Here is a 112,877-nt window from a genome sequence, read left to right as displayed (position 1 = left end):
AACGGCTTCCGAAGAGGCCGAGGAAACCGACGGCGACGGCGACGACGAAGCCGGCGCCGATGGTGCGGCCGAACCCGTAGCCGCCGAAGCGAGCGAGGAAGGCGAAGCCAAGCCGCGTCGTCGCCGCGGCGGCCGCGGTCGCAAGAAGGTCGAGGCCGAAGCCGTCGAAGCCGAGGCAGGCGACGCGGACACGACTGCGCCCGAACCGGAAGCCGTCGAAGCCCCCGCCCCCGAAGCCCCTGCGGCCGAAGAAAAGCCGAAGCGCAAACGCGCGCCGCGCAAGACCAAGGCGGCGATCGCTGCCGAAGCCGCCGCGGCCGAAGCCGGCGAGGCGAGCAGCGAAGCGCCCGAGGCTCCTGTCGCCGACGTGCCGGTAGAGGAAGCAGAACCCGCCAAGCCCGCGCCGAAAAAGCGCGCGAGCCGCAGCAAGAAGGCGGCCGCCGCCGAAGCGCAGCCCGCCGAAGCAACCGCAAGCGCTCCGCAGGGCGATTCCGCGGTCGAAGCCATCCCTGCCGACGCCGAAGGCGACGCCCCTGAGGGCGGACCCCGTCGCGGCTGGTGGCAGCGCACCTTCGGCAACTGACGGGCCTGAATTGCATGAAAAGACGGGCCCTCGCGCAAGCGGGGGCCCTTTTTTCGGACAGGCGCCGCCGTAGCGGCCATCACGCACCTTGCGCCCGCGCGGCTGGCGCCCCAATAAGTCTCCATGGCTTCATTCGAGGTTCAGACGCGCGGCGCAAGACGGGCGGCGATGATCGCGCCATCCCCGTCCCACATCCTGGCCCGGCCGGGCGCCTGGCGCGCCGCGCTGCGCCTGCTGCTGACGCTCGTCGCCATGGCGGCGGTTGCTGCGCGGCCGGTGATGGCGCAGTCGATGCTGCGCGACGCCGAAACCGAGGCGCTGTTCCAGGACATGGTCGATCCGCTGCTCGTCGCGGCGGGGCTGCGTCCCGGACAGGTGCGCGTCCACCTGCTCGGCGATCGCAGCATCAACGCGTTCGTGGCGGGCAGTCAGGACATCTATGTCTTTAGCGGCCTGATCGAGACCGCCGACAGCGCCAACGAAGTGCAGGGCGTACTCGCCCACGAGCTCGGCCATATCATGGGCGGCCACGCCATCCGCGCCAGCGACGGCGCCAAGACCGCAACGGGCATCTCGCTGCTCAGCCTGCTGCTCGGCGCCGCGGCGATCGCGGCAGGCGGCAGCGACGCCGGTATGGGGATCATGATGGCGGGGCAACAGGCGGCGCTCGGCAAATATCTGGCGTTCAGCCGGGTGCAGGAAGCGACCGCCGACGCCGCCGGTGCGCAATATCTGTCGAAGGCAGGGATCAGCGGCAAAGGCAGCCTCGATTTCTTCAAGAAGCTGCAGAATCTCGAATTCCGCTACGCCGTCAAACAGGATGATGATCAGGCCTACAGCCGCACGCACCCGCTGTCGGGCGATCGCATCCAGGCGCTGCGCGAAGTCTATGTCGTCGATCCGGCGTGGGACAAGCCGAGCGACCCCCAACTCGAAGCCCGCTTCCAGCGCGTGAAGGCCAAGCTGCTCGGCTATATGGAAGAGCCCGAGCGGACGCTGCGCAAATATCCCGAAAGCGACAAGAGCGTGCCCGCGCGCTACGCCCGCGCTTACGCTTGGCACAAGAGCGCCTATCCGCAAAAGGCGCTGGACGAGGTCGACGCCCTGATCGCCACCAATCCCGAAGACCCGTATTTCCTCGAGCTCGAAGGCCAGGTTTTGCTCGAATCCGGGCGGCCCAAGGAAGCGATCCCGCCGCTGCGCAAGGCGGTCGCCAATTCGAAATCGCAGCCGCTGATCGCCTCGACCCTCGGCCATGCACTGATCGCGACCGAGGATCCGGCCAATTTTCCCGAGGCCGAAAAGGTGCTGAAAACCGCCGTCGCGCTCGATAACGAGAATCCTTTCGCCTGGTATCAGCTCGGAATCGTCTATGCGAACCGCGGCGATCAGGCGCGCGCCGCGCTCGCCTCGGCGGAACGCTACAGTCTCGAGGGTGGACAGCCGATGCTCGCGCTGCGTAATGCCGAAATGGCGATGCAGGGCCTGCCGCAAGGGTCGCCCGACTGGATTCGTGCACAGGATATTTCGATGGTTGCGCGCGCCGAGGTAGAACGGACGCGCAAACGGCGCTAGATTCACGACGAAATTCGGGGATGCATCGCAATTTCGCGAATGCACAAGGGCGACAAGTGACAGACAAGAAAGACGAATATTACCAGCCGTGGTTGCGCGACCCGTCGCCGGCGCCCGAGCCCCTGCCGCGCGCCGACGAGGGACTGGCAAAGCCGAAGGACGCGCCGCCCGTCGGCATCGACGTCGGCCGCTATACGCCGAAGCCCGCTCCGGCGCGCGATCCGCGCGTCACGGGGGAGCAGCTGAAGGCCGGCGCGGCGCGGCTGTGGGGCGCGATCCGGCGCGGGACGGAGGCCTTCGCCGACTGGACGATCGACGTCGGCGAACGCGCCGACATACCCGCGCGCGTCGAGGCGATGGAGATACCGCGGCGGACGCGCGACCTTGCACAGCGATCGGGCCGGGGCGCCGCGCGCGCCGCGCGTGCGGTCGGACGCGGATCGGCGAAGGCGGCACGCAGCGCGGCGAGCGCGAGCGGCGAGGCGTGGGACAAGATGGCGCTGGGCGACAAGGTCGCGAAAATTTCCAGCGAAGCCGGACGCGGGATCGGCGAAGTCGCGGGCAAGACGAAGGCCGGAATCGGCCAGGTCGCCGGTCAGGTTGCGCGCGCAGGCAAGGACGGCATCGGCGACGCCGCGAACAAGCTGCGTCCCGCCGCCGAAGAGCTTGCGCCGCCGCCCTCGGGGCTCGAACAATTGCTCGCGCGCGAAGAGGCAGAGGCGCGCGCCGCCGACGCCGGGAACGCTGGCGACCTGCCGCTCTTCGCCGGCGAAGCGATCCCCGCGACGCTGGCGGAAACGCCGGCCAAGGCAGCGGCAACAGCAATCGCGTCGGACGATGATCGCACCCCGCATGTCACGCCCCCGGCCAAGCCCAAGCCCGCGCGGACCAAGGCGATGACCGCAGGCCGCTTGCCGCAGCGCCAGGGAGGAATGATGGACGGCGTATCGACGCGAACCCTGTTGATCGGCGGCATCGCCGCGCTCGCGCTGCTCGGCGCGACCTTCTGGCTTGGCGGCCGCTTCGGCGGCGGCATGAGCAAGAGCGAGGTCGAGACGATCGTCGGCGACTATATTCGCGCCAATCCCGAAATCATCCCCGAGGCGCTGGAGGCGCAGCGCGACCGCGAAATGGCGAAGGCGATCGACGCGATCCGCCCCGCGCTCGAAAAGCCCTATGCCGGCGCCTGGGCGGGCAATGCCGACGGCGACGTCACGCTGGTCGTCTTCACCGATTATGCTTGCGGCTTCTGCCGGGCGAGCGTGCCCGATGTCGACCGGCTGGTCCGCGAGGACAAGCGGCTCAAGGTCGTGTTCCGCGAATTGCCAATCATCTCGCCGCAAAGCCGCGATGCCGCGCTGATGGCGCTCGCTGCGGCGCGGCAGGGTAAGTATGACGCTTTCCACCACGCGATGTTCGCAGCGAGCTCGCTCGATCCGTCGGCGATCGCCGCCGCGGCGCAGCGCGCGGGCGTCGTCACCGACGGAAGCGCCGACGCGACCGCGAACGAGGCGCTGTTCCAGCGCGAACTCGACGCGAACCTCGCGATCGCAACCCAGCTTCAGCTCAATGCCACCCCGACCTGGGTCGTCGGCAACCAACTGCTCCAAGGCCAAGTGGGCTATGACACGCTGAAGCGCGCCATCGCCAAGGCCCGGTCCAAGAGCTGAGGCGCGCGGGCTTGGCGACCGTCACGCACGATCAGGCGCTCGCCAACGCCCGGCATCTGCTGGCGGGTCAGCCTGCGGCGGCGCTGGCGCAGGCGCAGGCGATTATCGAGGTTGTTCCGACATCGGCCGCCGCCCACCGCCTTGCCGCGCACGCGCTGCGCGCGCTCGGACGCGAGGATGAGGCGCAGGCGGCCGCGCTCGACGCCGTTGGCGCGGCGATCCACGATCCCGAGATGATCGCGGCGGCGCTCGCCCTCGCCGAAGATCGGCTGCCCGATGCCGAGGCCGCGCTGCGCGGACGCCTGCGCGACGACGCCACCGATGTCGCGGCGATCCGCATGCTGGCCGAGGTCGCCGGGCGTATCGGCCGTTATGGCGATGCCGAAAAGCTGCTGATGCGGGCGGTCGAACTCGCGCCGGGGTTCGGCGCCGCCCGCGCCAATCTGGCGACGGTCTATTACAAGCAGAATCGCTTTGCGGAAGCCGTCGCGGCGCTCGATTCCGTGCTCGGCGACGATCCCGACAATCCGGCCCACGCCAATCTGAAGGCCGCCGCCCTCGGCCGTATCGGCGGCTATGACGAAGCGATCGCGCTGTACGAAGAATTGACCCGCCGCTTTCCCGGCCACGCCAAATTGTGGATGAGCTATGGTCATATGCTCAAGACGGTCGGGCGGCAGGACGACAGCATCGCGGCCTATCGCCATGCGCTCGCCACCGATCCCGGGCTGGGCGAAATCTGGTGGAGCCTCGCCAATCTGAAGACCATTCGGTTCGACGCCGCCGACCGATCCGCCATGGAAGCTGCGCTCGTCGATGCGGCGCCAACGGACGAGGCGCGCGCGGACGACCGGCTCCATCTGCACTTCGCGCTTGGCAAGGCCTATGACGATGCCGGCGATCATGCCGCAGCCTTTCGTCACTACGCAGCAGGCAATGCGATCCGGTCGGCGCAACTCGGCTATGATCCGGCAGATACGCGCGCCACGGTCGATGCCATCATCGCCCATTTTCCGGCCGAACGCTTTGCGGCAATGGCCGGTGCGGGCGCGCCCGATCCCGATCCGATTTTCGTCCTCGGCCTGCCGCGCGCGGGTTCAACGCTGATCGAGCAAATTCTGGCAAGCCATAGTGCGATCGAAGGCACGATGGAATTGCCCGATATTCCGGCGCTGGCGCTCAGCCTCGGGCGCGATGCGACGGGCGACCCGCGTCGCTGGGTCGAAGCACTGGCCGATCTGCCCTCCGATGCGCTGGCCGACCTCGGCCGGCAATTCCTGGCGCGCACTGCAGTCCAGCGCAAAACGGACAAGCCCTTCTATATCGACAAGCTTCCGAACAACTGGCTTTACCTGCCCTTCATTCGCCTGACCCTGCCCGGTGCCAAGATCATCGATGCGCGCCGCCATCCGCTCGATTGCTGCTGGTCGAACTTTCGCCAGCATTTCGCCAAGGGTCAGGCGTTCAGCTATGGGCTGGCGGATATCGGCGCCTATTATCGCGACTATGTTCGCCTGATGGCGCATATCGACGCGGTCCAGCCGGGCCGGGTTCACCGCGTTATCCACGAGGCGCTGCTCGACGATCCGGAGGGCGAGGTTCGCGCGATGCTCTCCTATCTGAACGTCCCGTTCGAGGAGGCCTGCCTGGCCTTTTACGCCAATGATCGCGCCGTGCGTACCGCATCGAGCGAACAGGTGCGCCGCCCCATCAACCGCGACGGCGTCGATCAATGGCGCCCCTATGACGCATGGCTCGACCCGCTCAAGGCGGCGCTCGGTCCGGTGCTGGAGGCTTATCCGGGGGTTCCACTGCTCGCCGACTAGCCCGCCGCGCGCAAATACGTTGCCTTTGAGCAACAGCAGCCGACATTTTCGACCAATGCGCGCACCGGTGCGATGACAATGCTTGCGCTTGCGCTGCACCGCGTCATTCTCCGTCACATTGTTGTCATCGAGGGGGGTCTCTATGCGGAATGTTTCGGCAGTGTTGGCGAAAGGCAGCGCGCTGCTGCTCGGCAGCACGATCCTGTGCACGTCGGGAACGGCGCTCGCACAGCAAACGGCGCCGGCCAATGGCGACGACATCGTCGTCACGGCTTCGAAGCGCGAGCAGAATCTGCAGGACGTGCCGATGGCGATCACCGCGCTCGGCACCGAAAGACTGGCCGAGTTGCAGGTCAAGGAATTTCAGGACGTCGTCAAATTCCTACCGTCGGTGACGATCCAGACGGCCGCCCCGGGTTTTGCCCAGGTCTATTTCCGCGGCGTGTCGTCGGGCGAGAATGCAAACCATTCAGCCTCGCTGCCGACCGTCGGCACTTATCTCGACGAAATGCCGGTAACGACCATTCAGGGCGCGCTGGATATCCATGCCTATGATCTTTCGCGCGTCGAGGCACTCGCCGGGCCGCAGGGCACGCTGTATGGCGCAAGTTCGATGGCGGGCACGATCAAGCTTGTCACCAACAAGCCCGACACCAGCGGCACCTATGGCGAGATCGGGGCCGAGATCAATTCGGTCGCGCACGGCAATTTCGGCGGTGTCGCCGAAGGCTTCATCAACGCGCCGCTCGGTGAGCGCGCGGCGCTGCGCCTTGTCGGCTGGTACCGGCACGATGCCGGCTATATCGACAATATTCCGGGCAGCCGCACCTATCCGACCAGCGGCATCGTCCAGAATAATTCGGCCTATGTCGAAAACAACTACAACGATGCCGACACCTATGGCGCGCGCCTCGCGCTCGGGATCGAGCTCGACGACAATTGGACCCTGCGTCCGACGATCATGGGCCAGATCCAGAAGACGAACGGCAGCTATTCGCAGGAGCGGTCGAGCGCCGTCACCGGCCAGTTGCAGACCGTCCAGTACAATCCCGAATGGAGCAAGGACAAATGGCTGCAGGCGGCCCTGACGATCGAGGGCAAGCTCGGCAATTGGGATCTGACCGTCACCGGCGGCCACCTGCGCCGCCGCACCGACGTGGCGAGCGACTATTCGGATTATTCCTATTTCTATGACGCGCTCTACGGTTCGGGCTATTATCTGCGCGACAATGCGAACAATCTGATCAGCCCCAATCAGTATATCAACGGCATCGACCGTTATAAGAAGAGCTTTGTCGAGGCACGCATCGCGTCGCCCGCCGATGCGCCGATCCGCTTTATCGGCGGCGTGTTCTGGCAGCGCCAGAGTCACAATATCGAACAGAATTACATCATCGACAATCTGGCCGACGATCTGAAGGTGCCCGGCACGGCCAGCGACATCTGGTTGACCAAGCAGTTCCGCGTCGACCGCGACTATGCCGCGTTCGGCGAGCTCAGCTACGACATCACCGACAAGCTGACGCTGACCGGCGGCGGCCGTCTGTACAAGTTCGACAACAGCCTGGTCGGCTTCTTCGGCTATTCGGCGGGCGTGTCGAGCCGAACCGGCGTCGCCGCCTGCTTCGGTCCGGCGATCGTTGCCGGGTCGCCCTGTACCAATCTCGACAAGCGGACCAAGGATACCGGCTTCATTCACAAGCTGAACCTGACGTACAAGCTCAGCGACAATGCCTTGATCTATGGCACCTGGTCGCGCGGCTTCCGTCCCGGCGGGATCAATCGCCGCGGCACCCTGCCGCCCTATGGTCCGGATACGCTCGACAATTATGAATTCGGCTGGAAGACCAACTGGGGTCCGGTGCGCTTCAACGGCGCCATCTATCAGGAGGACTGGAAGGACATTCAGCTTTCCTTCCTCGGGCTCAACGGTCTGACCGAAATCCGCAACGCGGGCGTAGCGCGCATTCGCGGCATCGAACTCGACCTCGGCTATCGCGAGGGCGGCTTCTCGATCAACGCCGGGATGAGCTATAATGATGCGCAGATTCGCCGCGATTTCTGCCTGATCGCGAACAGCAGTTTCGACTGCACCCTGCCCGGCAGCGACGGTGCGACCAATGCGCTGCTCGCCCCGTCGGGAACGCAGCTTCCGGTGACGCCGAAGTTCAAGGGCAATCTGGTCACGCGCTACGAATTCCCGATCGGCGGGCTGGGCGGGCATGTCCAGTTCGCGCTCAACCATATCGGCAAGCGGCGCAGCGACCTTCGCATCTTTGAAAATGCGCTCAAGGGAACGCTTAAATCCTATACCACCGCCGATATCAGCATCGGTGTGAAGGGAGAGGATTGGAAGGCCGAACTGTTCGCGACCAATTTGTTCGACAGCAACGGCATCATCAATACGGGTGTCCAGTGCCTCGAAACCACCTGCGGCGATCCCGACGGGCTGACCAGCACCGGCGGGGTATTCTACGACACGCCGATCAGGCCGCGACTGATCGGGCTCAAGGTCAGCAAGGAATTCTGACCGGGTGACGAACCCCGCACAGCAACAGGGCGAGGCCGGGCAGAAGCTCGGTCTCGCCATGTGCGTCGCGCTCGTCATGGGCAATATGATCGGGTCGGGGGTGTTCCTCCTGCCCCGCGATCTGGCGCCGCTCGGCTGGAACGCCGTCATCGGCTGGGGCGTGACGATCACCGGCACCCTGTGCCTCGCCATCGTCTTTGCGCGGCTTGCGCGGCGATTGCCCGGCGGCAGCGCGACGTTCACCTACGCCAATGCCGCCTTCGGCCCCGGCACGGGATTCACCGTCGCCTGGAGCTACTGGATCAGTTGCTGGACGGCGAATGCGACGCTCGCCGTCGCGGCGGTCAGCAATCTTTCGATCGTCATCCCCCGGCTGGGCGACAAGGGGCCGCTGCCCGCGCTGGTCGCGATCGGCTTCCTGTGGCTGTTCACGCTCATCAACCTGTCGGGCATCCGCCGCGCGGGCGAGACGCAGATCATCACGCTGCTGTTGAAGCTCGTGCCGGTGATCGGCGCGGTGCTGGTCGCGGCTTGGCTGCTCGGCACCGGCGAAGGCCATGCCGCAGGGATGGCACATACCCAGCCGGTCAGCCTGTCGGCAGTAAGCGGCGCGGCGACGCTGACGCTGTTCGCGCTGCTTGGCTTCGAAAGCGCCGCCGTCGTTGGCGACCGGGTGCGCGATCCCGAACGGATGATCCCGCGCGCCACGCTGATCGGTGCCGCGGCGACCGGCCTCCTCTATCTCCTGTCCTGCACCGCGGTCACCATGCTGCTGCCCGTCGAAACGCTGCAACAGTCGAACGCCGCCTATGCGACCTTTTTCGGAACGCTGGTCAGCCCGTTGGCGGGCGATATCGTCGCGGTCTTTGCCGCGATCGCCGCGCTAGGCGCGCTCAACGGATTCGTGATGCTGCAGGGCGAGATTCCGCGCGACCTCGCCCATCGCGGCCTGCTCCCTTCCCTTTTCGGGCGCGACAATCGTTTCGGGTCGCCGCAAATGGCGCAGATCGCGTCGAGCCTGCTCGCGAGCATCGTCGTCTATGCCAATTATTCGCGCGGGCTCGCCGAACTTTTCACCTTCATGGTGCTCATCACCACCTCGACCGCAATCATCCTCTATGTCGTCGGCAGCCTGTCGGCGCTGCGGCTGGAACAGGCGGGCAGCCTGCGCGTCTCGCCGGGTTTTGCGGCGCTCACGCTCGTCGGCTTCGGCTATAGTTGCTGGGCCTTTTACGGCGCCGGGATCGAGGCGAGCCTGTGGAGCGTCGCGATGACCGCGGCGGGACTGCCCATCTATCTGCTGATGCGCCGCCGCGGGGGCGCGGCCTCAGCGCCAGCGGGGCGCGAATAGACCGCGGTCGCGCAGGATCACCTGCGCCGCATTATGCCCCGGCGCGCCGGTGACGCCGCCGCCCGGGTGCGTTCCTGCCCCGCACATGTAGAGCCCCTTCACCGGCCCGCGATAGCCGCCATTGCCGAGCACCGGCCGCGCCGACCAAAGCTGATCGAGGCTCATATTGCCGTGCATGATGTCGCCGCCGACCAGCCCGAACTTGCGTTCAAGACCCTTGGGGCTGAGGCGCGTCTGGCCGACGATGCTGGCGCGGAAGCCGGGCGCATGCTTTTCGACCGTGTCGATGATGCAATCGGCTGCGGCTTCCTCCTCATCGTCCCAGTCGCGTCCGCCCGGCAACTCGGGCGCGAATTGCTGGCAGAAGAGGCTGGCGACATGGCAGCCTTCGGGCGCGAGGCTGTCGTCGACGGTCGAGGGGATGAGCATCTCGACGATCGGTTCCTTCGACCAGCCGTCGCGCTTCGCGTCGAGAAAGGCGCGGTCCATATAATCGAGCGTCGGCGCGAGGATGATCCCCGACTGGTGATGCTCGCCGGGTTCGGGAAGACAGGTGAATTTGGGAAGCTCCGACAGCGCGACATTCATGCGGAAGGTTCCGCTGCCTGCCTTGAAACCCTTGATCCGGCGTTCGTAATCGGCAGGCAGGTCACCCGCGTCCATCATCCGTTCGTAAAGCAGCTTGGGCCCGACATTGGCGATCACCCGCGCCGCCGCAATCTCCTCGCCGCCGACGAGCTTGACCCCCACCGCCTTGCCGCCGTCCACGAGCACCTTCGCTACCGGGCTTTCGAGGCTGATCTCGACGCCATGATCACGGCAGACCTTCGCCATGATCTCGGTGATCTTGCCCATGCCGCCGACGCTGTGGCCCCACGCCCCCTTCTTGCCGTTCACCTCGCCGAAGACGTGGTGGAGGAGGACATAGGCGCTGCCCGGCGTGTCAGGGCTGGCATAGTTTCCGACCACCGCATCGAAGCCAAAGGCGGCTTTGACCGCCTCGCTCTCGAACCAGCTGTCGAGCATCGTGCGCGCCGACTTGGTGAAGAGGTCGAGCACGTCGCGCTGCTGTTCGAGACTGAGACCCGCAAAGCGCCGCCCCTGCCGCGCGCCGTCGAGCAGCGTGCGCATCCCTTCGCCGACATTGGGCGGAACGCGCAGCGCAAGATCGCGGAGCAGCTCGGCGACATTCTCGAGCGCGTCATAATATTGCGGCAGCACCTCGGCATCGCGGGCGCTGAACTTGCGGAACTCGGCCTGCGTCCGTTCGAGCCCGCCACCGAGCTTGAGGTAGCCGCCATCCTCCTGCGGCAGGAAATTGCTGATCGGCCGTTCGATGACGCGATAGCCATGATCGGCGAGCTTCATGTCGGCGATCACTTTCGGTTGCAGCAGGCTGACCGTATAGCTCGCAACCGAATTGCGGAAACCCGGCGCAAACTCCTCCGTCACGGCGGCGCCGCCGACGACATCGCGCGCCTCCACGATGCGGACCTTGAGCCCCGCCTTGGCAAGATAGAAGGCGCAGACAAGGCCGTTGTGGCCGGCGCCGATGATCAGCGCGTCATAGGCTTTGGTCATGAAAAATCTTTCGCAAGGGGGGACTGGACATGCTGCCGCCCGAAACCGAGGCCGAGTATGCGGCCGGGAATGCGGCGCAGCAGCGGGATATGGTCGAGCAGGCGGATCGCGAGCGGGACATGATCGATCTCGCCGCGCAGCATCGGTTCGACGACGCGCTGGTGCGCGAAGCGCTGTAGCGCCTGCATCCTTGTCGTCGGCTTCCATCGACGATCCTGCACCTGCGCGAGCAACGGATCGGGATCGGCACCGGCGGCGAGCGGCGCCGCGAGGATATTCGCCGCGGCCACCGCATCCTGCACCGCAAGGTTGATCCCGACGCCGCCGACGGGCGACATCGCGTGCGCGGCATCGCCGATCGCGAGCAGTCCGGGCTGCCACCAGCGGGTCAGCCGATCGAGCGCGACCGACAGCAGCTTGACGTCGTCGAAGCTGGCGATCGCGTCGATTCCGGCGGCAAGGCCCGGCGCTATCGAAACAATGGTCTCACGAAAGGCCGCAATACCGCGCGCTTCGACCGCCGCGAAGCCGCCCTTTTCGATGATCTGCGCGCACTGCCAATAATCGCCGCGCGGGATCGCGACGACCATTCCGCCCTTGTCGATCGTGCCGAGCGGGACTTCGGTCATGTCCAGGTCCGCCGGCATCGGCACCCGGAACCACAGCACATCCATCGGCGCGCCGAGATCGTCGAGCGGCAGCCTGGCGGCATCGCGCAGCACCGACCGGCGCCCGTCCGCTGCGATGACGAGCCGTGCGGGCAGCGTTTCGCCGCTCGCCAGCGTTACGCCGTCGACGCGGCCGGTCGGATCATGGCGCAATCCGGTTGCTTCGGTCGACATGCGCAGGTCGAAGGTGCGATATTTGCGGCCTTCGCGCGCGATGAAGTCGAGCAGATCCCATTGCGGCATCATCGCGATAAAGGGTGCGGCAACGGGCAGATGCTTGAGCGTCGCGATCGTGTAGCGGCGCCCGAGCAGGTCGAGCGTCATCGTGTCGAGCGCGGCATGCGGAAGCGCGAGCAGAGCGCCGAGCAGGCCGATGTCGTCGAACAGGTCGAGCGTCGAGGGATGCACCGTATCGCCGCGAAAATCGCGAAAGAAGTCGGCGTGCTTTTCGAGCACGGTCACCGCCACCCCGGCGCGCGCGAGCAGCAGCCCCGCGACCATCCCGGCGGGACCGCCGCCAACGATGACCACGGGCGCCGTGCCGGTCAAGCGCGGCTCCACCCCGCCGCCGGCGCCTGCTCCAGTCGCGCTTCGGGGATGATCGCGCGCATCCGGGCACAGAAATGCTTGAGGCAGACTTCCTTGTCGCTGAGCGGTCCCATCTGGAAGCTTTGCGATTGCATGCCCTGCTGGACGCGGGTGATCAGCGCGGTATCCTCGGCATTGACCTGACGATTGATGCGCCAGTTCAAATAACGCGCGGCCTTCATCTCGCGGCGCGCATCAGGAAGCACGTAACTGATTTCGCGGATCAGGCAGCTCGTCGGGCCGGTCGGCAGCCACTGCATGAAATCGACCTGATCGGGGTAGATGTCGAAGGCGACATTGGGCCACAGCTTGAAATAGAGCCAATGGCGCTGGTTCGCTTGCGGCAGGTGCGGCACCGGCGGCAGCAGCCGCTGATAGAGCCGCTCGGACCAGTTCGCCGACGGTCGGTCGGCGAGGTCGCCCCACATGCGATCGACGCGATCTTCCGCTTCGACGCCATAGCTTTTGCCGAACAGCCGCGTCAGGCCGGGGTGGGCAACGGGGATGTGCAGGCCGTCCGAATAATTGTCGCCGACATTCTTCCAGTTCACATCGCGCGGGCGCAACGTGACGCGCCCCAATGCGCCGAGTTCTTCGAAACGATAGGGTTCGACCATCGCTTCATAGGGCGCCATCATCGCGGCGACCGACGGGCCGCCGTCGTCCTCCAGCCGCACGAACCAGAAGCCGCGCCATTGTTCGAGGCCGACGGGAACAAGCCCCGCCTTCCCCTTGTCGAGCGTGGGATAGCTCGCCGAATCGGGAACGCCCGAGAGTCGCCCGTCGAGTTCGTAGGTCCAGGCGTGATAGGGGCAAACGAGCTTCTTCGCGCAGCCCGCCGCGCCGTCGACCAGCCGCGACCCGCGGTGACGGCAAACGTTGGTAAAGGCGCGCACGACGCGGTCGGCACCGCGAACGACGATCACGCTTTCGCCGCAATAATCGATGCTGTGCCAGTCGCCCGCCGCGGGAATGTCGCTATCGTGGCACACGACCTGCCAACTCGGGCGGAAGATGCGCGCCATTTCTGCGGCGTAGAAATCGGGGTCGCTATAGGTCCAGGCCGGGAGCGACCAGCCGTCGAGCGGGTCGGGATGCGAATCGCGTTGGGGTGCAGTTGCCATGGCTCGTTCCTTGTTATACACATGTATAACAACATGACCGCCGCTCGCCAAGCCTTTACGCGCGAAAGCGCCGACGCCCGCCGGGCCGACCTGATAGACGCGACCGCGGCATGCCTTGCCGAGCTTGGGCTGGCGGGAACGAGTGTCCGCGCGATCTGCGCAAAGGCGGGGGTATCGCCGGGGTTGCTGCGTCATTATTTCGGCGGCATCGACGATCTGATCGCCGCAGCCTATCAGGCGACGAGCGACCGGATGGATGCGGTCTTCGCCGCCGCCGCCGATGCGGCGGGCCCCGATCCGCGCGCGCGGCTGACCGCCTATCTGACGGCCAGTTTCCGCCCGCCGGTGACTGACCCGCAATTGCTCGGCGCGTGGACCGCTTTCTGGGCGCTCGCGCGCAGCGATGCGCGCATGGCGGCGATCCACGCCGACAGCTATGCCGGCTATCGCGCCCGGCTGCACGACCTGCTCGCGCCGTGCGGCGCGCGCGATCCCGATCAGCTCGCGATCCTGCTTACCGCCATGGTCGACGGGCTGTGGCTCGAACTGTCGCTCGACGCGAGCAGCTTCGGCGCCGATTCAGCGGCGGCGATGGTCGAGCGGGCGGTGGCGGCGCTGCTTTCGCCCTCCCCCGCTCCCCCAGAATAATTGCCTATTTCGCCAGGTCGCGCAGCAGGCTGTCCCAATGTGCCAGCGCGCCGGGAATGGCATCGACCGGCACCCGCTCGTTGAGCCCGTGCGCGTAGCTGTCGCTCGCCTTCGAAAACAGGCCCGCGACGCCATAGCTCGGGACGCCCAGCATGCGGAAATGATAGCTGTCGGTCGCCCCCGCGCTCATCGACGGGATGATCGGCAGGCCCGGGAAGCGCGCATGGACCGCCTTCGTCACCGCCGCCATCACATCGGGGCGCAGCGGCGAAGCGTCGCTGGCGCTGGCGTCGGGATCGGGTTTCACCGCGACCGCGGGGTCGGCGATCACCCGTTCGAGTTCGGCGCGCACCGCCTCGACCGGCACGCCGGGAAAGATGCGGCAGTTGATATTGGCGGTCGCGCGCTGCGGCAGGGCGTTTTCGGCGTGACCGCCGTTGACCAGCGTCGGGACGCAGGTGGTACCGATCTGGCCGACATATTCGGGATCAGCGGTAATCGTCGCGATCGCCGCCGCGTCGGCGGGGTTTGCGGCAAAGGTCTTGAGCGCTGCGCCGATCGCACCGCCGACCTGATCGGCGACGATCGGCATACCGACCTTGGTCAGTTCGTTCTGCTGCGGCTTGAAATGATAGGCGCCCACCTTGGCGAGTGCATTCGACAATTGAACGATGGCATTGGTCGGCGACGGGCGCGAGCTGTGACCGCCGGGGTTCGTGACCTCCAGCGTGAAGTCGGCATAGGTTTTTTCGCCGGCCTGCAGCCCATAATATTGCGCCTTGCCGTCCTCGCCGATCAAGCCGCCGCCGCCATCGCCGTTGAGCGCGAGTTCGGCGTCCTTATATTTGGCGGCGAGCGCACGCGTCGTCGTCATCGACGTTTCCTCGTCACCCGACAGCAGCAGGATGATCGAGCGCTTGGGCTTGAAGCCGTCCTTCTTGAGCTGCGCCATGGTGGCGACCATCATCGCGACGTCGAATTTATTGTCCTCCGACCCGCGCCCGAAAATATAGCCATTCTCCTCGACCGGCACGAACGGATCGCGCGTCCAGTCCTTTGCGTCGGCCTCGACGACATCCATATGGCCGAGCAGCAGGATCGGCTTGTCCTTCGTCGTTCCCTGCAGCGTGGCGGCGAAGGTCGCGGTTTCGCCCATCGGGGTGATGACGATGTCGCTGTCGGCATAGCCCGCCGCCTTCAGCACCCCGGCATAATAGGCCGCAAGTTCGGGCACCTTGCCGCGTCCCGCGACGGTCGGAATCGCGACGCTGTCGATCAGGATCTTCTTCGCGGCACCCGTATCGGCAGGTTTGGCATGGACGGGCGCGGCGGCCAGCAAGGCGGCGGCGAGGGCGAGCGGAGCAGTAAGGGTGCGCATGGCTCGCGACTATGGCGCCTGCGCGCCGGCGCGCAAGACCCGAAGTTGAGCCGATGCCCCGCGGGCGATGCCGGTCAAGCCGGTGTGAGTTCGCTCGCAAGCTTGAGCACGCAGCGCCCATCGAGCATTTCGATCAGATAGGCGGGATTCGCCGCGCTCCCGTTGCGCACGATCCGGCTACCCTTGATCGTGCGTTCGACGCGGCGGTCGAAGCGCTCGGCGATCACGCCGCGACCTTCGCCGCGGCCCCATTGCCAGCACACCATCGTGCCGACCGGAAAATCGCGGTCGGTCAGGCGCCGAACGAGGCCGGCTTTTCGCCGACGACTTCGAGCGCCGGGGGCGCCTTGGCCGCACCCGCACGGCGATGCGACAGCTTGCCGTCGACCTTGCCGCCATTTTCGATCGTGATCGTTTCGTAGGTCACGTCGCCGGTGATCCGCGCGCTGGCGTGGATGATCAGCGTCTTGGCCTCGATCGACCCGTCGACCAGACCCGCAAGCTTGGCGGTTTCGGCGACGACACCGCCCTTGATCTCGCTCGCCTCGCCCTGGACGAGGTTGGCGCATTTCAGGTCGCCTTCGATCTTGCCGTCGACGTGCAGGTCGACGGTGGCCGACACATTGCCGGTGATGACCACATCCGACCCGATGATCGAGAAGGTGGTATGACGCGCGCCGGTCGCCATCTTAGCGGGCACCGGCGGAAGCGAGGGCGCCGACTCGCTGCCGGGCGTCGTCTTTGACTTCGAGAACATCGGCTTTGGCCTCCAGAAAACGCCGCGGATTGACCGCGACCCCGTTCAAACGGACTTCGAAATGCAAATGGCTGCCGGTCGAGCGGCCGGTGCTGCCCATCCGGGCGATCTGCTGCCCCGCGGTGACGCGGTCGCCCACCTTGGCGTTGAAACCCGACAAATGGGCGTAGCGGGTCAGGATGCCCTGGCCATGATCGACCTCGACGACATTGCCATAGCCCGACTTCTGGCCGACGAAGCTGACGCGCCCGGGTGCGGCAGCGAGGATCGGCGTGCCGATCGGGCCGGGGAAATCGAGCCCGGCGTGCATCGCACCGGCGCCGGTGAAGGGATCGCTGCGATAGCCATAGCTCGATGAGAGCATCAGCACATGCGCCGGCTGACCCGAAGGGATCGCGACGAGGGTGCGTTCGAACACTTCCATACGGAACAGCGCGCCTTCGAGCGCGGCGAAGCTGGTGCCGAGCGCGCCCGCATTGCCGCCGCGGCGCTGGAAGGGGATGAGCGGACCACCACGACCCGACGAGGCGTCGCGAACGAGCGCGCGCGGATCGAGCCCGAGCTTGGCGACTGCGCTTTCGGCCTTGGCGGCGCGGGCGTTGACCGCGGCTAGCAGGCGCGACGAAAAAGCCTCCTGCCGCGCCTCGATGCGGGCGAGCGCCTGCGCTTCGGGGGGCAGGCGCGGATCGATGGCGCTGGTCTTGAGCGGCGTCGCGGCGGCGCCGTCGCCTTTAGCATCGCCGGCCGCTTTCGCCGGCGCGGGCAGCGCTTCGTTGCCGAAATAATCCTGCTGCCACTGTTCGAGCTGCTTTTGCCGCTCGTCGAGGTCGGCGGCGATTTCACCGACGCGGTCGCGATAGCGCGCGATGCGCTGCTCGGCAGCCGCGGCAGCCGCCTGCTTCTGCGCGACTTCGGCGCGCTCGTCGGCAGTGAGCAGCTGGTTGACGAACACGGCGAGCGTAATCGCAGCCCAAGCGAGCAGCACCGCGCCGGCGATCAGCGCAACGCGCTTTTGCCAAACGGCGCTGATACGCAGAAACCGGACATGGCCGTGCGTGCGAATGAAGATTTCATGGTCCTGGAACAGCGCATTGAAACGCTGGCGCCAATGGCGCAGACCCGTCGATTGGGAAGACAAGCTACGACCCCGTCTTGTTGTTCTGATGGAGCCCTCCGCCCCGACTTGGTGGGGCCTTTACCAGCGCCGGCGGAGCATCGCGACTCTTCAGCGGCCGAGTCGGGTTGAATCGAACCTGACTCGCGGTGAACGGTGTCAAACCGTCGCAACTATGATCGATCGGGCGGCATTTTCGCCGCGAATCGGGGATTATCGTTGACGGCTTGCTTACCATTTCGGCCTAGGACGAGGGGGTGACCCATATGCCCGATCTTGCCGTTCCGGCGGCCGCCGAGACGGCGGCTGACGCCATCGAAGCGCCCGCTTCGCGCCCCCGATCAGCGGTCAGCGCCGGGGTCGGGATCGTCGGTATCCTGGGCCTTTTTTCCTATCTGCTGATCGCGCGTTACGCGCCCGAAATTGCCGCCTATCTGGGCGTCGACTGGGGACAGCGCGGGCCGATGAACGGCCCCAATTCGGCGATCGCCAGCGTTCTTGCCTGCGGCGTGCCGATGGTGCTGTGGTCGCTGTTCGTCGACAAGGTGCATCGTAATCCGTCGACCGGCATCGACTGGTCGCTGCGCCGCCCCTGGCGCGAGACGATCGACATCAGCCTGACCAAGATCGCCGGCCTGTGGACGACCTGGGCGCTGATCGCCGGATTCTATGCCGTGATGCGCTATTATTGGGAGGGCAATTACGCTTTCTCGATGGACCTGCTCGAACGGGTGGTGCCGTGGCTGCTGCTCGTATCGGTGCCCTATATGCTGTGGCTCGACCGCCGCATGGTCGAACCGCGCGACGGCTGTTACCAGTTCGGACGCTGGCTGATCGCGCCGCGGCAGGCGGGACGCGTCCAGCCGGTCGATGGACGCGCGATCGCGCATCATCTGCGCGCCTGGGCGGTGAAGGGGTTTTTCACCGCCTTCATGCTGTCGATCGTGCCGGGCAATTTCTCGTCACTGGCCAGCGTGCCGATGCGCGACGTCCTCGCCAATCCCTATATGACCGGCATCTGGACGATCAACCTGCTCTATCTGGTCGATGTCCATGTCGCGACCGTCGGCTATATCCTGACCCTCAAGCCGCTCGACGCGCATATCCGCACCGCCAATCCCTATGGCATGGCGTGGGTCGCGGCGCTGGTCTGCTACCCGCCCTTCATTCTGATGAACGGCGGGCCGCTCGACTATACGGTGAACGGGTCCGACTGGGGCTATTGGCTTCAGGGGCACGACGCGCTGATGACATTGTGGGGCGTGGCGCTGGTCTTTCTGGTCGGCATCTACGCCTGGGCGACGATGGCGTTCGGCATCCGCTTTTCGAACCTGACCCACCGCGGCGTCATCACCCACGGCCCCTATGCCTTCACACGGCACCCCGCCTATGTGTCGAAGAATCTGAGCTGGTGGATCGGCTCGCTGCCCTTCCTCGTCACGTCGGGCAGCGCCGCCGACGCGGTGCGCAACACCATCCTGCTCGCAGCGGTCAGCGGCGTCTATTACTGGCGCGCCAAGACCGAGGAAAAGCATCTGCTCGGCGATCCCGCCTATCAGGCCTACTGGGCCTGGGCGCAGCGCCACGCCCTCGTCCCGCGCCTGTTCGCGAAGCTGAGCGGCCGCGCGTTGCCGCGGATACGGCTCGATCCCGATCCGCGCGTCGGGCCGGTCGCCTGACCACCCGCCGGACGCGCTGTCAGGGAGCCTGCCAGCCCTTCGGCGCGGGCGTCTTGGGCTTGTAACGGCACAGATCGGCAACCGGGCAGCGCCAGCATTCGGGGGTGCGCGCCTTGCAGATATAACGGCCGTGAAGGATCAGCCAGTGGTGCGCGCCGACGCGAAAGGGCTGCGGCGTTTCCTTGTCGAGCTTTTTCTCGACCGCGAGAGGCGTCTTGCCGGGCGCAAGGCCGGTGCGGTTACCGACGCGAAAAATATGCGTGTCGACCGCAAAGGTTTCCGCCCCGAAGGCGCAGTTCATCACGACATTGGCGGTCTTGCGCCCCACCCCCGGCAATTCGACCAGCGTATCGCGGTCGGCGGGCACTTCGCCGCCATGGTCGCGGACGAGAATTTCGCTGAGCGCGATGACATTCTTCGCCTTCGCGTTGAACAGCCCGATCGTCTTGATGTGCTGCTTGAGGCCGTCTTCGCCAAGGTCGACCATCTGCTGCGGGGTCTTCACGTCCTGAAACAGTCGCCGCGTCGCCTTGTTCACCCCGATGTCGGTCGCCTGCGCCGACAGCACCACCGCGACGAGCAGCTGGTACGTGTTGCCAAATTCCAGTTCGGTTTCCGGACTCGGGTTGAGTTCGGCAAGGCGGCGATAGAATTCGAAGATGTCGGCCTTCTTCATTCGGCCGCGGGCGGGTGCGCCGCCTTCCAGTCCATCGCGACGCGCACGCGCCGTTCGACCGAAGGATGGTCGTAAAAGATCGTCTCCTCGACCGCGCCGGGGCGCGGGTTGCGATATTCGGCGGTCTTGACGAGCGCGGTGGCGAGCGCGTCGGGACGGTTTTCGGTCTTGAGCGAATAGAGGTCGGCCTCGCTCTCGTCGATGCGGATCAGCGTGTTGGTGATCGGCAGGGTGACGAGGCTGAACAGCGACAGGAAGAAAAGCAGGACGGGGAAGCCGCGCGGATCGCCGATCTCGGCATCGCTGCCGAACAGCCGCGCGAGGCGCGGGAAGAACCGGTCGGCCACGAAGAAGAGCAGCGCCGCGAGCGCCGCGAAGACGAAGACCATGCGCCAGATATGGCCGAGCACATAATGGCCGATCTCATGCCCCGTCACCGCGCGCACCTCGTCAAGCGAAGCCTTGCCGATCGCAACGTCCGAGATCGCGATGCGCGCCGAATGACCGATGCCCGAGACATTGGCGGTGAAATTGTTCGATTGGCGCGATCCGTCGAACATATAGATGCGGTCAGCCGGTATGTCGGCCTTTGCCGCCATCTCGACGAGCGCATCGCGCACGGGCCCTTCGGGAACCGGCGTATATTTGTTGAACAGGGGCTCGATCGCGATCGGCGCGACGAGCAGAAACGCCGAAATGGCGATCGCCGCCAGCCCGCCCGACCAGATCCACCAGCGCCTGCCCGTGCGCCGGATCAGCGCATAGACGCCGAGGAAGAAGAGCCCGCCGAGCAGCGCGGTGATGACGGTCGAGATCGCCGCCTGACCGAGCCAGTCGCCGAGCGGCTGGCTGGTGCGATCATAGGCGGTCTCGCGAATCCAGCCGGTGTAGATGTCCCACGGCAGAGTGACGAGCGCCGAAAGCAGGAAGAAAGCCGCGCACAGCACCCAGGTCCGCAGTGCCCAGCCGCGCCGCGACAGACGCGTATCGATGCGATCGAGAACCCGCAGCCGCACGAAAAGCAGGGTCACGGCCGCCGCGACGAGCAAGCCCCACAAGAGCAGCCAGTGATTGCCGTGCGTATAGGCGGCGGCCTTCGCCAGCGCCTGCGGCCCCAGGCTGTCGATGTAGCGCGCGGTTTCGGCGGCTGGGTTCATCGCGATATCTCCCCTCAACGTTGGCAGCGATGCCGTATTAGGAGAGCAATACGCCGAAATCGGCGCGCCGCAAGCCCGTTCAGAGGCCGAGCACCTGCGGCATCGTGTAGCGACCCGCCGGCTGGTGGATCAGCCACAGCGCCGCCCGCACCGCGCCGCGCGCGAAGATCATGCGGTTTTCGGCGCGATGCGACAGGGTGATCATTTCCTCCGGCCCGGCGAAGATGACATCATGGTCGCCCGCGATGGTCCCGCCGCGCAGCGATGCGAAGCCGATCTTGCCATGGCCACGCGCCCCGGTGACGCCATCGCGGCCCCGTTCGGAGCAGCGGTCGAGGCTGATGCCGCGCCCCTCGGCGGCTGCCTGACCAAGCAGCAGAGCGGTGCCGCTCGGCGAATCGACCTTCATCCGGTGATGCATTTCTAGCACCTCGATATCCCAATCGGCGTCGAGCCGCGCCGCCGCCTCGCGCACCAGATGCGCAAGCAGCGTGACGCCAAGCGAAGTATTGCCCGTCTGGAGCACCGCGATATCCTTTGCGGCATCGTCGATCAGATAATGGTGACGCTCCTCAAGCCCCGTCGTGCCGATGACGATGGGCTTCCTTGCGGCAATGCAGGCATCGAGCGTCGCCTCCAGCGCGCCGGGCGACGAGAAATCGACGAGCACATCGGCGGCGGCAACGAGCCGCGCGACATCGCCGCCCTTGTCGACGCCGCAGCTGCGCTGCCCCGCCTCCGAAATCGCGGCGGCGAGCGCGACGCCCATCCGTCCCTGACTGCCGATGATGCCGATGCTCGTCATGACGCGTCCCCTTATCCCGTCCCCCTTAGCGCTTCGGATCGCGCGAAGTCGAGGCACCGTTCGCCCCGTGCGGGCCGGATTGACGAAAAAGGATGAAGCCGCCGGTGCGTCCCGATAGAGAGGCCGCATGAGCGGCGTCCATAACATCGTGATCCTGACCGGCGCGGGCGTGTCGGCCGAAAGCGGTATCGACACCTTCCGTGACGGCGGCGGGCTTTGGGAACAGCACCGGGTTGAGGATGTGGCGACGCCCGAAGCCTTCGTCCGCGATCCCGATCTGGTCCACCGCTTTTACGATGCGCGCCGCGCCGCGATCCAGACCAAACAGCCCAACGCCGCCCATGCCGCGCTGGCACGGCTCGACGCGCATTGGCCCGACGAGTTGCTGATCGTGACGCAGAATGTCGACGATCTTCACGAGCGCGCGGGCGCGAAGCGGTTGATCCACATGCACGGCGAACATCTGAACGCGTGGTGCACCGCGTGCGACCGCCGCAGTCCGTGGACCGGCACGCTGATCGACCGGCCCGCCTGCCCGGCGTGCGGCATGGTCGGCTATCTGCGCCCCGACGTCGTGTGGTTCGGCGAGATGCCCTATCGGATGGACGACATATATCGCGCCATCAACCGCGCCGACCTGTTCGTTTCCATCGGCACCTCCGGCGCGGTCTATCCCGCCGCGGGTTTCGTGCGCGAAGCGCGGCAGGCGGGCGCACGCACGCTCGAGCTCAACATGGAGCCGAGCCAGGGCAGCTACTGGTTCGACGAGGCGCGGCAGGGACCGGCGACACAGCTGGTGCCGCAATGGGTCGATCAATTGCTGGGATTTTGACCGTCAGCGCCGCGCCGCGAAGAAATCGCGGAGCAGCGTCGCCGCTTCGCCGGCACCGATCCCGTCGTAGATTTCGGGGCGATGATGGATCGTCGGCTGCGCGAAGACGCGCGGACCATGCGCGACCGCCCCGCCCTTCGGATCGTCGGCGCCATAATAGAGGCGCGCAATTCGGGCATGGGCGATGGCGCCCGCGCACATCGCGCAGGGTTCCAGCGTGACATAGAGGTCACAGCCGTCGAGCCGCTCGTTGCCAAGCTTCGCCGCGGCCGCCCGAATCGCTACAATCTCCGCATGCGCGGTGGGATCGTGCGATTCGCGCGGGCGGTTATGGCCTTCGGCCACGATCGCTCCGTCCTTGACGACGACCGCACCAACCGGCACTTCGCCCCAATCGGCGGCGATCCGGGCAAGGTCGAGCGCGCGGCGCATGGGTTCGGGAAGCGGGAAACGGGTTGGCATCATCTTTTCCTGCTGCGCAGGAAAGCCCGGCACCGGCCCGCTCCTCCACCCGGCCTCCCCCGGCTTGCTATCGTCGGGGAGGCCGGGTGGAGGAGCGCGCCGTTGCCGCCTTCCACGTCAGTGGAATCTGCCCTAATGACTTGACGAATCTCCGGCAAGCCGATAAGCGCGCGCCTTTCCCGGCCCACCCGGTCCCTTCGGCGCCTTTCGCGCCAACCGGCACGCCGCCCAGATTTTGTGAGGAAGAAGACGATGTCGCGCATTTGCGAACTGACCGGCAAGGGCCGCCAGGTTGGCCACAATGTCAGCCACGCCAACAACAAGACCAAGCGTACCTTCCTGCCCAACCTGCAGAATGTGACGCTGCTGTCGGACGCGCTCGGCAAGGGCGTGAAGCTGCGCGTGTCGACCCACGGCCTGCGTTCGGTCGAACATAATGGCGGCCTCGACAACTGGCTGATGAAGACCGGCGACAATCTGCTTTCGGACAACGCCCGCAAGATCAAGAAGGAAGTCGCGAAGAAGCTGGCCGAAAAGGCCGCCTGATTCGTCCTTCGACGTGCTGCGACAAAAAGGCCGCCGGTTTTACCGCGCGGCCTTTTTGCTGTCCGGCAGGTCGACGAGTTCGAATTCGACGAGCAGGCTGCGCTGCCAGGCGTTGAAATTATTGTCCGCGACGAGCCACACGAACGTGTGGCCATCCCGCCGCATAACGGCCGCCCCTTCATAATTGTCGGCGAGCGGCGCCGGAACCTGACCGATCGCCACCGACCGGACGACGGCGTCCTTCGCGATATCGGCGGGGTCGACGATCGCGAGGGTCGTCGTGAAGATCGGGGAAAGACCCAGCCGCCGGTGAACCAGCAGAACGCGGCCGTCGGGTAGCGGCGCGGCGTCGCTGACCAGCCCCTTTCCTTCAGCATCATAGAAGAAGCGCAGCGGCGCCGGCCCCGGTGCGGCCGGGTCGCCCGTGTAGAGCAGCGCCTCTCGTCCCCGCGGATCGCTATGCGCGTCTTCGGAAAAGATCAGGGTCCGGCCGTCGGCCAGCCGGGCCATCGCCTCCGGCCCGCTGTTCGACGGCCAGGCCGGTTCGGGCAAGGCGCGGCGCGATTCGATATGCGTCAGCGTCGGGTCGAGCCGCCAGACCTGGTTGAGGCCTTCGAGCGCCAGCCAGGTTCGTCCGCTTTGCCGATCGACCAGCATCGATTCGACATCGCTCTGCGATTTGTAGCGCCCACCACCGGTCGGTGACGCTATCGTGCCGATATGCGCCGCGCGCGGTTGCCCCTCGTCGGTCAGGGTCATGCGGACCAGGACGCCGTTATCGCCGGCAATCTGAAACCGGTCGGGGCCGGTCAGCGCCAGCGCCGAAAAGCCGCCGAACATGGCATTGGGGCTAACCAGTCGCCAGCCGCGCACGAAGCGCAGCATCCCGGTCTGGCCCGCCGGATAGACCAGGGGCCGCGCCTCGATCCGCTGAGAGGTGCGGTCCATGACACGCAACCGCTGCTCGGTTCCGGGCAGCGGGCCGAGTATGAGGAAGATAGCGGCGGCGGAGAGAAGGCGGCGCATCGCCGCGGCGATAGGCCCGAACCTTCCTTGCAGGCAAGCCCGGCGTCCGGGCGCGCGAAGCTGAACGAATGCCAACAATGATGTTCAGGCTTCCCTCAAGCCGAATCGGGCAAAACCCCTTCATCGACCCACCGCCCGCACCGGGCAGACACAAGAGATTGAAGGAGAAAGACGATGAAAAAGATGATGACGCTCTCCCTCGCCGCCCTGATGTCGACCGCGACGCTGGGCGTGGCGACGCCGGCCGCCGCCCAGCAGGGCTATTACGACGGCAGCTATGGCACCTATTACAGCGGCTATGGTCGCGACGACCGTCGCCACGACCGTTACGACCGCCGCTATGACCGCCGCGACTATCGGGCCGACCGCCGCTACGATCGTCGCTACGACCGCCGCAATTATCGCCAGTGCGACAATGGCACCGGCGGCACCATCATCGGCGCGATCGCGGGCGGCCTCGCCGGCCATGAAATCGCCGGCCGCGGCGACCGCACCGTCGGCACGATCATCGGCGGCGCCGTCGGCGCCATCGCCGGCCGCGCCATCGACAAGGGCAATGACGGCTGCCGTCGCTAAGGCAGGCCCGAGCCCCAACAAAAGACAGTCTCCCTTGCCCCGTCCGGCCCCGCGCCGGGCGGGGTTTTGCTGCGCCATGCACCTTGCCATCGCGCCGGGGCGCGCCTAGGTTCGGTCTCAAGTGCACGCCCGCGGCTGATCGCGGGTGGGTGAGTTGAGACAGGTCATTTAAATCATGCGGCAAATGGCAGCGCCATCGGGCCGACCGCCGCGGTCAGGACAGGCGGCAAAGGGACGAAACAAGACGGCACCGCCCCCGCGGCCCGTGCCGGTCGTACGGCCGCGCAGCTATGCCGCCATCGACCTTGGCACCAATAATTGCCGTTTGCTGATCGCGCGCCCGCAGGAAGGCGAACTGGTCGTCATCGACGCTTTTTCGCGCATCGTGCGCCTCGGCGAAGGGCTGCACAGCACCGGCCGGATCAGCGAAGCCGCGATGGACCGCACCGTCGCCGCGCTCGCCATCTGTGCCGACAAGCTGCGCCGCCGCCATGTCACCCTGTCACGCGCGGTGGCGACCGAGGCGTGCCGCCGCGCCGCCAACGGGGTCGAACTGGCCGACCGGGTGCGCCGCGAAACCGGTATCGTGCTCGACATCATCTCGGCCGCCGAGGAAGCGCGACTCGCCGCGCTGGGTTGCCACAATCTGATGGAACCCGGCGACGGTCCGGCGCTGATCTTCGACATCGGCGGCGGTTCGACCGAGCTGATGCACGTCGATATATCCGACCATGATGTTGCGATCCGCGACTGGATCAGCGTGCCGTGGGGCGTCGTCTCGCTGACCGAACATGCGCCGCCGAGCGAGGATAATCTCTCGGCCCGGCAGGCGAGCTATGCGCATATGCGCGCTGTGACGCGCGAGGCCTTCGCCGGTTTCGCCGAACGAGTGAAGTGCTACGAAGGCCAGCCGCTGCGCCTGCTCGGCACGAGCGGCACGGTAACGACCCTGGCGAGCGTCTTCCTCGATCTGCCGCGATATGATCGGCGCGCGGTCGACGGGCTGGTCGTTCCCACCGACGCGATGCGCGACATCAGCCGCCGGCTGGCCGAGGCGAGCCTCGACGACCGCGCCGAAATCGCCTGCATCGGCCGCGAACGCGCCGACCTCGTCGTCGCGGGCTGCGCGATCCTTGAAAGCATTATCGATCTGTGGCCCGCGCTGCGCGTCGGCGTTGCCGATCGCGGCATCCGCGAAGGGATATTGCGCACGCTGGCGATGCAGGGGCGCGACATTCCGGTCACCCGGCGCGAGTATCGCAAATGAGCGGGCGCAAGGGCGGAGGCGGAAGCGCCAGCGGGCGCGGCGGACTGCACGAGCGCGTCAAGACCGCGCGCCGCCGCACCGCATCCTCGACGCGCTGGCTGCAGCGTCAGCTCAACGACCCCTATGTGCGGCGCGCGCAGGCCGAAGGCTATCGCTCGCGCGCCGCGTACAAGCTGATCGAGCTCGACGACAAATTCGGCTTCCTCAAGAAGGCGCGCGCGGTCGTCGATCTGGGCATCACCCCCGGCGGCTGGTCGCAGGTGGTGCGCAAGGCCAACCCGCGCGCGCGCGTTGCCGGTATCGACCTGCTCGCCTGCGAACCGATCGAAGGCGTCGCGATCCTCGAGATGGATTTCATGGACGACGCCGCCCCCGACGCGCTGATCGAGGCGCTCGGCAGCGCGCCCGACCTCGTCATCTCCGACATGGCGGCCAACACCGTCGGACACCCGCAGACCGACCATCTGCGCACCATCGCACTCGCCGAGACGGCCGCCGATTTTGCGGTCCAGACCCTGTTGCCCGGCGGCGCCTTCGTTGCCAAGGTGTTCGCCGGCGGCGCCGACCGCGAATTGCTGATGCTGCTCAAGCAGAATTTCGCGAGCGTGAAACATGCGAAGCCGCCTGCAAGCCGCAAGGGGTCGCCCGAGCTATATGTGATCGCGCAAGGGTTCAAAGGACGCGGCGATACCGCGCCGGAGCATGACGAAGGGGAGTAGGGACATGGCGAAACCGAAGGCGTCGCTGACCGCATTGACGATGGCGGCGCTGATGCTTGCCTCGTGCGGCGGCGGAGGTGGCAGCACGGCGGGGAGCGGGCCGGTAACGGTCACCCCGACACCCAGCCCGACCCCCACGCCGACCGCCAGCTGCGGCCTGTCGGCACAGCAGGCCTTTGCCAAGTCGGTGATAGACGAATGGTATCTCTTCCCGAACGACGTCGCGACGAACGTCAATCCGGCAAGCTATTCGACGGTGCAGGATTATATCGACGCTCTGGTTGAACCCGCGAGGAATCAAAACAAGGATCGGGGCTTCACTTACGTCACATCGATCGCCGAAGAGACGGCTTATTACAACAGCGGGTCGAGCGCAGGTTTCGGCGTCCGCCTGACCTATGATCCGTCGACCCAGCGCGTGATTATCGCCGAAGCCTATGAAGGTGCCCCTGCCCTCGCCGCCGGGATCGATCGCGGCACGCAGATATTGGCGATCGGGACCAGCGCCGCCAATCTGCGCAGCATCGCCGACATCGTCGCGAGCGAAGGGAATGCAGGCATCACCAATGCTTTGGGGCCGAGCGATCCGGGCGTTACGCGCCTACTGCGGATCAGCGATGCGGGCGGCACCCGCGACGTCAGCGTCACCAAGGCCGACTATAATATCGACCCCGTGTCCGACCGCTATGGCGCCAAGGTGATCACCGAAGGCGGCCAGAGCTATGGCTATATCAATCTGCGCACCTTCATCAGCTCGGCCGACCAGCAGTTGCGCGACGCCTTCCTGAATTTCCGCAACCAGGGGATCACCAATGTCGTGGTCGATCTGCGCTACAATGGCGGCGGCCTCGTCGCGACCGCCGAGTTGTTCGGCGACCTGCTCGGCCGCAACCGCGCGGCAAGCGATGTCTTTTCGCGGACCAGCTTTCGCCCCGAAAAGGCGGCCGCGAACGACGACCAACATAAATTCACCTATCAGCCCGAAGCGATCGCGCCGACGCGCATCGCTTTCATCGGCACCGGATCGACCGCGTCGGCCAGCGAACTCGTCATCAACGGCATGTTGCCCTGGCTCGGCACCAACATGACGCTGGTTGGCAGCAACACCTATGGCAAGCCCGTCGGCCAGATCGCGCTCGACAAGAGCGAATGCGACGAGCGGATGCGCGTGATCGCCTTTTCGACGGGCAATGCGAGCGGGCCGAGCGACTATTTTACCGGTTTGGCGCCCAAGATAGCGAACAGCTGCGCCGCCGCGGACGATCTCGATTATCCGCTCGGCGACGTGCGCGAGGCATCGGTGCGCGCCGCAATCGATTTCCTGTCGGGACAAAGCTGCACGGCGCGGATCGCAAGCGCATCCGCCGGCATTGCCGCGCGCAGCTTCGCCGCCGCACCGGCCGCGCCGGAGATGCTGATGCCGGCCGATCCCCGCGCCGCGCAGCGCGAACTGCCGGGCCTGTTCTGACGGAGCAGCGCGAAGGAGCATAGCCATGGCCTCGATCTTCCTGCCGCGGTCGATCCGCATCGGCGGCGGCACGATCGCCGAGCTTCCGGCGGCGCTCGCCCAGTTCGGCCTCGCCGCTCCGGCGATCCTGACCGACCCTTTCCTTGCGCAGAACGGCACGCTCGACCGGCTGCTGACAATCCTCGCCGCCGCGGGGATCGCGGCGCGCGCCTATTGCGACGTCATTTCCGACCCCACGGTCGCATCGGTCGAGGCGGCGCACAGCTTTGTCGCCGAAGCGGCGCATGACAGCGTGATAGCGCTCGGCGGCGGCAGCCCCATCGATACGGCGAAGGCCGTCGCCGTGCTCGCCGTACGCGGCGGCACAATGCGCGAGCGCAAGGTGCCGCATCAGGAAGATGCCCCAGCCCTGCCGATCGTCGCGATCCCGACCACCGCCGGCACCGGATCCGAAGCGACGCGCGTGACGGTCATCACCGATGAGGCCAATGACGAAAAGATGCTGTGCGCGGGCCTCGCCTATCTGCCGACCATCGCGATCGTCGACTATGAGCTCACCCTGACCAAGCCGCTGCGCCTGACCGCCGACACCGGGATCGACGCGCTGACCCACGCTATCGAGGCCTATGTGTCGCGGCTCGCCAATCCTTTCTCGGACGGCATGGCGCTCGCCGCGATGCGCGCGATCTGGCCCAATTTGCGCACCGCCTGCGCCGAACCCGGCAATCGCGCCGCGCGCGAAGCGATGATGGCGGGATCGCTGCAGGCCGGAATCGCCTTCTCCAACGCCTCGGTCGCCTTGGTCCATGGCATGAGCCGCCCGATCGGCGCGCATTTCCATGTCGCGCACGGCCTGTCGAACGCGATGTTGCTCCCCGCCGTGACCGCCTGGTCGGCGCCGGCGGCGCTGCCGCGCTATGCCGACTGCGCACGCGCGATGGGGTTGGCGGCAGAGGGCGAAGGCGACCAGGCGGCGGTGGCGCGACTGGTCGAAGCACTGCGCGACGTCAACCGCGACCTCGCGGTCCCGACCCCCAAAAGCTATGGTATCGACGAAGCGCGCTGGACCGAATTGCTGCCGCTGATGGCCGAACAGGCGCTCGCATCGGGATCCCCGGGCCACAATCCCCGCATCCCCGACACGGCAACGATCGAGGCGCTGTACCGCGAAGCCTGGGCCTGACCGGCCCGTCTTGGCTATTTCCGATGTCGGGAAAAACTGGAGCGGGCGAAGGGATTCGAACCCTCGACCCCAACCTTGGCAAGAAATTACTGCAAATACCCCAGAGCTTCTTTTTCTACGCCAAGGTACGAAAAACCAAGCTTTTGTTGACTTCAGCCTACGATATTCTATCCTCGACCTACCCTGCGAAGCGGTGATTTTCTATTACGTCCTTATTACTTTTCGAATCTGCCACCCTCGCGTAATATGATGGAGGAACTTGTGGCGCTTGCAAAGCTCAATAAGCGGACGGTCGATGCGCTGGCTGCACCAGCGACAGGCCAGGCATTTCTTTGGGATACCGAGATCAAAGGTTTCGGTGTCCGTGTCGGCGCAACCGGGACGAAAACCTTCGTCATCCAGTATATGAATGAGGAAGGCCGGGTTCGGCGAGTGAAGATCGGGCGCTTCGGCGTGATGACGGTCGAGCAAGCCCGCGAGTTGGCAAAGATCCAGTTGGGCAAGGTCGCCTCTGGCGAAGATCCCGCAGAGGAGTCGCGCCGGGTACGGAAGGATCTCAATGTCGCCGAGATGTGCGAATGGTATCTCGTCGAAGCGCGGGCCGGCCGCATTCTTGGACGGAAGAACCGCCCGATCAAGGACACCTCGCTCAACATGGATGAGAGCCGCATCCGGACGCATATCATCCCGCTGACGGGTAAACGCCTCGTGCGGAAGCTGACGATCGCCGACGTCGAGGCCATGCAAAATGACATCGCCACCGGTCAAACCCGAAAGCCTCCTTCGGGCGGGCGCGGCGGCCGCCCGACGGGCGGTGCCGGCGTCGCCGGGAGGAGCCTCGGCACCCTTCAGGCCATTCTCGGCCATGCAAAGCATAAGGGACTGATTGCCGAACACCCCACGAAGGGCGCGAAGAAGCTCGCAACCAAGAAAAAGACCCGGCGTCTCAGCATCGCCGAGATCGAGCTGCTCGGTCGGGCGATCGGCCGGGCCGAACTGAGTTCCGAGAACCCCGTTGCGCTCGCAATTGTCAGGACTCTCCTTCTGACCGGCTATCGGCGGGAAGAGGCGCAGGCACTGCAGCGGCAGTGGGTCAACCCCATCTGCGGTTACGTCGCGTTCCCCGACACGAAGAGCGACGCGCAATATCGGGCGATCGGACCCGAGGCGGTCAAGATCGTTGTCGCACAGCCCGAAATTGCCGGCTGCCCCTACGTCTTTCCCGCGTCGAATGGCGAAGGCCCTTTTACCGCCGTCAGCGACTGCCTGGCTCGCCTGTGCCGCTCGGCCGGCATCGAGGGTGTAACGCCGCATACGCTGCGCCACACCTTCGGGAGCATGGCTGGCGAACTCGGCTTCTCCGAGCTCACGATCCGCGCGATGCTAGGCCACGCGTCGCAAAGTGTGACGCAGGACTATGTTCATATCGATGAAGCTGTGAAGCTGGCGGTCAGCCGCACTTCGGACGAGATCGCAAAACATCTCGAGACTGGCGTGCGGAAGGCGGCAAAGATGAAGTTCGCTCAATGACTCTTTCGGTCAGCGCATCCGGAGCGCGGATTGATCGGGTCGATCGAGTGCGCGGCTACTCCGGGAATGCGCTGGCCTTCAGCAATGTCATAGCTCATAGCGCCTCCCGGCAAGGTCGCCTCGTTCCCCTTTCGAAACCAGCATCGACTTGCTCCGCAATGCAGCCGGCAGGCTCGTGCAATCGGCGGCCCGGACGGGCCCAAGAATCCGGCAAACCTCGGCAAGATATTCGTCTGGAACCCGCATCCGGGCGCCTTGCAGGGCGGCATGAAGCATGACCGCTATCTCTTCTTGATTCAGCACGCCGCGCGTCACCGGACTCAGTAGCAATTCTGCCGAGCTAACGATTGGCAAGGCCGGGAAGCGCCGACTAGCGAGGCCGATCGCCTTGCGCTCGTCAATCATCGCGGTACCGCCGATCTGGAGGGCGTGCGCCAAAGTTGCGGCCTCACCATCGTCGAGCGTCTCGCTGATCGAACCGACGACGAACCCCATGAACAAGGCTTCTGCGTCCGCGTGCAGCTCGGCGACTTCGACCAGCCCCATCTCGATCAGCTCGGCCATCCTCTCGGCCGTCGCTCGCCCCTTGTCGCGGCCTCGCTCAAGTTCACCGAGCACAATGCGAGGCAGGATGGGCGGGCGGACAAGCGCTCGAAGGATCGCGATGGCCTGTCCCCCTGCGATGATGTTGATCCAGACGCTGGCATCCGCGACGAGCGGACGGCCGCCATCAAAGCAGGAACGAGGGGGACTCATCGGTCTCCGCTCCTTCCGCTTCGAACTCGTCGATCAGCGCGCGGGCATCCACGCGGTCGATATGCAGCAGACGCGCGACCTGGCCTTCGCTGATCAGCTCGCGGCGCCATGCCTCGCTCGCCATGAGGCTCATGCGCATCGACACCTGGCGCCGTGCGTCCGCGCGCGCATCGTCGGCCGGAATCGCGTCGCCGAGCACTTCGCGCGCCTGGACGTCGGTGATGCGGCCCTGATGCGCGAACCAGTCCCAGGTCCCCGCCTTAGTTAGGCCAAGTTCCTCGAGCCGGCGCACCATCGCCTCGCGCGACACACCGAAATAATGCGCGAGCAGGATGATATGGCGGCGAGTGAGCTTCGCCGCGCCCGCGGTCAGCTCTTGGAACTTGGCCGCAACAGCCCTCGCCGGGGTCAGGAAGCAGCGCCCGAACGCATTGGCATAACGCTCTTCGCGGCTGGATTCGGGGGAATTGGCATGGAGCGCGTCCGGCGACCTCCGGGTCGAAATGAAATGGCCAAGCTCATGCGCCCCGGTCTGGGTGCGCCGGTCGCGCGGATGGGCGGCGTTCAAAAGAATGCACGCGCCGATCGCATCGTCAAAGGCATAGAGACCCGAAATCTTCGGGTCGATGCGGCGGATGAACACTCTGGCGCCCAGCTGCAGTTCGAGCAAGGAGACAATGTCGTGGATCGGCGCCAGGCCGAGCCCCAGCAGCTGCCGCAGCTCCCACGCATCCTGTTCGGCCTGGAGCAGGACATTGCCCGGCAACAGTGGGCGCTCGGGCGGATCGAACCGCACGCGCTTGATGCCAAGGAGATTTTCCAGCTCGAGTTCGGCCTGGACAAGGCTGTTGAGCAGGTTGATCGCCGGATCGATCTCGTCGCCCTGCTCGCCGGCTTTGCGGAAGCGCGGCCGCAGATCGACCTTCGCGCTGTCCTGCCGGAGCAGCACGTTGAGCGAAGTTCCATAGAGCGCAGCCAGCTTCTGCAGTTCATCGACGCGCGCGCGGCGTTGCCCCTGCTCGATCGCGACAAGTGTGGTGCGGGCGACATTGAGCGCCGCCGCAGCCGCCGCCTGGGTCATCTTGGCATTCTCGCGCGCGTCGCGCAGCAGCTCGCCAATGCCTTCGGCGGTCAGGGATCCGGTGATCATTGCCATGGCGACACCATCGCGATCCGCGAGACGAACGATTCCTTGCCGAGGCTCGCGAGAAAGGCGAGCCATTCCGACCGGTGCCGTTCGAGCAGATCGAACATTTCCCGCTCGGCGACCGCCGCTTCTATCCCGAGCCCGTCGGCGGTTTCATGCGCAACGCGCCGCACTGCGCGGCGATGCAAGTCCGAGCGCGCGAGGGCGGCGAGATGATCAAGGTGAAGAATCCCCGCGATCGCATAATCCTCGAATGCCTTGCTCATCCGGGCAAACCCTTTGACGGTGCCGCCGTGAATGTCGCTCGCACCGAGATTTTCCCAGATATATTCGTCGGATGCCTCGACGATCCCGGCGGTGTGCATGCTCATGCGGCGCAGCATGCAGGCCGCGCAGATGCCGCACTGGCGTCGGCGGCCGCCGAAACTGACACGCCGCGAATCCTGCCAGCACGAGCGCGTGTCGTGCCAGGTCGGAGCAGCCTCCAGCGCGTGAGCCGCGGCAAGAGTCTCGCCCTTCGTATACCAGATGCGCGGATACTCGTAGGTCGGGACGCTTTTTCCCATGGCCGCGAACAGCTTCTCGATCCGCTGAGTGAAGGCGGGATGCACGCGATAATCGGGATAGATCTGACCGCTCGACGCGATGATCGGACCGAGTGCGCCTTGTCCGCTCTCGGTGACGACAATCCGATCGACCTTCGCCAGCTGCGCGGCGATGCCAGTGATCATCGCGAACTTGAACCCGCGTGACCGCGCGGAGGATTCGACGCGCTGGCGCTTGCCCAGCTTCACATCGAACGGAACCGCAGTGAACCGCCGCTGCTTGCGCGGCGTCCCTTTAGTGTCGGCCCCCTTGGTGCCGAGACGGACCCGCACCAGCCCGCCTTTCTCCTTTGCCGCGACGAGGGCGGCCACGGCCCGTGAATCGAGACCATCGCTATAGGGCATGATGATCTTGTCGGGGATCGAGAGATCAAGCTTACGCGGACCGACCTCGACGACATCGTGCTGGCGCCGGACGAAGCTCAACGCCCAGCGGTCGCCGGTGAGAAAGGCAAGTGCTTCCCCCAGCGCTTGTCGCACCGATGGCTTGTTCCAGAGGCTGTCGTCATGAACGGCGACGCGCAGATCGAAGGCGCGCGCCCAGCCCCACGCCGGACGGCGCACGCTCAGATCGCAATATTCGACGGCGGCAGCGATGATCATCAGGTCGACCAGCTCGGGATGCCAATCCGCGAAGAAGAAGTCCTTCAGCCCCTCAATCGACAGCGTGATGCTCTTGCCAAGGATCGCGCCCTGCGCCCCGTCACGCAGCGGCTCGTCTTCCTCCACGGCGTCGATCCGAACGCCTTCCGCATCCGCCACATGATAAGCCTTCACATTCACAGCGGCACTCCGTCGTCTAGGCCGGAATAGGTGGCAGCGGCCGGAGCCTGCGGGGCATCCGCGGTGCGAAGCACTTGCCGCGCCACCGCGGAAATATCGATCTCGCCATGCGCGCCTTCGAGACGCGACCGCACAGCGCGAGCGCGCTGGCCGGACGCCTCGCGGAACATATGCTCTTCGACCTGGCGAAATCCTGCGAGCAGCCGGTCGGAGACGGTGCCCTCGGCCGCCTGTTGCAGGGCGTCGGCCGGAGCGCAACCGTCATTGAGGGCATCGACCGCGTTCCGAAGGAAGCTCGCCTCCATCGGCGAACTGGCCTGGGAGTGCATCGCGCGGAGATCGGCAACGGGGAGGTCGCGAAATAGGCCAGGTTCATCAGGGCCGATGATCAGGCTGGACACCCTGCTGAGAAAGCCTGGCGACAATTCGGCGCGGCAATCCCGCTCGGCAGCAGCATGCAGCGCGTCGGCAATCTCGCGGGTCGAGAAAGCCTCAACATAAGCGCATTTGGCCGCGAGCTTCCAACGTGGCGACATAGGCAGTGAACGATAGGGCCCATCACTCATGGCAGATCTCCTGCCACGCTAACTAATTAGCAATCTGACATTGTCAATAATAATTTTTTATAAAGCTGACATTTCTCGCATATTGCCTTCCCCGAGCAGGCGCAGTCGGTCGCCAGCGGCCAACCCGCTGGTCGTCTCGGGGCCTCCGCAGACTTGTCGGTGCTCAGGCGGACTGCAGGTCCGGAAGCGACATTTCGGGTGCCTATTCGACGCTGGCGAAAGTCCGCGAACCCGATGGCAAACTGATCACGCCGGCTTCGCCGCCGTCGCGGGTATGCGGCATCCTCTGGCGGGGAGGTGTCGACACCGACCGGTTTCGCTTTGCCCTCAGCTTCTGCCGTCGATTCGGAACGGGGTACCTCCAATTCCGCCGCTGCGAGATGCGACAGCACCGCCGCGTAGCTGCCGAGACCGCGCACCGTTTCCGCCGAGATCAGGATTTCGTCATCGTCCGAGGCGCTGAAACGCCGAACGGTCGTGCCGTCAAAAACCACCCGCTCCGGGCCGAACGCCCCGGGAGCGCCGCCAGCCCAGCGCGCGAATACAAGGGCATGATCGACACAGAAAGTCTCGATCGCCTCGAACCGGCCCAAGGCAACATCATGGACGGCCAGGGTAAGCGTCCGGATCCCCTGGACAGGCAAAATCTGGGACAAAGCCGTCGTTAGCAGGTCAGACGGCGTCCGTCGGCTTTCGGTAAACGCGGACGTTCGATGAGCTTCCCTTCAGAGACGTGGGAGCCAAAGAGCAAGAAACGCCGCTGCGTTCAATTCGTAGCCAGCAGCGCGCGGGCTTCAATGGGCTTGTTTCTGCACTACCGCGCCCTGCGAATCCGGATCACCTGTACGAATGACCAAATAACGACGCTCGGCCGGGGCAGCATCCGCGACAATCTGGCGGATCGGCCCGACGGCGTTGACGATGGCGGCGCCGGCCGGATTGGTCATGAATTTGGCAAGAGGTTGAATCGCACCCGTCCCGTCTGCTTTGGTCGCCAGTCCAAGCGTGAACGGTTGCTTTGACGGCAGGCCCGCGACGGCGGCCTGCAGGATCTGGACCTGCCCCTGATCGAACAAAGTGACCTGGCTCTGGCCCTGGCCTGACAGGGTCAACTGGACCTTGCCGCTGGCCATATCGAGCGGGACCAGATTGGCCATGCCGTCGCCCGAAGGCACCGCGCCCGGCACATAGGCGACGCCCTGCGGCCCCTGACCGATAGGGATGGTCGTGAGCAGGCGGTTGGTCGCAGTATCGATGACCGCAACGCCGTCGCCATTCTCCAGCCCAACATAGATGCGGGTGCCGTCGCCCGAAGGCCATAACCCGTGCGGCAGCGCGCCGACCGGGACGGCGGCGACCTGCTCGAAAGTATCGGTCCGGAACACCTTGACGATATTCTGCGTGCCGACCGTCACATAGGCGAACTGTCCGCGCGACGTGCGGGCGATGTTGACGTGATTGGTGATGGCGCCGGTGTCGATCGTCTTAAGGACAGCGAACGGCGGCTTGGCATCGAACACCATCACCTTGCCGACATCTTTGAGCGTCAGCCAGACCTGCCTGCCATCGGGGGTCGCGGCGATGTCGGGGCAGAAGGGGCTAGCTTGGGCGACACGTCCGACAATCTTCTTGGCTTTGGTGTCGATTACGACCGTCTCGGGCGAGAAGCTCGAGCAAACGTACCCGTATTTGCCGTCGGGCGAGAAGATCGTCATGCCCGGGCCGTTCGGGACGGTGATGCGCGTGGCAGGTTCGAACGTCTTGCCATCGAGCACCTGGATATAGTCCTCGCCGCGAACGCTGACCCAGACCTCGCGCCCGTCGGGACGGAAGAACGCCTCGTGCGGCGAGCGGCCGACATAGGCGGTGTGCTTGACCGCGTTGGTGGCCGTATCGATGAAGGTCACCGAGTTCGACCCGATCGAGATCACCGCCAGCGTCCTGCCATCGGGTGAGAAGCCCATGCCGTGGACCAGAAGCTGACCCTTGTAGAGTGGGCTCAGATTGGCGGGCGTCAGATCGCCGAGCTTGATGACGCCGAGCAGCCGGTTGGTTGACGGGTCGATGACCGATACCGTGTTGGAAAACTGGTCCGAAGTATAGAAGCGGTCCTGCGAACTGATCGGCCGGTCGGGCGTCGCATTGGGCACCTGCTGCGCGGATGCGGTGTTTGCAAGCAGGCCGAGGGCGGACATGGCGAACGCCGTCTTGAGGTGATTCATAATCATTTTCCGTCTCCCTGATGCTGGTGAGGCACACTCGGCGGTGCGCCCTTCTCGGCAAGGATCGCCTGCATGACCTCGATCTCCTGACGCTGTTCAACGATGATGCCCTGCGCGAGACGGCGCAGGCGTTCGTCCTTGCCGTAGCGCAGCTGCGCCTGTGCCATCTCGATCGCGCCCTGGTGATGCGGGATCATCATCGCCGCGAAGTCGCGGTCCGGATCGCCGGACGGCGCGACCATCATCTCATGGTGCATCTGCTCCATCGCGGCGGCCATGTCGGTGGCGAAGTCCTGCGGCGCCGCTGCGAGCGCGCCTGCAGATGCCGCGAGGCCGAGGCCGGCAAGACCCAGTATCAGTTTCAAGCGCATGCCCCTTCTCATGATAGTCTCGCGATAACGCCTATGATGGCAGCCAGTGTCATCATCGCCGCCGGCAGCAGGAATATTTGCATCGTCGCCTCGCGGCCGCTGATCGTCAAGGCGAGGATTTCGACCGTACCGTTCAAGAATTCGCCGAAGCTACGCTGCCGCTCGCCCGGCACCGGACTGTCGGCAAGCAGGATGCCGCCCACGATCAGCGAGAAGTAGATGACCATGAACAGGGTCACCATCACCAGTACGCTGGCGGCATAGGCATCGCGTGCAAAGAAGGTCCAGAAGGACGCCACCATCATCGCGTAGAAGCCGACCAACGCGACCAGCACATGCGGATGCACGCCGCGATTGGCGACGCCGGGCGCCGGACGCTCCAGCTCCGCATAGGGATCGTCGGGCCGGACCAGCCGTAATGCTGGCTTGGCCGCCGGCTCGACCTGTGCCTCGGCCTGAAACTCGGTCTGCTTGATGCGCGTTGCCATGTCGGATCTCCGGATCGACAGCGCTGCGAAATGAAGCGTCGCTGTTCCTGTGATCAAGATGACGGCTCACCAGTCATCGATCCAACCGATGATACTTGTCGTTCCGATCACGAATGGAGATGAATGGCCTGGCTCGACGAACCCGACCTGATCAAGCGACGGCGGCAGTCCTTGGCGGATACACATGTCGCACAGCTCGAATGCTGGCGCGAAGGGCTGTTGGCCGACGGCAGACCTGTGCCGCATTTCGACCCGGCGGACGGCGGGATCGACGCCCGGCTGCTGTTGCTTCTCGAAACCCCGGGTCCCGGGCCTGAGCGCACGCGCTTCGTGTCGCGCGACAATCCGTCCGGGACCGCCCGCAATCTGCGGCGCTATCTCGACGAGGCCGGCATCGACCGGTCCGATTGTGTGCTCTGGAACACCGTGCCTTGGATCATGCATCCACCCGGCGCCCGCAATCGCACCGTGCGCAAAGCCGAGATCGATGCCGGGCTGGCCACGCTTCCCGGGCTTCTCGCGCTGCTGCCCAAGCTGAAAGTCTGCTTGCTGGCCGGCCGGGTGGCGACCAAGGCCGGACAACTCGTGTCGGCGCATGATGCTTCGATCAAGATCATCCCGATGCCGCACCCCAGCCCGGCCAACGTCTGTACAAGTCCGCAGGTTGGGGATCGCCTTCGCGCGGCATTCAGCGAAACAGCGGCCCTGCTCGACCAATCGTAAATGACGATTGGAACGATCCAATCAACAAGTTGGAACGATTGATCGCGCCGGTCTATTGATCCCTGCAGGAGATCGATATGACCCTCGAACAACTTCGTATTTTCGTTGGCGTCGCCGAGCGCGAGCATATGACCCGCGCCGCCGAGGCACTCAACGTCACCCAGTCGGCGGCGAGTGCCGCCATCGCCGCGCTCGAAGCGCGCCACGACGTGCCGCTCTTTCACCGGGTCGGGCGCGGCATTGAGCTCACCGAGGCCGGCCGCATGTTTCTGGACGAGGCGCGCGCCGTCCTTGGCCGGGCCGCGAGCGCCGAACTGGCGCTGTCGGAGTTCGGTGGTCTCAAGCGCGGTACGCTGCGGATCGTCGCGAGTCAGACCATCGCCAGCTACTGGCTGCCTGCGCGCCTCGCTGAATTTCATCGCCGCCATCCGCTGATCGGCATCGAACTGGTGATCGAAAACACCGACGGTGCTGCTGCGCAGGTGCTCGACGGCACGGCCGAACTGGGCTTTGTCGAAGGTTCGGTCGACCAGCCGGCACTTGCGCACTGGAAGGTCGCCGAGGACCGGATGCTACTGGTCGGCGCAGAGCGAACCAGGAATGTTGATGAAAACTGGATCCGCGAGGCCAACTGGATCGTGCGCGAACAGGGATCGGGCACGCGCTCGACCTTCGAGGAAGTGCTGCGCCATCGCGGCATCGATCCCGCTGACCTGCGCATCGGCATGACCCTGCCGTCCAACGAAGCGGTTCGTTCGGCGGTCGAGGCCGGCGCCGGGGTGGCGGTGCTGTCCGAGCTGGTCGTCCGCCGTGCGCTCTTGGCCGGGCATCTCCAAGATCTTGGCCTCGGACTGCCGGCGCGTCCGTTCGAAGCGCTGCGGCACAAGGAGCGCTTTCGCACCAGGGCAGCCGATGCGCTGACCGATCTCGTGAAGGAGCTTGGATGATGACCGGCGATCTCAAGCCCGTGCTCGACGGCCTGCGACCGCTCTCGCGGCTCGATCATCCCCGCGAGATGATCCGCCAGTTCACGCCCAACTGGTTCGCCGCGACCATGGGCACCGGCATCCTCGCACTGGCGCTTCCGCAGGTGCCGGGCATCGGCCCGACGCTGAAGCCGGTCGGCGAGGTGCTTTGGTTCTTCAATATCGCGCTCTTCGCGCTCTTCACCGGTATCTATTCTGCGCGCTGGATCCTGTTCGGCCATGAGGCGCGGCGGATCTTCGGCCATAACACGGTGTCGATGTTCATCGGCACCATCCCGATGGGCCTCGCCACGATCATCAACGGCTGCCTCGCCTTTGGGATCGCCCGGTTCGGCGACGGCATCGTCGGTGTAGCGCATGTCTTGTGGTGGATCGACGTTGCGATGGCGGTGACCTGCGGTGTCGTCATTCCCTATTTCATGTTCACTCGCCACGAGCACAGCCTAGATGGCATGACTGCAGTCTGGCTACTTCCAGTCGTCGCGGCCGAGGTCGCGGCGGCGAGCGGCGGCCTGCTCGCGCCGCATCTCGCCGATCCGCATGCTCAGTTCGTGACGCTGCTCACTTCCTATGTGCTCTGGGCCTATTCGGTGCCGGTCGCCTTCAGTATCCTCGCGCTGCTCATCCTGCGCATGGCACTGCACAAGCTGCCGCACGAGGGCATGGCCGCGTCGAGCTGGCTCGCGCTCGGCCCGATCGGCACCGGTGCGCTGGGCATGCTGGTGCTGGGCGGCGACGCGCCCGCCATCCTTTCCGCACACGGCCTCGCGTCGATCGCCGGCGTGGCACAGGGCCTCGGCAGCATCGCCGGGCTGCTGCTCTGGGGCTTTGGGCTGTGGTGGCTGGCGCTCGCGATGCTGATCACCTGGCGCTACTGGCGCGCTGGCATCCCGTTCAACCTCGGCTGGTGGGGCTATACCTTCCCGCTCGGCGTCAACACGGTCGCAACCTTCCGCCTCGGTACGACCTTCGACCTCGCCTTCTTCGGGATCGTCGGGACGGTGCTCACCCTTGCCCTCGCCATGATGTGGGTGGTAGTCGCCGCCAAGACGCTGACCGGCGCATGGAAGGGGCATCTCTTCGTATCGCCCTGCATCGCCACACCCAACTGATCGCCTGAGGCGATCAAAATCGAAAATCCGATCGCTTGGCTCGACGAGCCGGGTCGGCCACGTTCGCCCGAAGAAGGGAATGCTATCATGGACAAGCTCGACACCTGGCTCGCCGCGCAAAGCAGTCGTCGCCGTTTCCTCGGCCAGGCCGCACTGGGCGGTGCCGCGCTCGCCGCAGGCCCAGCGCTCGCACAGAGCCTTGTCGATCTCCATCTGCCAGGTGGCAATGCCGGACGGCCGATGACCAGCGCCTTTCCCGGCAAAGGCAGCATGATCCTCCAGCGCATGCACCCGCCGCTGCTCGAGACCCCGATGGAGGTGTTTGACCGCGACGTGTTCACTCCCAACGACCAGTTTTTCGTGCGCTGGCACTGGGCCGATATCCCGACGTCGATCGATGTCGATACCTTTCGGCTCACCGTTCGAGGCCACGTCAACCGGCCGCTATCGATCAGCCTTGCGCAGCTGCTCCGCCTGCCGCGCGTCGAGATGGCCGCGGTCAATCAGTGCTCGGGCAACAGCCGCGGCCTGTTCCAGCCGCGTGTGCCCGGCGCACAATGGGGCAATGGTGCGATGGGCAATGCCAAATGGCTCGGCGTGCGGCTGCGCGACATCCTCGATTTTGCCGGCGTGAAGCCGGGCGCGGTGCAGGTGCGTTTCGGCGCGCTCGACCAGCCCGTCGTCGCCGGCGCGCCGGATTTCGAGAAGGCGCTCGACATCGATCACGCCCACGACGGCGAGGTGATGATCGCCTTCGGCATGAACGGTGAGCAGTTGCCCTTGCTCAACGGCTTTCCCTGCCGGCTGATCGTGCCGGGCTGGTATTCGACCTACTGGGTCAAGATGCTCAACGACATCGAGGTGCTGCCCGGCCCCGACGACGAATATTGGATGGCCAAGGCTTACAAAATCCCGGCGACGCCTGGCGCCAATGTGAAGCCCGGTGCCAAGGACTTCCCGACCGTCCCGATCAACCGGATGATCCCGCGCTCCTGGGTAACGAGCCTCGGCGAAGGACAGGCCATTGCCTTTGACCAGACGATACCACTCGGTGGCATCGCGATGGGCGGCGATTGCGGGGTCGCCAAGGTGGATGTCTCCACCGACGGCGGGCGTACCTGGTATCACACCCGCCTCGGTCCCGATCACGGCAAATACAGCTTCCGCCGCTGGGACACGCAGGTGCCGCTGCCGGCGCGCGGAAATGTGCGGCTGATGTCGCGCTGCTGGAACACGGCCGGGGTCGCGCAGCCGATGGCGCCGATCTGGAACCCGGGCGGGTTCATGCGCGGCAATATCGAAACCACCAACATCACTGCGTCCTGAGGAGAGCCGAGATGAAAGTCCCTTCGATCGGCACGCTCTCGTTCGGCGCAGTCGGCCTTGCTGCCCTCGTACTAATCGCGATCGGCCCGCCCGGCAGCCGTGTAGCCCCGCCACCTCCGGCTCCCAGCGGGCCGGCGCCATCGAGTGTCGCGTTTGGAGGCTTCACACTCACATCGGACGCGGTCGACCTGCCGCTCGACGACCAGCAATATCCTGACGGACCGCACGCCGACGTGATCAATGCGAACTGCACCTCGTGCCATTCGGCCAGCATGGCGCTGACCCAGCCCGCGCTCACGGCCGACCAGTGGAAGGCGACGGTCACCAAGATGAAGGAGGTCTATAAGGCACCGGTCTCGGAAAAGGATATCCCGGCGATCGTCGACTATCTGACGGCGCTGAGCGCGAAGCAGGGCAGCGCGGCGCCGGCCGGCAAGGAATCCGGAAGTCAGGGCGCTCCCGACGCGTCGGGCGGGACTGGCTGAGTGACTTATCGCCGCGCGCCGCGTTGCTTGAATGAAGGAGGCGCCCGATGCGTATCGAGAAATTTGTGCATAGCTGCCTGCGGCTGACGCTCGACGGCAAGCGGCTGCTGTTCGACCCGGGCAAATTCTCGTTCGTCGATGGGCGCGTCGATCCTCGCGACCTCAGCGACGTGGATTTCATCCTATTTACGCACGGCCATCCCGATCATTTCGACTGCGAGGCGCTACGCACCATCGTCGGCGATGGCGAACCGCGGATATTCGGAGGCAACAAGGTCGCAGCCACGTTGCGCAGCCAGGGCTTCACCGTCAGCGAGGTCGGAGAGGAAGGGCTCGACCTTGGACCATTCACGGTCCGTGCCCTGCCGGTGCGCCATGAGCCGATCCTCGCCGAAGAAATCCCGGCCGTTCTGGCATTCGTCGTCAATGATCGCCTTCTCAATCCCGGCGATAGCTTTGATGAACGGCTCCACCAATTTGCTGGAATTGAGGCGCTGGCGCTGCCGGTGATGGCGCCGTTCCTGACCGAGATCGGCGCCTACGAGTTCGCCAGCTCCATGCGTCCAAGCCATGTGCTCCCGGTCCACGATGGCTATGCCCGCGACTGGTTCCTGACGCAGCGCTACGATACCTATGAGCCCTATTTCGAGAAGGCTGGCATAACCTTCCACCGGCTCCAGCAGCCCGGTGACGGGTTCGACCTGTGACCGACGACACCCCGCCGGACCCGGCAAAGCCCGCCCACGCGGCCAAGCAGTTGGTCAAGAGCGCCGACAAGCTCGCGACCAGCGCCGAGCAGCAGACCAACAGCGCCGATCGCCGCACAGTACTTGCTGCGGATCGGACCGTCCTCGCGGCCGAACGGACCTATGCCGCCTGGGTGCGAACCGGGCTCGCTGCTTTGGCAGCCGGCATCGGTGCTCGCGCCTTGCTCGACAAGCTGGTGCCCGACTGGATGATCGCGGGCACCGGCTCGGTTCTGGTCCTATTCAGCGCCCTGTGCTTTATCGCCGCGATCTGGCGCGAGTTCGCACCGGGTGTGCCGCCGCCCAAGCCCGACACGGCGAAGCTACCCGGCTGGCTATTGATCCTCGTCAACGGATTCCTGGTCATGGTGTCGATCGCAGCGCTGATCGGGCTCTGGCTCGCCTGATCGCGGCGTCGTCAGCTGTAGTACCGGATGCGCGCTCGGCGCAGGATCTTGTCTTCGAGTGAGTAATAGAGCCAGATAAGCGCAATGGCTGTAGCCCGGGGACGAATCGCGGGCGAGAGTGCTGGGTAAAAGGGTCATGGCATGTCTCCGCGACGGGTCCGGGAGACTCTCTCCCGGTTTCAACCCGCCACCTTGCCACTTCCCCCTCTTCCTCTGCGGCCACCAAAGGTGGCCGGGCCTTGCGGCGGTCCATAGCGTCAACAAACGCGCTGACATTCTCCCCCGAATATTGCCGCGTGCGAAGCGAACTCGGATCCCCTGTCATTTGCCCGACGCGAATCTAGACAAGAAGGCGCTACCGCGCTTCGCGCTGAACCGGATCGGCCGCAGGCCGAATCCACCCAAAGCATCGGATATTTACGATGCAATTTGACATGGGAAAAGTCATCGGATAATCCCGATGAATGAACAGCGACTCCGCTTTACCCGCTCTCGCCGCGCTGGCGCATCCCACACGCCTCGACGCATTTCGCTTGCTTGTTCGCCACGAGCCAAAGGGCCTTTCGACCGGCGATCTCGTCGAAGCCTCAGGCCTGTCTCAAAGCACCTTTTCGACGCACCTCGCGGTGCTCGCGAAGGCAGGCCTCGTGCGATCGGAAAAGCAAGGGCGCCAGTTCATCCAGCGCGCCGACATCGACACGCTGCGCGGACTGATGCTCTTCCTTGCCATGGACTGTTGCCAAGGGCGTCCCGAACTCTGCGAGCCGCTGCTCGCCGAACTTGCCTGCTGCTGACGGAGCCTGCGCCATGTCCGATATCATCATCTACCATAACCCCGAATGCAGCACCTCGCGCAACACGCTGGCGCTGATCCGCAACGCCGGTATCGAACCCCATGTCGTCGAATATCTGAAGACGTCGCCGTCGCGCGCCATGCTCGAAGAATTGATCGACCGCGCCGGCATCGCACCGCGCGACCTGCTCCGCGAGAAGGGCACGCCTTTTGATAACCTCGGCCTCGCCAACCGCGACCTCACCGACGACGCTCTTGTCGACGCGATGATGGCGCATCCACTGCTCATCAATCGGCCGCTCGTCGTGACGCCTCTCGGGGTGAAACTCTGCCGACCATCCGAAGCGGTGCTCGACATTCTTCCCGCGCGCCAGCTCGGCGCCTTCGTCAAGGAAGATGGCGAGCAGGTCGTCGATGCTGACGGCAATCGCGTTCGGACCTGAGGGGATTGTCATGACCGCCGCAAGGACCGAACGCCTGTCGTTCCTCGACCGCTATCTGACGCTCTGGATCTTTCTCGCGATAGCGCTCGGCGTTCTCCTCGGGTCGCTCTTCAAGGGGCTGCCAGCCGCGATCGATGCGATGTCGATCGGAACCATGAACATCCCGATCGCGATCGGCCTGATCCTGATGATGTATCCGCCGCTCGCGCGCGTGCGCTACAACGAGCTCCCGCGCGTGTTCGAGGACAAGCGCGTCCTCGCGATCTCGCTCATCCAGAACTGGATCATCGGGCCGGTGCTGATGTTCGCGCTCGCGGTCGTCTTCCTCGCGGACAAGCCCGAATATATGACCGGCCTGATCCTGATCGGACTCGCGCGCTGCATCGCGATGGTGATCGTGTGGAACCAGCTCGCGAAGGGCGACAATCAATATGTCGCAGCGCTCGTCGCCTTCAACTCGATCTTCCAGATCCTCTTCTTCAGCGTCTATGCCTGGTTCTTCCTCACCGTGCTGCCGCCGCTCTTCGGGCTCGAAGGCAGCATCATCGATGTCAGCTTCTGGACGATCGCCGAGGCCGTGCTCATCTATCTCGGTATCCCTTTCTTCGCCGGTTATCTGACGCGCCATTTCCTTGCCCGCGCAAAAGGCGACGAATGGTATGAGACGCGCTTCCTGCCGACGATCGGTCCGATCACGCTGGTCGCGCTGCTTTTTACCATCGTCGCGATGTTCAGCCTCAAGGGCAGCGAGATCGTCACCATACCCGGCGACGTCGTCCGGATCGCAATCCCGCTCACCATCTATTTCGTGGTGCAGTTCCTCATCAGCTTCTGGATGGGCAAGGTCATCGACGCCGATTACCCTCGAACCACTGCGGTCGCCTTCACGGCCGCAGGCAATAATTTCGAGCTCGCAATCGCGGTCGCGATCGCCGCCTTCGGCCTCGCCTCGCCAGTCGCGTTTGCAGCCGTCATCGGCCCGCTCGTCGAAGTCCCCGTCCTCATCCTGCTCGTCAGCGTCGCATTCCGTCTCGGACGGCGCTGGTTCCCGGCAAGCACGCCTTCGGAAGCCTGACACTCATGACCGAACAAAATTTCACGCGTCTGCGCGTCCTCGCCGACGCAGACCATCTCCCGGCTCTAAGCCCCGAATATACTCGCTCGCAACCCGCACTCGGCCTCGGGCCGCTCGATCCGGCGCCGCGCATCCTCCTGCTGTACGGAAGTCTGCGCGAACGATCCTTTTCACGCCTCGTCGTCGAGGAGACCGCGCGCCTGCTCCAGCTCTTTGGCTGCGAAACCCGCATTTTCGACCCGTCCGACCTGCCCCTTCCCGACCAGGTTGCCGATGACGATCACCCGGCGGTCGAGGAACTCAGACAGCATTCGATCTGGTCCGAAGGTCAGGTCTGGTGCAGCCCCGAGCGCCACGGCCAGATCACCGGCATCATGAAGGCGCAGGTCGATCATCTGCCGCTCGCCTACAAGGGCGTTCGCCCGACGCAGGGCCGCACGCTCGCGGTGATGCAGGTGTCGGCGGGCTCGCAGTCGTTCAACAGCGTCAATACGCTCCGCATCCTGGGTCGCTGGATGCGGATGATCACAATCCCCAACCAGTCGAGCGTCGCCAAGGCCTGGCAGGAGTTTGACGAGGCGGGGCGCATGTTACCGTCGAGTTATTATGATCGCATCGTCGATGTCGCGGAAGAGCTGGTGCGCTTCACCGTGCTCACGCGCAGGCATGCCGACCAGCTCGTCGACCGCTATTCGGAGCGCAAGGACCGCAACGAACCGGTCGCGACGCCCGCCGACCTGGCGGACCTGCCCAGGGCCTAGCGGTTTGCGCTGCGGTCCAATCAGCGCAGCAGGCCGATCAAGGGCGCTTCGATCAGCGGTTCCCACAAGAGCGCAATTGCCGTCAGCAAGGTCGAAACGCCGAGCAGGATGAGGGTCGACGCGGCCGCCTTCCGCCCGGTTGCCCTGGACTGCCGCCAGACGATGAACCATGCGGCGGCGACGACAATCACCGAGAGCGCGCGCAGCCATGGCGCTGCCCCTTCGAGCCAGCTCAATGCGGCTCCCGCGCCCGCGAGCGCCGCAGCCGGCAGGGCGAGCGGAAGCACGCAGCAGGCCGCGCAGCTCAGCACCGCCGCCGACGACGTCATTGTCGCTGCGACCCCGGCGCCCGTTTCGGCCGAGCCAGTCTGCTCCGGCATTTCCATGCGCGTGGCCATCAATTTGCCCCTTCCGGCTTGCAGCCGCACGATCCGTCGATTTTGCAGGTCGCCGGAGCCTGCTGGCGCCGACGCTGTGCGACATAGGCGGCGGCGACCGCGGCGAGCAAGAGGCTGCCGATGAGGATGGCGATCCCGTTCCCGCTCGCGATTCCGAGTGCGCCTAGGGCGCTGGCCCCGAAAAGCAGCGGAAAAGCGCAGCATGCCGCGCAGGCGGCGCCCAGCCCGATAGCCATTTTCCACTTCATCACATTTTCCTTCCCAGATTTCCGGCTCAGGATTATGCCTATGCGGCCTCAAGTAGCTTGAGGTGCAAGCGATAAATGAATGGCCTTTCCCATGACGCGTGAAATGATGATCGGCGATGCCGCCAAAGCGGCGGGCTGCTCGGTTCCGACGATCCGCTACTATGAGAGTGTGGGATTGCTTGCCGAAGCCGCCCGTACCGCCGCGGGGCACCGCTCCTACCGACGGCAGGATGTCGAGCGCCTCACGCTCATCCGTCGCTGCCGTGACTTCGGCATGTCGATCAACCAGGTCAAGACGCTGATCGCGATCCGCGAGAGCCCGTCGTCGTGCGACAATGCACTCGAGGCCGTGACTCTTCATCGCGAGCAGTTGAACGCCCGGATAGCCGACCTCAAAGCCCTCGACCGCGCCCTCGCGCTGATCGTCGCGCGCTGTGAGGCGGATTGTGCGGGCGGTGCGTCATCCTGCTGCACGATCTACGACGATCTCGCGGTCGCTTGAGATGCGCGCCATGATCGCCCGAACGGCTCGAACGAAACGAGGCGCGACAAGCATAGCATCGAACTTCAGCCCGACCGCGCGAGGACCGTTTAATATATGACGCAAAGCGAGCTGCGCGACCGTTTGGAAACCCATCAGGTCGCAATATATTTCGCCGTCGTTCTACTCGGCGCATCGGCGGGCGCGTTCGTTCCGGGCGCGACGGCGCTCGAGCCGGCGATCAACCCCGCGCTCGCCTTCATGTTGTTCGTGACCTTCCTGCAAGTTCCGATCGCCGCGCTCGGACAGGCGCTTCGCGACGTCCGTTTTCTGGCAGCGCTGCTTGGGGTCAATTTCATCGTCGTGCCGCTGCTGGTTGCCGGATTGATGCCCTTCGCACCCGACGACCCGCTCATTCGCCTCGGGATCCTCATCGTTCTGCTGTGCCCCTGCATCGATTATGTCGTGACCTTCGCGCATCTCGGCCGCGCCGACGCACGGCTGCTCCTAGCCTCGACGCCCGCGCTTCTGATCGTGCAGATGCTGTTGCTGCCCGTCTATCTTGCGGCGTTCCTCGGTGACGACGCGGCCGACGTCGTCCAGGCCGGGCCCTTCGTCCACGCCTTGCGCAAGGATAACCGGCCTCAAGGATCGCAAGGGTCGATGCCGAGCGCCCCGATCTCGTCGAAGCCTCCTCGCCCTGGCGCACCGCCAATATCGTTGCCGACTGGCAGGGAAGCGCGCCGCGCTCGCTGATCATGCATGCCGATCCTTTGGCCGCCTATCTGCGACACCAAGCCGCTCGGCGAGCGCCTCGAGATAGAAGAGATGCGCGGCCGAGGCGATGACGACGCGACGCCCCGCCGCGCGCTCGGCGGCAATGCTCGCGATGGCGTCGGCGTGAATATTATTCGCAATGCTATGCTCGGCATAGGCATCCACGAGGTCGGTCACGAGGTCGAGATCGACCGCGCTTCCGAGCATGAGCCGCTGCATTGCCTGCTTGAGTTGTTTGCGCGTCAGGAGGCGGGCCTTGTAGGCTGCCATGAGACCGACCACCAGCGGGGCGAAGACGAGCCGCCACGGCGCGCGTCGCCGCGCCGCAAAAAGCAGGAACGGCGACCAGGTGCCGTATATGGTGAGCGTCCGGTCGAGATCGAAGACCGACAGCGGGCAGGATGATGACATGGGCGATTTCCTCCGCAGGTAGGACGCCGCCCGAATTATTTTCCGCACTTGCTGCGGATATCACGACGCTGCGGCGTCGTTCGTCCCATGCGGATCGGTTTTCTTTTCAATCATGACCAGATTCACCAGATGGCCCACAGCATGCCGGTCGCGCTTGCCCTTGCGCGGGCGGGCACAGACGCCGAGATCATTGTCGCAACCACCAACGAGCTTCTGGAGCGTGAGGCCGTGCGGCTGATGGGCGGGGCTGTGCCGTCAGGCATCCAATTCGTTGCTCTGCGTCTGCATTCGGCGGCGTCGCGGAGCGTCGATGCGATGTTTGGACCCATTCTCCCCGCCGCCAAATTGCTGGTCTACCGCGACAATCTCGCCTTCTTTCGCTCGCTCGACCTGCTCGTCGTGACCGAGCGAACCTCGCTGATCCTCAAAACGCGCTACGGTCTATCATCGCTCCGTATGATCCTGACCGACCATGGTGCCGGAGACCGGGCGATCGGCTTCGGCAAATCGGCGGCGCTATTCGACCATATATTGGCGGCGGGCCCGAAAATCTGCGATCGCCTCACCCGCGAGGCGGGCGTCTGTCCCGACCGGCTGACGATGACCGGCTATCCCAAATTCGATATCGCGACGGGGGAAGGGCGACCAATCAAGTTTCGCGGCAGCAATCGGCCTGTCGTCCTCTACAATCCACACGTCTCGCCGCATCTCTCGTCCTGGTATAAGCAGGGACGCGCGGTGCTCGACTATTTCCTCGCCACTGACCGCTACAATCTCATTTTCGCGCCGCATATCATGATGTTCGAGCGGCGGATGGCGGTCACGATCGACAAGCTTCGGTTCGGCCTTCCCGGAAAGCTGCGCACCCGCTACGCAGCGGCGCCGAACATTCACATCGATCTTGGCAGCACAGCGTTGACCGACATGAGCTACACGAACGGGGCGGACATCTATCTCGGCGACGTCAGCAGTCAGATTTATGAGTTTCTCAGGACCCCGCGACCCTGCCTCTTTCTGAACTGCCACGGCATCGACGCGGACCACGATCCCAACTTCGCCCACTGGCAGTCCGGGCCGGTGATCTCGGACGCTCGCCATCTCGATCGCGGCCTGGAGGAAGCCGTGAAGGATCATCCGGCACGATATATGGGGGTGCAGCGGCGGCTCTTCGACCACACGTTCGATCTCACCTCCGAGCCATCGTCGGTGCGAGCCGCTCGCGCAATCGCTTCACTCGCGCGCGGCCGTGAAATTGAAGGCCGATCCATCGATGCCGGCCTTGCCCACTGACGCGGCGGAAAAATCGCCGGGACCGGTCCGCCGCATCTACCAGAATCTCGGGCTGCTGCTCGGCGGCAAGGCGGCTGCGGGGCTGATCAGCCTCGTCTATGTCATTGCGGCCGCCCGTATCCTCGGCCCCGAGCAATATGGTGTCCTTGTCCTCGTGAACTATTTCGCGATGCTCGTGGGCGGACTCGTCGCCTTTCCCGGCTGGCACGCGATCGTCCGTTACGGCGTCCAGCCCGCTGAAAATGATCACGCTAAGCTTATCCGCTTGTTGCGCTTTGTCGGCGCGGTCGAGCTTCTGGCCGGGCTGGTCGCGGTGATCGTAGCGGCGCTCGCAGTGCCGATCGTCGGCCCCCTCCTCGGATGGTCGGCGGATGCGCAGGCTCTCGCCATACCCTATTGTTTTGCGGTCCTTGCGACCGTGCGCGCGACCCCCGGCGGGTATCTGCAAATCCTGCGGCGCTTCGACCTTCTTGCACTCCATAATATTGTGACACCGGTGATGCGGCTGCTCGGCACGCTCGTGGTCATCGTCTTCGATCTGGGGCTCACGGCCTTCCTGATTGCCTGGCTTGTCGCTGCGCTGGTTGAGGGCGTGTCGCTTTGGATCGCGGCGATCTGTCTCGCGCGCCGCCATATGCTCGACCAGCCCCTGCTCGGAGCGGTTGCAGACGCTCGGTGCGAGCATGACGGACTTGGCCGCTTCATGCTGACCGCCAACGCCGACATAATGTTGGGCGACCTGACCGGTCGTCTTACCCCGCTGATCGTTGGCGCGATGCTTGGCCCGGCTGCGGCGGGCCTATATTCGATCGCGCACCGCGCAACGATCGTCATTTCCCAGCCCGCGCAGATATTGGGCCAGGCGGCTTATGCCGAGCTAGCCCGGCTGGCAGCCGCAGACGGTGCGAAAACAGCCATTCGCCATGCGCTCGCGCGCTGTGTCGGCATTGCGCTTGCAACGGCGCTGCCTCTGGTCGTCGTCTTGGCGTTCTTCTCGCATGAGGTTGCGGTGCTGATCGCCGGTCCGGCCTTTGCCGGCGCCGCGGCGATCATGATTTGGCTAACGCTGGCCAGGGTCGTGGCGATGGCCGGACCGCCAACAAGTGCAGCTCTAATAGCACTTGGACATCCCGGTTTATCGGTGGCGGCAAATCTGGTTGCCGGGCTGGGCCTTTTGCCGCTGCTGCCGCTATTCACCAGTTCCGCCGGGCTGGTAGGCGCAGGCTATCTCGCATTGCTGCAGGCTGTGATCGCTGCAGGGCTGCTCGGTTTCGCGCTGTGGCGTGTCACCGCCCATTCCGCATGATGCCGCTGCTCTCCACAAGCGCGACGCGCGGTCACACGCCTTTCCTATTTCGCGCATATCGGGCAGACGCTAAGTCTTGCCGCGAGAGCGAAAACGGAAGAGCGCAGGATCTGATGACCGAAGCCTCTGGGCTAGAAGCGATATTCCTGGCCAACCGGCCGGCCTTGTCGCGCTATCTGCGCGTTCGTCTCCGCGGCGACGGCGATGGCGAAGATATATTGCAGGACCTGTGGCTGAAACTCGCGGATATCGATGCCAGCGTAATCGCCGAGCCGCTCGCTTATCTTTACCGCGCCGCCGAGAATCTGGTGCTTGATCGCCGCCGCTCTGCGCAGCGCCGCACCGCGCGCGAGCAGGAGTGGACGAAGGGCCATATCGAGGGCAGCATGGCAGCTCCCCGCGACGCCCAGCCATCGGCGGATCGCCTGCTGGTTGCTCGCGACCAGCTTCGGCGAGTCGATGCGGTTCTTGATACATTGCCCGAACGCACCGCCTTTGCCTTTCGCGCCGTGCGGATTGATGGTGTCCCGCAAAAGCAGATTGCCGCCGAAATGGGGATCAGCCTCAGCGCGGTCGAAAAACATCTGCAACGGGGTTATCGAGCGGTTCTGGAGCTCAAGCAGCAATTGGATGTGGATATCGACGCGCCGCAACGTCAATGGGCCGAAGGAATTGATGATGGCGTCCGGTAGCATTGTTGACGAGGCCATTGCATGGCATGTGCGGCTGCAGAGTCCTGCGGCTGACGGCACATTGTGGGCTGAGTTCACGGCTTGGATGGAAGCCGACCCCGCGCATGCCGATGCGTATGACGCGGTCGCGTTCGCCGACGACCGGCTTTCGGAAGAGCTTGCAGGTGCCGGAACGATCGCGACCCCTTCGCCCCCGGCAAATAATGACAATGAACCTGGCGCGTTGCCATGGTATCGCGGCCGCGCTTTTCTGGCGATCGCCGCCAGTCTCGTTCTGGCCCTTTTCCTGTCGCCTATGCTGCTGAAGTCGCCAGGGATGGAATCGATCGCAACCCAGCCGGGCGAGACGCGCGAAATCGCGCTGGCCGACGGATCAAAAATCGCGCTCAATGGCGGCACGACGATCGCGCTCGACCGCAAGGCCGAGCGCTTCGCCCGCCTCGAAAGCGGCGAGGCGATCTTCATGATCAAACATGACAGCGCGCGTCCGTTCATCGTTGAAACCGGTGATGGCACACTTCGCGACGTCGGCACGATCTTCAACGTGCGGCAATCCGCCGACGGGCTGGAAGTCGCGGTGTCCGAAGGCAGTGTGCAATACCAGCCGGGCTCCGAGGCCGTGACGCTCACCGCAGGCAAGCAGCTCCGCGTCAAACGCGGAACCTCGAAAGCCATCGTCTCGGCAATCGATCCGGCCACGGTGGGAGGATGGCAACAGGGAAGGCTGAGCTATCGCGATGCGCCGCTCACGACGATCGCTATGGATTTGTCGCGATCTCTCGGCACCCCGGTGACCGTGTCGCCGGACCTCGCAAGTCGCCGTTTCTCGGGCGTTATTCGCATCGATCGTGACGAAGCGCGGCTCTTCCGGCAATTGGAATCCTTGCTTGGCGTCCGTGCGCGTCATAGTGCCAAAGGATGGCAATTGACGCGCTGATCCGGTGACTTGGACCTACTTCCTCCCTGTCGTCGCGATCTCGATCTCGACTGCGAGTCCGGTGTCCGCTGCCGAAAGCCAGCGCTTCGATATTCCGGCCCAACGCCTCGACAATGCCTTGATCACGCTTGGCAACGCGGCGCAGATCTCGATCGGAGGGATCGATCAGCGCCTCGCTGGCGCGCGCAGCAAACCCGTTCGCGGCCGAATGACGATCGCGCAGGCGCTAACCACGATGCTGCGGGGCACCGGTTTCACCTATCAGATCGTCGATTCGCAGACAGTGCGTATCGTCGCAGTCACGCAGAACCTCGAGCTGGCCGATCGCGATCGACGGGATCGCCGAAAGATCGGGTCCCTGCGATCCCCGGATATAGGGAACATTGGTGAACTGGACCGTCGCGCCGCGATGGCGCCGCTTGCCATTCACGAGCACCAGCGTCTGGTCCGGCGGCAGGCCGCGCAGCGAGAAAGGCCGGGTAAAAACGGCGCCGTCGTTGCTGACGAGGCGCTGGACATTGAGCGACGGGACCTCGGTGCGCAGGAGATCATTCATGTCGGCCGTGCCCTTTTCGAGCAGTTCGGCACCGGTGATGATGTCGATCGGCTGAGCGGAATCGGCCGCCTTGAGATCGTTCCGCCGCGTACCCGTCACGACGATTTCGCCCTGCGACGCGCCTGGCCCCGGCGCCTCTTTGGCGTTATCCTGCGCGAAGGCGGCGGCGGCCGACATGCCTGCCAGGACGGCGATAATCGAGCCACTCGTGCGAAGCAATTTTCTCATGGTCCCCTCCCATTTGCGAAAGCTCTCGGCTTCGCCACCGAGCTATCTTCGCGGCCTTGGCATGACCAGAAATAATCACCACTCATCGCTATAAACGAGATGGTTATTCCATATGGTTATATCTCTCGCTGCGGCATCGAGCAGCGCCCGACCGCGCGGCATGCCGGGCGCGGCGATGCCGGACACTTCGCGCAGCTTGTCCTCGACCGCCCGGGCGACATGCCGCGTCGGCACATGCTCCTTATTTTTTGTCCATATCGTGCCCGGCATGAGGATCGGGTTCGGGTTCGACAGGTTTCGGCGCTTCCGGCGCGGCCTTTGCCCGCGGCGGCACAGCGGCCTTCGCGGCGGGTTCTTGCTTGGGGCGGGATTTCTCCGGAGGCATCGCTTCTTCGGTCGGCGCCGCCGGGGCAGACGCGGCGGGCGGCTCGTCCGCTACGGGCATGGTCTCGACCATTGCGGGCGGCTCACCGGCAGTGACCTCACTCTGTTCCGGTGTGACGTCGCTCTGCTGCGCGGGCTCAGTGCCGCATCCTGCCAGAGCAAATATCAGCGCGGCGGCGCTCGCTAGGGGAATGAATCTCGTCATATCTGTCTCCTCTTCGTGTCGGCAGGTCATGCGCGGAATTCAGAAACCTTGCCGTCGCTGCCGAATGCCATCACTTCGAATGCGTCCGCGCTTCCGTCCGGCATTTCCATTCCCGGAGAACCGCGCGGCATGCCGGGCACGGCGATTCCGCGAATGTCGCGTGGCTTGTCGTGGAGGAGTCTCGCAACATGCCGCATCGGCACATGACCCTCGATCGCATAGCCGCCGATCACGGCCGTGTGGCACGACGCCAGCTGGCCAGGCACACCATATCGCGTCTTTACGGCGGCCATGTCAGCGCGGTTCTCGACAGTCACATCATAACCGGCCTTGCGTGCGATATCCGCCCAAGCTTCGCAGCAGCCGCATTCGGGATCGCGATAAACGAGCATTCGCTTGGGGCTGGACGTCTCGGCGCCCGGCGCGGGCGCCGCGCCATTCTTATCGCTGGTCGCCGCCGGGCCCGAGGCAGAATTGCATGCCGCAAGCGCCATCCCCGATCCGACCGCAATCAGGCCGAAAAGATGACGGCGCGTCATCAGATTTTTCATGTCATTTCCTCGCGAGAATGGATTTCATCTGTTCGATTTCGGCCGCCTGCCCCGCGATGATGCCGCGGCAGAGTTCGCGTATCTCGGCATCTTTGAGAGAAGCCTGTTCACACATGAGGATCGCGCCCGAGTGATGCGGGATCATCGAACGCAAGAAGGCCGTGTCGCCGATCGTCGTCTGTGTCCGGATGAGCCCGAAGCTCCCGAAGAAGGCAACTGCCGATCCCAGCAGCAGGAACGTATTGAGACGTTTCGACGGGAACATGCCCGGCATTGCGACGATCATCAGCACGACCATCGGCGAGACCATCATCAGCGTCATGTAGAGCATGTTGAGATTATTGTAGAAGCTCGAGAGGCGGTCGATCATGACGAACATCACCAGATACATGATGACGCCGCTGACGATCGTCTGCAGCGCGAGGCTGCGATAGGCTGGTTTCACGGCATTTCTCCTCGACGTGTCGCCACCCCGCGAAACTTCTAGAACCAGGCCCGCACCCCCATCACGAAGCTGACGCCGCTCGCATCCTCGCCCGCGGCGCGGGCAAAACGCGCGGTATCGCCGACCTTGCGCGCCCATTCGACGCCGACATAAGGCGCGAATTCCTTCACGACCTCGTAACGCAGGCGAAGCCCGAGCTCGAAATCCGAAAGCCCCGAACCAACGCCGGTCTCGGGGACATCCTGGAGCGCAAAATTGACCTCCGCCATCGGCTGGAGGATCAGTTTCTGGGTGATGCGCTGGTCGTAATAGCCTTCGAGCCGGGCGAGCAGATCACCCTTGTTCGAAAGAAACAGCGCGCCCTCGACTTCGAACCAATAGGGGGCGAGCCCCTCGAAGCCGATCGTCGCATAGGTGCGGTCGGGGCCGGGCCCAAGATCCTGCCTGATACCCGCCTGCGCGTTGAAATAGGGTCCGATCGCCCGGCTGTAGAGCGCCTGTACCTCGGCGCTCTCGATGCCTTCGCCGAACACGCCCTCGCCTTCGCTCTTGATCGTCAGCCGGTTAATGTCGCCGCCGTACCAAGCCTCACCGTCCCAGCGGAACCCGTCGCGGCCCTTGCGCGCCTGATATTCGGCAAGGTTGAAGCTGATGAAAGCGATGGTCTGCGCACCATTCTCTTTCATCATGTCGTGGCGCGAATGCTCCATTTCGGCTTGGGGATAAATGCGATCGGCATACCAGTCGCCGGGAGGCGCAGGCGCGGTAGCATCGCCCGGCGGCAAATCGGTGCCGCTAGCGCTGCTCGTGGTCGCCATGCCTTCCATTCCCGCCATCGCGTCCGCAGATCCGCCCTTCGGGGTGCAATGGCCCATTTTGGCATGTTCGGGCGGGCAATCGGGATCGGACGGCTGCGGTGCGCCATGATCCATCGCACCCATGTCCGAAGCGCCCTTGCCTGGAGCTTCCGCCTCAGGCGTACAATGACCCATCGCCGCATGTTCGGGCGGGCAGCTTGAAGCCTCGGGTTCCATGTCCATGCCCTGCATGTTCCCATGGTCCATCTGCTCCATCGACCCTTCGGCGGGCGCTTCGGGCGCGGACTGCGCTACGGGTGCTGGCGTTGGCGAGGGAGCGGGTGTCGGCGCGGGCGCCGCACCATGCATCGAATGATCCATCGACTGCGCCGCGGCGGGCACAGCAAAGGCCAGCGGGGCGATACCCGCGAGGAGAAGCGCGACCCGGGTCATTCGCCGTCTCCCTTCGGACGGACGCTGACGACGCGCATCATCCCCGCGTGCATGTGATAGAGAAGGTGGCAATGGAACGCCCAGTCGCCGAGCGCGTCGGCGGTGAAATCGAAGCTCGCGATGCCGCCCGGCTGGACAAGCACCGTATGCTTGCGCGGCGACCGGTCGCCCTTGCCCGTCACCAGTTCGAAAAAATGGCCGTGGAGGTGGATGGGGTGGCTCATCATCGAATCGTTGATGAGGTTGATCCGCACGCGCTCTCCCTCGATGAAGGGGATGGGCTCGTGATAGTCGGACATCTTGATGCCGTCGAACGACCACATGAAGCGTTCCATATTGCCGGTCAGATGGATGTCGAGCGAGCGCGAGGCGGCGCGGGTATCGGGGTTGCGCTCGAGCGCGACAAGGTCATGGTAGGTCAGCACCTTGTGCCCGACATTCTCCAGTCCCTGCCCCGGCTCGCCCATGCGATCCATCGGCATCGGCGAGATCGTCTGAACGCTGGGATCGCGCTTGACCTGCGGCGCGACACTGAAGTCGCGCATGCTGTGCTGCATGCCTCCGCCAGATCCATGATCCATGCCCGCCATCGCGCCGCTTTCCCCCGCTGGCGTACAATGGCCCATCTTGGCATGTTCGGGAGGACAAGAAGGGTCGCTCGCCGGCATGGGCATGGCGCCCATATCGCCGCCCGAATGGTCCATACCCGCCATCGCGCCGCCCGACATGTCGCCCATGCCCATGTCCTTCATGGTCGCGAGCGGCCGTTCGCGGAGCGGCGGCACCTCGGCGACCATGCCAGCGCGCGGTGCGAGCGTCGCGCGTCCCATGCCCGAGCGGTCATTGGCCTCGGCAACGAGCGTATAAGCACGGTCCTCGACCGGGGTCACGATGACGTCATAGGTTTCGGCGACCGCGATCTGGAACTCGTCGATTTCGGTCGGCACGACATTGAGCCCATCAGCCTGGACGACGGTCATCCTGAGGCCCGGGATACGGACGTTGAAGATCGTCATCGCCGACGCATTGACGATGCGCAGGCGTACCCGCTCGCCGGGGCTGAAGAGCGCGGTCCAGTTGTCGCGCGGACCATGGCCGTTGACGAGGAAGGTGTAGGTCGAACCATTGACGTCGGCGACGTCGGTCGGGTCCATCCGCATCTTGCCCCAATCGATCCGCTCCTTGAGCGGTTGATCCTTGCCGGCAAGCAGGCCCGCCAGCGTCTGGCGCTGCATGTTGAAATGGCCGGGATTGACCTTGAGCTTGCGGAAGATCGCCTCGGGCGACAATTGACTGTGGTCGGACAGGACGACGACATGCTCGCGGTCGTAGCCGATCGGGTCGGCGCCCGCGGGATCGATGACGATCGGGCCATAATGGCCGAGCTGTTCCTGAAGCCCCGAATGGCTGTGATACCAATAGGTCCCCGATTGAACGACCGGGAATTCATAGACAAACTTCGAGCGCGGCTTGATCCCGGGGAAGCTGACGCCGGGCACGCCGTCCATCTGGAACGGCAGGATCAGGCCGTGCCAGTGAATCGAGCTGTCCTCGTCGAGATCGTTGACGACGGTGAGGCGCGCGTTTTGTCCCTCCTTCAGCCGGACGAGCGGCGCGGGCACGGTGCCGTTGATCCCGATCGCGCGACTGACCTTGCCGTCGATGCGCATCGTCTGGCGCGCGATGCGCAGCGTTATGTCATTGCCGGATACGGTCGGAAGCGGCGCGGTGATGCCGGACGACACCGGCTGGGCCCAGGCCGGGAACCATGCGGCCATCGCCGCAGCAGCCCCTCCACCCAAAGCTCCACTGACGAACCGACGCCTTTCCATCTGCATATTCTTTCCGACCGTTACTGACTGTTCCTAAAGCTATACGCAGGCGGCACGCCTGCCCCTCAATAAAAATGCCGGACGATGAGGAGATGCCGCCTGAACGAGCGGTCGAACCCTCAACCCTCGGCGCTCGCAGATGTTCCCGCGAGCAATTCCCGGAGCCTGGTCCGCGCTCGATAGAGGCGCGTTTCGACTGTTTTCTCGCTGACCCGCAAAATGACCGCTGTTTCGGCCTGGCTGACCTCGTCGACACCGCGGAGGAGCAACACTTCGCGCAAATTCTGCGGCAGCTGATCGATCGCCCCGCGAACCCTGGCGAGCTCTCGCCTGTCGGTCGCCGCGGAATCGGGCCCAGGACCATCGCTTGCTACGTGATGCGCATTTTCGAGCGGGAGCGCGCGGGAGAAAAAGGCGCGCACCTTTCGCCGTCGTGCCCAGTCGCGACATTTGTTGAGCGCGATACGGGCGATCCATGTGCGGAAGGGGCGTTCGCCATCATAGCGATCGAGCGCCGAAAAGCCGGAGACGAACGTCTCCTGCGTCAAATCCATCGCCTCGTCGGCATCGCCGATCTGCTTTACGATGAGCCGGTAGACGCCCGTTTTGTAACGGCGCAGCAACTCGCGATAGGCGTCTTCGCGGTGCGCGCGCGCAAAGGCCGCCAGATCCTGGTCGCTACATTGCGATAGGTCGGCGCTCACCGCGCATCGGCGGTCAGCGCCTTGACCACGCTTTTGTCGAACATTTCCGCTTGATCGGGGTTGAGAACCCCGCGCATCGCGAAGAGATGCTGGAGCGTTTCCTTCTGCAATGTCCCCATCACCTCATGCGTCTCGTCGATCGCCTCGGTGACGCGCGGTCCATAGCCATGCTCGGCTTCGATCGCCTGCGCGAGCCGGACATTGGCGGCGCGCATCTCGAGTTCGAGCGCCTGGCGGCGACCGGCGAAGTCGGCTTCGATCCGCTCGAGTTTCTTTTCCTGCTCCGGGGTCAGGTCGAGTTGGCCGTGGAGAAGCGCATGAAGTTCGGTTTCGCTGGCTTTGGGCGCATCGGCTACCAGACGGCCGATGAACACGCCGGCAATCGCCGCGGCGAAGGCAATGAGCCCCAAGAGAAGAAGACGGCGCGACGGCATCGCTACTGTACATCCAGCAAGGTGGAAGGCACCAATGCGCTAGGCGGGCCGAATGGGGTCAGGGGGCTTGCCGCGACCGCCGGCTGGGAAATCGCACTCCCCGCAAAGACACCGCCGCCGAGCGAGACAAAGGCCGCGAGCGCCATCAGGCGGCGCATCGCTACCGCTTCGCGCCGGCGGATCGCCAATGCGCCCATGATGCGATCATCGAGCGCATCGAGCGCTGCGGGCAGATCGATCCTGTTCAAAATGCGAAGCTCCTTATCCATCGATCGTCTCTTCAAACCTTTCCATCATTGTACATACGCGCCGAAGCGCCTCACCCCTCACACCAGAATATTATTCCGGAATATTTGAGGGCCATGCCGATATCCTGCGTATTAGCAGGACAGACACGCATTTGGAGGTGTTCATGTTCAAGTCTCTTCTCCCCTCTGCAGCGGCGGCTTTCGCTCTGCTTCTCATGCCGGCCACGGCAAGCGCGCACACCAAGCTCGTCAGCTCGACGCCCGCCGCCAATTCGACCGTTTCGAAGGTCACGTCGGTCAATCTTCAGTTCAACGAAAAGATCGTCGCCTCGACCCTCAAGACCGAGCTGGTCATGACCGGCATGCCCGGCATGGCCAATCATGCCCCGATGAAGGTGCCTTACTCGTCGATGATGGGCAAAGAGGGCAAGTCGGCGATGCTGATGCTCAAGCGGCCGCTGACAGCCGGAACCTACAAGGTCACATGGTCGGCGGCGGGCGCTGATACCCACCGCATGGGCAGCGAATTCAGCTTCACCGTAAAGTAAAAGACGGTGGGGGACCCCGTTCTGATCGGCATCAGGTTCGCACTTTATGCGGACCTGATGCTCATCGCCGGCCTTGCTGCGTTCCCGCTTTTTGCGCTGACACGGAGCGAACGCCTTGCGCCGCAGTCGATGATGGCCTCGATCTGGCGCGCAGAGCGATGGCTCTGCGCCGCCGGACTGCTTCTCTCCATCTTGGGGATGGGCGTGCTCGCGGCTTCGATGCAGGGTGTGGGGCTCCTCTCCCTGGAACTCCAGCCTTTTTGGGACCTTGTTCGCGAGACCGAGGTCGGCACAGCCTGGGTCTACCGGAGCGCAGCGCTGCTGCTCGCGCTGGGAGTCGCGATCTGGATGGTCCGCTGGCCGACAACTTCGGCCGCCGTACTCGCGGCCGCGGGCTCGGTGGCCGTCGCGAGTCTGGTCTGGTCCGGCCACGCCGGCGCGACCGAAGGCGCCGCAGGCACCGTGCACCGGATCAGCGACATCTTGCACCTGATTGCAGCGGCGGTCTGGATCGGCGCGATCGGCGCCTTCCTGATCCTGATCTCACCACGTCGTGTCCGCGAATGGCCGGGCGGACTCCAAATTGCGGCGCGGAGCCTCGATCAATTCTCGCGCGTCGGTACGATCTGCGTCCTCGTCATCGCCGCCACCGGCCTCGTCAACAGCCAGATGATCGTCGGCGCCGAGAATCTCGGCCGTTCCCTCGGCTCGCCCTATGGACAATTGCTTCTCGCCAAGCTTGCGCTGTTCGGACTGATGCTGGCGCTCGCGGCGGCGAACCGCTGGCGGCTGACCCCGGCGCTCGCGGCCGCCGTCCCGGGGACCGATACCGACAATGTCGACGCCGACCCCGACCTCGCGATTGCAGCCATGCGCAGAAGCCTCATCATCGAAGCGTCGGCCGCGCTCGCCATACTCGCGCTGGTTGCCTGGTTCGGTACGCTCGAACCCTTCGTCACCGCCGATCCGGTTTGACCCCAAGCACCGCCTCTTGGTCGGGTTCGATCATGCTCGGGACCGGCTGGGCGCTCATTGACGCGCGCATCGGGAGCAGCCGTCCCCATAACCATGTGGCGCACCAGATCAGCCTCGCCATCGAACGCGACCTCGAAATTTCCGGTGATGCCGACCTGATAGTTCCCGCCGGACACGCCATTGCGATAGCGTCGCATGTCCGGCACCGCCTCGGGCCGCCGGGCGCCCTCGTGCGGTCATTTTATCTCGACCCGCTTTTTCGTGCCGGCACCCGGCTGTCCGCCGGATCGGCGCCTGTCCTGTTGACGCCGATAGAGACAGCCGGACTAGGTGACATCGCAAGCGGCGCGGACGCGAAGCGCTGGGCGTCCGACTATCTCGACCGCTCGCAGGCGCGTCCGGTGGATGCCCGCCTGTCCGAAGTGCTCGCGGCCCCTGACGATTTGTCGACCGCGCGCGCCTTGGCCGACGTCGCCTGCCTTTCGCCCTCGCGCCTCCGCGAAATCGTCAGCCGCGACTTCGGCGTGCCTCCGGCCAAATTGCTGCAATGGCTCCAGCTTCAACGCGCCGTGCGGACGCTGGTCGGCGGCGGAGGTCTTGCCGACGCCGCGGCGGCGGGAGGCTTCGCCGATCAGTCGCACTTCACGCGCCGCTGCGCTCAATGGCTAGGCGTGACGCCTTCGGCCGGCCTTAGTGCCTTCGCGTTCGAAATCGTGCCCTGAGCCGGATGCGCCTCGCACCGCGTCGCCCCGGCGAAACATTCAAGACTGCCGCGCCTGTTTGCCCTTAAGCGTCTCGTCGAGACCGGCGATTGCGGCCGCAATCCGGCGGCAAGCCAAAGCGTCGAAAGGAGACGGCCATGCCCGACCCGAAACCCGTAGCAAGATCCTACACGCCAGCGGCAGGATATCACTTCCTGACGCCCTTTTATGATTTCGGCGTCGCGGTGACAACGCGCGAGCGCGTGTGGCGCGACCGTCTCGTTCGCCATATGGCGCTCGGCGAGGGTGACGTCATTCTCGATATCGGCTCGGGTACGGGAAATCTTGCGCTGGCGATCGCTCGCCATAGCCGGGACGTCCGCTATCTTGGTTTCGACCCCGACGAGGCAGCGACGCGAATTGCCCGAACGAAGACCGCGCAGATTGTTCCACCGCCGGAGTTTCGAGTTGGCTTTTTCGCGGCTTCGGCGATCGATGACTGGCCCCCGCCTGCCAAGATTGCGATCTGCCTCGTCCTTCATCAGGTCGGGCTTGAGGAAAAGGCACGTCTGCTACGCGAGGCCCGGCAGGTGCTCGCGCCGGGCGGCAAACTCTATGTTGCCGACTATGGGGAACAGCGCAGCCGCCTCATGCGGTTGTTGTTCCGCCTCACGATCCAGCAGCTCGACGGCGTCCAGGACACCCAGCCCAACGCCGATGGATTGCTCCCGGTGCTGATGAGAGAGGCAGGCTTTTGCGATGTTCGCGAGCTTGAGACGTTCCGCACGCCAACCGGTGCGATCGGGATCATCGAGGCCCGAAAGCCCGGGACCTGACGGCACGGGGCAAAGAAAATCCAAGGGATAACCGCTCTTCTTGCGTATCGATAGAAGCGGCTCCATTCTGGAACCGCCAGGAACGACGCCAACGGCGAACTCGACCGGTGGCGTTTGGACCGCCCCGCCGCGAGGCGGGCATCCGACACATACGGGAGCGGCGGCGATGCACGATCATCAGGGCGCAGAAAAAGGCAGCGGGAGCACGACTGATCCGGTCTGCGGCATGATGGTCGATCCGGCCACCACACCTCATATCGCGACGCATAGCGGCAAGCATCACTATTTCTGCAGCGCAGGCTGCCTCGCCAAATTCGAGGCCGATCCCGATCTTTATGCCGCAAAACGCGAGCCGGCCGCAGCCGATGCACCCGAAGGCGCCATCTGGACCTGCCCGATGCATCCCGAGATCCAGCGCGCCGGCCCCGGAAGCTGCCCGATCTGCGGCATGGCACTCGAGCCCGTCATGCCGACAGCATCGGGCGGCCCCAGCGAAGAATATCGCGATATGCGGCGGCGCTTCTGGATCGGGCTCCTTCTCGCACTCCCGGTGGTTGCGCTCGAAATGGGCGGCCATCTGACAGGCCTCCACCAATATGTCGGCCGCCAGACGAACAACTGGGTCCAGATGCTGCTCGCGACCCCCGTCGTTCTATGGGCGGGCTGGCCCTTCTTCGAGCGCGCCTGGCTCTCGATCCGCAACAAGAGCCTCAACATGTTCACCCTCATTGCGATGGGGACGGGCGTTGCCTGGGGCTACAGCATGATCGCGGCGATTCTCCCGCAAATCTTCCCGGCAGCCTTCCGCGCCGCCGATGGCTCGGTCGCGGTCTATTTCGAGGCCGCCGCGGTCATCACGGTGCTGGTGCTACTCGGGCAGGTGCTCGAACTCAGGGCCCGCGAGACGACGAGCGGCGCGATCCGCGCGCTCCTTGACCTGACACCGAAGCTCGCCCGGCGCGTCCGCAGCGATGGAAGCGACGAGGAGGTAGCGCTCGAGGAAGTCGCGGTCGGCGACATGCTGCGCATCCGTCCGGGCGAAAAAGTCCCCGTCGATGGCATCGTCGTAGAAGGCCGCGGCACGGTCGACGAATCGATGGTCACGGGCGAATCGATGCCGGTGACCAAGGCGGCCGGCGCGGCGCTGATCGGCGGAACGATCAACCAGACGGGCGGCCTGCTCATGCGCAGCGAGAAGGTCGGGCGCGACACGATGCTCGCGCGGATCGTACAAATGGTCGCCGACGCGCAGCGCAGCCGGGCGCCGATCCAGCGTCTCGCCGATACCGTTTCGGGCTGGTTCGTGCCCGGCGTCATCGTCGTCGCCATTGTCGCTTTCGTTGTTTGGTCGCTTCTGGGGCCCGCGCCCGCCATGGCCTATGGCCTTATCGCCGCCGTCTCGGTGCTCATCATCGCCTGTCCCTGCGCGCTCGGCCTCGCGACGCCAATGTCAATCATGGTCGGCGTGGGGCGCGGCGCCGAAGCCGGCGTGCTGATCAAAAATGCCGAGGCGCTTGAGCGGATGGAGAAGGTCGACACGCTCGTCGTCGATAAGACCGGGACGCTGACCGAAGGCAGACCCTCGGTCGTCGCCATCGAAGTCGCCGGCGGCTTCGAGGAGCAGGATCTGCTCCGGATTGCCGCGAGCCTCGAGCGCAGCAGCGAACATCCATTGGCGGCCGCGATCGTCAAGGCCGCCGAGGACCGGGGCCTCGCGCTGGTCGAGCCATCGGGGGTCGACCAGCCGGTCGGCAAGGGTATCGTCGGGGTCGTCGACGACAAGGCGATAGTCCTCGGCAATGCGAGCTTTCTTGAAGAATATGACGTCGATCTGGGCGCGCTCACCGAGGCAGCCGACCGCCTTCGCACAGACGGCGCGACGGCGATTTACATCGCGGTCAATGGCAAGGCGGCCGGGGTCATCGCCATCGCCGACCCCGTCAAGGAAACGACGGGCGACGCGCTCGCTGCGCTGCGCGAAGCCGGAATCAAGGTCATCATGCTCACCGGCGACAATCGCGTCACCGCCGAGGCGATCGCGCGGCGCCTCGGCATCGACGACGTCGAGGCCGATGTCCTCCCCGACCAGAAGAGCGCGGTCGTGCAGCGGCTGCGCGAAGAGGGCCGGATCGTCGCCATGGCCGGCGACGGGGTCAACGACGCCCCCGCGCTCGCCGCCGCCGACGTCGGCATCGCGATGGGCTCGGGAACCGATGTCGCCATCGAAAGCGCGGGTGTGACGCTACTGCGCGGCGACCTTCTGGGCATCGTGCGGGCGCGGCATCTCAGCCATGCGACGATGGCGAACATCCGTCAGAATCTCTTCTTCGCTTTCGCCTATAATGTCGCCGGGATTCCCGTCGCTGCGGGCGTGCTCTATCCGATTTTCGGACTATTGCTCTCGCCGGTCATTGCCGCCGCTGCAATGGCACTCTCGTCCGTCAGCGTCATTGCCAATTCTTTGCGGCTGCGCTTTGCCAGAATCTGATCGAAACCACGGGAGGCACTCGTGAAGTGTCGGCACAACAAGGGGAAATGATATGAGACGACTGACGATTACAGCAATCGCATTGGCCATGCTGGTGGCCGTCCCGGCTCAGGCGACCGAGCCTGCGGATTTTCAGGGCGCGGCGGCAGCGCTCGCGCAGTATAAATCGGCGATGGAGAAACTGGACCTGACCGGCGTCGAGGCCCTCTTTTCGCCAGACGCCCAGATATTCGAATCCGGCGGCGTTGAAGGGAATTTCGCCCACTATCGCGACCATCACCTGGGTCCCGAACTCAAGGAATTCAAATCCTTCACCTTCCGCAATTACAAGATTTCGGTTCGCGGCGAAGGAAATATCGCGATCGCAACCGAGACCTACAGCTTCTCGATTGTGCTCGCGAGCGGCGAGACCATCGAACGGGATGGCGTCGCTACGAGTGTCCTCAAACAGGACAACGGAAAGTGGCAGATCTTCAATCTCCACAGCTCCTCACGCAAGCCGAAGGTGCGACCGGCGGGTGGCAGCTGAGCGGGCAAAAAAGGGGCTAGTCCTCACGATCTCTCCGAACCCACACCTAGCAGGACGCATGAGCCCGAGCGGGTGTGGGCACCCTGAAATGGCTCGTCGCGGCAAGTACGGAAACGCCTGCCTCGTCTGTGACAAGGGCAAAGCTGTTGGGGTGCGTATCATCTGTTGAACAGCCGCCGCATTGCGTTCGGCTGCAAAGCTCAAGGCCTGTTATGCGGGAGATAGATAATGGAGCGATTTCGAACTTTCGATTTCCGAAAGCATATGCCGAGCGTGACGTTCACGCTGCTGGCGGTGGCCCTGATAGCGGGCGCGGGTGCGATCACCGTCTATCTCGGCCTATATAATATAGCGGCCGATGCCCCCCATAACCGGCTGACTTACAGCGTCATCGAAACATTCAGGGAGAAGTCCATCGCAGCGCGATCCGGATCGATCGCGGTGCCGGCAGATTTGGCGGCTCCGGCGCGGATCGCGTCGGGCGCAGGTCTCTATACCGAGATGTGCAGCGGCTGCCATCTCGCGCCCGGGATGGAAAAGACCGAAATGAGTCAAGGGCTGTATCCGCAAGCGCCCGTCTTGTTCAAAGGTTCGGAACGTTCGGCTGCGGAGCAATTCTGGATCATCAAGCATGGCATCAAGATGACCGCCATGCCGGCCTGGGGGAAAACGCATGATGATCGTCTCATCTGGGATATGGTCGCGTTTGTCCGAAAACTCCCTGGCCTGTCGCCGGCACAATATCAGGCTATTACGCAGAATGCGCCAATGGACCATGACGCGATGATGAAGGGCATGACAGAGGCGGAAGGCGCGAGTCAGAAACCAAGCGGAGCGGGCGAACACGCAGGGCACTGAGGTCGTCGACAATTATGCAGCGCCGGGCGTGAACGGGCTCGTTTCGACCTTCCATTCCCGCCCACCTTGCCGGTGGGACGGAAGGTTTCGCCTTTCGCTAAGGGCCGAATCGAGCGAACTGTCTTGGCCGGCAAGCCGCAGGTGGAAAACAGCAATTCGGAATGGATCAAGCGGGGGCTATAAACATGAAGCGCGACCTTGTTCGCGAACTGATCGAGCGCTGGCGCGGCGATTCCGGCTCGACCTATCAAAGCTGGTTCCTGTGGGAGGAGCGACTGAAGAATTTTCGGTCGATCAGAAGAGGCATCTCGCAGGTCGTCGCCGAAATTGAGGCCGGCACCTTCGGAGCGGCATATCGGGGCTCGTCATTGGAGATCATTGTTCATTCAATCGCCGAGCAACGACAGATTTTCAAAGGTGCGGATCATGCTTTCTTGTGGAAGCCCAAACTCCGAATCCCGGACATCTACGAGAACGCCGACAATCAACGAGCTTTTGGCAGACTTCTTCACCATTGCTCCTGTTGCGATACCGCCGAGGAGGTCGTCGCCGGGATCCTCGCAATCGATAGACAGAAGATCAAGGGGTTGGGTCCTGCGGTGGCCAACATTCTCTATTTTCTGCATCCCACTCTTGTGCCTCCGTTCAATACGGCAATCGTAAAGGGCTACAACGCGCTAACGGGTGCGAATGTGAAGCTTGGCAGTTGGGAGCATTTTCTCGCGATGCGCGCGGGCATTCTGGATCTCAACGATCGCTACCGGGATCTTCTTTCCAACGATTTGGGGGCGATAGGAGGGCTGCTGTTCGATATCGGATCGGGACGGTTTCCAGCCCCACCGCTCAGCGGTTCGAGCGAAAATGCGCGCGATTGGATGGCCTTGCTGAATGAAACGCGCTCACAGTCCGACAAGTTCGATAAGGGGCTTGCAAATCAGAAAGAGACCGACCGGACGCATAGCGAAGTCCAATCCTGGCTTCGGGACCTCGGGCTTGCACTTGGATATGACGTCTGGGTAGCGGCAAATGACCGGGGGCGCCTTCATGAGGGTGTGCCGCTCGGGTCTCGATGCCTCGATAGCTTGCCGCATGCCATCGCAACCGCTCAAGGAAGCGATGCCATAAGACTGATCGACATCTTATGGCTCGAGCAATCGACGGCTACGGTCGCGGCGGCATTCGAAGTGGAGCATTCGACATCCATTTATTCCGGAATTGTCCGCATGCTTGATCTCGCGCTGAGCAGCGAGAATCTTCATTTGTCGACGCCACTTTTCCTGGTTGCACCCGATGCGCGAGAAGCCGATGTCCGCGCTCAGCTCCGACGCCCGGCTTTCAGCCGGATCGGTGATCTCGACATTTCCTACCTGCCCTACGCCGAGCTCGAACAGAACAGGGTCGCCATTGCCCGCTTCGGTACGGGCCTGAAGGCGATCAAGGCGATCTCCCATCCATTGCCGTGAGGCAGCCGACGACGCGTAGGCCTCCGAAAGCAGTTGGTCTTTGCATCCTCGCGGCGTCACAGGGAAAGCCGGGCATCGAAATCGCGCGCGCTACCGACGTTCAGGATGGGACTAGCCCGTATCTGTTCGTGCCATCTTACTGCCCGGCTCATCGTGCCATCAGCAGGGCCGTTCAAGTAACGGCGCCGGTGAGAACAGGGACATATCATGTCCTGCGTTCAGAGGAAGTATTCCCCCCGGGCGCAAGCGCCCAGGGGGACCGACGACCGTAGGGGAGTCGCCGGGGGACCTCGCAGGACGAGGAACCTCAGAAAAAGTAGCGCAGCTGCAGTCCATACTGGCGCGGCTCGCCGTAGATGTAGAGCGGAAGAGTAGGGTTCGAGACACCCGTCGCGTCCGTCCCGATCGTACTATAGCTCACATAGCGCTCGTTGGTGAGATTTCGGCCATAAAGCGCAATTTCCCACGCTTCGCTCGCCGGCTGCCATGTGACACGCCCATTTATAAGGGTCGTGGCGTTTCCGGAAAAAAGCGGATTGTTGCTGGGCTTGAAAAAGACGCTGTCGCGCCAGGAGATATCGGTCCGTAATGTCAGCATTCCGCCGCCCAGGGAGGCCTTATATTCTCCGCCGAAAGTGATGTTCCACTTCGGCGCGTTCGGCAGCCGCTTGCCCTTGAGGCTTGCGCCGACGTCGTCAAAATAGACATCGTAGCGCGCATCGAGATAAGCGATCGTGGATGTAAGCGTCAGGCGATCGAACGGCCGTGCCATCAGTTCCGCTTCAACGCCCTTGATCGTCGCCTTGCCGGCGTTGGTGGTACTGGCAACGCCATTATTATACTCGACCACCTGAAGATTGGTGTAATCATAATAGAAGGCGGAAAAATTAGCTCGAAGCCGGCGATCGAGGAGCGTCGACTTCAGGCCGACTTCGTAGCTCCAGACATACTCCGGGAGGAAAGGCCGCCCGTCTCCCAGCTGGAATCCACCCGATTTGAACCCGCGGGTTGCCGACGCATAAGCCATGACGTCATCGGCAAGGTCGTAATCGATCCCAATTTTCGGAGTCCAGGCGGTCCAGGATGATTTGGGCTGACCGGCATCGACCTGATTTCCGTTCAGCAGGACACGATATCCGAAATCCTTTTTTTCGTATGAGTATCGAAGCCCTCCGGTCAATCGCAGGCGGTCGATGAGTTCGTAGCTTGCTTGTCCGAAGAGCGCGAATGCATTCGTCGTATTGTTTTCCGGGATCGCGAGCCGACGACCCGGTTCGATGATCCGTATTTCGTCGTTGCCCTTTTCATTCAGATAGAATGCTCCGACGATCCAGCGCAGCTTGTCCGCATCGTTGTTGAGAAGTTGGAACTCTTGCGTGAAACTGCGGGAACGTTCGTAAAATTCGATATCGCGGAGGAAGAGGTCAGTCGAGTCAACGTCGAGCGCCTGGACGACCTTGCTCTTGCGCAGCGCCGTAATCGAGCGGAGCGTGACCGGGCCGCCGTCCCAGTTCATGGTCGAGGACACGCCCCAGGCATCGACATCGTAACGCGGCAGGCGGTCGAGTGCGGCCTCTTTGTCATTGGCCGGGATCGTCGCCCCCGCATCGACGAAGCCTTGCGGATAAAAGGGCCGAACAGACCGCGCGCCGGTCTCGCGATCACGGCTGGCATCCGCCCGCAACACGATCTCAAGACGGTCGCTCGCGTCAATCGCAAGCGTCAGTCGTCCAGCGAGATTATCTTCGTTTTGGTATCGCCGTCCCGAGACGACGTCGCGGTAGATGCCGTCGCGCTGGTTGGCAAGCAAGGTGAGGCGGCCTCGGACGCCCGCTCCAAGCGGTCCAGAAATCGTGCCGCTCAGCGAGCGCTTCTCGTAATTTCCGACGGTGAGCCCCAGCGCGCCAGTCAAATCCTCCGTAGGCATTTTGGAAATGATGTTGAGTGTGCCGCCGGCGGAGTTGCGACCGAAGAGAACGCCTTGCGGTCCGCGCAGCACCTCGATGCGTTCGACGTCGAACAAATCCTGATAGCTTGTGGTCGGGCGCGAGATGTAGACGCCGTCATAATGGACTGTCGTGCTGGGGTCGGTCGCAACGCCGAACGCCGAGGTGCCAATTCCACGAATATTGATGATCGCCATGGAATCGTTGGTGATCGACACGCCCGGCACAAAAAATTGGAGGTCTTCGACGTTTGATATGCCCGTTGCCGTAAGCGCCTCGCCGGTCATCGCTGTCACCGAGACGGGAACGGACTGCAGATTTTCCTCGCGCTTCTCCGCCGTTACGATGATCTCGGCGAGGCCGTCCGACTGGGCTTCCTGAGCCTGCGCGGGAAACGCGACCGCCACCGCAATCGCCGCCATCGAGCTTCGCTGCATTGCGCGCTTCGTCGACGAATAACAGTATAATTTGTTCATTATGCTTCCCCTGTTTCGAAGAACTGCCCTTTCGCGCAGCCCAAATGAGTTTCGGGGAAGTCGAGGACAAAAACATGCATGCCCGGAAACCGCTGCTTACGGCTTCCGAGTTCAAGCACCCAACATCCCCTACTGACATTGATTACGCACCAGAACGACTCATCCCTCAAAAATGGTTCGGGCGACGTAAAACCATTGGAATTGGGCTCCCCGATTTGTTCAGATCGCCAGGATGAAGTTGATCCGGAACGCCCAAAGGCTCCTACCTTCATCCAGAAGCGGCGCTTTTCGCTTCTGCCCCTCGTCGGAGCCTTGGTCGGCGCCGTGCACGTGACGCAATCGCTCGCTTGACCCTATGGTCAGGTCTTCCCCGTGGAAGCCTATTTGTTCGCTCTGATGCCGGTCCTAGCCGCGGAGATTCGATGGCGCCTGACCCAGGCACTTCGGACGGCCGTCGCAACTCCGGACGCGGCAGCGGCGAGACCTGCGGCTGCGATCCGCGCTAGCCTTCTGCTCGATGTCGCAGCCGGAATTACCATCCCATCGCTTGTAGCCGGGATGCTGGAACCATTTGCGACCGATTGACACCAGTTGGGAGGTGAGACCGGCCGTCAGCACCATCCGCCGCCAAGGCCAGTCGGGCTAGACCTGCTCGAACGCCGCTATGATCGGGCAGTGGAGCGTGTCGGCGGCAGCGCATTGGCGCGACAGGCCCATGAGCGCGCGCCGCGCCGCATCGAGTTCGGCGATCGTCTTTTCGATCGCCGCGATGCGCGCATCGGCCAGTTCGCGCGCTCGCGCGCGATCGCTCGACGCGTCGAGTTCGAGCAGTTCGGCGATCTCGGTGAGCGTAAATCCCGCTGCTTGTGCCGATTTGATGAAGCGCAGACGGCGCAGAACCGCCTCGTCGTAACGCCGGACTCGGCCTTCCGACGGGGCGCTGGCCGACTGAGGCGGAACGGGCAACAGGCCGCGGCGTTGGTAATAGCGGATCGTCTCGACATTGACGCCGCCCTGCCGGGCAAGCTGGCCGATGGTCATGTCACGCAAGGCCTTGACTCCGTACTATGGTACGGAGCCTATATAGCGGGAAGCGATCGGGAATCAAGAAAGGCGAATCGATGAATATGCAGGTTCAGCGCGCGAACGAAAGCGCGCCAGCGCACACTGGTGCGGCGGTTTCGGGCAAGCCGCGGGCGACCATCTATCGCATGGTGATGGAGCAGCATATCTGCCCCTATGGCCTGAAGGCGCTGCATCTGTTGCGCAGCCGCGGCTATGACGTCGAGGATGTCTGGCTGACGACCCGCGAGGAAACCGACGCATTCAAGGCGAAACATGGCGTCGCGACGACGCCGCAGACCTTCATCGAAGGCGAGCGGATCGGCGGTCTTGACGATCTGAGGCGCCATCTCGGTCTGAAAGTCCGCGATCCTAAGGCGCTTACCTATAAGCCCGTCATCGCGCTCTTCTCTATCACCGCGCTGATGGCGCTGGCCGCCAGCCAAGCGGTGTCGGGCACGCCCTTCACAATCCGTGCCGCCGAATGGTTTATCGGGTTCAGCATGGCGTTGCTTGCCTTCCTCAAGCTCCGCGACATCGAGAGCTTCTCGAGCATGTTCCTGAACTATGACTTGCTCGCCAAACGCTGGGTACCCTATGCTACCATCTATCCCTTTGCGGAGGGTCTTGCCGGCATCCTGATGATTTCTGGCGCGCTGAACTGGATATCGATTCCGGTGGCGCTGTTCATCGGGATCATCGGCGCCGTGTCGGTGTTCAAGGCGGTGTATATCGACAAGCGCGAACTCAAATGCGCCTGCGTCGGCGGCGACAGCAATGTGCCGCTGGGTTTCATCTCACTGACCGAAAATCTGATGATGATCGCCATGGCGCTGTGGATGCTGGTCGCGCCCGCCGCCATGACAATGGGCCATTCTTAACGGGTCCGGCGTAACCACGACGGGACAGTCGGCGAACAAGTGAGCGGGATCTCCACCCCGGTTTAGATTGACGCCAAGTTTGACAAGGATCATGCTTCGACCGTGAAACGCTGGCTCACCTTTCTACTTCTTGTCGGAGCCTTACTCGGCCTTCTGGCGCAGGAGACCGCATTCGCCTCGGCGCCCGCGCTCCCGTCGGCCGAGACGGCGTTCGCGGCGGCGATGAGCGACGAATGCGCGGAGATGATGGGGATTAAAAAATCCCAGAAGAGCGCTCCGTGCAAGGGCCTCACGCTCGACTGCATCGCCAAGATGGGCTGCGCGCTACCGCCCGCCGTCGTCTCTCCGGCTACCCCCCTTGCCGAAAAGACATTTGTCGCCGGCTCTTTCGATCCGCTTCCTGTCCGGCGCCTCGCCGGAAGAACATTCGGCCCCGAACCCGACCCGCCCCTATTTCTTGCCTGAATTGCCGACGCGCACCGGCTCGTCCCGGCGCGCGGTTTCACGCTTTTCAATCAAGGAATTCAACATGAAACCGTTTTTTGCCGTTGCCGCGCTCGCGGCAGCAACGCTTGCCGCTCCCGTCCTCGCCCAAGAACCGTCCGGCGGCCATCATGAATGGCAGACCCGCCAGGTGCCAGGGCCGAACAAGTCCAATACCACCTCGCGAGTCCGCGTCTGGGTCAAGGACAAGCCGGGACAGATGGCGCATTGCGACTGCGACATGATGAAGGTGAGTCCGGCGGACTGCATGAAGAATATGTCCGGCGACCAAAGGATGCCCCCGCAAGGGTAACGGTCTTTCTTCCCCGGCGTACAGACGCCGGGGAGGCTTTCGCCCAGTCCACAGCAGGGGGACATCATGCGCCCATATTTTACGGCAGCCTTGCTTGCGCTGCCCTCGGCTCTTCACGCCGAGCCGATGACGCTCGATTCGGCGCTCAGCCGAGCAGCATCGGAGGCACCCGAACTGCAAAGCCGCGAAGCGGGCGTCGACGCCGCCCAATCGGCGGCGATCGCCGCCGACCGGCTGCCCGACCCGAAACTCAATATCGTCCTCCAGGATTTCCCGGTGACCGGACCCGACGCGGGCCGGTTCAATCGCGACGATTTCACGATGCAGGTCATCGGCGTCAGCCAGGATTTTCCGAACCCCGCCAAACGCCGCGCGCGCGCGACCCGCGCGCAGGCCGACATTGGAATCGCCCGCGCCGACGAAGCGGTCACCGCGCAGGACATCAGGCTCGCGACCGCGCTCGCCTGGGTCGATCTCTATTATGCCAAGAAGGAGCTGAAGGAACTCGACCTGCTCGATAGCGGCCTCGAGGACCTTCAATCGACCGTGACGGCGCGGCTTGCCAGCGGTGCGGCGCGCCCGGCGCAGGCGCTCGAACCCGATCAGCTTCGCGCCGCGATCAACGATCGCCGCAGCGCGCTCGCCGCCGAGATCGCCCGCGCCCGCGCGCAGCTCGCCCGCTTCACCGGCGACCCCGCCGCCGACACGCTCGGCGACTTGCCGCCGCAGTCGATCGACGAACAAGGATTGCGCGCCGGCATCGACGCCCTGCCAAAGCTCAGAGCACTCGATGCCCGCGCCCTCGCCGCCGACGCCGAGACCGGTCTCGCACGCGCCGACAAGCGACCCGACTGGAGCGTCAACGCGGCCTATGGGCGCCGCGAGCCCAATTACGGTGATCTCGTCACGGTCGGGGTCACCGTCGACCTGCCCTTCTTCTCGAAAAAGCGGCAGGACCCCAAGATCGCCGCGCGCGCCAGCGAGGCGATGCGCGCCCGGCTCGACCGCGAGGCTGCCAAGCGCGACATCGCGGCAGCGCTCGACGCCGATCTCGCCGATCACCGCATGCATCATGAGCAGCTCGCCAATGCACGTACGCGGCTCGTGCCGCTCGCGAAGAAGCGCGCCGAGCTCGATCTTGCAAGCTACGCCGCCGGAAAGCTCGACCTCGGGACCGCGCTCCTGTCGACTCTCGCGCTTGCCGAGGCCGAAGTCGATGCGCTGGCGCGCGAAGCCGAGGTCGCGCGCGACGCGATCCGGATCAATTATATTTATGGGGAGGCAGGTCGATGACCGATGCAACATCAGCGGCGCGCTGGCGCGTCGCAATCCTGGCCACGGTGCTGATCGCGGGCGGCGGCGGTTATTGGTTGGGACAGAGCGGCAAGAGCGATGCACCAACCGAGACGGCAAGCGGCGGGCGCAAGATCCTCTACTATTATGATCCGATGTTCCCGAACCAGAAGTTCGACAAGCCCGGCAAGTCGCCCTTCATGGACATGCAGCTCGAGCCCAAATATGCCGACGAGGGTGGCGGCGCGGCGCCCGGCGTGTCGATTGACCCGTCGGCGCGTCAGAGCCTCGGCATAAGAGTGGTCGCGGCCGAAATGGGGAGCCTTGCCGCAACCTTCGACGTCAACGGCAGTATCGATTTCAACCAGCGCGATGTCGCGATCGTCCAGGCGCGCTCGGGCGGCTTCGTCGAACGCGTCTATCGCCTCGCGCCTGGCGATGTCATCGGCGCCGGTGCGCCGATCGCCGAATTGCAATTGCCTGAATGGGGCAGCGCCCAGACCGAATATCTGAGCGTCAAGAAGCTCGGCAAACCTGAACTCACGGCGGCCGCGCGGCAGCGGCTGCGGCTGATGGGCATGCCCGAAGGCGTGATCGCCGAGGTCGACCGGAGCGGACGGACCGGCGGCAGACTGACGGTGCGCGCGCCGATCGGCGGCGTGGTCCAGACGCTCAATGCCCGTGCAGGCGTGACTCTCGCCTCGGGGCAGACACTTGCCGAAATCTCGGGACTTGGAACGGTGTGGCTCAATGCCGCGCTCCCCGAAGCGCAGGCCGGACTGGTGAAGATCGGCCAACCTGCCACCGCGAACCTCACCGCCTTTCCCGGCGAGGCTTTTACCGGGCGGGTCGTCGCGATCCTGCCGACCGCAGCGGCGGACAGCCGGACGCTGACAGTGCGCATCGAGCTCGCCAACCGCGGCGGTCGCCTACGCCCCGGCATGTTCGCCGTCGTCGCGCTCGGCGGGGACGCCAAGCCAACGCTGCTGGTGCCAAGCGAAGCGGTGATCCGCACCGGCACGCGCAGCATCGTGATGCTCGAGAAGGGCGACGGACGCTACCATCCCGCCGAAGTGGTCGCCGGACGCGAAGGCGGCGGCAAGACCGAGATATTGCGAGGGCTCGCCCCCGGCGAGAAGGTCGTCGCGTCGGGCCAGTTCCTGCTCGATTCCGAGGCGAGCCTGACCGGTCTCACGGTTCGTCCGCTGGAGCCAGCGCAATGATCGCACGCATTATTCGCGCCTCGGTCGCGGCGCGCGGGCTTGTCGTCGCTTCGGCGCTGATCCTGACCTTGCTCGGGATCGCCGCGGTGCGCACGACTCCGGTCGACGCCCTGCCCGACCTGTCGGACGTCCAGGTCATCGTCCGCACCAGCTATGCGGGACAGGCACCGCGGATCGTCGAGGACCAGGTCACCTATCCGATCACGACGACGATGCTCTCGGTGCCGGGCGCGCGCGTGGTGCGCGGCTACAGCTTCGTCGGCGACAGCTTCGTCTATGTCCTGTTCGACGACGGCACCGATCCCTATTGGGCGCGCAGCCGCGTGCTCGAATATCTGAGCCAGGTGCAAAGCCGTCTCCCCGAGGGCGCGCGCGCGAGCATCGGTCCCGACGCGACCGGGGTTGGCTGGATCTATGAATATGCGCTCGTCGACAAAAGCGGCCGCCACGATCTTGCCGAACTCCGCAGTCTTCAGGACTGGTTCCTCCGCTTCGAGCTTAAATCGGTTCCCGGCGTCGCCGAGGTCGCGAGCATCGGCGGCATGGTGCGCCAGTATCAGATCATCGTCGATCCGCAGAAGCTCGCCGCGTTCGGGGTGACTGCAACCGACGTCGCCGACGCCCTCAAGCGCGCCAACCAGGAAAGCGGCGGCGGCTCCCTAGAACTCGCTGAGGCTGAATATATCGTCCGCGCGAGCGGCTATCTGGAGTCGCTCGACGACTTCCGCGCCGTCCCGATCCGCACCGCCGCGGGCGGACTCCCGGTAACGGTCGGCGATGTCGCGACGGTGCAGATCGGTCCCGACACAAGGCGGGGCATCGCCGAACTCAACGGCGAGGGCGAAGTCGCGGGCGGCGTGATCGTCATGCGCGAGGGCAAGAATGCCCGCGAAGTCATCGACGGCGTGCGCACCAAGCTCGCCGAGCTCAAGCGCAGCCTGCCGCCCGGGGTCGAGATCATCACCACTTATGACCGCTCGGGGTTGATCGACCGCGCGGTCGACAATCTTACCTCGAAGCTCGTCGAAGAGTTCATCATCGTCGGGCTCGTCTGCGCGCTCTTCCTCTGGCACGCGCGCTCGGCACTGGTCGCGATCCTGACGCTGCCGCTCGGCATCCTCATCGCCTTCATCGTGATGCGGCTGCAGGGACTCAACGCCAATATATTGTCGCTCGGCGGCATCGCCATCGCGGTCGGTGCGATGGTCGACGCTGCGGTGGTGATGATCGAAAATGCCCATAAGCATCTCGAACATTGGGAGCGCGATCATCCGGGCGAGGAACTGAAAGGCGCCGAACGCTGGCGCGTCATCACCGACGCCGCCGCCGAGGTTGGGCCCGCCCTCTTCCTCAGCCTCCTCATCATCACCTTCTCCTTCCTCCCCATCTTCACGCTCGAAGGCCAGGAGGGACGGCTCTTCTCGCCGCTCGCCTTCACCAAAACCTATGCGATGGCGGCCGCCGCGATCCTCTCGATCACGCTCATCCCGGTGCTGATGGGCTGGCTGATCCGCGGTAAGATACCCGCCGAACAGAGTAATCCGGTCAACCGCTGGCTGACCCGCATCTATCGCCCGGCACTCGACTGGGTGCTCGAACGGCCGAAAAAAGCGCTCGTGATCGCCGGCCTCGTCTTCGCCACCAGCCTGTGGCCGATGACCCAGATCGGCGGCGAGTTCATGCCGCAGATGCACGAAGGCGACCTCCTTTACATGCCCTCGGCGCTACCCGGCATCTCGGCCGCAAGGGCATCGAGCCTGCTCCAGCAGACGGACCGACTGATCAAGACCGTGCCCGAGGTCGAGAGCGTGTTCGGCAAGGCGGGGCGGGCCGACAGCGCGACCGACCCCGCGCCGCTCGAGATGTTCGAGACGACGATCCGCTTCAAGCCGAAGGACCGTTGGCGCCCCGGCATGACCGAGGAGAAATTGATCGAGGAGCTCGACGCGCGGGTCCGGGTTCCGGGGCTCGCCAATTTCTGGATTCCCCCGATCCGCAATCGCATCGACATGCTTGCGACCGGGATCAAGAGCCCGGTCGGCATCAAGGTCGCGGGCTCGAATCTTGCCGGGATCGATCGCACCGCCAAGCGCATCGAAGCGGTCGTCAAGACCGTACCCGGCGTAGCGTCGGCGCTGGCCGAGCGGCTGACTGGTGGGCGCTATATCGATGTCGACATCGATCGCGCCGCCGCAGCACGCTACGGCCTCAATGTCGCCGACGTGCAAGCGATCGTCTCGGGCGCGATCGGCGGCGAGACGATCGGCCAGACGGTCGAGGGGCTCGCCCGCTATCCGATCAGCGTCCGCTACCCGCGCGAGCTGCGCGACAGTATCGGCGAGCTCGCGAGCCTTCCGGTCCTGACGCCGTCGCGCCAGCAGATCACGCTCGGCACGGTGGCCAGAGTCAAGGTCAGCGACGGGCCGCCGATGCTGCGCAGCGAGAATGGCCGCCCGGTGACCTGGATCTACGTCGACAGCCGCGGCCGCGATTTGCAGGGCCTCGTGCAGGACATCCAGCGGGCGATCGCGCGCGATGTCGATCTGCCGCCCGGCGTCAGCGTTTCCTACACCGGGCAGTTCGAGTTCCTCGTTCGTGCGACCGAGCGGATGAAGGTCGTCGTGCCGGTCACGCTCGCGATCATCTTCCTGCTGCTCTACCTGACCTTCCGCCGCTGGGACGAGGCGCTGCTCATCATGGCGACCCTGCCCTTTGCGCTCACCGGCGGGCTCTGGCTCCTCTATCTGCTTGGCTATAACCAGTCGGTCGCGAGCGCGGTCGGGTTCATCGCGCTTGCGGGCGTTGCCGCCGAGTTCGGGGTCGTCATGCTCATCTATCTCAAGCATGCGCTCGCCGATCGCAGCGACGGCCACATATTGGCCGCGGTTCGCGAAGGCGCGCTGCTCCGCGTCCGCCCGAAGGCGATGACCGTTGCGGTTATCCTCGCGGGCCTGTTCCCGATCCTCGTCGGGACCGGCACCGGCTCCGAAGTGATGAGCCGCATCGCCGCGCCGATGATCGGCGGCATGCTCACCGCGCCGCTGCTGTCGATGCTTATCATTCCCGCCGCCTATCTGCTGATGCGAAGGCGTGCGGCTCATCCCGTCCAACCCGAAGGAGAAACGACATGAATAAACTCACTGCGATTACGCTCAGCCTTGCGCTCGGCGCTGGACTTGTCGCCTGCGGCAAGCAAGGCGAAGCACCGAAGACGGAAGAAAAGGCCGCGATGGCCGATGACACAGGGACCATGGCGGCCCCGGCCGAAACGAAGCATGGCAAGGGCACGGCGACCGTGACCGCGATCGATACGGCAAAAGGCCAGGTCACGCTCGATCATGGCGCGATCGCCGAACTCGAATGGCCGCCGATGACGATGGGTTTTGCGGCGAAACCCGAGCTGCTGAAGGACATCAAGGTCGGCGACAAGGTCGCGTTCGAGCTCAATTGGGACGGCAAGGCCGGGACGATCACCAAGCTCGACAAGGCGCCGTAACGCGCCGCCATTGCGCGCGGTGGCCCTAGTTGCCGCGCGCAATGGCTGCTTTGGGGCGCTGGCGGAAGACGGCTGTACTCGAACCTAGTCGGACAGCGCCTCCAGAAGCGGGCAGCCCCCGGCATCGCCGGCGCCGCACGCCTCGACAAGATCGCCCAAGACAGCGGCCATCCGGTCGAGGTCGGCGCGCTTGGCGAGGACGTCGGCAAGCTGGCTCTCGGCCATATGGCGCGCCTGATCGCAGCTATGGCCGCCGCCTTCGGCAAGAAGGAGCAAAGTCCGGACCGTATCGAGGGGAAACCCCAGTTCGCGCGCGCGGCGCACAAATGCAAGGCGCCGCACACCAGCTGAATCATAACGGCGAAATCGCCCGTACCGGACCGGCGCGGGCAGAATGCCGATGCGCTCATAATAGCGGATCGTCTCGATATTGCAGCCGGTAAGCCGAGAAAGCTCGCCGATGGGGATGGTGCTTGAGGGGGCCATTGCGATTCCGCTTGCATCTGTAGTCACTACAGATGGTAGACTTGCCGCTACCGCGAAACAAGGAGTTTGAATTTGGCTGGAGATGCAAGGCGTCCAAAAGGATTTGGGGCCATTTCGCTGGCGCTTGGCGGGATCGCATCGGGCTTTCTCGCAGCCACCTGCTGCGCCCTCCCCATGCTGCTGGCCTCGGCGGGGCTCGGGTCCGCCTGGCTCGTCGGCATAGCGGTCCCGGCCGCGCCCTACCGGCTCTGGTTCGTCGCATTCGGCGCAATTTCGCTCGTCGCCGGTGGCGTCCTGCTGGCGCGCCAGCAGATGCGCGCGGCGCGCTGCGGCGCCGATGGCCTGTGCGTGCCCGCGTCGCTGCGCTTTGTGACCCTGATCGGACTGCTCCTCGCCGCCGTCCTCCTCTGGCTCGGCTATCGCTATGCTTGATCCCTCGCCGGTCCTGCAATCGACGCTGACGTGTCCGCTCTGCGGTCAAATCGCCGACGAAATCATGCCCACCGATGCGTGTCAGTATTTCTACGACTGCAAGGGATGCGGCGCGCTGCTCAAGCCGCTGCCAGGAGACTGCTGTGTCTTCTGTTCCTATGGCACGGTACCCTGCCCGCCAATACAGGTTGACGGCGGCAAGGGCAGTTGCTGCGGCTGAGCCGCAAGCCGCCGACAGTCCCGATAGCGCGGCGGCTAGGCATTTCCGGCGGCGATGGCCTCGATGACCCGGCAATCCGACACCGGCCCGCCATCGCAGAGCTGGACGATACGGGCAAGTTCAGCACGGAGCCGCGCCATCCGTTCCAGCTTTTCATCGACATCGAGCAGGTGACGCGCCGCAACTGCGCGGATTTCGGCGCAGTCCTGCCCCGGCCCCAAGGCCAGCGCCGTCAACGACCGGATTTCATCGATCGAAAAGCCGAGGCCGCGGGCATTGCGGATGAATGCGAGGCGCCCGACATCCTCATCCCCGTAGGTGCGCCGGCCAGAGGCTGTGCGCGCTGCGCAAGGCAGCAATCCGATATCCTCATAGAAGCGGATCGTGTTTACCTTGGTGCCGGTGCGTTTCGCCAGGCCGCCGATCGGCAGCCGCGTGTCGCGCGCCATCTCCCTTCCTCTCAGTCTCGTTTCGATTTCAGCTTGCTTCTACAGTTACTGTAGAATGTAGAACAGGGGAATGAGCAACGACAGCAATTGCGGCTGCACGGGCGACACCGTCAGGGCCGAACGCGATCCCGCCTATCGAAGGGCCTTGTGGATCGTCGTAATTCTCAATCTCGGCTTCGGCGCGATCGAGATCGTCGGCGGGTTCATCGCCAACAGCCAGGCGCTGAAAGCCGACTCGCTCGACTTTATCGGCGACGGCACGATCACGTTGGCCGGCCTCGTCGCGATAGGCTGGACTGCGCTCGCCCGCACGCGTATCGCCTTAGCCCAAGGCCTGTTCCTGCTGTCGCTTGGCATAGGGGTCATCGGCGTCGCGCTGTGGCGTGCCCTGACCGCGGTTCCGCCCGAAGCCGAGCTGATGGGCGGCATCGGCGCCGCCGCCCTCCTCGTCAACCTCACCTCGGCCGCGGTCCTCTCGCGGTTCCGCGAAGGCGACGCCAATGTCCGGGCGGTGTGGCTGTTCAGCCGCAACGACGCGATCGCCAATGTGGCGGTGATCATCGCCGCCGGCCTCGTCGCATGGACCGGGCAAGCCTGGCCCGACCTTGCAGTCGCCGCCATCATTGCCACGCTTTTCCTGCATTCGGCCTATGAGATTCTACGCAGCGCGCGGACCGAATTGCGCGAACTGTCGACTGTGCCCGGACAATAGGGCCAATGCCCCCCGCCCGCCGCTTTCTCTCTCTGCTGATCGCGCTCGCTGCAATCTGCGGCCTCGTCGTGCCGACGGCACAGGCCCGCACTGATGCCGGCGAAGTCCAGACCATCTGGCGCCTGCTGGACTATGTTGCGGTCGACTATGGTGGAGCGGTCTCGAATGGCGCGGTGACGAGCACGGTCGAATATGCCGAGATGACCGAGTTTTCCGCCACCGTTCGCAAGGGGATCGAAGCGCTTCCGGTATCCCCGGCGCGGGCTCGCCTTGTCAGTGAAGCGGGACAACTCCAGACGGCGATCGCATCGAAGGCGGACCCCGGCAAGGTGGCTGGCCAGGCGCGCGGACTCGCGGCGGACCTCCTCGCCGCCTACCCTGTGCCCCTCGCGCCGCGCAACGCTCCAGATCCCCGGCGCGGAGCCCAAGTCTATCTGGAAAATTGCGCCAGCTGTCACGGCGCGCGCGGCGATGGCAATGGACCTCAGGCCAAGGGGCTCGACCCGGCACCTATCGATTTCACCGACGCCGGACGCGCTCGCAAGCGCAGTCTGTTCGCGCTCTATCAGGTGATAGGACAGGGGCTCGAAGGCACGTCCATGCCCAGTTTTGCCCATTTGCCCTCCGACGACCGCTGGGCGGTAGCAGCCTATGCCGGTGGATTTGCCTTTCGCGACGTCGCAGCCGGCCGGCGTGTCTGGAACCAGACCCCTGCGGCGCGCGAACTGGTCCCCGACCTGCAAGCCTTCACGAGTCTCAGCCCGGAAGTGCTTGGTCGTGGGCTGGGATCGGAGCAGGCCGACGCGCTTACCGCCTATTTGCGCTCAGATCCCCAAGCATTGACAACCGCTTCGCCCGCGACGCTTGCGGTTGCCCGTGACAAATTGGCGCAAAGCCTTGCCGCGTACCGCAAGGGAAATCGGAGCGAGGCAGAGCGTCTCGCGCTGTCCGCCTATCTCGACGGTTTCGAACCGATTGAGCCGATCCTGACGACGCGCGATTCCGCCCTTATGGCGCAAATCGAATCCGCGATGTCCGATTATCGCGTGTCCATCGCGCGAGGTGTGCCGGTCGATGCGGTCGCGGGTAAAGCCGCCGCAGTCGAAACCCTTTTCGCCGATGCCGAAGCTGCACTGTCTCCCGATGCAGCCAGCGACGCATCGACCTTTGTCGGGGCGCTTACCATCTTGCTGCGCGAGGGTCTCGAAGCGCTTCTGATCATCGTGGCGATGATCGCTTTCTTACGAAAGGCCGAACGGCCTGAGGTCCTACCCTATGTCCATGGCGGCTGGATCGCAGCCCTGGCAGCCGGCGGCGCAACCTGGGCAGTCGCGACCTATGCAATCTCGATCAGCGGAGCGAACCGCGAGTTGACAGAGGGATTTGGCTCGCTTTTCGCCGCAGTCGTTCTCGTCTGGGTCGGCATCTGGATGCACGGAAAGTCACATGCGGAGAGCTGGCAGCGCTATATTCGCGAAGCGATGGGCAAAGCGCTTTCACGTCGCTCGGCCTGGTTCCTGTTCGGGCTCGCTTTCCTCGTGGTCTATCGGGAAGTCTTTGAGACCATCCTGTTTTTCGCAGCTCTCGCCGCGCAAGGAAGCCGCAGCGCGATCGCCGCCGGAGCCGGAACCGCAGTGGTGATCCTGGCAGCAATCGCATGGGTCATGCTTCGTTACAGCCGGGTCCTGCCGATCGGAAGATTTTTCGCTTACAGCTCTTCGCTCATCGCTATCCTCGCGGTTGTCCTGGCCGGCAAGGGCGCGGGCGCGCTACAGGAAGCCGGCCTCCTCGGCATCACCCCGCTAGCTCATTTTCCCCGCTTCCCGGCGATGGGGATATTTCCTTCGCTCGAACCGTTGTTGCTCCAGCTTCTCGCGCTTGCAATCCTCTGGATCGGCTATCGTTACAACAGTCGGCAACATCGCCGCATCGAGACAGCGCCCGGTCGATGAGGGGAATCATCACGGGGTCGGCGCACTCCTCCTTGGCCGTAAGACGGCTTCCGAAAAGAGCCTCCGAGCCAGAGTGCTTACCCGGCGCCCGTTACGCACACGAGTTAGGCCTGCTATTGCGACCCGATGCCCGAAACGTCCAACTGGAACGGCCGACTTAGCCTCGGCGACTATCATGCTCTCTGGTCGGGTTCGGTTGGCGATGCCGCCGCGCACCGCCATTTTGCGGCGCAGGCAGTGTTTTGTGCCGAGCCGCTTACCGTGGTCGATGCTGATGGCGCGCGCCTGTCGGGGCGTTGCTTGCTCATCGAACCCGATACCGTGCACCGGCTGCTCCCCGCGCCCACGGCTGAATTATGGTTCGTCGAGCCGACAGTGGTCTTCGGTCCGCCGGTAGATCTGAAAGACCGGCTGATCTGCTCCGATCCGATTCATGTCGCGCTGCCGGGACAGCGGTCCTTCTGGAAAAACTGGCTCACGCGAGGCGCCCGACCCCCGCTCGATCCGCGCATCACCCGCGCCGCCGCCTCGATTGACCGCCTGATCCCCATGGGCTCTGTCCGTCTCGCGGCTGTGGCGGAGGAGAGCCGCCTTTCGCTCGGCCGCTTCCGGCATCTCTTTGCCGCCGAGATCGGCATGCCCTTCCAGCGCTTTGTGCTCTGGCGAAGGTTGATTATCGCCTTCGACGAATTGGGAATGCGCCGCAGCGCGACCGAGGCCGCACACATGGCAGGGTTCAGCGACAGCGCGCATTTCGCCCGCACGATCAAGGCGATGTTCGGTATCCGGGCAAGCGACCTTTTCATCGAATCATAGCCTCTCCGTTCAAGCCGGTGCGTGATCGCGCCTGGTAGAGGCGCATCATGTCAGACGCACACAGAGACTTCGTCCCGGCACTCGGCAAGAGCGGATCGCTCGACCGCTACGATGCCGCCATAGCCCTCATGACCAGAGAGAAAAGATGGCGAAGCGACTTGCTGCGCTTCGCCGAACCGCGGCCGGGCGAGCGGATCGTCGATATCGGGTGCGGCACGGGAACCTTTGCGATCGCCCTCAAGCAGGCGGCGCCGGAGAGCATCGTTCTGGCGGTCGATCCCGACCCCGCCGTGCTGGAAATCGCGCGCGCCAAGGCTGAGGTTGCCGATGCCGAGATTCGATGGTTCGAGGCTATGGGCGACGAGCTGGACGGCATCGACGCACTCCGGCAATGCGACAAGATCGTATCGAGCCTGGTCCTTCACCAGTGCCCGATGGCCGTTAAGGAAGCGATTGCCGCGCAGATGTTCAGGCTCCTGAGGCCGGGCGGGACCCTTTTCATAGCCGACTATGGCGAGCAGCGCTCGCTGCTGATGCGCATGCTTTTTCGACAGATCCAGCTGCTCGACGGGTTCGAATATACCGAACCCAACGCTAAGGGCTGCGTCCCGGTGATCCTTAAAGCCGCGGGTTTCGAGGCGGTCGAAGAGATGAGAGTCATCCCGACGCCGACCGGCTCGATTTCAATCTATGGGGCGAAGCGGTAGTTTCTCGCCCGGCCCGCGCGGTCGCGGCTAGCCGCGCCAGTGACGCCCGCGGTGATGGTGGTGCATCCGGCGCTTCTGATAGCGCCGCTCGTAGCGGTCCCGCCGTTCATAGCGGCGATCATGGCCGCGGTAGTAGGGATCGTAGCCACGATAGCCACGATCATAGCCATAATTGGGCACGCCGTGGCGTGAGGAACGATAGTCGCGGTCATGACCACGTGGCGCGTCATGTCCGCGGCTATATCCCCCGCGATCGCCATGGTGCTGGGCAAGCGCTGTTCCGGGGAGCGCGAAGGCGAGCATCGCGGCCGCGATCGTCATCAGTTTTCGCATGTCAGTCTCTCCTTTTCGTGGCGTTCAAAATCCCCCTTCATGTTTGAATGCGCTGTGAATATTGGCTCCGATGCTGCCGATCGGACGGTGACCCGGCGTCTCCATGCGACAGGCCGATGGCGGGAGAGACAGTATCGCGCCGCATGGTGGGCACCCGTCCCGCGTGGACGAAGCGGGACGGGTGCGGGCCCTCATTTGCCCTTTGCCGCTACCGCGGCCTGGACTCGGGCCTCGACCTGTTCGGGGCTCGGCTGGACGAGCATCTCGCCATTGACGAAGAAGGTCGGCGTGCCCCGGACGCCGACCGCACGCGCGTCGGCGATGTCCTGCTCCATCCAGGCCATCGCATCGGTTGTCGGCATCGCGCGCGCCTTCGCGACATTGAGGCCGGCCTTCTCGGCGGCCGCCCAGGCACCGTCCATCTTGCCGTCGTGCCATTCGGGCTGCGCTTCGAGCAGGGCGGCCGTCACCGGCTCGAGCTTGCCCTGGACGCGGGCGGCTTCGAGGATCACGATCGCCTCGGCCGAGCCGGGGTGCAGCGGCAGGTAGCGCATAACGAGACGCACATCCTTGGGATATTTGGCAACGATGCCCTTCACCGTGGGATAGAAGGCGCGGCAGGCCTCGCACGACGGGTCGAAAAATTCGACGATGGTGACCGGGGCATTTTTCGGTCCGATGATCGGCGAATGCGGGCGAATGAGGCTGTCGACGGGCCCCGCCACGACCTTCTTCGTGGGTTCGCCCTCGGCGGTTCCGCTGTAGAGCATCGCGCCGCCGGTGAAAGCGAGTGCGGAAACGACAAGCGTGGCCACCACTCCGATGCGTTTGTTCATGATTTCAGTCTCCTTTGGAAGTTGAGCAAGAGGGTGAGGATGAGCGCGAACGCGGTCAGCGACGGGAGGGGCAGCGGCACGCCTCCGATTGCCATGCTCTCTCCCGAGCATGATGGACCGCCGGTGCAGGGGACGATCGGGGCCGGAATGACGCCGACGTAGAGCAGGCTATGATAGAAAGCGACGAGACCACCGCCCGCAGCCAGCGCCAGCCCATAAGGAACGATGGCGCGGTCCGACCTGAACGCCGCGATGCCGAGAATGATCGCAAGCGGGAACATGAAGCTACGCTGGAACCAGCAGAGGTCGCACGGCGCCTGGCCCATGACCTCGCCGACGAAGAGGACGGCCAGGCTCGACAGGAGGGCGATTGCCCAGGCCGCGCCGAGCGGACGCCATTTGTGCGGCGCGAGCAGCGGAAAGCTCGTCATCGCCGGCCACCTTTGAACTTGGACTTGGGCCGTCGCGGCGGCGGTGGCGGCTTGCTGTATTTGGACTTGAGGTAGCTGAGCAGGATGCCGTCGATCGACGCGATCATTCGCTGGAAGCTGGTCTTGATGCCGGGAAGCCGGAGCCAGGCAAAGGGCCCGCGGCAACGATAGCGGTGAACGAACTTCGTCCCGCTCGCCGTCGGCGTCAGGATATAACTCTCCTCGAACTGGAGGATGAAGCTCGGCTTGACGTCGAGTATCAGCTCCTCGCCCGGGCGCGCGGAGAGCACCGCCGCGGAGACTTCGAGAAACTTGGGCTTGTGCGGATCCATGCGCATCGAATAGCGGATCGCGATCGGGTCCTCGGCAAGCTGCTCGATCCGGACATAGGGATTCCAGATCCGGTGGTTCTCGAAATCGCCGAGGACCGCCCATATCTGCTCCGGACTATAGGGGAGGTCATGCTCCCGCTCGAACTCCATCAGCTTAACTCCTCTATCGATCGGCCGCCGGGCTTTGCCCCGCGCCGATGTCGGTGACGCCCGCAGGCGATGGGTCGGCGTGCGCGCCGCCCGTCGTGAACCAGCGGCGCAAGCGCGGGACCATCCGGCGTTCGAAGCCCGCCGCGAGGCTGAAGGACGCCGGCACGATCAGCAGTGTCAGCATCGTCGACAGGATGAGCCCGCCGATCACCGTGACCGCCATCGGCGCGCGCCATGCGCCGTCGCCGGTGAGCGACAGCGCGGTCGGGATCATGCCCGCGACCATCGCGACCGTGGTCATCAGGATCGGCTGCGCGCGCTTGTGTCCGGCGTCGACAATCGCCTCGTCGCGCGGCACCCCCGACGCCATTTCCTCGATCGCGAAGTCGACGAGAAGGATGCTGTTCTTGCCGACGATACCGAGCAGCATCAGCACGCCGATGAACACGGGAAGCGAGAGCGGATAGCCCGTCAGCAGCAACGCGACCGCCCCGCCGAGCGGGGCGAGCAGAAGCGAGCCCATGTTGACGAAGGGCGGGATGATCTTGCGATAGAGTAGGATCAGCACAGCGAGCACGAGAAAAATCCCCGATACGACCGCGATCGCGAAGTTGCGCAGCATCTCGGCCTGCCACTTGGCGCTCCCGAGTACCAGCCGCGTGACCCCGGCGGGCAGCGCCTTGAGCGCCGGCAGCGCCTCGACCTTGTCCATCGCCTGACCGGTCACGAGACCCGGAGCCAGGTCGGCCCCGATGGTGAGCTGGCGCACCTGGTTGGTCCGATTGATCTGGGTCGGGCCGGCGCCGAAGCCGATCTCGGCCACAACCGAGAGCGGCACCGTTCCCCCGTTCCGGGTCGGAACAGGCATATTGCGCAGCGTATCGAGCCGCTCGCGCGCGGTTTCCGCAAGCGCGACGCGAACGGGGATTTGCCGGTCGGACAGCGAGAATTTCGCGCTATTCTGGTCGATCTCGCCCAATGTCGCGACGCGGATCGACTGGCTGAGCGCCTGCGTCGTCACGCCGAGCTGCGCCGCGAGCGCGAAGCGCGGGCGAATGACGATCTCGGGGCGCTGAAGATTGCCCTCGACACGCGGCGACCGGATTTCCTTCACGCGGGCCATCTCGGCAAGCAGCCGGTTGCCGACATCTTCGAGCTTCTTCGGGTCGTCGCTGCCGAGCGTGATCGAGATGTCGCGGCTGCTGCCGCCGCCGCCGCCATGCTGCGACTGGAAGTTGATTCGGGCATCGGGAACCTGCGCTAGCCGCGGCGCGCGGTCCTTTTCGAACTCGGTCGAGGTCAGCTCGCGGTCCTTGCGCAATTTCAGATAGACCGTCGCCGTGCCGACATCGATCCGCGACAGGGCGGATTCGACGAGCGGGTCGCGCTTCATGAGATCGGTCACCTCGTCGGCCACTGCCTCGGTCTGTTCGAGCGTTGCGCCCGGGGCGAGCTGGATGGCCACGCGGCTCGTGTCGGAATCGATCGACGGCTGGAAGGTCATCGGGAGCAGCGAGAAGCTGAAAATGGTCGCAAAGAGCGCCAGCACACCGATGCCGACCACCCAGACGCGATGGTCCTTGATGTAACCGAGCCATTTCCAGCGCCCGCCGCGCGCACGCGCGGCAGCGGCCCCGCTGGTGTCGAGGCTCCAGCGCAAGATGCGCATATAGGTGTCGATCAGCGGGCCCTCGCCATGCTTTTGCGGACCCTGCGCAGAGAGAAAATAGGCGGCGAGCATGGGTGTGATCATGCGCGCGACCGCGAGGCTCATCAGCACCGCGGCCACGACCGTCAGTCCGAAATTCTTGAAATATTGCCCGGCGACGCCCGGCATCAGCCCGACCGGCAGGAACACCGCGACGATCGTCATGGTTGTCGCGAGCACCGCGAGGCCGATCTCGTCGGCCGCATCGATCGAGGCCTGATAGGCCGATTTGCCCATCCGCATGTGGCGCACGATATTCTCGATCTCGACGATCGCATCGTCGACCAGCACGCCGGCAACGAGGCTGAGCGCGAGCAAGGTCATCATGTTGAGCGAGAAGCCCATGAGGTCCATGAACAGGAAGGTCGGGACCGCCGACAGCGGGATGGCGAGCGCCGAGATCAACGTCGCCCGCCAGTCGCGCAAGAAAAGGAAGACGACGACGACCGCGAGGATCGCGCCCTCGACCATCGCATTGATCGCCGAATGATATTGGCCTTTGGTATATTCGATATCGCTGAACAGCTCGGTGAATTTGACCTTGGGGTTTTCCTTCTCGAGTTTTCGCAGCTCCTCGACCGCAGCGTCATAGACGGTCACATCCGAGGCGCCCTTGGCGCGCTCGAAGCCGAAGGTCAGCACCTGCCGCCCGTCCTGCTTCGAGACCGAGCGCTGCTCGGCGTAGAGATCCTTGACCTCGGCGATATCGGCGAGGCGCACGGTCCGGTTCGTCCCGACCGAGATTAGCGTCTCGCCGAGCGCGTTGGCGCTGCTCGCGTTCCCGAGGATACGCACCGCCTGCTCGGAGCCCGCGACCTCCATCCGGCCGCCGGCCGCATTGACATTGAGCTGGACGAGCTGGGTGTTCACCGCGGCGGCGGTAAGGCCGTAGGCGCGCATGCGTTCGGGGTTGAGGATGACGCGGATTTCGCGGCTGACGCCGCCCCGGCGATAGGCGTCGCCCATGCCGGGGACCGCGATCAGCCGCTTCGCGACGACATTGTCGACATACCAGCTCAATTCCTCGAGCGTCATATCGGTGGCCGAAGCCGACCAATAGGCAAGCGTGTTGCCCGAGGTAGAGAGGCGGATAACCTGCGGTTCGAGGATGCCGTTCGGCAGGTTGCTGCGGATCTGGGTGATCTTGTCGCGAATGTCAGTCACCGCCCGGTCGATCGGCGTGCCGATCGCGAACTGGACGAAGGTCTGCGACTGGCCTTCGGTAACCGTCGAATTGAGCTCGTCGATCCCCTCGATCGTCCGCACCGCCGCCTCGACACGCTGCGTGACCTGCGTTTCGAGTTCGGTGGGCGCGGCGCCCGGCTGGGCGATGATGACGATGGCGCCCGGAAAATCGATGTCGGGATCGCTCTGGACCCCCATCATGAGGAAGGAGACGATGCCCGCCACCGTCAGACCGAAGAACATGACGAGCGGCGGGATCGGGTTCCGGATGGACCAGGCCGAGATATTCTTGAAGTTCATCCTCTCTCCCCCTTCCGGTTCGATCCCACCGCGACTGTGCGCCCTCAGCCCATGCTGCGATCGCGATAGGCGAGCAGGCGAAGCGCGTTGGCGACGACGACGAGGGTCGAGCCTTCGTGCGCCGCGACCGCCGCACCGATTCCGAGTCCGAAGATCGTCGCCGGCACGAGGACCACGACGACGCCGAGGCTGACCACCAGATTCTGGCGGATGATGCGGCGCGTCTGGCGGCTAAGTCCGATCGCGAACGGCAGATGAGCGAGGTCATCGGCCATCAGCGCGACGTCGGCGGTTTCGAGGGCAACATCGGACCCCGCGGCGCCCATCGCGATCCCGACGGTGGCGCTCGCCATCGCCGGTGCGTCATTGACGCCGTCACCGACCATGGCGACCGGCTGCTGCGCCTTGAGGTCGCGAATGGCGTCGACCTTCTGATCGGGCATCAGGTCGCCCCAGGCCTCGTCGATCCCGACCTCGGCGGCAATCGATTCCGCGACCTTCTGGTGATCGCCCGAAATCATGATCATCCGGCCGATGCCGAGCTCGCGCAGTTTGGCGATCGCGGTGCGCGCCGCTTCGCGCGGCGTGTCCATCAGACCGATCGCGCCAAGATCGCGGTCGCCCATACGAACGACCATCGTCGTGCGGCCCTGCTCGCGGAGGCCGGCGATCGCAGCCGCCACTTCGCCGCCGATCGGCGCGATGCCGTCGGCACCGAACATTTCGGCCTTGCCGATCAGGACGGTTTCGCCCTCGACCTTTGCCGTGACGCCGCGACCCGTCAGGCTGTTAAGGTCGTCCGCCACCGGTACGCGCGTCGACGTCAGCATGGCCTCGCCATCGCGCGCGATGGCAGCGGCAAGCGGATGATCGCTCAGCCGCTCGACCGCCACCGCGATCCGCAGCAGTTCCTCCTTCGGCACGCCGCTGGCCGGCAGGACGTCGGTGATGCGCGGCTTTCCTTCGGTGAGCGTTCCCGTCTTGTCGAACGCCAGCGCGGTCAGCGAGCCGAGATTTTCGAGCGGGCCACCGCCTTTGACCAGCACGCCGCCGCGCGCCGCACGCGCAACGCCCGACAGGACGGCACTCGGCGTCGCGATCGCGAGCGCGCACGGGCTTGCCGCGACAAGGACCGCCATGGCGCGATAGAAGCTGTCGCGGAACGGCTCGTCGACAACGACCCAGGCGAAGAGCAGGACGAACACAAGCGCGAGCACGCTCGGCACGAAGATGCGCTCGAACTTGTCGGTGAAGCGCTGGGTCGGCGATTTCTGCGTTTCCGCCTCGCTCACCATCTTCACGACCTTAGCGAGCGTGGTATCGGCCGCAAGACGGGTTACCGCGATCTCGATCGCGCCATAGCCGTTGATGGTGCCCGCGAAGACGCGATATTTTGCGTCGAGTGCATCGGGCTTTGCCGCGGCCTGCGCACGATCGGCCACCGGTTCCTTGTCGACGGGGACGCTCTCGCCGGTCACCGGAGCCTGATCTATCGCCGTGCGGCCAACGACGACGAAGCCGTCGGCGGCAAGACGCTCGTTGGGCTTGACGATGACGGTGTCGCCAATCGCCAGCTGCTCGACCGGGACTTCGCGAGCCGTCCCGTCGGCATCCTTCACCGTCGCGGTCTGCGGCGCCAGCTCCGCAAGCGCCTCGATTGCGCGCTTGGCGCGGCCCATGGCATAATGTTCGAGCGCATGGCCGAGGCTGAAGAGGAAGAGGAGCAGCGCGCCTTCGGCCCACGCACCAAGCGCGGCAGCGCCGGCCGCGGCGACGAGCATCAGCGTGTCGATCTCGAAGCGCTTGAGCTTCAGATTCTCGATGGCCTCGCGGACAGTGAACCAGCCACCGAAGCCATAAGCGGCAATATAGAATGCGAGCGGCACCCACTCCGGCGCCGCGGCGAGCTTCTCGATCGCAAAGCCGATGCCGAGGACGAGACCGCACAGCAGCGCGAAGATCAGCTCGGTCCGCTCGCCGAAGATGCCGCCATGATCATGGCCATGGTCGTGGCTATCCTCGCCCGTATGGCCATGTTTGTGATCTGGCCCATGCGCGTGATCCGGACCATGGTCATGGCCATCATCGCCATGTTGGTGGGCGGCTTGTGCCGGGGCAGCCGCGGCGACGGCAGTCGATTTCTGAGTGACGCCCATATCCGAGAGTGTCTTTCTGATCATTTCGATGGAGGTCTCCGAGCGCTGGAACTCGGCGCGCAGCGTACCGGCGGCGCCGACTTCGGCCTCGATCACGCCCGGCATTTCGCGAAGCTTCAGTCCGATCGTCCGCGCGCGACGGGCGTGGCCGACGCCTTCGAGGTCATCCCAGAAGAGATGCTGATACTGGCCGGTGAGCTCGGCACCGGCGCTGCGCGCGAGCTGCCGCACGCGTTCGAGCGGGAGAATATCCGGACGGTAATGGATGCAGAGCTGTGGCGGCGAACCGTCGCTTGAGCGGACAACATGGACCTTGTCGACGCCTTCGCGTCCTTCGAGTTCGCTCGTCAGGCGCGCGACGCAGCGGTCGGCGGTATCGGCGACTTCGGGGAGGAGAAGCGGAATATCGAGCCGCAACTGGTCACTCATGATGCCATCCTTTTCTGTTGGCGGTCGGCAATGCGATCCGGGCGCATGTTAAACGCGCGGCAGGATGAGGTGCGGGAGCCATTGCGGGATGCGACCCGGCTCCCGCACCTCCCTGACAGCCGGAAATCCCTGCCCGTGGTGAGGGGGGCGATTGAGAGGGGCCTCCGACGGCCAGGTTTCGAATTCAAGATCATGCGCGGCGCCCGCTTGGCCGCGCGTAGCGGGACTGAACTGTCGTGCGACGGAGTTGCTGTTCGAGCGCCATGTTCGAGCGCTTGAGAAAAACGCTGCAAACCCGCCGCAGAATGGGATAGCCGAGCCATGAGAAGAGACCCGCGCATTCCAGGCGATGGGTAACCTCCACCCCTTGGCCGAGCTTTTCGAGCCGGTAGCTCTCCTCGATGACGAGCAGCCCGCGCGTGCCTGTCCGCCAGGAGAAGCCCGTCAGCCAGTCGAGGCCGGTTATCCGCCCCTCGGATGCAAATTCCGGACCCCGCTTCCCGCGCGGAGAATAGACATAGCCTACGCGCTCATCATCTCCCGGACGATCGGTGAAACGGAGCGTCGGATGCCAGTCGTCGTACCGCTCGATATCGACGAGCAGTCGCCAGACCCGCCCGATCGGGACCGGCAAGCGGAGCGAGGTGCCTACCGAGAACATCGGAGACCTCCTCGCTCGCACGAGCTGGTCCGCGACGCAGGCCGGGGACCTGCGCCGCGGTGTAGACCGGCAAGATGCCGGTCAGCTCTGAACATCGGGGGGCTCCGCGGCGGATTTCCCGCCGAGGATTTCGACCGCTTCGAGCGTGATGAGCCCGATGTCCGGTATTTCGGTCAGCTGCGCCGCAAAGTCGCGGAGCCGCTGCTCCTCGTCGATGATCTCGATCACGACCGCCCGGTCATTCTCCAGCGCATGCTTGCGGTGGAGATGCGCCGAGCGACCGAAACCGAGAACCGCTTCGAGCACCGTAACGCCTGCCAGCTTTTGCTGGCGAGCGAGTTCGGAAATGAACTCGAAGACCCGCTGATCACCGAAGAAGGCGGATTCATCGGTGTAGATGCGCAAGAGCTTGGATGCTTTTGTCATGACAGTCTCTCCCTATTCCGTGACCGGCTGGACCGCCGACTCCGCTTTTCGCTTGAGGAACTTCGGCTGCCAGTTCGCCCCGAGGACGACTTTTGCGATCGCGGGGAGAACGAGCAGCGTCAGGATGGTCGCCGCGATGAGACCGCCGATGACGGTCGTCGCGAGAGGCTTCTGCACCTCGGCACCCGTGCCGGTCGCGATCGCCATCGGCACGAAGCCGATCGCGGGCACGAAGCCGGTCATGATCACCGCACGCATCTTCTCGGTCATGCCCTCGCGGATTGCCTCCGTGAGCGGGACATCATTCTCGAGCCGTTCGCGGATCGCCGTCATGACGACGAGACCGTTGAGCACCGCGACGCCGGCAAGGCAGATGAAGCCCACCGCCGCCGACACCGAGAAGTTGATGCCCGTAAGCGCGAGAGTGAACACCCCGCCCGCGAGCCCAAGCGGCACGGCGAGGAACACGGCGGTCGCGCGCCCGAACGTGCCGAGCGCCATGTAAAGCAGGATGAAGATGCCCGCGAAGCAGAGCGGCACCACGATCGAGAGCCGCTGCGATGCGGCCTGCAGACTTTCGAACTGCCCGCCCCATTCGAGGTAATAGCCCGCCGGAAGCTTCACATTGGCGATCTTCGCCTGCGCTTCGGCCACGAAGGATCCCGCATCGCGGCCTTCGAGGTTCACCTGCACGACGACGCGCCGCTTGCCATTTTCGCGGCTGATCTGGTTGAGCCCTTCGGTCAGCCGGATCTGCGCCACCTGGGCGAGCGGTATCTGTCCGCGATTGCCGCCCTCGGAGGGCAGCAACACGGGCAGCGCGCGGATGTCGTCGAGATTGACCCGGGTCGCGTCGGGGACGCGAACCGTGATGTCGAAGCGCCTGTCGCCCTCATAGAGCAGGCCGGATTCCCGCCCGCCGAGCGCCGCCGACACCGTATCGGCAACCTCCTGTACCGAGAGACCGTAGCGCGCGATCGCATTGCGATCGAGCTTCACGTCGAGCGTCGGAGCGCCGCCCACTTGGTCGGCCTTGACGCTGCCCGCACCCGGTATGCCCTGGAGCACGCGCACCATCTCGTTCGCCGCGAGCGACATCTTGTCGAGGTCGTCCCCGTAGAGCTTGATGGCCACGTCGCCGCGAACGCCCGCGATCAGTTCGTTGAAACGAAGCTGGATCGGCTGGCTGACTTCATAAAGCTGGCCGAGCTGGCCGCCAGCGGCTTTCTCGATACGCTCGACGACATCGGCCTTCGAATCGACACCTGCCGGCCACTGATCCTGGGGTTTCAGGATCACGAAACCGTCGGAGATGTTCGGCGGCATCGGGTCGGTCGCCACCTCGGCCGTACCCGTCTTCGAAAACATCAGCTCGACTTCGGGCAGGCTCGAGATCGCCGTCTCGACGTTGCGCTGCATGACCAGAGACTGTTCGAGGCTCACCGAAGGCACGCGCGTCGAGGCAAGCGCCATATTCTTCTCGTCGAGCTGCGGAATGAATTCCGAGCCGAGCAGTCCGAACGCCGGGATCGCAAGGACGAAGAAGGCAAAGCCGCCGGCGATGAAAGCCCACGGCTTGGCGAGCGCCTTGTCGAGCAAGGGCAGGTAGCGCTCCTTCGACTTGCGGATCGCCCAGACTTCCTTCTCGGCAACCTTGCCGCGAATCATCAGCGCGACAAGCGCCGGAACCAGGGTGATCGCGAGAATGAAGGCCGCAACGAGCGCGAGCATGATGGTGATGGCCATCGGCGAGAAGGTCTTCCCCTCGACGCCCGTAAACATCAGCAACGGCGCGAAGGCCAGTAGGATGATCGCCTGGCCGAAGACGGTCGGTTTGATCATCTCCTGGCTCGCGCGCATCGTCTCCTCGAGACGTTCGCGAAGGTTGAGCAATCTCCCTTCATGCTCCTGCCGGTGCGCCAGTCTGGCGAGGCAGTTTTCGATGATGATCACCGCCCCGTCGACGATCAGACCGAAGTCGAGCGCGCCGAGGCTCATCAGGTTACCGGGGACCCGGAAGGCGTTCATGCCCATCGCCATCATCAGGAAGGAGAAGGGAATGACGAGCACCGCGATGATCGCGGCGCGCCAGTTGCCGAGCAGGAAGAAGAGCGCGGCCGCTACGAGCAGCGCGCCTTCGGTGAGGTTCTTTTCAACCGTGCCGACGGTTGCGTTCACGAGCTTGGCGCGGTCGAGTACCACCTTCACTTCGACGCCGGGCGGCAGGGTCTTCGACACCTGCGCGATCTTCGCCGAAACATCCTCCGCAACAGTGCGGCTATTCTGCCCGATCAGCATGAGCACGGTCCCGATGACCGCCTCCTTGCCGTTCATGCTGCCCGCACCGGTTCTGAGGTCGCCGCCGATCTTCACATTGGCGAGCTGTCCAACCGTCACGGGCACGCCGCCGCGCGTCGCGACGACGGCGTTGCGGATTTCGTCGACCGAGCGGACGCGTGCATCGACGCGCACGAGATAGGCCTCGCCTGCCCGGTTATAGTAGTTGGCACCGACCGCGAGGTTGGCGCGTTCAAGGGCTTCGCCCAGTTCGCTATAGGAAATGCCGTAGCTGGTGAGGCGGGTCGGATCGGGTTCGACCACGAAGGTCTTGGCATAGCCGCCGATCGAGTCGACGCCGGCGACGCCGCCGACCGACTTCAATTGCGGGCTGACGATCCAGTCCTGGACCGTGCGAAGATAGCCCGATTTGGCGATCTCGTCGGTGAGGATATCGCCCTCGGGGGTCAGATAGCTGCCGTCGGGTTGCCAACCTGGTTGGCCCGCGACCTTCTTGGCGCCCTTCCCGTCGGGATTTTTGTAGCCGACGGTGTACATGACGACCTCGCCGAGACCCGTCGTGACGGGACCGATCTGCGGCTGGGCCCCGTCGGGAAGATTCTCGCCCGCCTGGAGAAGCCGTTCGCCCACCTGCTGGCGCGCGAAATAGAGGTCGGTTTCATCGGTGAAGATTGCCGTCACCTGGCTGAAGCCGTTGCGCGAGATCGAGCGTGTCGTCTCGAGCCCCGGAATGCCGGCGAGCGAGATTTCGATCGGATAGGTTACGAGCTTCTCGATTTCGACCGGCGAGAGACGCGGATCGATCGTGTTGATTTGCACCTGCTTGTTGGTGATGTCGGGAACCGCGTCGATCGGCAGCTTGGTGAGCTGCCATACGCCGAGTCCCGCGATCACGAGGAAGAGAAAGAGTACCGCCCAGCGCGCGCGGACGGATAGCGCCATCAGTTTCGCGATCACGGTTTATTCCTCCTCGCCCGCGCCCTTGCCGAGTTCGGCCTTGAGCAGGAATGCGTTCTTGGTCGCGACGATCTGGCCCGGCTTCAGCCCGGCGAGGATTTCGACACGGCCCGCGCTGCGCTGGCCGACGGTCACCTGCTGCGCGCGGAAGCCGTCCTTCGTGCGGACGAACACCACGTCGCGGCCTTCGAGCGTCTGGAGGGCTTCGTCCGCGATCACGATACGGGCCGGCCCACCGGTTTCGGCGCCGCGGCTCGGAAGCAGCCGCACCCGGACCGCCAAGCCCGGCTGGAGCGCCCCGGGTACGTCGAGCACGGCGGTTGCCGAGCGCGTGTCGCCCGACAGGCCGGGCGTGACGGCGCGCACGCGGGCATCGATCGTCCGTCCGTCGGGAAGTTCGATGATCGCACGGTCTCCGGGCGAGAGCCGCTGGGCATCGGCCGGACCGACGGCGGCCTCGATCTGCACCTTGCTGGGATCGGCAACGCGGAACAATTCGGTTTCGGGCTGAACGAAGGCGCCAAGGCTGGCGTTCTCGGCCGTGATCCGTCCCGAGATCGGGCTTGCCACGATGACGCTGCTGCCATCGCGCGTGACCTGCGCGGCGCTCGCTGCGGCACGCGCGCGCTGCGCTTCGGCCGCGGCGGCCGCGGCTTCGGCTTGCGCCTGCTCATAGTCGACGCGCGCCGACACCTTCTGGTCGAACAGGGTCTTCTCGCGGTGGAGATTTTTCTGCGCGAGCGTCGAGCGCGCATCGGCGGCAATCCGTTCGGCCGCAATCTGGGCGGCGTCGCGGCTTTGCACGATCGCGATCGTCTCACCGGCGCTGACCGGATCGCCGAGCCGCTTGAAGAGACGGGTGACCGCGCCGCCCGCGCGGGCGGTGACGATCGCCTCGCCGCTCGGCGCGGCGGTAACGGTCGCTTGCGAGATGATTTCCGAACCGAGTCCGCCGGCGCCGATCGTCTCGACGCCGATCTCGGCGGCCTTGATCGCTTCGGGCGTGATGGCGAGGCTGCTCGGAAGGGCTTCGCTCGCCGCTTCCTTTTCGCCTTCGGCAGCCGGCGCGGCGGCCGGGTCGGCGGTGCAGCGTGCAACGCCGAAGCCCGTGACGGCAGCGAGTATCATGGCGCCCGCGACAGTGCCGAGGAGACGCTTGTCCTTGGTGATCATATTCTATCTCCGCTGTTGATGCGGTTCGCGCGCCGACCGGCGGCGCACCCCTGTTGACTTGGAAGGACGATGGCGAAGGCGCCTCCGTCCACTGGAAGGCTCGGCGCGCTCATGGCTGATGATCCGCATCGCCGTCGGCGGCTGCCTGGCGCGATAGGATGGCGCGGGCTTCGGCCCGGGCCTGGCGCGCCGCGATCAGTTCGGCCTGCGTTGCCGCATAGGCCTGCTGCGCGTCGATATATTCGACGAGCGAGGACTTGCCGGCGCGGTAGCTGAGTTCGGCGAGCCGGACACCTTCGCGCGCCTGCTCGATGCCGCTACCCTCAAGCGCCGCGAGGCGGGCCTCTGCGGCTTCGAGTTCGGCCTGCGCATTGGCGATCTCCGCCTGAGCATTGACCACTGCATTCTCGCGCCGCGCAATGGCGGCGGCGACATCGGATTTGGCTGCCGAGATGTTGCCGCGGTTGCGGTCGAAGACGGGGAGCGGCACGGAAACATTGGCGATCAATGCGCGATCGCCGGTGTCGCGAAGCTGACGCACCCCGAAGCCGACCGACGGATCGAGCCGGCCATCGGCGCGCTGCCCCTGGAGCCGCGCTTCAGCAATCAGCTTCTCGGTTTCTGCCAAGCGAACGTCGAGCGTCGCGAGCGAGTCCACCGTCTCCGGTGCCACCCACATATCGCCTTCCATCAACTCGGCAGGCGGGACCGAGCTTCCAAGGAGCGCCGCGAGCGAACGCCGGGCGGTCCTTTCTTCGGCCTCGGCCGTGCGTAGCTCGGCGGTGGCCTGAACGAGAGCCGCATTGGCGCGGAACGCACGGAGCGGCGGCTCGTTGCCGGTATCGACCATGGCCTGTGCCACGCGGACGAGTTCGCGGGCACGCGCTTCATTTTCGCGTGCGAGCGCGAGGCTATCGCGGGCCGCGAGAGCGGTCGCGAACTGGTTGCGGACATCGAGCGCAAGATCTGCGCGTGCAATCTCCAACTTGTACTTCGCGGCCAGAAACTCGGCGTCGGCGAGCGTCATGCGCGACCGGCGCCGGCCCCCGATATCGAGACGCTGATTGACCGACACGGTCGTTTCGAGACCGTTCAGGCCCGAGTAGGGGCCGGTGCCTGCGAAATTCTCGACATCGACATTGAGCGTCGGATTGTAGCGATAGCCCGCCTGACGCTGGCGACCGCGAGCGGCCTCCACTTCGGCTTCGGCGGCAACCACGCGCGGCGAGCGCGCGTCGGCTTCCTCCATCGCCTGCGCGAGGGACAATCGAGCGGGAAGCGGGCCGGTACGCACGGCCTCGCCTGCGGAAGAAGGCGGTCCCACCAGCTCCGTCGCTGCCGACTGGGCAGCGGCGGGCGCGGAATTTGAGCCTGCAACGAGCGCCACGAGACTCGCGGCGACAACTATGGATTTCATGAAAAGGAGACTCCTGACGTTTCCAGGGAGAAGCGCACGCGAAGGGCACGCGCAGACCTAGAGCGTCAGGCGATTGGAGGGCGGAACGTCCCGATATAGGCGACGGGCGGCAAGGCGGCCGTCAGGATGCGCGTATGCGCTTCAGGGGCAGGCGTTTCGGTCGCTGCCGACAGCGATTCCGCCGGGACGCCCGAATGGTGACCGTGGCAGCCATGAGCGGCGGCAGGCACCTGCTGCTTTTCGCCGGGAGAGGATTTTTTCTTGTCGACTTCGGCGCCTTCGATCGCCGGTGCGGGAACGCAGCCGGCTTCGATCACAGCAACGAAAAGGCTCGCCTCGGCCCGATCCTCGGTCGCATGTGCGAGCGACCCCGCAACCGTTCCGGATGCAAGGAGAAGGGTCAGGAGGAAGAGGATCACCCGTCGCATTGAAACCGGCCCCTAGCATCGAAACGGCGCGGTGAAAAGTAGAAGATTTTCAATCAACTTCGGCGGCACTCTTCGAACCCCCGAACCGGCTCCGTAATTTTATCTCATGGAGGTAAGAGAGCAGTGCACCTTGCCCCTCTATAGTTGCAGATGCGCCTCAAGAAACAGGATATCGGCCGAACAATCACGCGTTAAGCACAATAATTCTACAATTGTCTTTCACTCTTATTTCTATCGCTTCGCTATTGGCTCCCGCCTCCTTTGTTCGGGACGACATTCGAGCGATATGCTTCCCGTGAGACGAGGGGGTAAATCGGACGCAGAGCGGCACAGCGTCCTGCCGGAACATCAGGGCTTGACCCTGTATCTACTACAGGGTGCAAGAGCCTGCCCTGCACAAAAAAGGGGGAAAGAGGATGGTGCCGCCGACAGTAAATCCCGTGAGCATGGCCGTCATCGAGCCGCTGCTGCGCGAGCAATATCGCCTGTTTTGCGAATCACGCCGAATCGGAGATGAAGCCGCTGCGTGGCAGGCGCTGGAATGGGAACATATATTGAGCCAGCCCTATATGGGCGCGCATCTCGCCTCCCACTGGCACATGTTTCGCTATGCGATCGAGCTCGGCGATGCCCGTGAAGCTACCGGTCAGGCAATGCGGTTCCTGCTCGTCCCGCTCGGTTCGCTGACCGGCCGCCTCCCCGCAGGGAATAATGGTCGCGCGCGGGTGAGCGCCTTCGAGCCGATGCCGATGCCGCAGGCCCTCGAAGCGCTGATCGAAACGGCCCGGTCGACGGAGAGCCGCGCTGCGCGAACCGATTGATCCGGTTTTGGACTTCCGGAACGGGTCATTCGCTGTTAGGGGCGCGACCATGTCCGGCGCTACCCTTCGCCTGTTGCTTGTGTTCATCCTGCTGCTCAGCGGGCTCCACAATGCTGCGCCGGCGATGGCGGGCATGACGCACCATGCGACGGATTCGCATCTTTCGCACCATGTCGAGCCGGGCCATGCGTCGGACAAGGACACGCAAAAAGGTCAGCAGGACGCCGACCTCCACGGCAGTCACCATAATTGCCCGGTCGCATCCGATCAGGCCCTTTCGGGTCATGACGATCTGTCCTGTTTTTCCGGCGGCCTGCACTTTGCGTTGCCCGCGACGCGCCTCGCTTCGCGCGCGCTCGCACCGCCCCTGAACCCTCCCCTCGCCTGAACGCCGCCTGCCGCGCGGCCCCTTTTCGGCCTGCGCTCAGTCGAATCGTTCAGGAGTGATCATTCATGCATATCCATATGCGCGCCGCCCTGTTGGCCGGGGCTGCGCTGCTGGCGGGGTCCGTTTGGGCCCAGCCGCTAACGCTCGACCAGGCGGTCGAGCGGGCCATCGCTGCATCGCCCGAGCTTAGAGCGGGCGAAGCGGGGGTCGACGCCGCGCGCGCCGACCAGCTGCAAGCCCGCGTCCGTCCCAATCCGACCGTGTCGGTCGACATGGACAATGGCGTCGGGACGGGCGGCTATGGCCTGTTCCGGCAATCGGAACTCACCGTCACCTATTCGCAGCCGCTCGAACGCGGGGGCAAGCGCGAGGCGCGAATGGCGCTTGCCGAGCGCGGTGTCGTTCTCGCCGAGGCGCAGTGGCGGCTCGTCCGGCTCGACATCGCCCAGGAAGTGCAGCGCGCCTATATCGACGTCCAGATCGCCGAGCAGATGGTCTGGATCGCAGAGGATCGCGTCAAACTTGAAAAGGAGATGCGGACCGAAGCGATCAGGCGCGTGCGCGGCTACAAGGATCCGCTCTTCGTCGAGACGCGCGCCGATGCCCGCATTCTCGAAGCCGAACTGGCCCTGAAGGAAGCCCAGGCGAAGCGGCAGTCCGCACGCGCATTGCTCACCTCCTTCTGGGGCGGCACGCCTGACAGCCTCGTTATCGCCGAGGGGATCGAGAAACCCGATCCGCGCGATCCGCCGCTCGCCGAAGCCGACGCGGCGGTCTTCGACGCCGCCGTCGACCGGGCCCGCGCGCAGGTCGTCGTCGAGCAGAGCCGTGCGCACCAAGACTATACGGTCTCGGGCGGCACGCGCTTTCTTCGCGAGACCAATGATGTCGCCGTTCTTGGCGGCATCTCGATCCCGCTCGGACGGTTCGACCGCAACCAGGGCAATATCGCCCGGGCGCAGGCCGAACGGCGGCAGCTCGAGTTCCAATCCGAAGCGAGCCGGCTCGAGCGGCTGCGGCGCCTCGCGTCGCTGCGCGCCGATGCCGACGCCGCACGCGTCCGGGCCGAGGGCATCATGAACGACGTCTATCCCAAGGCGGTGAAGACGCTCGGCCAGGTGCGCGAAGGCTATGCCCGCGGCGGGTTCCTGTTCGCCGACGTACAGGATGCCGCCGACGTCATCATCCAGATCCAGGGTCAGTGGGCCGAGGCCATGACACGCTACCGCGATTTGCTCGCGGAGATCGATCGCCTGACCGGCCGCTTCGATGCGGCTCCCCTTGCGGAGAATATTCCATGAAGAAGTTTCCATTTCCCGCCGCGGCTGCGGCGCTGTTCCTTGCTGTGCCTCTCGCTGCCTGCGGTGGCGGAGCCGAGGGCGAAGACAAGCATGAAGAAGGCGAAAGCCACGCTGAGGGCGAAGGCGAGGAAGATGCCAAAGGCCCGAACGGTGGCAAATTGCTCAAGAATGGCGATTTCGCGGTCGAGGTCATAATCTTCGAGAATGGCACCGAGCCGCAATTCCGCGTTTTCGCAACGCGGGACGGCAAACCGGTCGACCCGAAGGATGTCCAGCTCGCCATCACCCTCACGCGGCTTGGCGGCGACGTCGATCGCTTCACCTTCCGCCCGCAGGGCAAATTCCTCGCAGGGCAAGGTGTCGTCACCGAACCGCACAGCTTCGACGTCGAGGTTGTCGCGGTGACGGGCGGCAAGCGGCACGTTTGGAAATATGCGAACCCCGAAGGGCGCACGCGGATCGGGGCTGACGCCGCCAAGGCCGGAGGCATCGAAACCGCGGTCGTCGGACCGGCGACGGTGGGCGAAATGCGCGAACTCTACGGCACCGTCCAACTGTCGCCGACCGCCCGCTCCGAAATTCGCGGCCAGTTCCCCGGCCGCGTCGTCTCGGTGACCAAGGCGGTGGGCGACAGCGTCCGCCGTGGGGAACTGCTCGCGCGCATCGAGTCGAGCGAGAGCCTCCAGGTCTATCCGGTATATGCGACGGTCGGCGGCGTGATCGCCGAGCGCAACGCCAACCCCGGCGACGTCACCGACGGGCGCGCACTCTATGTGGTCACCGACCCGGCGCAGACCACGGTCGTCTTCAACATCTTCCCCCGCGACCTCGCGATCATACGTCCGGGCATGCGGGTGACGGTGGAGACGCAGGACGGCGCCGAAATCGCGACCGCGCCGCTCGGGCAGTTCCTGCCCGACGGCAATGTCGAGGCGGGCACTGCGCTCATCCGCGCGACCATCCCGAACCGCTCGGGAACGCTCCGCCCTGGCATGGCCTTGCGCGGCCGCGTGATGGTCAACCCCGTCACCGTGCCGCTTGCCGTGCGCACCGAGGCGATCCAGCCCTTCCGCGACTTCAAGGTGGTCTATGCCAATTTCGGGCAGGACTATGAGGTCCGGATGCTGAAGCTCGGCCGTTCGTCGCCCGAATGGACCGAGGTCCTGTCGGGCATCAAGCCCGGCACCGCCTATGTCACCAAGGGCAGTTTCCTCGTTCGCGCCGACATCGAAAAGTCCGGCGCGGGCCACGACCATTGATCGGGGAGCAGGATAACATGCTAGCCAGAACCATAGGCTTTTCGATCCGGCAACGATGGCTCGTCCTCGCGGTGGTCGCGCTCCTCTGCGCGATCGGCGCGTGGAGCGCGACCAAATTGCCCATCGACGCCGTTCCCGACATCACCAACGTCCAGGTCCAGATCAACACCAAGGCGGAAGGCTATTCGCCGCTCGAGTCCGAGCAGCGCATCACCTATCCGATCGAGACCGCGATCGCGGGCATCCCGAACCTCAACTATACCAGGTCGATCTCGCGCTATGGCCTGAGCCAGGTCACTGTCGTCTTCGAGGACGGGACCGACATCTATTTCGCGCGCCAGCAGGTCAACGAGCGGCTCCAGGCCGCGCGCGGCCAGCTTCCGCCCGGGATGGAGCCCGAAATGGGCCCGATCTCGACGGGCCTCGGCGAAATCTTCATGTTCTCGATCGAGGCCGAACCGGGCGCGCGAAAACCCGACGGCACGCCTTATACGGCGGAAGACCTCCGGACGATGTCCGATTGGGTCATCCGGCCGCAGATGCGCACGATTCCGGGGGTCGCCGAGATCAACACGATCGGCGGCTATGCCCGCCAATATCATGTGACACCCAACCCGGCCTCGCTCGCCTCGCTCAATCTCTCGCTCAACGATGTCGTCACCGCACTCGAGGCCAATAATGCCAACCGCGGGGCCGGTTATGTCGAGCGCAGCGGCGAACAGATTCTGATCCGCGTGCCGGGTCAGGCCAATAATGAGCGTGACCTGTCGCAGATCATCGTCACCACCCGCGGCGGGGTTCCGATCCGGATCGCCGACGTCGCCGATGTCGCGATCGGCTCGGGGCTCCGCACAGGCGCCGCAACCGAAAATGGCAAGGAAGTCGTCCTCGCGACGGTCTCGATGCTGATCGGCGAGAATCCGCGCGTGGTGGCGCAGGCCTCGGCCGAACGCCTCGTCGAAGCCTCGCGTGCGTTGCCGAAGGGTGTCGTTGCCAAGCCGCTCTACGATCGCACCGCGCTCGTCGAGCGGACGATTTCGACGGTGCAGAAGAATCTCGCCGAGGGCGCGCTGCTCGTCATCGTGATCCTGTTCCTGCTGCTCGGCAATTTCCGGGCCGCGCTGATCACGGCGGCGGTCATTCCGGTCGCGATGCTGATGACGCTGACGGGCATGCTCCAGACGCGGACATCGGCAAACCTCATGAGCCTCGGGGCGCTCGACTTCGGCCTCATCGTCGACGGGGCCGTCATCATCGTCGAGAACTGCCTCCGCCGGCTCGGCGAGGCTCAGCACAGGCTCGGACGCCTGCTCGACCGCGACGAGCGCTTCGGCCTAGTCGCTTCCGCAAGCGCAGAAGTGATCAAGCCGAGCATCTTCGGCATTATTATCATCACCGCAGTCTATCTGCCGATCTTCGCGCTCGAGGGCGTCGAGGGCAAAACCTTCCATCCGATGGCGATCACCGTCGTCCTCGCGCTTACCGCCGCTCTGCTGCTGTCGCTCACCCTGGTTCCGGCCGCGGTGGCGCTGTTCGTGACCGGCAAGGTCGAAGAAAAGGAAAATTGGCTGATGCGCGGGCTCGGCAAGGGCTACCGCCCGATGCTCGACCGCGTCCTCAATTGGCCGAAGGCTGCGCTGGCTGGTGCTTTGGCGCTTGTCGCGCTGAGCGGCGTGGCGGCGACCAGTCTCGGGTCCGAGTTCATCCCGGACCTCGACGAAGGCGATATCGCGATGCACGCGATGCGCATTCCGGGGACGAGCCTCACCCAGTCGATCGCGATGCAGGAGGCGCTGGAGAAGAGGATCAGGCAGTTCCCCGAAGTCGAGCGGGTGTTCGCGAAGATCGGCACTCCCGAGGTAGCGACCGATCCGATGCCCCCGTCGGTCGCCGATAATTTCATCATGCTCAAGGACCGGAAGGAATGGCCCAATCCGAGAAAGACGCGCGACCAGCTCGTTGCCGAACTCAACAAGGCGGCGAACGAGGTGCCAGGGAACAATTATGAGTTCACCCAGCCGGTGAAGATGCGCATGAACGAGCTGATCGCCGGCGTTCGCGCCGACGTGGCGATCAAGTTGTTCGGCGACGACCTCGATCAATTGCTCGAATCGGGGCAGGCGATCGAGGAAGTCGCGGGCGGGATTGCGGGCGCGCAGGACGTGAAGCTCGAACAGGTCACCGGCCTGCCGATGCTCTCGGTCACGCCCGATCGCGACAAGCTCGCGCGCTACGGTGTCAGCATGGAAACGGTGCAGGATGCGGTTTCGACAGCGACCGGCGGCCGTCAGGCCGGCGAGCTTTTCGAGGGTGACCGCCGCTTCGACGTCATCGTCCGGCTTCCCGAGGCCATTCGCACCGATCTCGCGTCGCTCGGCAATCTCCCCGTTGCACTTCCGGCCGGCGGCTTCGTGCCGCTTTCGGAGCTGGCGGAGATATCGCTCGCGGCGGGGCCGAACCAGATCAGCCGCGAAAATGGCAAGCGCCGCGCGGTGATCACGGCGAATGTTCGTGGGCGCGATCTGGGCTCGTTCATCGACGAGCTCACGCAAAAGGTCGAAGCTGAGGTCGTGCTGCCCGATGGTTACTACATCGAATATGGCGGCACATTCGAGCAGCTTCAGTCCGCGACCGAGCGCCTCCAGATCGTCGTGCCGCTGGTGCTGCTGCTGATCTTCGGGCTGCTGTTCATGCTGTTCGGCACGGTGCGCGATGCTGCGATCGTCTTCTCGGGCGTGCCTCTGGCGCTGACGGGCGGGGTCGCGGCGCTGGCGCTGCGCGACATTCCGTTATCGATCTCGGCGGGCGTCGGCTTCATCGCTTTGTCCGGGGTCGCGGTGCTGAACGGCGTGGTGATGCTATCCTTCATCAAGGATCTGCGCGAACGCGGAAAAGCGCTCGTCGAGGCGATCCGCGAAGGCGCGCTGACCCGCCTCAGACCGGTGATGATGACGGCGCTGGTGGCGTCGCTCGGGTTCGTACCGATGGCGCTCAATGTCGGGGCTGGGTCCGAGGTGCAGCGGCCGCTGGCAACTGTCGTCATCGGCGGGATCATCTCGTCGACGATCCTGACTTTGCTCGTGCTGCCGGCCCTGTACCTCCTGGTCCATCGACGGACCGCGAAGGCCGAAGAGGAAGAGCTGGCGCGCCCGAGCAGCGTCCCCAGCCCCGAAGGCTGAGACACTCCCGGATGGCCGCCATTCCCCCCTGTCGGCGGCAACCGAGAGTGCTGACTGGGGCGGAACCCAAGCGGGTTCCGCCTCCTTTTAGGGATGGTGAGGATTGAGGAGCTTGCAATGAATGAAAAAGCATCCGGGAGCGAACGCGAAAAGCGAACGCTCCAGATCGTTCTCGTCCTGAACTCGGCTATCGCGATCGCCTTCCTCGTAACCGGCGGGCTCGGCGATTCGAGCGCGCTCATCGCCAATGGGCTCGACAATCTGTCCGACGCCGCGGTCTATGCCTTGAGCCTCGTTGCGCTCAGCCACGGCCTGAAATGGAAAACCCGTGCTGCCACGGCATCGGGTGTCATGCTGCTGGTCTTCGCGGCCGGCGTCCTGTTCGATGTAGGACGGCGCTATTTCGAAGGCAGCGAACCGATCGGTCCGACAATGATGATCATGTCGGCCGTCGCTGCGGTGGTGAACTATGCTTGTCTGAAGCTCTTGCAGCGCATTCAGGATCCGGACGTCAACCTCAGAGCCGCGACAACCTTCAGCTACAACGACTTCATCTCGAACGGCGGCATCCTGATCGCGGGTGTCCTCGTCTGGTGGCTCGGTACGAACTGGCCGGACCTTCTGGTTGGATTTGCGACTGCGCTGATCGCGATCAAGGGCGGCATCGAAATCCTTCGCGACGCCCGCCAAGAGGCCAAACAGCAGAAAGATTAGAGCATGTGAGGCGTGTCGGATCGGCGGAAGAATGTTCGGACCTCTGCGAACAACGTCGCCGATCCTGCCCTAGAGGCACCCGACAGCTCGCTCCCATCATATTACGTCCTTATTACGCGAGGCAAAAATCGAGCCCACGTAACGACGCGTATTACGCCGCCATTCGGCGTAAGTGTCTGAAATTGTTAGGAAAACTGGAGCGGGCGAAGGGATTCGAACCCTCGACCCCAACCTTGGCAAGGTTGTGCTCTACCCCTGAGCTACGCCCGCTCTGGCGGCTGGCGACCGGTGGGTGCCAGCGGGTGAGGCGGGCGATTAGCACCGGCTTTTGGAGTCGGCAAGCCCCCCCCTTGTACTTTTCTTACAGGCGCCGGGCGAAGGGTTGGCATCCGGCGCACAATTCCCACATAACGCGGCGAAGAGATTCTTTTCGCGTCGGCAGAGGGCCATTGCAGCCCGCCAGCATGGCGCGAAACAACCGGCAAGGAGCATGAGCGTGGCGACATTGGGGCTGAACCCGCAGGAAAAGGAAGCCGTCGAGGCCTTCCGCCGCGACGTCGTCGAACCGTCGATGACGAAGCTCGTCATCCTCGATTTCTGGGCCGAATGGTGCGGGCCGTGCAAGCAGCTCGCCCCCGTGCTCGAAAAGGTCGCCGCCGATTACGCCGACAAGGGCGTTGTGCTGGCGAAGGTCGACGTCGATGCGAACGGCTTCATCGCGAGCCAGTTTCAGGTCCAGTCGATCCCGACCGTTTACGCGATCTTTCAGGGCCAGCCGGTCGCCAACCTGACCAACGCGCGCAGCGAAAGCCAGCTCAAGTCGATGCTCGACCAGCTGCTCGCCCAGCTGCCGGTCGAAAGCGACGCCGGTGCACGCGCGGTCGAGATCACCCCGCTGCTCGAAATGGGCGAATCGGTTCTGGCCGAAGGCGACGGTCCGCGCGCGGTCGGCATTTTTTCGCAGATCGCCGACATGGCGCCCGACAGCGCCGCCGCGCACGGCGGGCTGATCCGCGCGCTGCTCGCCGCGGGCGACAGCGAAGGTGCGGCGCTGGCGCTGGCCGCCGTCCCCGCCGACATTGCGGGCGATCCCGCGATTGCGCAGGCGAAAAGCGCGCTCGAACTCGCCGCAGATGCCCCCGACGCGGGCGAACTCGCGGCGCTGGAGGCCGCGACCGCCGCCAATCCCGACGACCATCAGGCGCGCTTTGATCTTGCCGTGGCGCAGATCGGCGCGGGACAGCGCGATGCCGCCGCCGACAATCTGCTCCACATTGTCGCCGCCGACCGCGAATGGAACGACGGCGCGGCACGCGCGAAACTGCTGTCGCTGTTCGAAGCGGTGGGGCTGGAAGATCCGTGGGTCGCCGCGCAGCGCCGCCGCCTGTCACTGATCCTGTTCGGCTGATGCCGACCGACGCGCCCCTGACCATTCAGCGGATCGCGATTTTTCCGCTGCCCGGGGCGGTGCTGTTTCCGGGGCTGCACCTGCCGCTCCACATCTTCGAGCCGCGCTACAAGGCGATGGTGCAGGAAGTGCTGGCGCGCGACCGGCAGATCGGGATGATCCAGCCGCGCCAGATCCCCGGCGAGGAGGATCGCGAGCCCCCCGCGCTTTATGATGTCGGCTGCGTAGGGCGCATCATCGACGTCGAGGCGCTGGCCGAGGGGCGGTTCAACATCGTCTTGGAAGGCGTCGCGCGCTTTCGCGTCCGCCGCGAACTCGACGTCACGACACCCTTTCGCCAGGTCGAGGCAGAGATAGAGGCTGAGGTCGAGGACGAAGCCGTGCTGTCGAGCATCGAGCGCGCGAGCCTTGAGCGCGAGGCGAAACGCTTTGCCCAGCGGCAGGGCTATGTCGTCGACTGGGCTTCGGTCGGGCAGCTCGACGACGAAACGCTGGTGAACGGCATCGCGCAGGTCGCACCGTTCGACGCCGCGGCCAAGCAGGCGCTGCTCGAAACCTCTCCGCTCGAAATGCGCGCCGAGCTGGTGATCCAGTTGATGCAGTTTTTCGGCCGCTTCGACGGCGACGACGGGCGCGCCACGCTGCAATAGGGCGTCAGTGCGGCTTGCCGCCCGCCGCCTGCGCCATATCGGCAAAGGCGCGGCGGACGATGTGACGGTCGCTTTCGCCGAGCCGTTCGACGAGCGAATCGACATGCGCGAGCTGGCGCCGGACGAGCGCGCGTTCATGCGCGAGCCGCGTCGCCGCGCGCGCTCCTGCCGCTCCGCCGCGCGCGCCGCGTGCAAGCGCCTTGCCGCGCCGCTGCGCCCATTCGGCGACGAGCCGGTCGGCGCACAGCGCGGCGAGCGCATCGCGCGCGCCGCCTTCGGTCGCGTCTTCGGCGACGGGATCGGCCAGCCAGTCCCCCGCCCCTTCGTCGAGCAGCGCGTCGTAGGACAGCGTCACGGCGCCGCGCCGACCGGCGCAGCGCGGATCGCCATGCAGGCGCAGGCGCAGCGCCTGAAGCTCGGCGCGGATCTGCCAATTGGCATAGGTCGTAAAGCGCGCGCGCGCGGGATCATAGCGTTCGGCCGCGCGGTGCAGCGCGATCGCGCACGCCTGCGCGGCGTCATCGGCGAAGTCACCAAGTCCATAAGCGCGCGTGAAATAGCGAATGCGCGGCGCCGCGAGCGCCAGCAGCTGCGCAAAGGCACGATCGATCCGCGCCCGCGCCCGCGCACCCGGCGCCGCCTCTGCCGCGGTGTGCGCCGCGATCAGCGCGCCGACCGCGCTTTCGAATGCCTGGCTCCTGTCCGACATCATTTGTCCCCTGTTCCCGGCGGCAGAATGGCCGCGCGGGATCAGGCTATGCCGCGATGGTTAGCGCGGCCGCACCGGACGCCTAAGTAGGACTACCTATATTTCGGTGCCGGCAAGCAGCCGCGGCAGATCGCCAGCTTCGCCGCGCGCTTCGTCCATGAAGAAGCGCTTGAGCGCCGGCATGCGCTGCACCGCGCCGAGCCCGGTACGGCGGACGAAGGAGGCAGTGCGTCCCGGAATGCCGAACAGCCGCGTCAGTCCGTCGGTCGCGAGGCTGACCATCAGATTGTCGAGCCCGCGCCAGCGCTGATAGCGCGCGAGCAGCGCCGGATCGCCAAGGTCGAGCCCGAGCCGCGCGCCATCGACGAGCACCTCGGCCAGCGCCGCGGCATCGCGCAGCCCCAGGTTGAGACCCTGCCCCGCAATCGGATGGATGCCGTGCGCGGCGTCGCCGACCAGGACGATGCGGTCGCCAACGATCTGCGCGCTGTGATGGAAGCCGAGCGGATAGGTCATGCGCGGCGCGACCAGTTCCATCGTGCCGAGAATATCGCCCGCGCGCTTGCCGAGTTCGGCAAGGAAGCCCCGGTCGCCCAGCTTGGCGAAACCCGGCCCGTCCTGTTCGGATACGGTCCACACGAAGGCCGAACGATGCCGCCCCTCGGCATCATCGACGAGCGGGAGCAGCGCGAAGGGCCCCGAGGGGAAAAAGATTTCGTGCGCGACCTGATCGTGCGGGCGCGAATGCGCCACCGCGCCGATCATCGCGTGATGATGATAGGACCAGTTGGCGATCGTGAAGCCCGCCGCATCGCGGGTCGGCGATCGGCGCCCTTCGGCGACGATGAGCAGCGGCGCCGCGAGCCGCGTGCCGTCGGCGAGGGTCAGCGTGACGCCATGCGCGTCGACATCGCGCGCGACCACCTTCGCCGGCATGAACAGGCGCACCAGCGGCGCTTCGCCGAGCGCCGCCGCGAGCGCGAGGCGAAGCTGGCGGTTTTCGACCATCGTACCGAGCGCGGGGGCATCCGCATCGGCGACGAAATCGAGCTCGCCCGCCTGTCCCCCGTCGCTGACCTTGATCGCGCGGATCGGGCAGCCGTGGGGCGCAAGCCGATCGGCAAGGCCGAGCACGCCGAACATCTGCCACACCGCGCTGGCGATCGCCGAGGCGCGGCCGTCGAAGCCGGGCGCGATCGTCGCAACCGGATCGGCGGGGTCGACGATCTGCGACGACAGACCATGATGGGAAAGCGCGATCGCCAGCGCCTGGCCGACAAGCCCGCCGCCGGAGATCAGGACATCGCTGCGCAATACTTCGCTCATGCCGCCGCTCTACTCCGGCCCGGCGCGCTTGGGAAGCGGGCAGGCGCACGCGGACCATCGGCGCGC

Annotated in this window: 112 protein-coding genes, 1 tRNA gene and 2 pseudogenes (1 of these 115 running past the window's edge); 63 read left to right on the top strand and 52 right to left on the bottom strand. The window is 64.8% G+C overall.

The genetic code is table 11. The features are described 5' to 3' along the window. The 6 genes from ATE59_RS02455 to ATE59_RS02430 form a co-directional block, all read left to right on the top strand. A protein-coding gene (locus ATE59_RS02455) for an Rne/Rng family ribonuclease (protein ID WP_058811064.1) crosses the window boundary here: on the top strand, window positions 1-583 show its final stretch. 2,054 nt of this gene lie to the left of the window's left edge; 583 of the gene's 2,637 nt are visible here — the last part of the coding sequence; the start codon falls outside the window, past its left edge; its stop codon occupies window positions 581-583. Between the two features lie 168 nt (window positions 584-751). Next, complete coding sequence (locus tag ATE59_RS02450) at window positions 752-2,158, top strand: M48 family metalloprotease (RefSeq protein WP_058811286.1); 1,407 nt, start codon at window positions 752-754, stop codon at window positions 2,156-2,158. A gap of 56 nt (window positions 2,159-2,214) precedes the next feature. Further along, window positions 2,215-3,828 (top strand): DsbA family protein, encoded by a 1,614-nt coding sequence (locus ATE59_RS02445; RefSeq protein ID WP_231737150.1) that lies wholly within the window; start codon window positions 2,215-2,217, stop codon window positions 3,826-3,828. Between the two features lie 11 nt (window positions 3,829-3,839). Then, a complete protein-coding gene (locus ATE59_RS02440; RefSeq protein WP_058811062.1) occupies window positions 3,840-5,654 on the top strand; it encodes a tetratricopeptide repeat-containing sulfotransferase family protein in 1,815 nt (604 codons plus the stop codon). Window positions 5,655-5,796: 142 nt separating this feature from the next. Continuing rightward, window positions 5,797-8,184: a TonB-dependent receptor gene (locus tag ATE59_RS02435; RefSeq protein ID WP_003050738.1), complete on the top strand. Its 2,388-nt coding sequence runs from the start codon at window positions 5,797-5,799 to the stop codon at window positions 8,182-8,184. 4 nt (window positions 8,185-8,188) lie between these two features. Next, entirely contained in the window at window positions 8,189-9,535 is a 1,347-nt protein-coding gene (locus tag ATE59_RS02430) for an amino acid permease (RefSeq protein WP_003050736.1), read from the top strand. Here ATE59_RS02430 and ATE59_RS02425 read toward each other — a convergent pair. Genes ATE59_RS02425 through ATE59_RS02415 form a run of 3 tightly spaced genes read right to left on the bottom strand, consistent with a single transcriptional unit; the run spans window position 9,512 to window position 13,496 of the window. Continuing rightward, window positions 9,512-11,116, bottom strand: coding sequence for a phytoene desaturase family protein (locus ATE59_RS02425; RefSeq protein WP_058811061.1), 1,605 nt, complete (start codon window positions 11,114-11,116; stop codon window positions 9,512-9,514). The genes ATE59_RS02430 and ATE59_RS02425 overlap by 24 nt on opposite strands. Continuing rightward, window positions 11,113-12,333, bottom strand: coding sequence for an FAD-dependent oxidoreductase (locus tag ATE59_RS02420; RefSeq protein WP_040590688.1), 1,221 nt, complete (start codon window positions 12,331-12,333; stop codon window positions 11,113-11,115). Before ATE59_RS02420 ends, ATE59_RS02425 begins: the two co-directional genes overlap by 4 nt. Beyond that, the gene (locus tag ATE59_RS02415; protein ID WP_058811060.1) at window positions 12,330-13,496 is read right to left on the bottom strand and encodes an aromatic ring-hydroxylating oxygenase subunit alpha; all 1,167 of its coding nucleotides are present in this window, start codon (window positions 13,494-13,496) and stop codon (window positions 12,330-12,332) included. The genes ATE59_RS02420 and ATE59_RS02415 overlap by 4 nt, the downstream gene beginning before the upstream one ends. A gap of 33 nt (window positions 13,497-13,529) precedes the next feature. Between ATE59_RS02415 and ATE59_RS02410 the strand changes: the two genes are divergently transcribed. Next, window positions 13,530-14,144, top strand: coding sequence for a TetR/AcrR family transcriptional regulator (locus tag ATE59_RS02410; protein WP_231737149.1), 615 nt, complete (start codon window positions 13,530-13,532; stop codon window positions 14,142-14,144). Between the two features lie 4 nt (window positions 14,145-14,148). Here ATE59_RS02410 and ATE59_RS02405 read toward each other — a convergent pair whose 3' ends face one another. The 4 genes from ATE59_RS02405 to ATE59_RS02390 all read right to left on the bottom strand — a co-directional run bounded on the left by ATE59_RS02405 (window position 14,149) and on the right by ATE59_RS02390 (window position 17,417). Continuing rightward, window positions 14,149-15,522, bottom strand: a complete 1,374-nt coding sequence (locus tag ATE59_RS02405) for a M20/M25/M40 family metallo-hydrolase (RefSeq protein WP_058811058.1) — start codon at window positions 15,520-15,522, stop codon at window positions 14,149-14,151. A 74-nt stretch (window positions 15,523-15,596) separates the two neighbouring features. Beyond that, window positions 15,597-15,788: a DUF2945 domain-containing protein gene (locus ATE59_RS02400; protein WP_003050720.1), complete on the bottom strand. Its 192-nt coding sequence runs from the start codon at window positions 15,786-15,788 to the stop codon at window positions 15,597-15,599. Between the two features lie 26 nt (window positions 15,789-15,814). Further along, window positions 15,815-16,210 carry a bactofilin family protein gene (locus ATE59_RS02395; protein WP_120694129.1) on the bottom strand — a complete coding sequence of 132 codons (396 nt, stop codon included), beginning with the start codon at window positions 16,208-16,210 and terminating at the stop codon, window positions 15,815-15,817. Between the two features lies 1 nt (window position 16,211). Further along, window positions 16,212-17,417 (bottom strand): M23 family metallopeptidase, encoded by a 1,206-nt coding sequence (locus ATE59_RS02390; RefSeq protein ID WP_003050711.1) that lies wholly within the window; start codon window positions 17,415-17,417, stop codon window positions 16,212-16,214. Window positions 17,418-17,659: 242 nt separating this feature from the next. Here ATE59_RS02390 and ATE59_RS02385 point away from each other — a divergent pair, with 242 nt between their 5' ends. After that, a complete protein-coding gene (locus ATE59_RS02385) occupies window positions 17,660-19,072 on the top strand; it encodes a methyltransferase family protein (protein ID WP_231737170.1) in 1,413 nt (470 codons plus the stop codon). 19 nt (window positions 19,073-19,091) lie between these two features. Here ATE59_RS02385 and nth read toward each other — a convergent pair whose 3' ends face one another. The 3 genes from nth to dapB all read right to left on the bottom strand — a co-directional run bounded on the left by nth (window position 19,092) and on the right by dapB (window position 21,710). Beyond that, window positions 19,092-19,748: an endonuclease III gene (nth, locus tag ATE59_RS02380; RefSeq protein ID WP_058811057.1), complete on the bottom strand. Its 657-nt coding sequence runs from the start codon at window positions 19,746-19,748 to the stop codon at window positions 19,092-19,094. After that, on the bottom strand, window positions 19,745-20,905 hold the full coding sequence (locus tag ATE59_RS02375) for a M48 family metalloprotease (RefSeq protein ID WP_058811056.1): 1,161 nt from the start codon (window positions 20,903-20,905) through the stop codon (window positions 19,745-19,747). The genes nth and ATE59_RS02375 overlap by 4 nt, the downstream gene beginning before the upstream one ends. 79 nt (window positions 20,906-20,984) lie before the next feature. After that, entirely contained in the window at window positions 20,985-21,710 is a 726-nt protein-coding gene (dapB, locus tag ATE59_RS02370) for a 4-hydroxy-tetrahydrodipicolinate reductase (RefSeq protein WP_058811055.1), read from the bottom strand. Between the two features lie 127 nt (window positions 21,711-21,837). On the opposite strand from dapB, the gene ATE59_RS02365 reads away from it, so the two are divergent. Continuing rightward, a complete protein-coding gene (locus tag ATE59_RS02365) occupies window positions 21,838-22,542 on the top strand; it encodes an NAD-dependent deacylase (protein ID WP_058811054.1) in 705 nt (234 codons plus the stop codon). Window positions 22,543-22,545: 3 nt separating this feature from the next. Here the strand turns inward: ATE59_RS02365 and tadA are convergent, their stop codons facing one another. Beyond that, a complete protein-coding gene (gene tadA, locus ATE59_RS02360) occupies window positions 22,546-23,004 on the bottom strand; it encodes a tRNA adenosine(34) deaminase TadA (protein ID WP_040590678.1) in 459 nt (152 codons plus the stop codon). 252 nt (window positions 23,005-23,256) lie between these two features. Here tadA and rpmB point away from each other — a divergent pair, with 252 nt between their 5' ends. Beyond that, entirely contained in the window at window positions 23,257-23,550 is a 294-nt protein-coding gene (gene rpmB, locus ATE59_RS02355) for a 50S ribosomal protein L28 (RefSeq protein WP_003050690.1), read from the top strand. Window positions 23,551-23,589: 39 nt separating this feature from the next. Here the strand turns inward: rpmB and ATE59_RS02350 are convergent, their stop codons facing one another. Further along, entirely contained in the window at window positions 23,590-24,576 is a 987-nt protein-coding gene (locus ATE59_RS02350) for an esterase-like activity of phytase family protein (RefSeq protein WP_058811053.1), read from the bottom strand. 174 nt (window positions 24,577-24,750) lie between these two features. On the opposite strand from ATE59_RS02350, the gene ATE59_RS02345 reads away from it, so the two are divergent. From ATE59_RS02345 to ATE59_RS02320, 6 genes are all read left to right on the top strand, one after another. Beyond that, window positions 24,751-25,152, top strand: a complete 402-nt coding sequence (locus ATE59_RS02345; RefSeq protein WP_003050684.1) for a glycine zipper 2TM domain-containing protein — start codon at window positions 24,751-24,753, stop codon at window positions 25,150-25,152. Between the two features lie 175 nt (window positions 25,153-25,327). Further along, window positions 25,328-26,419, top strand: a complete 1,092-nt coding sequence (locus ATE59_RS02340; RefSeq protein WP_081611226.1) for a Ppx/GppA phosphatase family protein — start codon at window positions 25,328-25,330, stop codon at window positions 26,417-26,419. Further along, a complete protein-coding gene (locus ATE59_RS02335) occupies window positions 26,416-27,138 on the top strand; it encodes an RlmE family RNA methyltransferase (RefSeq protein ID WP_058811052.1) in 723 nt (240 codons plus the stop codon). The genes ATE59_RS02340 and ATE59_RS02335 overlap by 4 nt, the downstream gene beginning before the upstream one ends. A gap of 4 nt (window positions 27,139-27,142) precedes the next feature. Next, a complete protein-coding gene (locus tag ATE59_RS02330) occupies window positions 27,143-28,606 on the top strand; it encodes a S41 family peptidase (RefSeq protein ID WP_058811051.1) in 1,464 nt (487 codons plus the stop codon). 25 nt (window positions 28,607-28,631) lie between these two features. Further along, the gene (locus tag ATE59_RS02325; protein ID WP_058811050.1) at window positions 28,632-29,789 is read left to right on the top strand and encodes an iron-containing alcohol dehydrogenase; all 1,158 of its coding nucleotides are present in this window, start codon (window positions 28,632-28,634) and stop codon (window positions 29,787-29,789) included. Between the two features lie 261 nt (window positions 29,790-30,050). Then, window positions 30,051-31,319, top strand: a complete 1,269-nt coding sequence (locus ATE59_RS02320; protein WP_156416560.1) for a site-specific integrase — start codon at window positions 30,051-30,053, stop codon at window positions 31,317-31,319. Window positions 31,320-31,406: 87 nt separating this feature from the next. Here ATE59_RS02320 and ATE59_RS02315 read toward each other — a convergent pair whose 3' ends face one another. From ATE59_RS02315 to ATE59_RS02280, 8 genes are all read right to left on the bottom strand, one after another. After that, the gene (locus tag ATE59_RS02315; RefSeq protein ID WP_058455239.1) at window positions 31,407-32,075 is read right to left on the bottom strand and encodes a hypothetical protein; all 669 of its coding nucleotides are present in this window, start codon (window positions 32,073-32,075) and stop codon (window positions 31,407-31,409) included. Beyond that, complete coding sequence (locus ATE59_RS02310; protein WP_197409123.1) at window positions 32,050-33,225, bottom strand: helix-turn-helix domain-containing protein; 1,176 nt, start codon at window positions 33,223-33,225, stop codon at window positions 32,050-32,052. The genes ATE59_RS02315 and ATE59_RS02310 overlap by 26 nt, the downstream gene beginning before the upstream one ends. Further along, window positions 33,222-34,589 carry a 7-cyano-7-deazaguanine synthase gene (locus ATE59_RS02305; protein WP_156416692.1) on the bottom strand — a complete coding sequence of 456 codons (1,368 nt, stop codon included), beginning with the start codon at window positions 34,587-34,589 and terminating at the stop codon, window positions 33,222-33,224. The genes ATE59_RS02310 and ATE59_RS02305 overlap by 4 nt, the downstream gene beginning before the upstream one ends. A gap of 17 nt (window positions 34,590-34,606) precedes the next feature. Next, complete coding sequence (locus tag ATE59_RS02300; RefSeq protein WP_058455242.1) at window positions 34,607-35,176, bottom strand: hypothetical protein; 570 nt, start codon at window positions 35,174-35,176, stop codon at window positions 34,607-34,609. A gap of 26 nt (window positions 35,177-35,202) precedes the next feature. Beyond that, window positions 35,203-35,832 carry a hypothetical protein gene (locus tag ATE59_RS02295; protein WP_058455243.1) on the bottom strand — a complete coding sequence of 210 codons (630 nt, stop codon included), beginning with the start codon at window positions 35,830-35,832 and terminating at the stop codon, window positions 35,203-35,205. 138 nt (window positions 35,833-35,970) lie between these two features. Continuing rightward, window positions 35,971-37,398, bottom strand: coding sequence for a YncE family protein (locus ATE59_RS02290; RefSeq protein WP_058455244.1), 1,428 nt, complete (start codon window positions 37,396-37,398; stop codon window positions 35,971-35,973). A gap of 2 nt (window positions 37,399-37,400) precedes the next feature. Continuing rightward, window positions 37,401-37,769 carry a CopM family metallochaperone gene (gene copM, locus ATE59_RS02285; RefSeq protein WP_120694178.1) on the bottom strand — a complete coding sequence of 123 codons (369 nt, stop codon included), beginning with the start codon at window positions 37,767-37,769 and terminating at the stop codon, window positions 37,401-37,403. A gap of 8 nt (window positions 37,770-37,777) precedes the next feature. Further along, window positions 37,778-38,257, bottom strand: coding sequence for a hypothetical protein (locus tag ATE59_RS02280; RefSeq protein ID WP_058455246.1), 480 nt, complete (start codon window positions 38,255-38,257; stop codon window positions 37,778-37,780). A 123-nt stretch (window positions 38,258-38,380) separates the two neighbouring features. Between ATE59_RS02280 and ATE59_RS02275 the strand changes: the two genes are divergently transcribed. The 11 genes from ATE59_RS02275 (at window position 38,381) to arsH (ending at window position 47,114) form a co-directional block, all read left to right on the top strand. Next, window positions 38,381-38,980, top strand: a complete 600-nt coding sequence (locus tag ATE59_RS02275; RefSeq protein WP_058455247.1) for a uracil-DNA glycosylase — start codon at window positions 38,381-38,383, stop codon at window positions 38,978-38,980. A gap of 77 nt (window positions 38,981-39,057) precedes the next feature. Next, a complete protein-coding gene (locus tag ATE59_RS02270) occupies window positions 39,058-39,927 on the top strand; it encodes a LysR family transcriptional regulator (protein WP_058455248.1) in 870 nt (289 codons plus the stop codon). Then, window positions 39,924-41,078, top strand: a complete 1,155-nt coding sequence (locus ATE59_RS02265; protein WP_231729122.1) for a TDT family transporter — start codon at window positions 39,924-39,926, stop codon at window positions 41,076-41,078. Before ATE59_RS02270 ends, ATE59_RS02265 begins: the two co-directional genes overlap by 4 nt. 87 nt (window positions 41,079-41,165) lie before the next feature. Next, window positions 41,166-42,404, top strand: coding sequence for a molybdopterin-dependent oxidoreductase (locus tag ATE59_RS02260; RefSeq protein WP_058455249.1), 1,239 nt, complete (start codon window positions 41,166-41,168; stop codon window positions 42,402-42,404). A gap of 11 nt (window positions 42,405-42,415) precedes the next feature. After that, window positions 42,416-42,889 carry a c-type cytochrome gene (locus tag ATE59_RS02255; RefSeq protein ID WP_058455250.1) on the top strand — a complete coding sequence of 158 codons (474 nt, stop codon included), beginning with the start codon at window positions 42,416-42,418 and terminating at the stop codon, window positions 42,887-42,889. 47 nt (window positions 42,890-42,936) lie between these two features. Beyond that, window positions 42,937-43,596, top strand: coding sequence for an MBL fold metallo-hydrolase (locus ATE59_RS02250; protein ID WP_058455251.1), 660 nt, complete (start codon window positions 42,937-42,939; stop codon window positions 43,594-43,596). Next, complete coding sequence (locus tag ATE59_RS18310; protein WP_058455252.1) at window positions 43,593-44,042, top strand: DUF202 domain-containing protein; 450 nt, start codon at window positions 43,593-43,595, stop codon at window positions 44,040-44,042. The genes ATE59_RS02250 and ATE59_RS18310 overlap by 4 nt, the downstream gene beginning before the upstream one ends. Before the next feature lie 464 nt (window positions 44,043-44,506). Further along, window positions 44,507-44,836, top strand: a complete 330-nt coding sequence (locus ATE59_RS02240) for an ArsR/SmtB family transcription factor (RefSeq protein ID WP_058811049.1) — start codon at window positions 44,507-44,509, stop codon at window positions 44,834-44,836. Window positions 44,837-44,849: 13 nt separating this feature from the next. Continuing rightward, complete coding sequence (gene arsC / locus ATE59_RS02235; protein WP_058811048.1) at window positions 44,850-45,278, top strand: arsenate reductase (glutaredoxin); 429 nt, start codon at window positions 44,850-44,852, stop codon at window positions 45,276-45,278. 10 nt (window positions 45,279-45,288) lie between these two features. Further along, window positions 45,289-46,353, top strand: a complete 1,065-nt coding sequence (arsB, locus tag ATE59_RS02230; RefSeq protein ID WP_058811047.1) for an ACR3 family arsenite efflux transporter — start codon at window positions 45,289-45,291, stop codon at window positions 46,351-46,353. Between the two features lie 5 nt (window positions 46,354-46,358). Next, window positions 46,359-47,114 carry an arsenical resistance protein ArsH gene (gene arsH / locus ATE59_RS02225; protein ID WP_058455253.1) on the top strand — a complete coding sequence of 252 codons (756 nt, stop codon included), beginning with the start codon at window positions 46,359-46,361 and terminating at the stop codon, window positions 47,112-47,114. A 20-nt stretch (window positions 47,115-47,134) separates the two neighbouring features. On the opposite strand, the gene ATE59_RS02220 is transcribed toward arsH, so the two are convergent. Continuing rightward, window positions 47,135-47,512 carry a hypothetical protein gene (locus tag ATE59_RS02220; RefSeq protein WP_058455254.1) on the bottom strand — a complete coding sequence of 126 codons (378 nt, stop codon included), beginning with the start codon at window positions 47,510-47,512 and terminating at the stop codon, window positions 47,135-47,137. Then, complete coding sequence (locus ATE59_RS02215) at window positions 47,512-47,760, bottom strand: hypothetical protein (protein ID WP_058455255.1); 249 nt, start codon at window positions 47,758-47,760, stop codon at window positions 47,512-47,514. The genes ATE59_RS02220 and ATE59_RS02215 overlap by 1 nt, the downstream gene beginning before the upstream one ends. A 91-nt stretch (window positions 47,761-47,851) precedes the next feature. Between ATE59_RS02215 and ATE59_RS02210 the strand changes: the two genes are divergently transcribed. From ATE59_RS02210 to ATE59_RS18150, 3 genes and pseudogenes are all read left to right on the top strand, one after another. Next, entirely contained in the window at window positions 47,852-48,262 is a 411-nt protein-coding gene (locus tag ATE59_RS02210) for a MerR family transcriptional regulator (protein WP_058455326.1), read from the top strand. 96 nt (window positions 48,263-48,358) lie between these two features. Next, a pseudogene (locus tag ATE59_RS18305) lies at window positions 48,359-48,808 on the top strand (arsenic resistance protein); the annotation flags it as partial. Window positions 48,809-48,894: 86 nt separating this feature from the next. Next, window positions 48,895-49,026: pseudogene (locus ATE59_RS18150) on the top strand (glycosyltransferase family 1 protein); the annotation flags it as partial. Here ATE59_RS18150 and ATE59_RS02200 read toward each other — a convergent pair. Beyond that, entirely contained in the window at window positions 48,998-49,429 is a 432-nt protein-coding gene (locus ATE59_RS02200) for a haloacid dehalogenase-like hydrolase (RefSeq protein ID WP_058811045.1), read from the bottom strand. The pseudogene ATE59_RS18150 and the gene ATE59_RS02200 sit on opposite strands and share 29 nt — an antisense overlap. 129 nt (window positions 49,430-49,558) lie before the next feature. On the opposite strand from ATE59_RS02200, the gene ATE59_RS02195 reads away from it, so the two are divergent. The 4 genes from ATE59_RS02195 to ATE59_RS02180 are packed head-to-tail and all read left to right on the top strand — an operon-like array spanning window position 49,559 to window position 53,654. Further along, window positions 49,559-50,719: a hypothetical protein gene (locus ATE59_RS02195; RefSeq protein WP_231729125.1), complete on the top strand. Its 1,161-nt coding sequence runs from the start codon at window positions 49,559-49,561 to the stop codon at window positions 50,717-50,719. Continuing rightward, window positions 50,700-52,025: a lipopolysaccharide biosynthesis protein gene (locus ATE59_RS02190; protein ID WP_058455269.1), complete on the top strand. Its 1,326-nt coding sequence runs from the start codon at window positions 50,700-50,702 to the stop codon at window positions 52,023-52,025. The genes ATE59_RS02195 and ATE59_RS02190 overlap by 20 nt, the downstream gene beginning before the upstream one ends. Then, on the top strand, window positions 52,022-52,717 hold the full coding sequence (locus tag ATE59_RS17460; RefSeq protein WP_331458611.1) for an RNA polymerase sigma factor: 696 nt from the start codon (window positions 52,022-52,024) through the stop codon (window positions 52,715-52,717). The genes ATE59_RS02190 and ATE59_RS17460 overlap by 4 nt, the downstream gene beginning before the upstream one ends. After that, the gene (locus ATE59_RS02180) at window positions 52,656-53,654 is read left to right on the top strand and encodes a FecR family protein (protein ID WP_082657261.1); all 999 of its coding nucleotides are present in this window, start codon (window positions 52,656-52,658) and stop codon (window positions 53,652-53,654) included. The genes ATE59_RS17460 and ATE59_RS02180 overlap by 62 nt, the downstream gene beginning before the upstream one ends. Window positions 53,655-53,880: 226 nt before the next feature. On the opposite strand, the gene ATE59_RS02175 is transcribed toward ATE59_RS02180, so the two are convergent. The 10 genes from ATE59_RS02175 to ATE59_RS02135 all read right to left on the bottom strand — a co-directional run bounded on the left by ATE59_RS02175 (window position 53,881) and on the right by ATE59_RS02135 (window position 60,491). Further along, complete coding sequence (locus ATE59_RS02175; protein WP_058811043.1) at window positions 53,881-54,387, bottom strand: TonB-dependent receptor plug domain-containing protein; 507 nt, start codon at window positions 54,385-54,387, stop codon at window positions 53,881-53,883. A gap of 126 nt (window positions 54,388-54,513) precedes the next feature. Further along, window positions 54,514-54,672, bottom strand: a complete 159-nt coding sequence (locus ATE59_RS17705; protein ID WP_231292907.1) for a hypothetical protein — start codon at window positions 54,670-54,672, stop codon at window positions 54,514-54,516. A gap of 7 nt (window positions 54,673-54,679) precedes the next feature. Beyond that, window positions 54,680-55,027: a hypothetical protein gene (locus ATE59_RS02170; RefSeq protein WP_003046382.1), complete on the bottom strand. Its 348-nt coding sequence runs from the start codon at window positions 55,025-55,027 to the stop codon at window positions 54,680-54,682. Window positions 55,028-55,053: 26 nt separating this feature from the next. Next, window positions 55,054-55,521, bottom strand: a complete 468-nt coding sequence (locus tag ATE59_RS02165; RefSeq protein ID WP_223181175.1) for a DUF411 domain-containing protein — start codon at window positions 55,519-55,521, stop codon at window positions 55,054-55,056. 58 nt (window positions 55,522-55,579) lie between these two features. Beyond that, on the bottom strand, window positions 55,580-55,969 hold the full coding sequence (locus ATE59_RS02160) for a DUF305 domain-containing protein (RefSeq protein WP_223181178.1): 390 nt from the start codon (window positions 55,967-55,969) through the stop codon (window positions 55,580-55,582). Between the two features lie 92 nt (window positions 55,970-56,061). Continuing rightward, entirely contained in the window at window positions 56,062-57,273 is a 1,212-nt protein-coding gene (locus tag ATE59_RS02155) for a copper resistance protein B (protein WP_003046391.1), read from the bottom strand. Next, window positions 57,270-59,105, bottom strand: a complete 1,836-nt coding sequence (locus ATE59_RS02150; RefSeq protein WP_374046507.1) for a copper resistance system multicopper oxidase — start codon at window positions 59,103-59,105, stop codon at window positions 57,270-57,272. The genes ATE59_RS02155 and ATE59_RS02150 overlap by 4 nt, the downstream gene beginning before the upstream one ends. A 119-nt stretch (window positions 59,106-59,224) precedes the next feature. Then, window positions 59,225-59,809, bottom strand: coding sequence for an RNA polymerase sigma factor (locus tag ATE59_RS02145; protein ID WP_003046398.1), 585 nt, complete (start codon window positions 59,807-59,809; stop codon window positions 59,225-59,227). Beyond that, the gene (locus ATE59_RS02140; protein WP_003046401.1) at window positions 59,806-60,243 is read right to left on the bottom strand and encodes a periplasmic heavy metal sensor; all 438 of its coding nucleotides are present in this window, start codon (window positions 60,241-60,243) and stop codon (window positions 59,806-59,808) included. The genes ATE59_RS02145 and ATE59_RS02140 overlap by 4 nt, the downstream gene beginning before the upstream one ends. Before the next feature lie 2 nt (window positions 60,244-60,245). Beyond that, window positions 60,246-60,491 (bottom strand): hypothetical protein, encoded by a 246-nt coding sequence (locus ATE59_RS02135; protein WP_137870392.1) that lies wholly within the window; start codon window positions 60,489-60,491, stop codon window positions 60,246-60,248. A gap of 164 nt (window positions 60,492-60,655) precedes the next feature. On the opposite strand from ATE59_RS02135, the gene copC reads away from it, so the two are divergent. From copC to ATE59_RS02095, 8 genes are all read left to right on the top strand, one after another. Then, window positions 60,656-61,039: a copper homeostasis periplasmic binding protein CopC gene (copC, locus tag ATE59_RS02130; protein WP_011542702.1), complete on the top strand. Its 384-nt coding sequence runs from the start codon at window positions 60,656-60,658 to the stop codon at window positions 61,037-61,039. Between the two features lie 6 nt (window positions 61,040-61,045). Then, window positions 61,046-62,014, top strand: a complete 969-nt coding sequence (gene copD, locus ATE59_RS02125; protein WP_003046408.1) for a copper homeostasis membrane protein CopD — start codon at window positions 61,046-61,048, stop codon at window positions 62,012-62,014. Between the two features lie 32 nt (window positions 62,015-62,046). Then, on the top strand, window positions 62,047-62,736 hold the full coding sequence (locus ATE59_RS02120; protein ID WP_003046411.1) for a helix-turn-helix domain-containing protein: 690 nt from the start codon (window positions 62,047-62,049) through the stop codon (window positions 62,734-62,736). A gap of 137 nt (window positions 62,737-62,873) precedes the next feature. After that, window positions 62,874-63,551, top strand: a complete 678-nt coding sequence (locus ATE59_RS02115) for a class I SAM-dependent methyltransferase (protein WP_003046415.1) — start codon at window positions 62,874-62,876, stop codon at window positions 63,549-63,551. 166 nt (window positions 63,552-63,717) lie between these two features. Next, window positions 63,718-66,039: a heavy metal translocating P-type ATPase gene (locus ATE59_RS02110; RefSeq protein WP_037553293.1), complete on the top strand. Its 2,322-nt coding sequence runs from the start codon at window positions 63,718-63,720 to the stop codon at window positions 66,037-66,039. A gap of 52 nt (window positions 66,040-66,091) precedes the next feature. Continuing rightward, complete coding sequence (locus ATE59_RS02105; RefSeq protein ID WP_037553291.1) at window positions 66,092-66,568, top strand: YybH family protein; 477 nt, start codon at window positions 66,092-66,094, stop codon at window positions 66,566-66,568. A gap of 264 nt (window positions 66,569-66,832) precedes the next feature. Continuing rightward, window positions 66,833-67,426: a c-type cytochrome gene (locus ATE59_RS02100; protein WP_223181176.1), complete on the top strand. Its 594-nt coding sequence runs from the start codon at window positions 66,833-66,835 to the stop codon at window positions 67,424-67,426. A 185-nt stretch (window positions 67,427-67,611) separates the two neighbouring features. After that, window positions 67,612-68,889 (top strand): hypothetical protein, encoded by a 1,278-nt coding sequence (locus ATE59_RS02095; RefSeq protein WP_037553287.1) that lies wholly within the window; start codon window positions 67,612-67,614, stop codon window positions 68,887-68,889. A gap of 307 nt (window positions 68,890-69,196) precedes the next feature. Here the strand turns inward: ATE59_RS02095 and ATE59_RS02090 are convergent, their stop codons facing one another. After that, complete coding sequence (locus tag ATE59_RS02090) at window positions 69,197-71,257, bottom strand: TonB-dependent receptor (RefSeq protein WP_058806630.1); 2,061 nt, start codon at window positions 71,255-71,257, stop codon at window positions 69,197-69,199. 696 nt (window positions 71,258-71,953) lie between these two features. Continuing rightward, entirely contained in the window at window positions 71,954-72,352 is a 399-nt protein-coding gene (locus tag ATE59_RS02085) for a MerR family transcriptional regulator (protein WP_003046425.1), read from the bottom strand. 80 nt (window positions 72,353-72,432) lie between these two features. Here ATE59_RS02085 and ATE59_RS02080 point away from each other — a divergent pair, with 80 nt between their 5' ends. The 7 genes from ATE59_RS02080 to ATE59_RS02050 all read left to right on the top strand — a co-directional run bounded on the left by ATE59_RS02080 (window position 72,433) and on the right by ATE59_RS02050 (window position 80,062). Beyond that, window positions 72,433-73,254 (top strand): MauE/DoxX family redox-associated membrane protein, encoded by an 822-nt coding sequence (locus ATE59_RS02080; protein WP_003046430.1) that lies wholly within the window; start codon window positions 72,433-72,435, stop codon window positions 73,252-73,254. Window positions 73,255-73,356: 102 nt separating this feature from the next. Further along, a complete protein-coding gene (locus ATE59_RS02075) occupies window positions 73,357-73,719 on the top strand; it encodes a hypothetical protein (protein ID WP_003046437.1) in 363 nt (120 codons plus the stop codon). Between the two features lie 64 nt (window positions 73,720-73,783). Further along, entirely contained in the window at window positions 73,784-74,050 is a 267-nt protein-coding gene (locus ATE59_RS02070) for a hypothetical protein (protein WP_003046439.1), read from the top strand. Between the two features lie 66 nt (window positions 74,051-74,116). Next, window positions 74,117-75,343, top strand: a complete 1,227-nt coding sequence (locus ATE59_RS02065; protein WP_003046442.1) for a TolC family protein — start codon at window positions 74,117-74,119, stop codon at window positions 75,341-75,343. Next, a complete protein-coding gene (locus ATE59_RS02060; protein WP_003046445.1) occupies window positions 75,340-76,566 on the top strand; it encodes an efflux RND transporter periplasmic adaptor subunit in 1,227 nt (408 codons plus the stop codon). Before ATE59_RS02065 ends, ATE59_RS02060 begins: the two co-directional genes overlap by 4 nt. Next, a complete protein-coding gene (locus ATE59_RS02055; RefSeq protein WP_058539243.1) occupies window positions 76,563-79,697 on the top strand; it encodes an efflux RND transporter permease subunit in 3,135 nt (1,044 codons plus the stop codon). Before ATE59_RS02060 ends, ATE59_RS02055 begins: the two co-directional genes overlap by 4 nt. Next, complete coding sequence (locus ATE59_RS02050; protein WP_003046451.1) at window positions 79,694-80,062, top strand: copper-binding protein; 369 nt, start codon at window positions 79,694-79,696, stop codon at window positions 80,060-80,062. The genes ATE59_RS02055 and ATE59_RS02050 overlap by 4 nt, the downstream gene beginning before the upstream one ends. Before the next feature lie 84 nt (window positions 80,063-80,146). On the opposite strand, the gene ATE59_RS02045 is transcribed toward ATE59_RS02050, so the two are convergent. Continuing rightward, entirely contained in the window at window positions 80,147-80,548 is a 402-nt protein-coding gene (locus ATE59_RS02045) for a MerR family transcriptional regulator (RefSeq protein ID WP_003046453.1), read from the bottom strand. Between the two features lie 174 nt (window positions 80,549-80,722). On the opposite strand from ATE59_RS02045, the gene ATE59_RS02040 reads away from it, so the two are divergent. Together ATE59_RS02040 and ATE59_RS18300 are read left to right on the top strand one after the other, a co-directional pair. After that, window positions 80,723-80,980 carry a hypothetical protein gene (locus ATE59_RS02040; protein ID WP_003046455.1) on the top strand — a complete coding sequence of 86 codons (258 nt, stop codon included), beginning with the start codon at window positions 80,723-80,725 and terminating at the stop codon, window positions 80,978-80,980. Next, a complete protein-coding gene (locus tag ATE59_RS18300) occupies window positions 80,973-81,200 on the top strand; it encodes a GDCCVxC domain-containing (seleno)protein (protein ID WP_081611194.1) in 228 nt (75 codons plus the stop codon). Before ATE59_RS02040 ends, ATE59_RS18300 begins: the two co-directional genes overlap by 8 nt. Window positions 81,201-81,235: 35 nt before the next feature. On the opposite strand, the gene ATE59_RS02035 is transcribed toward ATE59_RS18300, so the two are convergent. After that, window positions 81,236-81,649: a MerR family transcriptional regulator gene (locus tag ATE59_RS02035; RefSeq protein WP_003046458.1), complete on the bottom strand. Its 414-nt coding sequence runs from the start codon at window positions 81,647-81,649 to the stop codon at window positions 81,236-81,238. 70 nt (window positions 81,650-81,719) lie between these two features. On the opposite strand from ATE59_RS02035, the gene ATE59_RS02030 reads away from it, so the two are divergent. The 4 genes from ATE59_RS02030 (at window position 81,720) to ATE59_RS02015 (ending at window position 85,836) form a co-directional block, all read left to right on the top strand. Further along, the gene (locus tag ATE59_RS02030; RefSeq protein ID WP_037553278.1) at window positions 81,720-82,361 is read left to right on the top strand and encodes a cation transporter; all 642 of its coding nucleotides are present in this window, start codon (window positions 81,720-81,722) and stop codon (window positions 82,359-82,361) included. A gap of 5 nt (window positions 82,362-82,366) precedes the next feature. Next, entirely contained in the window at window positions 82,367-84,313 is a 1,947-nt protein-coding gene (locus tag ATE59_RS02025) for a cytochrome c/FTR1 family iron permease (protein WP_003046463.1), read from the top strand. A 261-nt stretch (window positions 84,314-84,574) separates the two neighbouring features. Continuing rightward, window positions 84,575-85,129 (top strand): helix-turn-helix transcriptional regulator, encoded by a 555-nt coding sequence (locus ATE59_RS02020; RefSeq protein ID WP_171005260.1) that lies wholly within the window; start codon window positions 84,575-84,577, stop codon window positions 85,127-85,129. A gap of 47 nt (window positions 85,130-85,176) precedes the next feature. After that, the gene (locus ATE59_RS02015; protein ID WP_037553277.1) at window positions 85,177-85,836 is read left to right on the top strand and encodes a class I SAM-dependent methyltransferase; all 660 of its coding nucleotides are present in this window, start codon (window positions 85,177-85,179) and stop codon (window positions 85,834-85,836) included. 27 nt (window positions 85,837-85,863) lie between these two features. Here ATE59_RS02015 and ATE59_RS02010 read toward each other — a convergent pair whose 3' ends face one another. The 12 genes from ATE59_RS02010 to ATE59_RS01955 form a co-directional block, all read right to left on the bottom strand. Further along, window positions 85,864-86,169, bottom strand: coding sequence for a hypothetical protein (locus ATE59_RS02010; protein WP_003046472.1), 306 nt, complete (start codon window positions 86,167-86,169; stop codon window positions 85,864-85,866). 191 nt (window positions 86,170-86,360) lie between these two features. Further along, window positions 86,361-87,005, bottom strand: coding sequence for a DsbA family protein (locus ATE59_RS02005; protein WP_003046475.1), 645 nt, complete (start codon window positions 87,003-87,005; stop codon window positions 86,361-86,363). Then, window positions 87,002-87,436: a disulfide bond formation protein B gene (locus tag ATE59_RS02000; RefSeq protein ID WP_003046478.1), complete on the bottom strand. Its 435-nt coding sequence runs from the start codon at window positions 87,434-87,436 to the stop codon at window positions 87,002-87,004. Before ATE59_RS02000 ends, ATE59_RS02005 begins: the two co-directional genes overlap by 4 nt. Continuing rightward, the gene (locus tag ATE59_RS01995) at window positions 87,433-87,918 is read right to left on the bottom strand and encodes an SRPBCC family protein (protein ID WP_003046480.1); all 486 of its coding nucleotides are present in this window, start codon (window positions 87,916-87,918) and stop codon (window positions 87,433-87,435) included. The genes ATE59_RS02000 and ATE59_RS01995 overlap by 4 nt, the downstream gene beginning before the upstream one ends. Window positions 87,919-87,931: 13 nt before the next feature. After that, window positions 87,932-91,111 carry an efflux RND transporter permease subunit gene (locus tag ATE59_RS01990; protein WP_003046483.1) on the bottom strand — a complete coding sequence of 1,060 codons (3,180 nt, stop codon included), beginning with the start codon at window positions 91,109-91,111 and terminating at the stop codon, window positions 87,932-87,934. Between the two features lie 44 nt (window positions 91,112-91,155). Next, window positions 91,156-93,696, bottom strand: a complete 2,541-nt coding sequence (locus ATE59_RS01985) for a heavy metal translocating P-type ATPase (protein WP_003046486.1) — start codon at window positions 93,694-93,696, stop codon at window positions 91,156-91,158. 190 nt (window positions 93,697-93,886) lie between these two features. Next, on the bottom strand, window positions 93,887-94,357 hold the full coding sequence (locus ATE59_RS01980) for an SRPBCC family protein (protein ID WP_003046490.1): 471 nt from the start codon (window positions 94,355-94,357) through the stop codon (window positions 93,887-93,889). Between the two features lie 81 nt (window positions 94,358-94,438). After that, window positions 94,439-94,783, bottom strand: coding sequence for a DUF190 domain-containing protein (locus tag ATE59_RS01975; protein ID WP_003046493.1), 345 nt, complete (start codon window positions 94,781-94,783; stop codon window positions 94,439-94,441). A 12-nt stretch (window positions 94,784-94,795) separates the two neighbouring features. Next, window positions 94,796-98,038: an efflux RND transporter permease subunit gene (locus tag ATE59_RS01970; RefSeq protein ID WP_003046495.1), complete on the bottom strand. Its 3,243-nt coding sequence runs from the start codon at window positions 98,036-98,038 to the stop codon at window positions 94,796-94,798. A 3-nt stretch (window positions 98,039-98,041) separates the two neighbouring features. Continuing rightward, window positions 98,042-99,211, bottom strand: a complete 1,170-nt coding sequence (locus ATE59_RS01965) for an efflux RND transporter periplasmic adaptor subunit (protein WP_003046498.1) — start codon at window positions 99,209-99,211, stop codon at window positions 98,042-98,044. Window positions 99,212-99,320: 109 nt separating this feature from the next. Beyond that, window positions 99,321-100,628: a TolC family protein gene (locus ATE59_RS01960; protein WP_037553274.1), complete on the bottom strand. Its 1,308-nt coding sequence runs from the start codon at window positions 100,626-100,628 to the stop codon at window positions 99,321-99,323. Window positions 100,629-100,693: 65 nt separating this feature from the next. After that, window positions 100,694-101,056, bottom strand: a complete 363-nt coding sequence (locus ATE59_RS01955; protein ID WP_003046504.1) for a hypothetical protein — start codon at window positions 101,054-101,056, stop codon at window positions 100,694-100,696. Between the two features lie 446 nt (window positions 101,057-101,502). Between ATE59_RS01955 and ATE59_RS01950 the strand changes: the two genes are divergently transcribed. The 6 genes from ATE59_RS01950 (at window position 101,503) to ATE59_RS01925 (ending at window position 108,718) form a co-directional block, all read left to right on the top strand. Beyond that, the gene (locus tag ATE59_RS01950) at window positions 101,503-101,877 is read left to right on the top strand and encodes a DUF3703 domain-containing protein (protein ID WP_037553271.1); all 375 of its coding nucleotides are present in this window, start codon (window positions 101,503-101,505) and stop codon (window positions 101,875-101,877) included. A 49-nt stretch (window positions 101,878-101,926) separates the two neighbouring features. Further along, a complete protein-coding gene (locus tag ATE59_RS01945; RefSeq protein WP_003046510.1) occupies window positions 101,927-102,265 on the top strand; it encodes a hypothetical protein in 339 nt (112 codons plus the stop codon). Between the two features lie 65 nt (window positions 102,266-102,330). Further along, the gene (locus tag ATE59_RS01940; RefSeq protein WP_003046513.1) at window positions 102,331-103,566 is read left to right on the top strand and encodes a TolC family protein; all 1,236 of its coding nucleotides are present in this window, start codon (window positions 102,331-102,333) and stop codon (window positions 103,564-103,566) included. Continuing rightward, window positions 103,563-104,825 (top strand): efflux RND transporter periplasmic adaptor subunit, encoded by a 1,263-nt coding sequence (locus ATE59_RS01935; protein WP_003046516.1) that lies wholly within the window; start codon window positions 103,563-103,565, stop codon window positions 104,823-104,825. The genes ATE59_RS01940 and ATE59_RS01935 overlap by 4 nt, the downstream gene beginning before the upstream one ends. 17 nt (window positions 104,826-104,842) lie before the next feature. Continuing rightward, window positions 104,843-108,004, top strand: coding sequence for an efflux RND transporter permease subunit (locus tag ATE59_RS01930; RefSeq protein ID WP_037553392.1), 3,162 nt, complete (start codon window positions 104,843-104,845; stop codon window positions 108,002-108,004). Window positions 108,005-108,121: 117 nt separating this feature from the next. Next, window positions 108,122-108,718, top strand: coding sequence for a cation transporter (locus ATE59_RS01925; RefSeq protein ID WP_003046522.1), 597 nt, complete (start codon window positions 108,122-108,124; stop codon window positions 108,716-108,718). A 195-nt stretch (window positions 108,719-108,913) separates the two neighbouring features. Here ATE59_RS01925 and ATE59_RS01920 read toward each other — a convergent pair. Further along, a tRNA-Gly gene (locus ATE59_RS01920) sits at window positions 108,914-108,988 on the bottom strand. Window positions 108,989-109,214: 226 nt separating this feature from the next. Between ATE59_RS01920 and ATE59_RS01915 the strand changes: the two genes are divergently transcribed. Together ATE59_RS01915 and ATE59_RS01910 are read left to right on the top strand one after the other, a co-directional pair. Further along, window positions 109,215-110,126 carry a tetratricopeptide repeat protein gene (locus ATE59_RS01915; RefSeq protein WP_058811284.1) on the top strand — a complete coding sequence of 304 codons (912 nt, stop codon included), beginning with the start codon at window positions 109,215-109,217 and terminating at the stop codon, window positions 110,124-110,126. Continuing rightward, window positions 110,126-110,776 (top strand): LON peptidase substrate-binding domain-containing protein, encoded by a 651-nt coding sequence (locus ATE59_RS01910; protein ID WP_003046528.1) that lies wholly within the window; start codon window positions 110,126-110,128, stop codon window positions 110,774-110,776. The genes ATE59_RS01915 and ATE59_RS01910 overlap by 1 nt, the downstream gene beginning before the upstream one ends. Before the next feature lie 4 nt (window positions 110,777-110,780). Here the strand turns inward: ATE59_RS01910 and ATE59_RS01905 are convergent, their stop codons facing one another. Next, a complete protein-coding gene (locus ATE59_RS01905) occupies window positions 110,781-111,488 on the bottom strand; it encodes a sigma factor (RefSeq protein ID WP_058811042.1) in 708 nt (235 codons plus the stop codon). Window positions 111,489-111,581: 93 nt separating this feature from the next. After that, the gene (locus ATE59_RS01900) at window positions 111,582-112,811 is read right to left on the bottom strand and encodes an FAD-dependent monooxygenase (RefSeq protein WP_058811041.1); all 1,230 of its coding nucleotides are present in this window, start codon (window positions 112,809-112,811) and stop codon (window positions 111,582-111,584) included. Window positions 112,812-112,877 lie beyond the last annotated feature (66 nt).

Source organism: Sphingopyxis sp. A083 (assembly GCF_001468495.1).
GTDB classification, from domain to species: Bacteria; Pseudomonadota; Alphaproteobacteria; order Sphingomonadales; family Sphingomonadaceae; genus Sphingopyxis; species Sphingopyxis terrae.
This window is presented reverse-complemented; position numbering and strand designations above follow the sequence as displayed.

Bases quoted from the DNA above. Each gene is read 5' to 3' on its own strand.
- ATE59_RS02450 (WP_058811286.1), top strand. From the start codon at position 752: ATGATCGCGCCATCCCCGTCCCACATCCTGGCCCGGCCGGGCGCCTGG.
- ATE59_RS02435 (WP_003050738.1), top strand. From the start codon at position 5,797: ATGCGGAATGTTTCGGCAGTGTTGGCGAAAGGCAGCGCGCTGCTGCTC.
- ATE59_RS02425 (WP_058811061.1), bottom strand. From the start codon at position 11,116: ATGACCAAAGCCTATGACGCGCTGATCATCGGCGCCGGCCACAACGGC.
- ATE59_RS02415 (WP_058811060.1), bottom strand. From the start codon at position 13,496: ATGGCAACTGCACCCCAACGCGATTCGCATCCCGACCCGCTCGACGGC.
- ATE59_RS02410 (WP_231737149.1), top strand. From the start codon at position 13,530: ATGACCGCCGCTCGCCAAGCCTTTACGCGCGAAAGCGCCGACGCCCGC.
- ATE59_RS02405 (WP_058811058.1), bottom strand. From the start codon at position 15,522: ATGCGCACCCTTACTGCTCCGCTCGCCCTCGCCGCCGCCTTGCTGGCC.
- ATE59_RS02400 (WP_003050720.1), bottom strand. From the start codon at position 15,788: ATGGTGTGCTGGCAATGGGGCCGCGGCGAAGGTCGCGGCGTGATCGCC.
- ATE59_RS02395 (WP_120694129.1), bottom strand. From the start codon at position 16,210: ATGGCGACCGGCGCGCGTCATACCACCTTCTCGATCATCGGGTCGGAT.
- ATE59_RS02385 (WP_231737170.1), top strand. From the start codon at position 17,660: ATGCCCGATCTTGCCGTTCCGGCGGCCGCCGAGACGGCGGCTGACGCC.
- nth (WP_058811057.1), bottom strand. From the start codon at position 19,748: ATGAAGAAGGCCGACATCTTCGAATTCTATCGCCGCCTTGCCGAACTC.
- ATE59_RS02375 (WP_058811056.1), bottom strand. From the start codon at position 20,905: ATGAACCCAGCCGCCGAAACCGCGCGCTACATCGACAGCCTGGGGCCG.
- dapB (WP_058811055.1), bottom strand. From the start codon at position 21,710: ATGACGAGCATCGGCATCATCGGCAGTCAGGGACGGATGGGCGTCGCG.
- ATE59_RS02365 (WP_058811054.1), top strand. From the start codon at position 21,838: ATGAGCGGCGTCCATAACATCGTGATCCTGACCGGCGCGGGCGTGTCG.
- tadA (WP_040590678.1), bottom strand. From the start codon at position 23,004: ATGCCAACCCGTTTCCCGCTTCCCGAACCCATGCGCCGCGCGCTCGAC.
- rpmB (WP_003050690.1), top strand. From the start codon at position 23,257: ATGTCGCGCATTTGCGAACTGACCGGCAAGGGCCGCCAGGTTGGCCAC.
- ATE59_RS02350 (WP_058811053.1), bottom strand. From the start codon at position 24,576: ATGCGCCGCCTTCTCTCCGCCGCCGCTATCTTCCTCATACTCGGCCCG.
- ATE59_RS02345 (WP_003050684.1), top strand. From the start codon at position 24,751: ATGAAAAAGATGATGACGCTCTCCCTCGCCGCCCTGATGTCGACCGCG.
- ATE59_RS02340 (WP_081611226.1), top strand. From the start codon at position 25,328: ATGCGGCAAATGGCAGCGCCATCGGGCCGACCGCCGCGGTCAGGACAG.
- ATE59_RS02335 (WP_058811052.1), top strand. From the start codon at position 26,416: ATGAGCGGGCGCAAGGGCGGAGGCGGAAGCGCCAGCGGGCGCGGCGGA.
- ATE59_RS02330 (WP_058811051.1), top strand. From the start codon at position 27,143: ATGGCGAAACCGAAGGCGTCGCTGACCGCATTGACGATGGCGGCGCTG.
- ATE59_RS02325 (WP_058811050.1), top strand. From the start codon at position 28,632: ATGGCCTCGATCTTCCTGCCGCGGTCGATCCGCATCGGCGGCGGCACG.
- ATE59_RS02315 (WP_058455239.1), bottom strand. From the start codon at position 32,075: ATGAGTCCCCCTCGTTCCTGCTTTGATGGCGGCCGTCCGCTCGTCGCG.
- ATE59_RS02310 (WP_197409123.1), bottom strand. From the start codon at position 33,225: ATGATCACCGGATCCCTGACCGCCGAAGGCATTGGCGAGCTGCTGCGC.
- ATE59_RS02300 (WP_058455242.1), bottom strand. From the start codon at position 35,176: ATGAGTGATGGGCCCTATCGTTCACTGCCTATGTCGCCACGTTGGAAG.
- ATE59_RS02290 (WP_058455244.1), bottom strand. From the start codon at position 37,398: ATGAATCACCTCAAGACGGCGTTCGCCATGTCCGCCCTCGGCCTGCTT.
- copM (WP_120694178.1), bottom strand. From the start codon at position 37,769: ATGCGCTTGAAACTGATACTGGGTCTTGCCGGCCTCGGCCTCGCGGCA.
- ATE59_RS02280 (WP_058455246.1), bottom strand. From the start codon at position 38,257: ATGGCAACGCGCATCAAGCAGACCGAGTTTCAGGCCGAGGCACAGGTC.
- ATE59_RS02275 (WP_058455247.1), top strand. From the start codon at position 38,381: ATGGCCTGGCTCGACGAACCCGACCTGATCAAGCGACGGCGGCAGTCC.
- ATE59_RS02270 (WP_058455248.1), top strand. From the start codon at position 39,058: ATGACCCTCGAACAACTTCGTATTTTCGTTGGCGTCGCCGAGCGCGAG.
- ATE59_RS02265 (WP_231729122.1), top strand. From the start codon at position 39,924: ATGATGACCGGCGATCTCAAGCCCGTGCTCGACGGCCTGCGACCGCTC.
- ATE59_RS02260 (WP_058455249.1), top strand. From the start codon at position 41,166: ATGGACAAGCTCGACACCTGGCTCGCCGCGCAAAGCAGTCGTCGCCGT.
- ATE59_RS02255 (WP_058455250.1), top strand. From the start codon at position 42,416: ATGAAAGTCCCTTCGATCGGCACGCTCTCGTTCGGCGCAGTCGGCCTT.
- ATE59_RS02250 (WP_058455251.1), top strand. From the start codon at position 42,937: ATGCGTATCGAGAAATTTGTGCATAGCTGCCTGCGGCTGACGCTCGAC.
- ATE59_RS02240 (WP_058811049.1), top strand. From the start codon at position 44,507: ATGAACAGCGACTCCGCTTTACCCGCTCTCGCCGCGCTGGCGCATCCC.
- arsC (WP_058811048.1), top strand. From the start codon at position 44,850: ATGTCCGATATCATCATCTACCATAACCCCGAATGCAGCACCTCGCGC.
- arsB (WP_058811047.1), top strand. From the start codon at position 45,289: ATGACCGCCGCAAGGACCGAACGCCTGTCGTTCCTCGACCGCTATCTG.
- arsH (WP_058455253.1), top strand. From the start codon at position 46,359: ATGACCGAACAAAATTTCACGCGTCTGCGCGTCCTCGCCGACGCAGAC.
- ATE59_RS02220 (WP_058455254.1), bottom strand. From the start codon at position 47,512: ATGGCCACGCGCATGGAAATGCCGGAGCAGACTGGCTCGGCCGAAACG.
- ATE59_RS02215 (WP_058455255.1), bottom strand. From the start codon at position 47,760: ATGAAGTGGAAAATGGCTATCGGGCTGGGCGCCGCCTGCGCGGCATGC.
- ATE59_RS02210 (WP_058455326.1), top strand. From the start codon at position 47,852: ATGACGCGTGAAATGATGATCGGCGATGCCGCCAAAGCGGCGGGCTGC.
- ATE59_RS02200 (WP_058811045.1), bottom strand. From the start codon at position 49,429: ATGTCATCATCCTGCCCGCTGTCGGTCTTCGATCTCGACCGGACGCTC.
- ATE59_RS02195 (WP_231729125.1), top strand. From the start codon at position 49,559: ATGGCCCACAGCATGCCGGTCGCGCTTGCCCTTGCGCGGGCGGGCACA.
- ATE59_RS02190 (WP_058455269.1), top strand. From the start codon at position 50,700: ATGCCGGCCTTGCCCACTGACGCGGCGGAAAAATCGCCGGGACCGGTC.
- ATE59_RS17460 (WP_331458611.1), top strand. From the start codon at position 52,022: ATGATGCCGCTGCTCTCCACAAGCGCGACGCGCGGTCACACGCCTTTC.
- ATE59_RS02180 (WP_082657261.1), top strand. From the start codon at position 52,656: ATGTGGATATCGACGCGCCGCAACGTCAATGGGCCGAAGGAATTGATG.
- ATE59_RS02175 (WP_058811043.1), bottom strand. From the start codon at position 54,387: ATGTCGGCCGCCGCCGCCTTCGCGCAGGATAACGCCAAAGAGGCGCCG.
- ATE59_RS02170 (WP_003046382.1), bottom strand. From the start codon at position 55,027: ATGACGAGATTCATTCCCCTAGCGAGCGCCGCCGCGCTGATATTTGCT.
- ATE59_RS02165 (WP_223181175.1), bottom strand. From the start codon at position 55,521: ATGGCGCTTGCGGCATGCAATTCTGCCTCGGGCCCGGCGGCGACCAGC.
- ATE59_RS02160 (WP_223181178.1), bottom strand. From the start codon at position 55,969: ATGTATCTGGTGATGTTCGTCATGATCGACCGCCTCTCGAGCTTCTAC.
- ATE59_RS02155 (WP_003046391.1), bottom strand. From the start codon at position 57,273: ATGACCCGGGTCGCGCTTCTCCTCGCGGGTATCGCCCCGCTGGCCTTT.
- ATE59_RS02150 (WP_374046507.1), bottom strand. From the start codon at position 59,105: ATGGAAAGGCGTCGGTTCGTCAGTGGAGCTTTGGGTGGAGGGGCTGCT.
- ATE59_RS02140 (WP_003046401.1), bottom strand. From the start codon at position 60,243: ATGCCGTCGCGCCGTCTTCTTCTCTTGGGGCTCATTGCCTTCGCCGCG.
- copC (WP_011542702.1), top strand. From the start codon at position 60,656: ATGTTCAAGTCTCTTCTCCCCTCTGCAGCGGCGGCTTTCGCTCTGCTT.
- ATE59_RS02120 (WP_003046411.1), top strand. From the start codon at position 62,047: ATGCTCGGGACCGGCTGGGCGCTCATTGACGCGCGCATCGGGAGCAGC.
- ATE59_RS02115 (WP_003046415.1), top strand. From the start codon at position 62,874: ATGCCCGACCCGAAACCCGTAGCAAGATCCTACACGCCAGCGGCAGGA.
- ATE59_RS02110 (WP_037553293.1), top strand. From the start codon at position 63,718: ATGCACGATCATCAGGGCGCAGAAAAAGGCAGCGGGAGCACGACTGAT.
- ATE59_RS02105 (WP_037553291.1), top strand. From the start codon at position 66,092: ATGAGACGACTGACGATTACAGCAATCGCATTGGCCATGCTGGTGGCC.
- ATE59_RS02100 (WP_223181176.1), top strand. From the start codon at position 66,833: ATGCCGAGCGTGACGTTCACGCTGCTGGCGGTGGCCCTGATAGCGGGC.
- ATE59_RS02095 (WP_037553287.1), top strand. From the start codon at position 67,612: ATGAAGCGCGACCTTGTTCGCGAACTGATCGAGCGCTGGCGCGGCGAT.
- ATE59_RS02090 (WP_058806630.1), bottom strand. From the start codon at position 71,257: ATGGCGGCGATTGCGGTGGCGGTCGCGTTTCCCGCGCAGGCTCAGGAA.
- ATE59_RS02085 (WP_003046425.1), bottom strand. From the start codon at position 72,352: ATGACCATCGGCCAGCTTGCCCGGCAGGGCGGCGTCAATGTCGAGACG.
- ATE59_RS02080 (WP_003046430.1), top strand. From the start codon at position 72,433: ATGAATATGCAGGTTCAGCGCGCGAACGAAAGCGCGCCAGCGCACACT.
- ATE59_RS02070 (WP_003046439.1), top strand. From the start codon at position 73,784: ATGAAACCGTTTTTTGCCGTTGCCGCGCTCGCGGCAGCAACGCTTGCC.
- ATE59_RS02065 (WP_003046442.1), top strand. From the start codon at position 74,117: ATGCGCCCATATTTTACGGCAGCCTTGCTTGCGCTGCCCTCGGCTCTT.
- ATE59_RS02060 (WP_003046445.1), top strand. From the start codon at position 75,340: ATGACCGATGCAACATCAGCGGCGCGCTGGCGCGTCGCAATCCTGGCC.
- ATE59_RS02055 (WP_058539243.1), top strand. From the start codon at position 76,563: ATGATCGCACGCATTATTCGCGCCTCGGTCGCGGCGCGCGGGCTTGTC.
- ATE59_RS02050 (WP_003046451.1), top strand. From the start codon at position 79,694: ATGAATAAACTCACTGCGATTACGCTCAGCCTTGCGCTCGGCGCTGGA.
- ATE59_RS02045 (WP_003046453.1), bottom strand. From the start codon at position 80,548: ATGGCCCCCTCAAGCACCATCCCCATCGGCGAGCTTTCTCGGCTTACC.
- ATE59_RS02040 (WP_003046455.1), top strand. From the start codon at position 80,723: ATGCTGCTGGCCTCGGCGGGGCTCGGGTCCGCCTGGCTCGTCGGCATA.
- ATE59_RS18300 (WP_081611194.1), top strand. From the start codon at position 80,973: ATGCTTGATCCCTCGCCGGTCCTGCAATCGACGCTGACGTGTCCGCTC.
- ATE59_RS02035 (WP_003046458.1), bottom strand. From the start codon at position 81,649: ATGGCGCGCGACACGCGGCTGCCGATCGGCGGCCTGGCGAAACGCACC.
- ATE59_RS02030 (WP_037553278.1), top strand. From the start codon at position 81,720: ATGAGCAACGACAGCAATTGCGGCTGCACGGGCGACACCGTCAGGGCC.
- ATE59_RS02025 (WP_003046463.1), top strand. From the start codon at position 82,367: ATGCCCCCCGCCCGCCGCTTTCTCTCTCTGCTGATCGCGCTCGCTGCA.
- ATE59_RS02015 (WP_037553277.1), top strand. From the start codon at position 85,177: ATGTCAGACGCACACAGAGACTTCGTCCCGGCACTCGGCAAGAGCGGA.
- ATE59_RS02010 (WP_003046472.1), bottom strand. From the start codon at position 86,169: ATGCGAAAACTGATGACGATCGCGGCCGCGATGCTCGCCTTCGCGCTC.
- ATE59_RS02005 (WP_003046475.1), bottom strand. From the start codon at position 87,005: ATGAACAAACGCATCGGAGTGGTGGCCACGCTTGTCGTTTCCGCACTC.
- ATE59_RS02000 (WP_003046478.1), bottom strand. From the start codon at position 87,436: ATGACGAGCTTTCCGCTGCTCGCGCCGCACAAATGGCGTCCGCTCGGC.
- ATE59_RS01995 (WP_003046480.1), bottom strand. From the start codon at position 87,918: ATGGAGTTCGAGCGGGAGCATGACCTCCCCTATAGTCCGGAGCAGATA.
- ATE59_RS01990 (WP_003046483.1), bottom strand. From the start codon at position 91,111: ATGAACTTCAAGAATATCTCGGCCTGGTCCATCCGGAACCCGATCCCG.
- ATE59_RS01985 (WP_003046486.1), bottom strand. From the start codon at position 93,696: ATGAGTGACCAGTTGCGGCTCGATATTCCGCTTCTCCTCCCCGAAGTC.
- ATE59_RS01980 (WP_003046490.1), bottom strand. From the start codon at position 94,357: ATGTTCTCGGTAGGCACCTCGCTCCGCTTGCCGGTCCCGATCGGGCGG.
- ATE59_RS01975 (WP_003046493.1), bottom strand. From the start codon at position 94,783: ATGACAAAAGCATCCAAGCTCTTGCGCATCTACACCGATGAATCCGCC.
- ATE59_RS01965 (WP_003046498.1), bottom strand. From the start codon at position 99,211: ATGATCACCAAGGACAAGCGTCTCCTCGGCACTGTCGCGGGCGCCATG.
- ATE59_RS01960 (WP_037553274.1), bottom strand. From the start codon at position 100,628: ATGAAATCCATAGTTGTCGCCGCGAGTCTCGTGGCGCTCGTTGCAGGC.
- ATE59_RS01955 (WP_003046504.1), bottom strand. From the start codon at position 101,056: ATGCGACGGGTGATCCTCTTCCTCCTGACCCTTCTCCTTGCATCCGGA.
- ATE59_RS01950 (WP_037553271.1), top strand. From the start codon at position 101,503: ATGGCCGTCATCGAGCCGCTGCTGCGCGAGCAATATCGCCTGTTTTGC.
- ATE59_RS01945 (WP_003046510.1), top strand. From the start codon at position 101,927: ATGTCCGGCGCTACCCTTCGCCTGTTGCTTGTGTTCATCCTGCTGCTC.
- ATE59_RS01940 (WP_003046513.1), top strand. From the start codon at position 102,331: ATGCATATCCATATGCGCGCCGCCCTGTTGGCCGGGGCTGCGCTGCTG.
- ATE59_RS01935 (WP_003046516.1), top strand. From the start codon at position 103,563: ATGAAGAAGTTTCCATTTCCCGCCGCGGCTGCGGCGCTGTTCCTTGCT.
- ATE59_RS01930 (WP_037553392.1), top strand. From the start codon at position 104,843: ATGCTAGCCAGAACCATAGGCTTTTCGATCCGGCAACGATGGCTCGTC.
- ATE59_RS01925 (WP_003046522.1), top strand. From the start codon at position 108,122: ATGAATGAAAAAGCATCCGGGAGCGAACGCGAAAAGCGAACGCTCCAG.
- ATE59_RS01910 (WP_003046528.1), top strand. From the start codon at position 110,126: ATGCCGACCGACGCGCCCCTGACCATTCAGCGGATCGCGATTTTTCCG.
- ATE59_RS01905 (WP_058811042.1), bottom strand. From the start codon at position 111,488: ATGATGTCGGACAGGAGCCAGGCATTCGAAAGCGCGGTCGGCGCGCTG.
- ATE59_RS01900 (WP_058811041.1), bottom strand. From the start codon at position 112,811: ATGAGCGAAGTATTGCGCAGCGATGTCCTGATCTCCGGCGGCGGGCTT.